Source organism: Nonomuraea sp. LPB2021202275-12-8 (genome assembly GCF_037044575.1).
Classification (GTDB): Bacteria; Actinomycetota; Actinomycetes; order Streptosporangiales; family Streptosporangiaceae; genus Nonomuraea.
Genome location: NZ_JBAHWD010000016.1, coordinates 1 through 110,872 on the forward strand (window position 1 = coordinate 1; position 110,872 = coordinate 110,872).

Here is a 110,872-nt window from a genome sequence, read left to right on the forward strand (position 1 = left end):
CTCGTCCGGCCCGGCGCTGACATGAGCTCTAGTTCTATCCGAGGGTTGCTTACATGAACTGGTCAGACCTTTGGGCCGAACAGTGCGCTGGCTGCGGTGATGACGGGTTGGACGGCGTTGAGGATAAGGGTGCGTTGGGCGGGGGTGTGCTGGTTGGAGTAGGTGGCGGTTGTCTGGTAGGAGGCGTGGCCGGCGATGAGTTGCATGATGCCGGGGGCGACGCCGCCGTCGCGGAGCATGGTGATCATGGTGTGGCGGAGGGCGTGTGGGGTGATGTGCTTGGCCAGGCCGCGTTCGCGGGCGAGGCTGAGTGCTGGTTGGAGGGTGCGGTTGCGCTGGTTGTTGTAGTTCATGTAGCTGCCGGTACGGCTCTGGAAGAGCGGCTGGTCGGTGTGGCTTCCTTCTGCGTGCCGGGTCAGCAGGGCTGCGAGGGTCGGGCTGATAGGGACGATGCGCTGTTTCTTGCCCTTGGGGTAGGGCTTGATCTGCCATCGGCGGCGGCCGGTGGTCTCATCGAGCAGGTACGCGTAGGTCTGGACGATGTGGAGCTGGCGCCCTGCGGGGTCGAGATGGGTGACGTTGAGGCCGGCCGTTTCGCCCCAGCGGAGGCCCGTGGCCATTTCGGTGATGATGAACAGGGCGGTGTCGGGGTCGATGTCGTGGACGGCTGTGAGGTAGAGGGCGACTTCGGGACCGTAGAGGACGGCTCGGGCGGTGATCGGTGTGGTCGGCAGGTGGAAGCCGGTGCAGGGGGAGGAGGTGAGGAGCGGAGGTTCGCCGTCTTCGCCTTGGTGGAGGGCTGTTTGGAAGACGGGTTTGATCGCTCCCCGGTACACCTTCGCCACTGTGGCGGCCGATAGCGTGCCCGCGTCCGGCGGTGCAGGTTGGGGTGAGTCTGCATCTCGCCACTGTCGCAGCACGTCCGGGGAGAGGCGGCCGGTCTTCTTCGCGGAGATGCTGTTGGCGTGTGCCCATCGTCGTGCGGCTTGTTCGTCGGACAGTGCGGCGCGGGGTTGGTGCTGGTTGCCGGCGGAGGGTTTGGTGAGCATCCATTCGACCCATTCGCGCAGTACGCGGCGGGTGACCTGGTCGAGTGGCAGGTGTCCGAAGCGGGGGAAGATGTGGCGTTCGGCTTCGGCGAGGTAGGTGGCGCGTTGGGTGGGGGAGGCGCCGAGGCGGGTGGCGTAGTTGTGGCGGGCGTAGTGTTCGAAGCTCGGCATCTCAGGGTCGTGCCTGGGGTCGTAGTTCGGGTCTTCGATGCCGTGGCAGCCCTTGGGGTAGCCGTGCGGCCTGTTCTCGCCGCTGAGCGTGACCAGCGCGGCGAAGTCATTGGCCATCTGGCGGTCGTAGCAGGTCTCGAAGTCTTCCTTGCTGTTCCTGCCGCCGCCGATGCGCCATTTGACCAGCCAAGACTTCGCGCCGTTCTTCGCCGTGCGTTCTATGACTCTCGCCACCTGTGCCCCCCGTTGACGTGCTGGTGGCATGGTGACGGACGCTGGGGCTGCTAGGCGGCGGGGACGCGCGAAGATGATCAAACGCCGACTGCCGCATGGCGAGATGCGGGAACATCGGGGGAACATGATCTTGAGGTGATCAGTAGCGACCCACGAGTATCGTCCGCAACAGGCCCTTGACCTGCGGTGATGTCGGTAGGGCGGGTGGGACTTGAACCCACGACCCACGGATTATGAGTCCGATGCTCTGACCGGCTGAGCTACCGCCCCTGGATTCAGTTGTACGGCGGCGTAGCGACCGATCGTGCGGTGCCCCACGCACGGACAAGGCTAGAGCATGGAGGCCGGTCGTGGTCCCGGGCTGGCGGGGTCACGACCGCTGGTTGTCGCGGCTGCCTCGGACATCATTCCATGCCCGACGCGGTTAATGGAGTCCATGACGATCACATTCGCCGAGAACGTCGCGATGGCGGGCTCTAGCCAAGGAAACGACTGGCGATCGGGGGCGAGGCTGGCCAATTCGGTCCTGGAGCAGGGCGCGGGCGCCACGGCGATGATCGGTGCGGGTGCGGGTGCGGGTGCGGGTGCGGGTGCGGGTGAAGGCGAGGGCGAGGGTGAAGGCGAGGGCGAGGGTGAAGGGAAGGGAGAAGGGAGGGCGAGGTCGACTTCACCACCCGCCATGGCGGGTGTCCGCTCGGGGCGCGCGGTACTGCTGGCCCGGACTCCTGGCCGGCGGTGAGGGGGGACGCCTCCGGCCGGAACGGCTGTGCCCGTTCGGTCCGGAAATAGTGTGATTTGAGATCGGGCGCCGCGATGGATCGGTAGCGTCGGGGCATGCCGGTGAGACTGATCTACGAGACGCACGCGACCACCGTGGACAACGAGACGGGCATCGCCACCGGCCGGTTGCCCGGCGAGCTGTCCAAGGCCGGGCGCGAGCAGGCCGCGGAGTTGGGGGAGCGGCGGCGGGGCGTGGACGTGGTCTACGCCTCCGACCTGCGGCGCGCCGTACAGACGGCGGAGATCGCGTTCGGCGGGACGCGCGAGATCCTCCTCGACGCGCGGCTGCGCGAGTGCGACTACGGGATCTACAACGGGCGGCCGGTCAGCGAGGTCGGCGCGTTGCGGAGCAGGCATGTCGACACGCCGTGGCCGGGCGGCCAGAGCTACCGGCAGGTGGTGGCGGAGACGGCGGCCTTCCTGGAGGACGTCTCCAAGCTGTGGCAGGGGCGCACGGTGCTGATCATCGCGCATCGGGCGAACCGGCTGGCGCTGCGGAACCTGTTCGACGGGGTTCCGCTGGAGGAACTGGTCGACGCCCCGTTGGACTGGCGGCCGGGCTGGGAGTACACCCTGGCGTGAGAGGGGCCGGGAGTGCCCAGGCTCTCCCGGCCCCGGTTCAGGCGGTCACGGACGGTTCAGGCCGAGGGTGTACGACCCGGAGCCGCTGTAGGCGTGCACCCGGTAGCGGTAGTAGCCCGCGGTGCCGCTGTAGCTGACGGTCTCGTCCGCGTTCGGGGTGATGCCCTGGGCCACGGTCGCCCAGGAGGAGCCGTTCCACTTCTGCAGGTAGAGGTCGAAGTCGGTGCCGTTCGGCCCGTCGAGGCAGCCGGCGTGGGTGCCGGAGGTCGTCGACTGGTAGTAGGAGCCGTTCGGCTGGTAGGCGTTCTGGCCGGAGCTGAGCGAGCCGGTGTGGGTCTCGCGGTAGCTCGCACAGCCGGTGGGCGGCTCGGGGTCGCCGCCGCCGCTGGTCACCAGCGTCAGGCCGCCGACCGAGATGATCTCCGCGAGGGGCTGGAAGTACGTGGTCCCGCCGACGCTGCAGTTGCCGTTGCCGCCGGAGGTCATGCCCTGTGCCTGGTCGCCGGAGATGAACGAGCCGCCGGAGTCGCCGCCTTCGGCGCACACGTTGGTCCGGGTGAGGCCGGAGACCGAGCCTTCGGGGTAGTTGACGGTCGTGTTGAGCGCGGACACCGTGCCGCAGTGCCACTGCGTGGTCGAGCCCGAGCGGCAGACCGAGCCGCCCGGCTGGGTTACCGTCGCGCCGCGCACCGGCAGGATCCCGGCCGAATAGCCGTTGACCACGCCGGGCGCGGTCCAGTCGGCGTTCGTGGCGACCCAGGCGTAGTCGTTGCCGGGGAACGAGGAGATCTGGAAGGTGCCCTGCGCGACGCGGTTGTAGCCCTGCGTGGCCTGGCCGTTCGTGCCGCAGTGGCCCGCCGTGGTGAAGCCGAGCTGGGTGCCGCGCCTGGCCGCGAAGCCGACCGAGCAGCGGAAGCCGGCCGAGGTGTTGTAGTAGGCGTCGCCACCGCGGATCTCGTAGAAGAGCTTCGGGCGGTCGGCGGACTGTTCGAGCGTGACCGCGCCGGCGTCCACACCTGCCTTGGCGATCCAGGCGTGGGCCGCGTCCGGGTCGGCGGTGGCCACGGTCACGGTGTTGCCGCTGACGGAGACGGACCAGCTGTGCACCGATGCGGGGGGCGCCGCGGCCTTGTCCAGGCTCTCCTTGACGGCGGTGAGCTGCGCCAGCGTCTGCTTCACGACGCGGGCCCGGGCGCCCGCGCGGGTGATGGCGGCGGTGTCGGCGGCGTCTACGGTGGCCACGACGAGTGTGCTCTCAGGACCCTCGAACCAGGTCCCGGCATGGCGGTCGCCGAGCGTCTTGCGCAGGCCGGGTGCGGCCTGGTTGCCGCGGGCCTCGTTGGCCAGGCGGTTGATCGCCTGCTCCTCGGTGATGCCGAGGTCGCGCTGGATGGCGTCGACCACGCCCGACGGGGGCTCGGCTGCGACGGATGCGACGGCCGGGGTGGCCGTCATGACTAACGCGCCGATCGCGATGGCGACCACGGCAGGGGTTCGGAGCATGGCGTCTCCTTGTGGCTGGGGGGTGCCGTCAAGGTAACGGCCCGCCCACAAGGCGAGGAGTACTACTTTGCCCCTATCACCGTGTTATGGGGTGGTGCCGAAGCCCGTGTTGCGGGCCAGCCAGTCGTGGTAGACGGGATTGCGCCGTACGGCGTCCATGTGGGTCTGCTTGGCCTGCACCAGCACCCAGGCGGAGTCGAGCGCGCCGGGATGCCGGCCGAGGAGCTGGCGCCAGCGCAGCGGCGCGTTCTTCAGCGGCACCACGACCAGGCCGGGCGCGGGCCGGTGGGTGGCCTGGCAGAGCACCACCGCCCGGCCCACCTGCGCCAGGTGGATGCAGGTCGCCACATCGGTCTCGTAGATCGTTCCCGGCGTGAACCCGGCACGCGCGCACGCCATGGCGAAGCAGTCGTTGAAGCAGCCGTCGCCCGGCGTCACCGCCCAGTGCTCGCCGGCGAGGTCGGCCAGCTCCACCTCCTTCTCCCCGGCCAGCGGATGGCTGTCGGCCAGCAGCGTGAAGACGGGATCGAGGCTGATCGTCTCCCACAGGAGCGTGCCGGTGGGGGTGCCGCTGTCGCCGCACGCGCCGGTCAGCACGTAGTCCAGGCGGCCGAGCTCCAGCATCGTGGTGAGCTCGTGCGTCGACCAGGACGTGTACGTGCTCACGCTTCGCTCGGCGGCGAGCTTGTCCACCAGCCCGCCGAGTATCGGACCGTTCGTCGCGCCGATCCGGTAGCCGGGAGAGGGGGCATGCGCGAACCGCAGCGCCTCTTCCTGGAGTTCCTTGGCGGCGGGCAGGAGCACCCGTGCCCTGGTGAGCACCAGCTCGCCGAGGCGGGTGGGCCGGGCGCCGTGGCGGTCCCGCTCGAACAGGGCGCCGCCGAGCATCCTTTCGATGCGCTTGAGCTGCGAGGTCAGAGCGGGCTGCGCCAACCCGAGCTGGGAGGCGGCCTTGCTGACGCTTCCAGCGTCCGCGACCGCGCGGACGATTCTGAGGTGCCGTAGCTCGAGGTCCATAACGGGAAGGTAAAGCGGTCTAATCTCCCCGACAATGCCTATATGTCAGGAAATGTGACAGATATTGTTGAGTGCCTTCTGGGGTAGGGGGGAGCACATGACGACGATGGGAATCGATCCGGCGGACCTCAGCGACGACGATCTGCTGCGCGAGCTGCGGCAACTCCACGTGACCCGCACCGACACCTTCTTGCACGGTTCCGACGACGCGCTGGCCACCCACACCTCCCGGACGAACGAGATGGAAACCGAATACCTGCGGCGCCATCCTGAGCGTGATGTCGACCCGAACCGGCTTCGGGAAGGGGCGAGGGCGCGCTGATGGATCCGCGACACGACGTCCAGGTTCTGTCCGACGTCGACATCCACGTGTACGAGGCGGTCGCGGGGGAGTCGGGCGAGTACGGGCAGGCCACGTTCGACCGGCTCGTCCACTCCACGGGCCTGACGGAGGACGGGGTACGGCAGAGCCTCCAGACGCTGATCGGCCAGGGGTACGTGGTGCCCAGAGGGGAGGGATACGGCCTCGGGCCCCACACGTTCGGGGTCGAGCGCTGACGCTGACGAATCCGGTCATCGGCGTACTGTCGAAGGGTGGATGTCGCAGACCTGAGCCCCGCGCAGGCGCGCGAGCGCTTCCGCGGCGGCGAGCTGGGCCCGACCGCGGGCTGGTGCAGGGGATGGACGCAGGCCAACATGGTCGCGGTGCCGAAGGGACTGGCCTACGAGCTGCTCCTGTTCGCGCACCGCAACCCGCAGGCGTGCCCGCTGCTGGACGTGGGGGAGGCGGGCGCGACCCGGACCCGGCTGTTCCCCGGCGACCTGCGTACCGACCTGCCGGGATACCGCGTCTACCGTGACGGGCATCCGGTCGCGGACCTGCGCGAGGTGGTGCGGGAGTGGCGGGCCGACCTGGTGCCGTTCCTCATCGGCTGCAGCTTCACCTTCGAACGGGCGCTGCTGGCCGAGGGCGTGCCGATCAGGCATCTGGAGCAGGGGTCGAACGTGCCGATGTACATCACCAGCGTGCCGTGCGAGCCTTCGGGATCGCTGTCGGGGCCGCTGGTGGTGTCGATGCGGCCGGTGCCTGAGCCGCTGGTGGCCACCGCGGTCGAGGTGAGCGGGCGCTATCCGATGGTGCACGGGGCGCCCGTGCACGTGGGCGACCCCGCCGCGCTCGGGATCGGCGACCTGGCGCGCCCCGACTTCGGCGATCCGGTGGAGGTGCGCGAGGGGGAGGTGCCGGTCTTCTGGGCGTGCGGGGTGACCCCGCAGGCGGCGATCATGTCCAGCGGGGTCGACTTCGCGATCGGTCACCTCCCCGGGCACATGGCGATCATCGACGCCCGCGACGATGACTATCGAGTGACCTAGCGGCCTGCCCGCGGCGGTATGCCCGCCGCGGTGAGCTGCGCGTCCGGCGACGGCGCCCCCGGCCGGTTGTCGATCTCCAGGTGGGGCACGGCGGGCGGCTCGTCCACCTTGACGGCCTTCAGGTAGTCGGCGAACGCCGCCAGCTTGCCCGCGTCCCGGTCCAGCCCCCTGGACACCAGCCGCTCCCGCAGGGTCGGGCCGTCGGAGCGGACCCACAGCAGGCGCACCGGCGGGCCGCCGAGCTCGGCCACCCAGCGCGCCCACCCGGCCGCCGAGTGGACCTGACCGGTGAAGGGGCCGTCCAGCAGCACCGGGCAGCCGTGCTCGCGGATCTGCCTGGCGGTCCTGGTCAGCCCCGCGTACTCGTGGCGCTTGGCGTGCTCGTCGTACCACGGGCCCTCGCGCTCACCGTGCGGCCTGCCGTGGGCCCTCAGGAGCTCGCCGACGAGGTCGCCGTACAGGGTGTCCTTGTCGAGCAGGGCGGGCGCCGGCGACAGGCGCGCGAGCAGTGCGGCCGCCACCGTGGACTTGCCCGCGCCCGGCGGCCCGCTGACCACCCAGACCTGCCCGCTCATGCGATCAGTGTGCCGTACGCGGATTCGCGTACGCGCACGCCGCTCTCCGGCGGACGACCGGAGCGAGGGACGCGACCAGACTCCTGCTCATGCTGACCGTGCTGATCGGGGCGTTCCGGGTGCCGGACCTCCGCAAGAAGCTGCTGTTCACCCTGGGGTTGCTCGCCCTGTTCAGGCTCGGGCAGGTGCTGCCGTCGCCGGGGGTGGACGTGGTGGCGGTGCGCGAGTGCGTCGGCTCGGCACGCGGCGGGCTGTTCGACATGGTGCAGCTGCTCAGCGGGGGCGCGATGCTGCGGCTGTCGGTGTTCGCCCTGGGCGTCATGCCGTACATCACCGCCAGCATCGTCATGCAGCTGTTCTCCGTGATGGTGCCGAAGCTGGAGGCGCTGCGGAAGGAGGGGCACCAGGCGAAGATCACGCAGTACACGCGCTATCTGACCGTGGGGCTGGCCGTGCTGAACGCCACCACGATCGTCGCGTTGGCCCGGGCCGGGCAGCTCCTGCCTGGCTGCGCGCGGCCACTGCTGCACGACCAGAGCCTGCTGGCCGTGACCGTCCTGGTGCTGACCATGGTGGCGGGCACCTGCGTCGTGATGTGGATCGGCGAGCTCATCACCGACCGCGGCGTCGGCAACGGCATGTCGCTGCTGATGTTCACCCAGGTCGTGGCCGTCTTCCCGTCGTACATGTCGACCATGCTGCTGATGAGCCCGTTCGCGTTCGTGATGATCCTGGTATCGGGGGTGTTCCTGGTCGCGGCCGTGGTGTTCGTGGAGCAGGCGCAGCGGCGGGTGCCCGTGCAGTACGCCAGGCGGCTGGTGGGGCGGCGGATGTACGGCGGCGGCAGCACCTACATCCCGCTCAAGGTCAACCAGGCGGGGATCGTGCCGGTCATCTTCACCACCTCGCTCCTCTACCTGCCGACGCTCGCCGCGCCGATGCTGGGGGAGGAGGTCGGCGGGTGGGTCTCGCGCACGCTGACGTCCGGCTCGGACCCGCTCTACATGGCGGTGTACGTCCTGCTCATCGTGGCGTTCACGTACTTCTACGTGTCCATCACCTTCAATCCCGTGGAGGTGGCCGACAACATCAGGCGTTACGGGGGATTCGTGCCGGGGGTACGGCCGGGCAGGCCGACCGCCGAGTATCTCGCCCACGTGCTGTCCCGGCTGACCGCGCCGGGAGCCCTCTATCTGGGCGCGCTCGCGCTGGTGCCGCTGGTGGCCTTCGCGATCCTCAAGGACCCCGGCACGCAGCAGAACTTCCCGTTCGGCGGCACCAGCGTGCTGATCATGGTCGGTGTCGGGCTGGACACCGTCAAGCAGATCGAGGCCCAGGTCCAGCAGCGCACCTACGAGGGCTTCCTCAGGTAGGCGCCACGAGCCCGGCCCGCATCGCGAACACGACGAGCTGTGCCCGGTCCCGGGCACGCAGCTTCACCATGGCCCGGCTGACGTGCGTGCGCACGGTGTCCGGGCTGATCACCAGCTCCTTGGCGATCTCCGCGTTGGACAGGCCGGTGGCCACCCAGCCGACCAGCTCGCGCTCGCGCGGCGTCAGCGTGTCGAGCCCCGCCACCGGCTCCGTGCCGTGGCGGCCGAACAGGCCGATGACCTTGCGGGTGATCGCCGGAGACAGCAGCGCCTCGCCCGCCGCCACCACCCGGACGGCGTTGACCAACTCGTCCGGGGCGCTGTCCTTGAGCAGGAACCCGCTGGCCCCCGCCTGGAGCGCGGCGAAGACGTACTCGTCCACCGCGAAGGTGGTCACCACCACGATCCTGGTGGCGCTGAGCCCGGCGTCGGCCGCGATCGCGCGCAGCGCGGCGAGACCGTCCATGCCGGGCATCCGGATGTCCAGCAGCAGCACGTCGGGCCGGGTGCGGCGGAGCAGCGCCAGCGCCTGCGCTCCGTCGGCCGCCTCGCCCACATGCTCCAGGTCGGGCTCGCGCTGCAACAGCGCCTTGAGCCCCATCCGCACCACGGCCTGGTCGTCGGCCACGGCGACTCGGATCATGCGGAGCACTGCGGGAAGCGCGCCACGACGTGGAAACCGCCGCCCTCGCGCGGGCCCGCCGCGAACAGGCCGCCCGCGCTCGTCACCCCGGCGCGCATCCCCGCCAGCCCGCGCCCGTCGGCCGCGCCCGTCCAGCCCACGCCCCGGTCGGCGACCTCAAGCACGAACTCGCACGGATCGTTCGCCACCCGCACCAGCGCCCTGGTCGGCCCGGCGTGGCGCAGCACGTTGGTCAGCGACTCGCGCACCACCCGGTAGACGGTGCCCCGCAGGTGAGCGGGCACGGTGGGGCCGGCCGGCTCCACGTCCACCGGCAGCCCGGCGGCCCGCACCCCCGCGATGAGGCCGGCCAGGTCCTCGGGCTCCCCGGCCGCCGCCGCGCCGTGCGGGTCCAGGCGGTCGAGTGCGGCCCGGAGCTGGGTGAGCGCGCTGAGGCTGGTCTCTCTGATCGCCAGCAGGGACTCGCGGGCCTGCTCGGGATCGTCGTCCAGGGCGACCAGGGCGAGGCCGGCCTGCATGGCGATGGCGGCCAGCCCGTGGCCCGCCGCGTCGTGCACCTCGCCCGCGAGGCGGGCCCGCACGTCCGCCTCCGGCGAGGCGGGCGCCACGGCGAGTGCCGGGCTCTGGACCTCGGGCGCCGGGATGCCCCAGGCCTTCGACGGCGCCGTCGCGGCGAGCGGCCGCCATGCGGCCTGCGAGGCGGTCGGGGAGCTCTGGGCGGGAGGCGGCACGGCCTCCGCCGCTGCGGCGGCGGCCGCGCGGGCCTGGGCGAGGCCGCCCAGCGACCACGGGACGGCGAGCCAGCCGGCCCACGCCAGCATGACCACGACCGGGACGTCACCCAGCCGCGTCAGGCGGGACAGTGCCTTCCTGCGGTCTCGCCCGTGCGTGCGCTGCGTCTCCATACCCCACCCGGCCAGGCTCGTGTCGCCCCGATCCTAGCCAGTTTCGGAGATCGCGGTTCGCGCGGAAGGGGTCAGCCGATGCCGTCGGTCAGCCAGCGCAGGGGGTTGTCGTGGGTGATGGCGCGCAGCGCGCCGTCGTCGACACCGGCCTCGCGGAGCCTGGGCAGCAGCGTCCGGAACGCGTGGGCGTATCCGGGTCCGTCGTACTTGCGCAGCTGCGACACCCGGCTCAGCCCGGTGCTGAGCAGCAGGCGGTCGGTGTGGCCCTCCTCGATCAGGCCCAGGGCGATGGCGACCGTCTGGTCCACGCCGGCGCCGAGCGCGCCGACGCTCACGTACGCGCCCGCCTCGGCGATCTTGCGTGCCACGGCCGGGTCGGCGCCCGCGCATCCCACGGCCACCCGCGAGCCGGGCAGCCCCTGCGCCAGCAGGATCTCCAGCAGGCCCAGGCCGTCCTGGCCGTAGGTGGCGACGGACAGGCGGGAAGCGAGCGAGGCGCGGGCGGCCGCGATCAGGCTGCGCTCCTCGGCGGGGGTGGCGCGAGGGCCCCAGCAGCCGACCTCGCCGATCACGCCGGGGAAGACGCCGGTGCCCTCGATGCCATCGGAGATGTCGGCCATCAACCGGCTGGTGAGTGTGTCCACGCTCTGCTCGCCCGTTTGGGTGAACGGCTCGGCGAACAGGCCCGTGGCGGCGATCACCGGCACCCGGCTGCCCGCTGCGACGCGGGCCAGGGCGGCGGCGTCACGGCCCATGCCCAAGCAGGTGAGGTCGACGATGAGGCCGAGCTCCTCGGACTGGCGCAGCTCGCGGAACTCGGCGGTGACCGCCGGCTCCTCGTCGAGCCAGCGATAGGGATCGGAGTCGATCCCGGCCGCCCAGCGCATGTCCGTGCGCAGGTGCTCATGGGGGAGTATGGGACCGTTGACGGCGGCCGCGCGGATGGGGCCGGTGACGGTGCGAAGCATGACCTCGGGCATAGCAAACCTTATCCGACGTTTGTCGGATCTTGCCTGCTCAAACAGGATATTTTACTCTTCGCGGCGTTTATTGGATGTCTGAGTCATAGTCCGCATTTGGACATCCTCGCCGGATGCCTGACCCTTATCCTGGGGAACACACCGACCGTCCGGGGGGACCGTGCCGACGCAGAAACCCGAAACCGGCGACGCCGACCTCGTCAAAGACGAGGCGGCGAGCCGTTCGAGCATGCCCGACCGCCGCACCGGCATCCACGGCTGGCTCGACGGCATCAGATCGACGCGCACCGGGGCGCTCACCTTGAAGATCGTGATCGGCGTGATCGGCACGCTCATGGTCGTGGGCGGCCTGGTCATGGTGCCGTTCCCCGGCCCGGGATGGCTGGTCGTGTTCGCCGGGCTCGCCGTGCTGGCCACCGAGTTCCACTGGGCGCACCGGGTCCTGGAGTTCGGCAAGCGGACGCTGCACGCCTGGACCGAGTGGTACAAACGGCAGGGCTGGACCGTGCGCATCATCGTGGCGATCGTGACCCTGGTCGCGGCCGCGGTGATCGTGTACTTCGGCCTGCTGACCCTCGGCGTGGACGTGATCCAGATGGCGCGGCAGTTCATCCTCACCTAGACCAGGTGGTTATCGCGGCCGAAATCTCGTGATCTGGTGTCTATTCTTCGGGCGTGATTGCCCATATCGCCATCGCGCTGTCGCTGACCCTGGCCGCTCCGACCGCCCGGGCTGAGCTGCCCTTGCCCGGCACGACGGTGAAATATGACGAAAGAGCGGGCGATCCCGTACGGCTCAGCGCCTTCGGCCTCGGCAACACCAGCGCCTACGTGCGGGCACGCGCCGGCGACGCCTTCGCCCGGCAGCAGGGCATGTCGGAGGCCGCGGTCTCACCTGGCGGTGCCACGGTGGCCGCGGTCCCCAAGTCCTACCGGTCCGGCTACGACTCCGTGCTCCTCACCGACCGCGCCGGCGGCCAGACCCGGCGCGTGCGCACCGTGCGCAAGCCGCTGACCGCCTCCTACGTCTCCTGGAGCCGCGACGGCACGCGCCTGGCGCTCACCGTCGAGCAGAAGGTGGGCGGCAGGTGGCAGGCGGTCGGCTTCACCGTGGTGGACGTCGCCGCGGCCACCGCCCGCACGGTCAGGGTCTCCGGGCTGAGCAGGGGCGCCGGCTTCTGGTGGACCCCCGACGGCAACCTCGTCGCCACGTACGGCACGGGCCTGCGCCTCTACAGGGTCGCCGACGGCATGGTGCTGCGCACCTTCGCCGGCGTCGGCCTGCCCACCGGTCCGGAGGACTCCTTCTCGCCGTCGGGCAAGCGGATGGCGATGTGGTGCCCGCCGCGCTTCACCGAGCAGCTCTGCGTGGCCGACACGGGCACCGGCAAGATCGTCCAACGGGTCGCGGTCCGGCCGGAGGCGCTCTTCGGCTGGTGGGACGACAGCCACGTCATCGCCGTCATGGCACACCAGGGCGCCTACCGCCTGGCCGTGCTCGACCTCAACGGGAAGGTGACGCGGGTCCTGGCCGCCATCCCGGCCAGGACGTGGGCGCAGGAACTGTGGCTCTCCTTCACCCGCACCTGATCGCGGGCGCCTTCGGCGGCACCCGGGAGTGGGCCTACAGGTAGAGGCCGGTGCCGTGGTCGGTCTCCTGCGTGGCCACCGCGTGCAGGTCGCGCTCGCGCATCACCAGATAGACCTGCGCGTGCAGCTCGACTTCGTACTGTTCCTCGGGGTTGAGCAGGACCTTGTCGCCGACCTTGACCGAGCGCACGTTCGAGCCGACGCCGCAGACCTCGCCCCAGGCCAGGCGGTTGGCCAGCTTGACCGTCGCGGGAATGACGATCCCGGAGCCGCTGCGCCGCTCCTCGGCCGCCTGCTCCAGCCGGATCATGACCCGGTCGTGCAGCATCTGAATCTCGAACTTGGGTGGTTGCACGCGCCCAAGTTTACGTACACCAGGGCCACCGCCACTCCCGCACGCACTTACGGCCAAAGCCCGATCATGGCAGGATAAAGGCCATGATCATGGCCTTCGGTGCTTCTGGCTGGCAGTGGATCAACCCGCCGCGCGAGTGGACCGCCGACGACGGCATCAGCCTGTTCTGCGATCCGGCCACGGACATGTGGCGCCAGACCCACTACGGCTACACCTACGACAGCGCCCACCAGTTCGGCCGCGTCGCCGAGGGGGACGCGCGGCTCACGGTGACGTTCAGCGGCGACTACGCCGCCCAGTACGACCAGGCCGGGGCCGTGCTCCGGATCGACGAGAGCAACTGGATCAAGGCCGGTGTGGAGTACGTGGACGGCGGCTTCCATCTGAGCACCGTCGTCACCCGCGGCTTCTCCGACTGGTCGGTGCTGCCGCTGGACCGGGTGGCCGAGCGCGTGACATTCGACCTCGAACGCGTGGGCGACTCCGTCACCGTCCGCTACGGCCTCGACGACGAGCAGCCGCAGACCATGCTCCGTCTGGCCTACTTCCCGCCGGACGCCCCCGCTCTCGCCGGCGCCATGGCCGCCGCCCCGGCGGGCAAGGGCTTCGCCGTGCGCTTCAGCGACATCCGCCTCACCGGCTGCTGAGCGCGTCACGGCAGGGCGAGCACCGCGAACACCGGACGGTGGTCGGTACCCCGGAGCGCGTGCACGCCGAACTCACGCACGCGCATGCGGGCGTCGGCCAGCACGTGGTCGATGGCGACGCCGGGCAGCGGCGGCCCCCAGCCCCGCTGCGGCCAGGTCGCCGTGAAGCCGTGCCCGGTCGCGTCGGCGGCGTCACGGTAGCCGCCCGCCAGCAGCTCGCGCACCAGCGCGTGGTCGAGCGTCGCGTTGAAGTCGCCCGCCAGCACCCGCAGCGGCCCGCTCGCGCGGGGCAGCGCCTTCAGTCCCGCCCTCCAGCACGGCTGCCTGCTCCGCAGCCGCAGTGCGCACGGGTGCACCGACACGACCTCCACCCGGGCTCCGGAAGGATGCGCGAGCACGGCCCTGACCTGCCGGAACCCGCCGAACTCGAGCGTCGTGCCCGCCACGAGGGCGTGGCGGGCGTACACGGCGGATCCACCAGCGCCCTGCTTGGGGCGGGTCACCGCGTGCGGCAGCGCCTTGCGCAGCCCTGCCGCCTCCAGCCGGTCCAGGCCCGCCGGCGTCAGCTCCTGTAGCGCCAGCACGTCCGGCCGGAGCCGCCCCACCAGCGCCGTCAGGTCGGCCGCGTCGGCCGCGCCCACCAGCAGGTTGACCGCCAGCACCCGGAGCGTCCTGGCGTCCCGGCCGCCGCCCGCCGTGGCCTGGCCGTCGGCGAAGCTCCTGGGCAGCACCGTGCACCCCAGCGCCACCGTGGCGGCGAGCGCGACCATGGCCGCGGCACGCCGTTTCAGCGCGGCCGCCAGGAGCAGCCCGGCTCCGGCCACGACCGCGGCGTACGGCGTGTAAGCCACCACCGGCGCCCACGGCCACGGCGGCTCGACCCCGGAGACCCGCAGCACCGCCCACGCCGCGAACGGCGTCACCACCACCCACACCAGCACGCTCACCCAAGCCCGCAATCCGCACCTCCGACCTGTATCTCCACACGCGCCGGTCCGGGTTCACGCCGACAGACCTCCGCTCTCCGCGTCGCCCCGAATGGGGTGAAGTGTGAAGGTGCTTCCCGCGTGTCCAGCCGGATTCCGGCCATGAGATGGTGTGCTCCATGCGCGACGCGGAGGCCAGGGTCCTGGACGCCATCGACGAGGCCGAGACGGTCAACCTGCTGGCCGAGGCCGTCCGGGTGCCGAGCATCACGGGCAGCGACGCCGAGTCGGAACTGCAGCACCACTTCGCCCGCCTGCTCACCGAGGCGGGCATGGAGGTGGACGTGTGGCGGCTCGACCTCGACGACCTCAGACAGCGTGAGGGCTTCCCCGGCAGCGAGGCCCCGAGGGTCGAGGGTTACGGATTGGTGGGCGTGACCGAGGGCGGGGAAGGCGTTCCGGCGCTGGCGCTGCAGGGGCACGTGGACGTCGTGCCGACGGGTGACCTGGCCAAATGGGAGGGCAGCGACCCGTTCGCCGCCCGCGTCTCCGGTGACACGCTGCACGGCAGGGGCGCCTGCGACATGAAGGCGGGGCTCGCCGCCAACCTGGCGGTGGTCCGCGCGATCAGGAGGGCCGGCGTCAAGCTGGTCAGGCCGCTGGCCGTGCACTGCGTGGTCAGCGAGGAGGACGGCGGGCTGGGCGCGTTCGGCACGCTGGCCAGGGGGCACACCGCCGAGGCGGCCGTCATCACCGAGCCGACCAGCGGCGCGGTCATCACCGCCAACGCGGGGGCCCTGACGTTCCGGCTGGAGATCGCCGGGCGGGCCGCGCACGGCGCCACGCGCCAGGAGGGCGTGAACTCGGTCGAGGTGTTCTGGCCGGTGTTCGAGGCGATCAGGCGGCTGGAGGCCGAGCGCAACCGCGACATCCCGGCCGTCTTCGGCGACAACCCGCTGCCCTACCCGATCGAGGTCGGTACCGTCCGGGCGGGCGACTGGGCGAGCACGGTGCCCGATCTGCTCGTCGCGGAGGGGCGGCTGGGCGTGCGGCTGGACGAGGACCCGGCCGAGGCGCGGGCCGCGTTCGAGGAGGCGGTGCTGTCCATCGCGCATCCGTGGCTGCGCGCGCACCCGCCCGTGGTGACCTGGCCGGGCGGGCAGTTCGCCAGCGGGCGGCTGGCCGCCGGGCATCCGCTCCTGAGCGAGGTCGGGCAGGCCGTCGCCGACGCCGGCGGGGGCACGCCGCCCGAGGCGGCCGCGCCGTACGGGAGCGACCTGCGGCTCTACACCGCGGGAGGGATCGCGACGCTGCACTACGGGCCGGGAGACGTGCGCTTCGCGCACGCCCCGAGGGAGCAGGTGGAGCTGAGCGAGCTCCGTGAGGTGACGCGCGCCCTCGCGCTGCTGGCCGTCCGCCGCTGCGGCGTGCACTGAAGCCGTACGACGCCGTCGAAACAATGGGACTATAGTCCGGTTATGGCCGACACGGGAGAGCCGCTGGAGCTGCTGCGCAGCCGCCCCGCCCAGGAGCGGGCGGACGCGGCGCGTAACCGGGAGAAGGTGCTGGCCGCGGCTGCCGCCCTGTTCGCGGAGAAGGGGATCGAGGACGTCTCCATGGACGCCGTGGCCGCCGCGGCGGGGGTGGGGAAGGGCACGCTGTTCCGCAGGTTCGGCGACAAGTCCGGGCTCGCGGTGGCGCTGCTCGACGAGCGGGAACGCGACCTGCAGGAGCGGGTCCTGTCAGGGCCCGCGCCGCTCGGGCCCGGCGCGCCCGCGCCGGAGCGGCTGACCGCCTTCGTCGAGGCCTACCTGGACTACCTGTTCGATCACCTGGGGCTGGTGCGGATGTCGGAGACGGCCAGCCCGGGGGCCCGCTACCGGATCGGCGCCTACAGGTTCTGGCACCGGCACGCCGCCATCCTGCTGGCCGCCGCCCGGCCCGGCTGCGACGCGGAGGTGCTCTCCCATGTCCTGCTCGCGGCCGTGGGCGCCGAGGTGGCGGGCGTGCTCCAGGAGGAATGCGGGCGCGAGCGGGCCAGGCGGGGCATCCTGGAGCTGGCCGGGGCGCTGGTCAGGCCGGAGAGGTGACCCGGCGGCGGCTCTCGGGGACGATGAGCGGAGTGCCCGACTGCGGGTCCGGGATGATCTCGCAGCGCAGGTCGAAGACATGCCGCACCAGATCAGCGGTGACGATCTCGGACGGATCGCCCTCGGCGACGATCTGGCCCTCGCGCATGACGACCAGGTGGGTGGCGTAGCGGCAGGCCTGGTTGAGGTCGTGCAGCACCGCGACCATGGTCCGGCCCGCCTCGTGCAGCTCGGCGCACAGGTCGAGCACCTCGATCTGGTGCGAGATGTCGAGGAAGGTCGTCGGCTCGTCCAGCAGCAGGATCGGCGTCTCCTGGGCCAGCGCCATCGCCAGCCACACCCGCTGCCGCTGCCCGCCGGACAGCTCGTCCACGATCCGGTCGGCCAGCTCGGTCACGTCCGTGGCCCGCATCGCCTCGGCCACGGCCGCCTCGTCGGCCCTGGACCACTGGCGCATGAGCCGCTGGTGCGGGTAGCGGCCCCGGGACACCAGGTCGGCCACGGTGATCCCGTCGGGCACGAGGGAGCTCTGCGGCAGCAGGCCGAGCCGCCTGGCGACCTCCTTCGACGGCAGCGAGGTGATGACGCTGCCGTCCAGGTGCACCGCGCCGGTCCTGGGCCTGAGCATCCTGGCCAGCGCCCGCAGCAGCGTGGACTTGCCGCACGCGTTCGGGCCGATGATCACGGTGAAGGAGCCGTCGGGGATGGCCACGTTCAGCTCGGTGGCGACGACCCGCTGGTCGTAGGCGAGGGTGAGGTCGCTGCCTGACAGACGCGAGGCGGTCATCAGTGGCGGTCCTTTCGCAGGAGGAGGGCGAGGTAGGTGCCGCCGATGGCGGCGGTGAGCACGCCGACGGGCAGCTGGGTCGGCGCGAGCAGGCGCTGGGCCAGGAGATCGGAGGCGGTCAGCAGCACGGCGCCCATGAGCGCCGAGGAGGCCAGCGTCACACCCGGCGAGCGGGTGAGCCGCCTGGCGAGCTGCGGCGCGGCCAGCGCGACGAACACGACGGGCCCGGCGGCCGCCGTCGCGACCCCGCACAGCAGCACGCCGGCCACGATGGCCGCGCCCCGCACGACCTCGATCCTGATGCCCATGGCCCGGGCGGAGTCGTCGCCCATCTCGATCATCCGCAGCGGCCTGGCCACGAACGCGCACACGGGCAGCAGCACCGCCAGGGCCAGCGCCACCGGGATCGCGTGGTCCCAGCCGCGCCCGCTCAGGCTGCCGGTGAGCCACGCCCCGGCGGTGGCGGCGTCGTTGATGTTGGCCCGGGTCAGCAGGTAGGAGTTGACGGAGAGCAGCAGGGCGTTGGCCCCGATGCCGACCAGCACCAGCCTGTATCCCTGCACGCCGCGCCTGAACGCCATCGCGTAGACCAGCAGCGCGGTCACCACGCATCCCGCCAGCGCGCCGCCGGCGATCGTCATGGCCGAGCCGCCCGCGACCACGGCCATGATGCCGCCGGTCGAGGCGCCGGCGGTGAAGCCGATGAAGTCGGGGCTGCCCAGGGGGTTTCTGGTGAGGCTCTGGAAGATCGCTCCGCTCACCCCGAACGCCGCCCCCACCAGCAGCCCGGTGGCCACCCGGGGAGCGCGCAGCTTGCCGACGATGAGCTCGGCGACCGGTGTGCCCTGCCCGAACAGCGCCGTCAGGATGTCCGGCACGGAGACGGTGAACTCGCCGGTGGAGATCGCCGCCACGGCCACCACGCAGGCGATGACCAGCAGCAGCGCGCTGACGGCGAGCGCGCGGGGCGCGAGCCTGAAGGACCAGGGGCCCATGCGTACGGTCATAGCGCGGCCAGCCTCCTGCGCCGGGCCATGAGGATGAAGATCGGCGCGCCGATCACCGCGCACATGATGCCCACCTGCACCTCGCCCGGCCTGGCGACGAGCCGCCCGACCACGTCGGCCCCCAGCAGCAGCACGGGCGCCACCAGCGCCGAATACGGCAGCACCCAGCGCTGGTCGTGTCCCACCAGCGCGCGCACGGCGTGCGGCACGGCCAGCCCGACGAACCAGAGCGGTCCGGCGGCGGCGGTGGCCGCGCCGCACAGCAGCGTGACGGCAACCGCTGTAAGGACCCGGGTGCGCGTGACCGCCACGCCCAGCGACTTTCCGGCGTCGTCGCCCAGCGACAGCATGTTGAGCGGCCTGCCGAGCAGCAGCCCCAGCACCAGCCCGGCGATCATGAACGGGGCCAGCCGCACCATCGTGTCGGCGGTCTGCCCGGCCAGCGAGCCCGCCAGCCAGAACCGCATCCGGTCGAACGTCTGGGGGTCCATCCGCAGGATGGCCGAGCAGGCGGCGGTGAAGACCATGCCCACCGCGATGCCCGCCAGCGCCAGCCGCACCGGGCCCGCGCCCGAGCGGCCGGCCGAGCCCAGCGAGTAGACGACGACCGAGGCAGCCGCGGCGCCCGCGAACGCGAACCACACGTAGACCGCCGGGTCGGAGAGCCCGAACACGGCGAGCGCGAGCGTGACGCCGAGCGCCGCCCCCTCGTTGATGCCGAGCAGCCCGGGGTCGGCCAGCGGGTTGCGGGTCAGGCTCTGCATGAGCGCCCCGGCCAGCCCGAGTGACGTGCCCACGCCGATGCCGAGCAGCGTGCGCGGGACGCGCAGCTCACGGATCACGGTGTGGTCGCTGGAGCCGTCCGGGGCGAGGAAGGCGTCCAGCACCGCCGACAGCGGCATCGACCGGGCGCCCAGCGCCACGCTCGCCATCGCCATCAGCACGAGCACGCCCACCCCGAGCACCAGCCCACCGGCGAGCGCCGCCCGGCGCCGGGTGAGGCCGGCCGCGGACCGGCCGGTGTCCTCGGCGGAGGAGGTGGCCTCGATCTGCTCAGCCTGGCGCACCCGCCCCCCTTTCGTCATGGTCAAGCTTAGGTGAGGCTAATCTAAAGCCTCGTTACGAAGGCAAGCCTAACCTTAGGAGTTACCCATGTCGGGACCGGTACTGGCGCGCGGAGGCTTCCTCGCGGCCACAGCTGGCCTCGCGGCCGCCCTGACCCTGTCGGCCTGCGGCGGCGGCAGCGGAACCACGGCGGCCCCCGCGGCCTCGTCGGCCCCGGCGGCGCAGGCGTGGTCGTTCACCGACGACCGCGACAAGAAGATCGAGCTGCCCAAGGCCCCCACCAAAATCGTCGCCCAGGTCGGCGCGGCGGCCGCGCTGTGGGACTTCGGCGTCCGCCCGATCGGCGTGTTCGGCCCGCACAAGCTCGAGGGCGGCGCCAAGGACCCGCAGGTCGGCAGTGTCGACATCACCAAGGTCACCGGCCTCGGCAACGTGTGGGACGAGTTCAACGTCGAGCAGTACATCGCCCTGCAGCCCGAACTGCTCGTCAGCAGCATGTACGAGAAGGGCACGCTCTGGTACGTCCCGGAGAAGTCCAAGGACACCATCGAGCAGGTCGCCCCCACCGCGGGCATCATGCTCACCGGCCGCACGGCCGGCCAGGTGATCGGCAAGTACGAGGAGCTGGCCAAGTCGCTCGGCGCCGACATGCAGGGCGTGCCCGAGGCCAAGGCGCGCATGGAGGCCGCCACCAAGGAGCTGGCGCGGTTCAAGGACCTCAAGATCCTCATGCTGTCCGGCGGCGCCGACTCGATGTGGGTGGTCAACCCGCCCGAGTACGCCGACATCATGCACCTCACCGAGAACGGCCTGGACATCGTCAAGCCGGACAAGGTCGACGAGGGCGGCTTCTTCCAGACGCTGAGCTGGGAGAACGCCGACATGTACGACGCGGACGTGATCCTCTACGACACCCGTACCCAGGCGCTCACGCCCGAGGAGATGAAGAAGAAGCCCACCTTCGCCAGGCTCCCCGCGGTCAAGGCCGGCCAGCTCTACCCGTGGCGCGCCGAGGCCCCCTTCAGCTATCAGGGCTACGCGACCTTCCTGGAAGAGCTGGTGGCCAACCTGGCCAAGGCTAATGAGCTCCCTTGACCTCGACGATCTCGGCGAGGGGGAACTCCAGGTAGTCGCCCGCCTCCTCGCACCAGGCGTCGAGCGCGCCGCCGCGCAGCTCTCCGTGGCTGATCGTGGCGGTCAGGCCGCCGGTCAGCGTGATGCCCGCCCGCACGCCCCGGTCGACGACGAAGCCGAGCAGTGACTGCTGGGCGGTGGGCAGCCGGGTCGCCATCCGGCCGATGACCGCCCACGTGCGCCCCGCCTGCTCGCCCGCCGACCGGCTGTCGGCGATCAGGCGGCGGGCGTGCTCCTGGGGGTCGGGCGTCGGCTCGGCGATGACGTGCGGCGCCTCCAGGTCGGCGGGCTCCGGGAGCTCCGCCACCTGGCCGCCTGGCAGCAGGATGAGCTTGCCGCTCGGCGGCTCCTCGGCGCGGGTGCGGCGGATGGCGATCTCCCCGGTGTCGGCGACCGGGACGGGTGAGTAGCCGTGCTCCCGCAGCGCGGCCAGCGTGCGCTCGGCGCCTGAGGAGGCCACCAGCACCGTGGGGGCGAGCAGCCGCATCCCCAGCCTGGCGAGCCTGCGGTGCCCGGCGATCTCGGCGAGCAGCGACGGGTCGGAGGCCTGCACGACGCAGCCCACCGTGGTCACCGTCACCTCGCCGTGCCGGCGGGCCACGTCACGCACCAGGTATTCGAGCGGCTGGGGGATCACGCCGACCCCGGCCAGCTCCTCAAGCAGTTCGTCGGCGTCGTAGCCGCGATCCAGCGCACGGCGCACGCTCTCGGTGGTGAACCGCCACACCGAGGCCGCTCCCCGCGACTCGCGCTCGGCCACCCGGTCGAGCAGCGCGGCCAGCTCGGCCGACGGCGGCCCGGTCACCACCGCGGTCAGGTCGGGGCCGAACAGGGCGCTCCTGCGGACGCTGGCCAGCGCCCTCGTCGACGCCTCCACCAGCACCGGGTCGTGCTCCACCAGCGGCACCGAGTCGTCGCTCTCGTCACCCGCCCTGCCCGACAGCCCCGCCAGCGCCCTGCCTAGGTCGGTGAGCGCGTCGTTGGCCAGCAACCCGAGCAGCCGCGCCTCGTCGATCACCGCGGCGGCGCACTCGGCGAGCAGGTCGTGGTCGAGCAGTGGCGCGTGCCAGTGCACGTTGGCCACCAGGCCGGCCCGGTCGGCGAAGGCGGTGCCGGATGGCAGGTGCAGCAGCACCGACAGCACGGCGCGGCGGACGCGCGCCACGGCGGAGCCGGTCTGGTCGTCGCCCAGCACGGTGCCGTACTTGCCGTCGACCCTGCGCAGCGACGAGCGCTCCATCCGCCACCAGGCCGACAGCAGCACCCGCAACCGGGCCGAGCCCTCGTCCAGCCGCCAGCGGTCGAACCGCTCGGTGGGCACCATGCCGCCGGCCGGCTCGTCCCAGGCGAGCAGCCGGGACACCGCGCAGATCTCCAGCAGCAGGCGGGTCTCGTCCTCGTCGCAGCCGGTCTCCTTGGCCACCCTGCGGACCTCGCGCACGCCCACGCCGCCGGTCTTGAGCAGCGGCAGCGGCGTCTTGGAGGTGTTGTCCAGCAGCGCCGCGCACCGCTCGACGACGTGCGGCGCGGCCAGGGTCATGAGGTGGTCGACCTCTTCGGGGTCGACCGGGATGGTGGCGATCTCGGGCGGCTGCGGCGCGAACGGCGGGTGGTAGCCGGGGCCGCGCAGGCAGAGCGCCACCTCGCGGGGCATCTCCGCCACGTTCCAGCTCGGCCGGTAGAGCAGGCCGTGGTCGGCCGACCACTGCTCCGGAGCGCCGGAGGTGACGAACCTGGTCCCCTCCACGTCGCGTGCGGGGCCGTCCCAGGCGAAGGCGCCGAGCAGCGCGCGGGTGCCGCCGGGGGCGTGCGCCAGCAGCGTCTCCAGGTGGGCCGGGTCGCCGAGCGCCTCGCTCACCCGGGTGATGGTGCGGCGCTTGTTGGCGTGCGGGGGCAGGCCGAGGTTGCGGGCCAGGGCGCGCAGCGTGTCGCCGCTGATGGTCCAGGAGTTGAGGTAGTGGTCGAGCGGCTCGCCCAGGCCGAGTGGCGCGGTCCACCACCGTGAGACGGCCTCGGCCAGGTGGATCACGCCGTCACCGCCCGGCCAGGCGAGCGCGTGGTCGTAGAGGTGGTCGAGCCAGGGGCTCAGCTCCTCGACGGAGGCGCCGAGGAAGCTCGCCAGCCGGTCGGGCGTCGCCTGGCGGGTGACCAGGCAGGTTTCGGCGAGCTGCAGGCAGGGCAGGGGGAGGCTCCGCAGAGCCTCCATCGCGGCGAAGCCGTTGCCCAGCCGCTGGGCCAGGGTGTCGAGCCGCCGTGGCCACGGTGCGGCGATGGCGTCGGGCCGGTTCGCCAGGATGCGGCAGAGCCTGTCTTCGTCGAGGGTTCGTAGCCAGCCGAGCAGGTGATCGTCCATCGGTCAGCACTCTCATGGGGTCGCGCGTGGAACTCACCGTGAGCCATGGCCATCCACGGTAATGCAGATCACTCCGACTAGCAGAGGACTGCCCAGACGATCTTCCCGTGAGGCGAGAGCGCGGACCAGCCCCAACGAAGGCTTAACGAATCGACTATGTGGAGACCGAGGCCACCGGTGTCAAGGGGGCCAGGGTATCTCAGCACGGGGACCGTGGCGCCGGGATCGGTGAACGCGCTGGTCACCAGGGGTCCGCGACGCACCAGGGACATGTGGACGGGGCGCTCGCAGCGGGGCTCCTCCAGGCGCAGGCCGTGGCGCAGGGCGTTGGTGGCCAGCTCGGAGACCACCAGCTCCATGTTGTCGGCCAGCTCGGTGAGCCCCCAGGCGTTCAGCACCCCCGAGGTGAAGCTGCGGGCCGAATGGACTGAGGACGCCGTCGAGGGGAGCACGAACGTGGCGCTGGAGGAAGGGCCGGACACCAGCAGATCGCGCGCCGCCTCCGGCCACCAGCCGACCGGGGGCCACCAGTCGAACGTGGTCCACTGGCCGGGCAGCGTGGTGGATTGCACGTTGATCATTCTGCGGCAAACTCGCGTGCAGGTGCAAGAGCGAATGCACGTGCAGAGGCCACGTGCAGCCGCTACGGTTGCCATCAAATGGTCAATCAGTGGGAAAGGGGATCTTGTCTACGGCCCATGATCTTTCGGCCGTGAAGTGACAGACTGTGTGGCAAGGAAACGACCAAGGAGCACCACGTGTCCATTGATCCGCCCGGTTCTGGTTCGACCGTAAGGCGCATCATGCTCGGTGCGAGCCTGCGGCGCCTGCGTGAGGACCGCGGACTCACCCGCGACGAGGCCGGATTCCACATCCGGGCGTCCGAGTCCAAGATCAGCCGGATGGAGCTCGGCCGCGTCGGATTCAAGACACGTGATGTCGAGGACCTGCTCACCCTGTACGGCGTCGTCGACAACGCCGAACGCCGTGCCCTGCTGGAGATGGTCCGCGAGGCCAACACCCCTGGGTGGTGGCACAAATACTCGGCAGAGTTGCCCCCCTGGTTCGCCACCTACGTGGGCCTGGAGGAGGCCGCGAGCGTGATCCGCACCTACGAGGTGCAGTTCATGCCGGGCCTGCTGCAGACGGCCGCGTACGCGCGGGCGGTGTTCCAACTGGGCAACCCCGAGCTGTCTCCCGAGAAGATCGAGCGTCGCGTGCATCTGCGCATGCAGCGTCAGGAGCGCTTCACCCAGAAGGACGGGCCGCGCCTTTGGGCCGTCATCGATGAGGCGACCCTCAAGCGGACCATCGGCGGGCGGACGGTCATGGCCGAGCAGCTCCAGCATTTGCTGGAAGTCGCCGCCCTTCCCAACATCACCGTTCAGGTGATGCCCTTCAAGTACGGCATGCACGCCGCTGAAGGTGGCGCGTTCAGCATCTTGCGGTTTCCCGAGTCCGACCTGTCGGACGTTGTCTACGTCGAACAGCTCTGGGGTGCCCTTTACCTGGACAAACGTGAGGACATCGACCCGTACCTCACGGCAATGGAGCAGCTGTGCGTGGAGAGCACCACGCCAGGGGGCACCGTCGAGCTCATCGGCGGCCTTCTCAGAAAGATGTAGATGAACCAGACCTATAACGGCATGCCCGCGGCCCACCTCACGCAGGTGGCCTGGCGCAAGAGCCGCTACAGCAACTCGCAGGGCAACTGCGTCGAGCTCGCGAAGCTTCCCGACGGTGGGGTCGCGGTGCGCAACTCCCGGTTCCCGGACGGCCCTGCTCTGATCTACACCCGCGACGAGATCCGGGCCCTGGTGCTCGGGGTGAAGGATGGAGAGTTCGACGGCCTGCTGGTGTAACGCGGTGTTAACCCCCGGCGCGCCTGCTTAACGGGGGCGCGCCGGGGGCGTAACGAGCCGGCGTATCCGCCCGGGCAGCATGGGCTCATGCTCGACCAGATGACCCTGTATCCGATCGCCGACGACGTGCTGTTCGCACCCGGCGGCAAGGTCGTGATCCGCACATACGGCGTGGCGCCCGCAGCTCCGGGCGGCCCCGCCTCCGTCTCCTACCGCACCTGGGTGACCGGCATCCGGGACCAGCCGCGTTACTGGCACTGGGGGCACTTCGAGGACGCCGCCTCCGGGCACCGCCGTGTCCTGGAGTGGCTGACCGGCCGGGGGCCGCAGCCCGTCGAAGCGATGTCCTGATCGTGTTACGCTCCTGGCCAAGCAACCGCTTGGTCGAGGAGGCGTGGTGCGGCGCGGAATCCACCTGCTGGAGGAAGTCGACTTCAGGCCGATGAACTCGCGGCGGCCACTGGAGTACCTGACCTGGCTGACCCGCTACAAACGCGAGGACGAGACCCGGACGGCGCCGACCCTAACCTCCGGCATGTCCATCAGATCCCGCGACATCGACCTCGCCGGCGCCTTCTACGCCGTCGGCATCACCGGCCACCCGCAGTTCAAGGTCGTCACGCTCTGGGAGTGCCACGGCGGCTGGGACGGCGGCTGGCGGCAGATGATGGACATCTATCGCGGCGTGGACGAACGCCTGTTCCTGTCGGACATCGACGACCTGCGCTTCTCCGCCTTCTCCCGGCCGCTCGGGGCCGTGGCCGGCAGCCCGCCGCTGTCGCGGGCGCCGCACGCCGAGTTCTACCTCTTCGAAAGCGCCCGGGTACGGCCCGGCGCCGCCCTCGACTACCTGGAGGCCGTACGCGCCGAACGCGCGCCGCTGCTGGCCGAGCACGGGCACCAGCTCGCCGGCCTGTACGAGGTGCTGTTCAGCGACACCGAGGCCGTCACCCTCTGGGGCGTCTCGCTCGACGACCACCTGGCCACCCAGCGCGCCCGCGACGCCGCGCTCGGCCTGGACGACGAGGCGACGGCCGACCCCCGCCTGCTCGCCTGGGGCAGGCGCGCCCGCGACTTCCTCGACGGCCCCTGGCGCGAGACCCTTCTGGCACCGTTCCCCGGCAGCCGTCTGGCGCCGGAGCGCGCATAGGGCTAGCGTCATGGCTGCGGAGGCAGCCATGACTGACTCGTACCTCTACAACGGGCAGAGCGCCGACGACCACGTCGGCTCCTGCCCGGACTGCAGTGCGGCCATCACGCTCCTCGACCAGCCGGACCCGGCCGCCGTGCCGCCCGCCCGGTTGCGCGAGTCGGTGCTGTCCAAGGCCAGGCGCCGCAGGGCGCCCGCCGAGGTGGGCGTGGCCGAGGTGGCGGTGCCCTACGCCGAGCAGGTCGCCCTGATGGACGAGCTCCTCGCCGAGCTGAGCGTGCGGCAGTGGAACTCGCCCACGGCCAGGCACGGCACCGTACGCGGCATGATCGAGCACCTGGCCGCCAACGACGCGCCGGTGGCCTGGTTCCTGGGCGTGCGGGCCCCGGAGCCGGATCCCGCCTACCGCCGCTGGCGCGAGCAGGCGGGATCGCTGCTGCAGCGGGTCTCGGCCAGCACCGGCGCGCTGCTCGGCGCCGAGGTGGAGCTGGCCGGAGCCACCCCGGCACGCGGCTCGCTGCGCCACGCGCTGATCCAGCGGACGTTCGAGACCTGGACGCACGCCGACGACGTCAGGCGGCAGACCGGCCGTCCGCCGGAGGCGCCGCCGGGCGACCACGTGCGGATGATCGCCGAGTTCGGGCTGGCCATGCTGCCCAGGGCGGTCAGGGGGCCGCGCCGCGACGTGTCGGTCACGTTCGTGCTGACCGGCCCGGGCGGCGGCACGTGGACGGTCCCGCTTTCATCCGCTTCGGACCGGGTGGCGGTGCTGCTGGCGGCGGACATGGTCGACTTCTGCAGGCTCCTGGCCAACCGCTGGAAGCCCGGCTGCTTCCCGTACGCGGCCGAAGGGGATCCCGCCCTCGCCCGCGAGGTGGTCCGCGCCGCCGCCACGCTGGGCTGCGACTGATGGGCGGCGACGCGGAGCTGTCCGCGCGCCTGGTCGCCGGCGACCTCGACGCCCTGGCCGCCGCCTACGACGAGCACAGCGCCTTCGTCTACGGAGTGGCGGTCCAGGTGACCCGGAACGAGGTGTTCGCCGAGGAGGTCACGCAGGACGTCTTCGTGGCCTTATGGGAGGAGCCGCTGTCCTACGATCCCCGGCTCGGCTCGCTGCGCGGCTGGCTGGTGAGCAGGGCCCTGCACGAGTCGGCGGTGCGGGTCAAAGTCGGTTGACCGGTGCGTTCCAGGTCGCGATCACCGGCTCGCCGTGCTCGAACGCCAGTCGCGAGTAGGTGCCCGTGTCGAGCTTGAAGTAGCGGCCGTCCTGCGGCGGCAGGCCGAGCCAGCGAGCGGTCAGCACCCGGAGGAAGTGGCCGTGCGCCACCAGCGCCACCCGCCCCGACGCCTGCCTGGCCCGGGCGATCACCCGGTCGGCGCGCGCTCCCACCTGCTCGGCGCTCTCGCCGGGATGATCGGCGTCGCCGGGGGGCACGCCGTCACGCCACAGATACCAGCCCGGCCGGGTCTGCCTGATCTCGGGCGTGGTGACACCCTCGTAGCCGCCGTAGTCCCACTCCCACAGATCCGGATCCACCTCGTGACCGCTCAGCCCGGCCAGCTCCGCCGTGCGGCGCGCGCGCTGGGCGGGAGAGACCAGCGCCAGGTCGAACGGACGCTCCTTGACCAGCGGCGCGAGCGCGCGCGCCTGCTCCTCGCCGTGGCCCGTCAGCGGCACGTCGGTGAGACCGGTGTGCCTGCCCGACTTGCTCCACTCGGTCTCGCCATGCCTCAGCAACACCATCTCATCCATGGCTCCATCATCCGGCACGCTTGACCTCAACTCAGCTTGAGGTAGCAGCCTGGGGTCATGCACGCCATCAGGCTTCACTCTTACGGTCCGCCCGAGAACCTCCGGTTCGAGACCCTTCCCGACCCGGTGCCGGGTCCCGGCCAGGTCCGCGTCGCCGTGCGCGCCGCTGGACTGCACTTCATCGAGACGCTCCTGCGCAGGGGCATTCCGGTGGGCCCGCACCCGGCGCCCGACCTGCCGGTGATCTTCGGCAACGAGGTGGCGGGGGTGGTCGAGTCCGCCGGCGCCGACGTCGACCCCGCCCTGCTGGGCAGGCGGGTGGTGACCTCCGGCGTGACGTCGGGCGGCTACGCGTCCCTGGCGGTGGCCTCGGCGGAGGACCTCACGCTCCTTCCCGACGATCTGGAGTACGGCGCGGCCGTCGCCATGAACACCACCGGCGCCACCACCCTGGGCCTCCTGGAGCTCGTGCCGGTGACCTCCGCCGACGTGGTGCTGGCCATGGCCGCGGCGGGCGGCATCGGCACGCTGCTCGTGCAGCACGCCCTCCGGGCCGGGGCCACCGTGGTGGGCGCCGCGGGCGGGCCCGCCAAGGTGTCGCGCGTCGCCGGGCAGGGCGCGGACTTTGCCGTCGACTACACCGAGCCAGGCTGGACCGACCGGGTCCGGGAGGCGGTCGGCGAGGTGAGCGTGGTCTTCGACGGGGTCGGCGGCCGGCTCGGGCGCGAGGCGTTCGAGCTGATCGGCAAGGGCGGCCGGCAGGTCGCGTTCGGGCAGGCGTCGGGGGAGAGCTTCCAGCCGGACGAGGAGGACGCGGCGGCTCGCGGGATCACCGCCCACAACGGCATCGGCTACCTGCTGGGCCGCCCCGGAGGCACCGCGGACCTGGGGGGCAGGGCCCTGGAGGAGGTGGCGGCCGGCCGCCTGACGCCTGCCGTGCAGTCCTTCCCGCTGCGCGAGGCGGCCGCCGCCCACGCCGCCCTGGAGAACAGGGACACGATGGGCAAGGTGGTGCTCACGCCGTAGCGAGCTCCTCGATGACGGGCACGAAGGCGTCGATGTCCTCTTCCTGATGCACCACGAAGTACGAGACATCGTGCTCGTCCCGCCAGTGGCGCACCTGGTCGACGAGGTCGCGACGCGTCCCGAGCAGCATTTGCGGTGTCCCCTCCAGCCGCGGCCTGTCGGCGGCGCTCCACGCCTGGCCGGCCTTGCGCTCACCCACCTCGATGACGCTCGTCCCCAGCTCCAGGCGGTCATACCGGGCCCCGGCGGCCTCCCGTACCGCCTGGAGCTTGGCCAGGAACGCCGCCGCGCCGCCGTCGCGCGGGTCGGGTCCCTTGCCGTCGGCCCGGACCCGCATCGCCAGGTTCACCGAATCGGCCTCCCGGGCGGCCAGCCGCACCATCCGCGGCCCGCCCGCGCCGAGCAGCAGCGGGGGATGCGGCCGCTGGACGGGTTTCGGCCGCATCTCCAGCCCTCGCACCGCGTAGTGGTCGCCCTCGAAGGTGAAATCCTCCTCGCCCCACAGGCCCTTCAGCACGGTGACGGCCTCCTCCAGGCGCGCCACCCGGACTCCCGGCGTCGCCAGCTCCAGCCCGGCCCCCGCGTAGTCGCCGGCCATCCATCCGGTGCCCAGCCCCACCTCCAGCCGCCCTTCGGAGATCACGTCCAGGGTGGCCAGCTCCTTGGCCAGGACGGCCGGGTGCCGGAAGTCGTTGGCGAGCACCATGGCCCCCACCCGTAGCCGGCTGGTCGCGCAGGCGGCCGCGGTCAGCGCCGCCACCGGCGCGAACCGGTCCCCGACGAGATGATCGGGCACCAGCAGCACGTCGAACCCGGCCCCCTCGACGCGCCTGGCCTTCTCCGCCCACGCCCTGCCCGACGTGGCCTGCCGCATCACGGCCCCGAACCTGAACCGCCGCACCCGGACCTCCTCAGCCAAGCAAGCACTTGGCAGGATCCTACGTCGTGACGGACGGCCCGCCGACGGCCCCGGCGAGGAGCCGGGCTGATCTCCGGGATCTCTTTCACGGCCGGGACTTACCAAGCGCTTGCTCCGGTGCGAGACTGGCGGCATGGACATCCCGGTGCGCCGCGTGACCGGCGACGAGGTGAGCTTCTTCGGCGAGCACGGCTGGGTGCGGCTGCCCCGGCTGGTCGATCCGGCGGCGGTGGAGAGGTTGCGCGAGCGGGCCGCCGGGCGGCTCCAGGGCCGGGACAAGGGCCGCAGGACACTCGTCGACGAGGCGTTCGGGCAGGCGCGGGACATCGCCGAGAGCGACGAGCTGTTCGGCGCGCTCGCCCTGAGCCCCACCATGGGCCGCAATGCCGTCCACATGCTGCACGGCGTCCGGGCGGTGCGCGTCCAGGTGACGAACCTGCTGGTCAAGGAGCCGGGCGAGCACGGGGCCACGGAGTTCCACCAGGACTTCCCGTGGATGCCGATGGACCGATCCGCCATGCTGACCGTCTGGCTGGCCCTGGCCGACGTGCCCGCCGACATGGGGTCGCTGCGCTTCTACGACGGCTCGCACCGCCACGGGCTGCTCGGCCGGAGCTTCACCCGGCCCGGCGACGACCAGCTCAGCCGCCATCCCTGGCTCAAGGAACTGGAGCTGTCACCGCCGCTCGACCTCCAGGCGGGCGACGCCACCGCCCACCACGCGCTCACCGTGCACGGGGCCCCCGCCAACCGCCGCGACACCACCCGGCTGTCGTTCACCGTGACCTACTTCGACGCCGACGCCCTCTACACCGGCGCCCCCTACCAGCAGACCGACGGGCTGGGCCTGGTCGTGAACGAGCCGTTCGAGCATCCGAGGTTCCCGTGCCTGAAACCGTGAAGGGGCCGGTCGGCGAGCTGGGGGCCACGCTCATGCACGAGCACGTCTTCGGCCTCAGCCCCGAGATCCTCTGGAACTGGCCGGACATCCCGGAGGGCTGGGACGTCGAGTCGCGGGCCAGGCAGGCGGCGGGCAAGCTGGAGGCGCTGCGGGCCGAGGGCGTCGACACGATCATGGACCTGACCGTGGTGGGCCTCGGCCGTTACGTCCCGGCCGTCCAGCGGGTCGCCGAGCTGACCGGGGTGAACATCGTGGCCGCCACCGGGCTCTACACCTACGACGCGCTGCCGCCGTACTTCGGCAACCGCGGCCCCGGCACGCTGTTCGGCGGGCCCGACAGGCTCGCGGAGTTCTTCGTCCGGGACATCGCCGAGGGCATCGGCGCGACCGGGGTGAAGGCGGCCATGCTCAAGTGCGCCTCCGACCACCTCGGCATGACGGCGGGCTGCGAGCGGGTGTTCCGCGCCGTCGCCGAGGCGCACCTGGAGACCGGCGCGCCCATCACCACGCACTCCCACAGCGCCTCGCGCGGCGGGCTGGAGCAGCAGCGCCTGCTCTCCTCGCTCGGCGTCGACCTCGGCAGGGTGGTGATCGGGCACGCGGGGGACTCGACGGACCTGGCCTACCTGGAGGAGCTCATCGCGAACGGCTCGTACCTGGGCATGGACCGCTTCGGCATCGAGACGATCAGTCCGTTCGAGGACCGGGTGGCCACCGTGGCCGCCCTGTGCGCGCGGGGGCACGCCGGGCGGCTGGTGCTCGGGCACGACTCCTACTGCTTCAACGACCGCTTCGACGAGGACGTGGTGCGGCGGCGGCACCCGAACTACCACCTGCTGCACATTCCGCGCGACGTGCTGCCCGAGCTTCGCAAGCGCGGCGTCACCGAGGACCAGATCCATCAGATGCTCGTCGACAACCCGCGGAGGATCTTCGGATGATCGAGGACTTCGACGTCAGCTCCGACTGGCACGTGGCCGCGCCGTACGACTTCCTCGCCAGGCTGCGCCGCGAGCGGCCGGTGTTCCGCAGCGAGCACCTCGGCGCGTACGTGCTCACCAGGTACGCCGACGTGCGGGCGGCGTACGGCGAGCCGCGGAGGTTCTCCTCCAAGGGGTCGCTGACCATCTCGCGCAGCCTCACCCAGGAGACGCGCGACCGGCTGGGGGAGCACGGGTCGTTCCTGTCGAGTTTCGTGGCGAACGTCGATCCGCCCGACCACACCCGGCTGCGGCGGTCGGTGTCGAAGGCGTTCACGCCGCGTGCGGTGGCGGCGCTGGAGCAGCGTTTCCGTCGGCTCAACGAGGACCTGCTCGACCGGGTCCAGCCGCGGGGGAGCGCCGACTTCGTGCCCGACCTCGGGCACGAGCCGTCGGTGAAGCTCACCGCCCGGTTCATCGGGGTGCCGGAGGCGGACGAGGACTTCGTGCAGGCGCACGTGAAGGACTGGTTCCAGCTCTTCCTGTCACCGCAGCCGCCCGCGCGGCAGCTCGAACTGGCCGACAGCTTCCTGACCTACCTGGACTACGTGGATCGGCTGGTCGCCTCCCGGGCCAAGGATCCCCGAGACGACTTCACCTCGCTGATGACCGCCCTGATCGGCGACGAGCTGAGCCACCGGGAGGTGGTGGAGCTGATCTCCACCATCCTGCTCGGCGGCAACGACACCGTGCCCAACCAGCTCGGCAACAGCGTCCTGCGGCTGCTGCGCGAGCGCCGCTGGCCGGTGCCGCCGCAGGCGCTGCGCAACGCCGTCGAGGAGTGCATGCGGATCGACGGCGCGTCACTCGGGTCGTTCCGCTACGCCACGACGGACATCTCGCTGCACGGGGCGACGATTCCGGCCGGGTCCCTGGTGCTGCTCTCGACCGACTCCGCCGCCCACGACGAGACCGTCTTCCCCGAGCCCGACCGCTTCCTGATCGACCGGCACAACGCCGACGCGCACCTGGTCTTCGGCTACGGCATCCACTTCTGCGTGGGCGCCGCGCTCGGCCGCCTGCAGCTGCGCACCGCCCTGGAGGTGCTCGGCCACCGCCTGCCGGGCCTGCGCCTCGTTCCCGGGCCGGTCGCCTACCGCAGGTCGATCGTGGGCCGGGGACTGGCCTCCCTGCCCGTGGAGTGGTGACGGCTCAGCGCGGCTCCGGCACGGGCTCGTCTTCCTGCGCGGCGGACGGCGGGCTCCAGCGGGCCCGTCAGGAAGCGCGCCAGCGCCTCCAGAAGCGACCCGGCCACGCTCGCCAGGCCCAGCAGGACGATCAGCGTCGCGCCGGACCGGCCCAGCAGGCGGCTCGGCGTGATCGCCTGGCGGTGGCTGAGCAGGGTCACCGCGGCCAGTGCCGCCCCGGTCCAGGGCACGAACTGGCCGAGGACGTGCCAGATCGGGCCCCAGCCGGTGCCGCCGAGCACGAGCAGCAGCGCGAACGGCTGGCTCACCAGGATGGCCACCCAGGCCAGCCGGAACGTCCCGGCCCGGCGGTGCAGCAGCATGGCGAGGAGGGCTCCGAACGGCGTCGCCAGGTAGATCATCCAGGACAGCGCGGCCCCCAGCAGCGTGCCTTCGTCGAATTCCGGGCGGTCCGGGCGGGTGGCGAAATCCTCGATGAGCTCATTCAACGCCGTCAGCCCCACCAGGTACACCACGATCGCCCGCAGCACCGGATGGGCCAGCGTGAACCGCACCCCCTCGACCGCCTCGCCCCACACTCCGGTCCTGGGCGGCGCGGGCTCCTCGGCCGCGCCGACGGCTCCGAGCAGCCAGGCGGACGCGGCGAACGCCAGCGCCGCGACGGCCAGGAAGGCCGCCACCGTGCCGGGAGAGCCGCCGAGCAGGACACCGCTGCCGAGGGAGCCGAGACTCGCCACGATCAGCAGCACCGCGTTACGGCGAACAGGAGCAGGTGCGCCTCGGCGAACATGCCGACCTGCCGGCTCGCGCCGCCGGCGAGGAACAGCACGAGGCGGCGCCGCTGCAGGCTGGGGGTGATCATCTCGGCATCCTGCACACCCCTGCCGTGCTTGGGCAAGGCATTTCAGTAGGGTCGTACAAAACGTGATTTAAGGGGATTTGCATGGAGCCGGTAGCGGTCGGGTTGATCGGAGCGGGACCGTGGGCCGAGATGGCGCACGCGCCGATGCTGGCCAAGAGCCCGCACACCCGGCTCGCCGGCGTCTGGGCCCGGCGGCCCGAGGCCGCCGCGCGGCTCGGCGCGCCCGTGTACGAGCGGGTCGAGGAGCTGTTCGACGCCTGTGAGGCCGTCGCCTTCTGCGTGCCGCCGGCCGTACAGGCCGAGCTCGGCGTGCGCGCCGCGCGGGCGGGCAAGGCGCTGCTCCTGGAGAAGCCCCTCGGTGACTCCCTGGACAGTGCGCGCCGGCTGGCCGACGCGGTGGCCGAGACGGGCGTGCCCACGCAGATGGTCCTCACCATGAGGTACGCCGCCGCCACCAAGGAGTTCCTGGCCCGCTGCGCCGAGATCGAGCCGTTCGGCGGGCACGCCGCGAACGTCTCCGGCTCCTTGATGGGCGATCACCCGTTCGCCACCCCGTGGCGGCTGGAACGGGGCGCTCTGCTCGACGTGGGCCCGCACGTGATCGACCTGCTCGACGCCGCGCTCGGTCCGGTGACCGGGGTGCGCGCGCACGGCGACCCGCTGCGCTGGGCGGGCCTGCTGCTGGAGCACGAGGGCGGCGCGGTCAGCGAGGCCTCGCTGTGCCAGGCCGGCGTCGGCGACCTGCCCCCGGCGAGCGTCGCGGTCTACGGCACGAAGGGCAGCGCCGTGCTGCGGCCGGGCGACGACGAGCCGCTGGCGACCGTCGCCGAGGAGTTCGCGCGCACCGTGCGGCAGGGCGGTGGGCACCCGCTCGACGCGGCGCACGGCCTCAGGTTGCAGCGGATCATCGCCGAGGCCGAGGAGCAAGTCCGTACCCCTTGACTCCGGCGCCATCTGGAGCATTGATAGCGTTTGTCCGACGCGCAGTGCTGCAGCGAAGTCCGGTGCGAATCCGGCGCTGTCCCGCAACTGTCATAGCCAGGTCGCCTGCCTCTGCGTGACGTCATCAACCCTCGTGGAAAAGGGTGATCCGTCGCTCTTCGCGGGTCTCTCGGTTCCGACAGTGTGAAAGGACTTCTCGTGAGGCCCGTACGTACGGCTTTCGCGGGCGCGCTGCTGGGAACGCTGGTGCTGGCCGGATGCGGCCAGACCAGCACAACAGCCACCCCCGCCCCCGCGACCCCCGCCGCCACGACCCCCGCCTTCCCCGTCACGGTCGAGGCCGGCAACGGCAAGGTCACCATCGCCAAGAAGCCGGAGCGGATCATCTCGCTCTCGGCCACCCACACCGAGACGCTGTTCGCCATCGGCGCCGGCCCGCAGGTGATCGCGGTCGACGACCGCTCCAACTTCCCGGCCGAGGCGCCCAAGACCGACCTGTCGGGCTTCAAGCCGAACATCGAGGCCATCATCGCCCACAAGCCCGACCTGGTCGTGGTCTCCGACGACATCGACAAGATCGTCGCCGAGCTGGGCAAGGTGAACGTGCCCGTCCTGTGGGAGCCCGCCGCCACCGATCTCGACGAGGCCTACGACGAGATCGCCGACCTGGGCGCCGCCACCGGCAACCAGACCAAGGCCGGCGAGGTCGTGACCGGCATGAAGACGTCCCTGGACAAGCTGGCCGCCGAGGCGCCCAAGGCCAAGAACCTCACCTACTACCACGAGCTCGACCAGACGCCCTACGCCGTCACCTCCAAGACGTTCATCGGCCAGTTGTACGGCATCTTCGGGCTCACCAACATCGCCGACAAGGCCCCCGACGCGGCGGGCGGCTACCCCAAGCTCTCGGCCGAGTTCGTCGCCCAGGCCGACCCCGACCTGATCTTCCTGGCCGACGTGAAGTGCTGCCAGCAGAACAAGGACGCGCTCGCCAAGCGGCCGGGCTGGAAGGGCCTGGCCGCGATCAAGGACGACCAGGTGGTCGAGCTGGACGACGACATCGCCTCCCGCTGGGGCCCGCGCGTCGTCGACCTGGCGCAGACCATCGGCGCGGCGGTCTCGAAGGCGGCCGCACGCTAGTGGCGCAGACCAGTGAGGCCGGGCCGTCACGCGCCCGGCCGCTCTGGCTGGCCGGCGCGCTGGTGGTCCTGGCCGGGTCCATGGTCGCCGGCCTGCTGGGCGGCGCGGCCGACATCTCCCCCTGGCAGGTGGTGCTCCAGGTGGTCGACTGGCTGCCGTTCGTGACGGCCGACTCCGGCCTGGCGCCCATCGAGCAGGGGCTGCTGTACGAGCTGCGCCTGCCCAGGGTGCTCGTCGCGGCCGTGGTCGGCGGGCTGCTGGCCATGGCCGGGGCCGGCTACCAGGGCGTGTTCAGGAACCCGCTCGCCGACCCGTACCTGCTCGGGGCAGCCGCCGGGGCCGGGCTGATGGCGACCGTGACCATCGTGCTGCTGCCGGGGCTCGCCGCCGGCCTCCCGGCGGCCGCGTTCGCCGGAGCCGTCGGCGGGGTCTTCCTCGCCTACGCCCTCGGCAACACCGCCGGCCGCTCCGGCGGCACCGCCACGCTGGTGCTCGCCGGCGTGGCCGTCACCTCGTTCCTCACCTCGATCCAGACGTTCATCCAGCAGTTCAAGGTCGAGGAGCTGCAGCGGATCTACTCCTGGATCCTCGGCGACGTCGGCGGCGGGTGGGACCAGCTGTGGCTCGTGCTGCCGTACGCCGTCGTCTCCGCCGTGGCGCTGCTACTGCACGGCCGCATGCTGGACGTGCTCTCCGTCGGCGACGAGGAGGCGACCAGCCTCGGCGTGCGGGCGGCCAGGGTGCGCTTCGCGGTGCTGCTCGCCGCCTCCCTGGCCACCGCCGCGGCCGTGGCGGTGAGCGGGCTCATCGGCTTCGTCGGGATCGTCGTCCCGCACGTCGTGCGCCGCCTGGCCGGCGGCTCCTACCGCAGCGTGCTGCCCCTGTCGCTGATCGGCGGCGCCGCCTTCCTGGTGCTCGCCGACCTCGCCGCCCGCACCGTCATCGCCCCCGCCGAGCTGCCCATCGGCGTCGTCACCATGTTCGTCGGCGCGCCGTTCTTCGTGGCCGTCCTGCGCATGACCCGGCGGGCCGCGACATGATCGCCGTCAACGGCCTGTCCGTACGGCTCGGCGAGCGCGAGGTGCTCGCCGGGGTGGACCTCCAGGTACGGCGCGGCGAATGGCTGGCGGTCATCGGCCCGAACGGCGCGGGCAAGTCGACCCTGCTCAAGGCCGTCATGGGTCTGCTCGCCCACCGCGGCGAGGTGACCATCGGCGGCCGGCCTTCCGGCGCGCTCAAACCCAGGGACCGGGCCCGGCTCGTCGCCTACGCCCCCCAGTCGCCCGCGCTGCCGCCCGACATGACCGTCTTCGACTACGCCCTGCTCGGCCGCACGCCGTACATCCCCTACCTCGGCAGGGAGAGCCGCGGGGACCGGGAGGTCACCGCGGCCGTGCTGGAGCGGCTCGACCTGACGGCCTTCGCCGGCCGCAGGGTCGGCGAGCTGTCCGGCGGCGAGCGGCAGCGCGTCGTGCTCGCCAGGGCGCTCGCCCAGCAGGCCCCCGTACTGCTGCTGGACGAGCCCACCACCGCCCTCGACCTCGGCCACCAGCAGCAGGTGCTCGAACTCGTCGACCGCCTCCGGCTCGCCGACGAGCTCACCGTGGTCACCACGCTGCACGACCTGACCGTCGCCGGCCAGTACGCCGACACGCTCCTGCTGCTGGCCCGGGGCCACGCGGTCGCCAGCGGCCGGCCGGCCGAGGTCCTCACCGAGCCGCTAGTCGGCGGGCACTTCGACGCCCGTGTCATGATCGAGCCAGGCCCGGGCGGGCGGCCCGTCGTGCACCTGGTCAGGGGGGAACCGTGAAGCTCACGTTCAGGGACGAGGGCGGCGTCCGGCTCGGCGCGCTGCTGTGGGAGTTCGGGCCCGGCTGGCGGATGATCTCCTCGGCCATGCTCGGCGGCGGCATCGGCCCCCGCGAGTGGATCCTCAACGCCCAGGTCGTCGCCGGCTACGCCCGCATGGACCCGGTCGACCACCTGGCCGAGCTGGGCCCCGGCGGCGACGGCGTCGGCATGATGACCGCCGCCTCCGTCGACCGCCGTGTCCGGGCCGAGGACGGCGGCGTCGAAGCCGTCGCCACGGTCGGCTTACGCGTCCCCACCTGGGCCGCGGCCCCCGAAGGCGCCCCCGACCCCGAGCTCGCCCCCATGCTGGGCGCCCCGCGCGTGGGCACCGTCAACATCGTGGCCGTCGTGCCGGTGGCGATGACCGACGCCGCCCTGGTCAACGCCGTGATGACGATGACCGAGGCGAAGGCGCAGGCGCTGATGGAGGCGGGCTTCCCCTGCACGGGCACCGCCTCGGACGCCCTCTGCCTGGCGGTCCCCGACGGCGGGCCGCAGGAGCTGTTCGGCGGGCCGCGCTCGGAGTGGGGCGCGCGCCTGGCCCGCGCGGTCCATGCCGCGGTGAGGCGCGGCGCCGCGGAGTGGCGTCCCTACGACGGCAGGTGAACCCCGGCGACAGGGCCGATCACGTGTCGTGGACCCCGGCCATGGTGACCCCGTAGTCGTCGGCAGCTCCGCGCCGCGTGACGCGGCCCGCTTCGAGGTCCGCCTCCACCAACGACGGGTCCCGCTCGCGGGGCGGGCCGATGCCGCCGCCGCCCGTCGTCTCCACGACGAACGCCTCTCCGGCGGCGAAACGAACATTGTTCACCTTCGACGCGAGGCGTTCGACCGTGCCGTCCAGGTGGCGCCTGAAGAAGCCGCCGAGCCTGCCGGGCAGCCCGCCGTCGCGGCCCGGCGGGGCCAGGCGGAGGCGGTCACCCCGCGTCGTCACGTGGCAGTCGGCGAGGAACCGGTAGACGGTCCGCGAGCCCAGCCCGCCGCGATGGCGGCCGGGGCCGCCCGAGTCCGGGATCGTCTCGATCGACTCGACCACCAGCGGGCAGCGGCCCTCCACCGGCTCCACCTGCGGCACCGAGTTGCGGCCGACGCCGAAGTGCACGCCGGTCGCGTCGGGACCGTCCAGCCCCTGCCGGGCGCCGACGCCGCCGAAGTCGTAGGAGAGGTGGATCCAGTACGGCGCGGCCACGGAGGCGATCGAGAACGGCTGGAGGATCCCGCTCGCCGCTATGGCCCGCTCGGGGACCGCGTCGGACAGCGCCTGGAAGACGGCCTCCATGGCGGCGTAGATGGGCACGTACCTGCCGCCGCACGGGACGGGGGAGCGGGCGTTGAGCAGCGAGCCCGGCGGCAGTCGCACGTCGATCGCGCGCAGGCAGCCGTCGTTCATCGGGATCGCCGGGTCCAGGAAGCACCGCACGGCGAACACGGCCGCGGCCAGCGACTGCGACGCCGAGGCGTTGATGGCGGCGGGCACCTGGGGGTCGGTGCCGGCGAAGTCGAGCACCACCCGCGGCCTGTCCGGGCTCGTGCCGCCGGTCCCGTCCTCCGGCTCGGCCTCGTTCCCCGGGAGGGTGACGGCGACGCGGATGTGGTGGGCTGTGCCGAGGTCGATCCCGTCGTCGTCTATGGAGTAGGACGCCTCGTAGCGGCCCGGGGGAAGCCCGGCCAGGGCGGCCCGGGTCCTCGTCTCCGTGTAGTCGAGGTAGGCGTCGATGCCCGCCCGCAGGCCTGCCTCCCCGTACTCGCGCACCAGTGCGCCGACGCGGGCGGCGGCGACGGCGGTGCCCGCGACGAGGGCGCGGACGTCGCCCATCACCTTGTCCGGGGTGCGGCTGTTGGCGCGCAGGACGGCCTCCACGGCGGGCTCCAGGCCGTCGGCGGTGGCCAGGCGTACGGGAGGGAGCTGGAGGCCCTCTCCGAAGATGTCCGTGGCCAGGGGAGCCATGCCGCCCGCCGAGAGCCCGCCGAGGTCCGAGACGTGGATCATGGTGGCGGTGAAGTAGCCGGGGACGCCTCCGATGAAGACCGGCCGGTAGACCAGCAGGTCGTTGGTGTGGACGCCGCCCCGGTAGGCGTCGTTGAGCACGTACACGTCGCCGGGGCGCATCGTGGCGAGAGGGATGTCCTTGACGAGCTCCGGGAGCGCGACCTTCAGGGCCATGCTGTTCATCAGCGTGGTGGCCATGGAGTGGGCGATCAGCCGTCCGCCGGCGTCCAGGACGGCGGCCGAGGCGTCGGAGCCCTCGACGATGAAGGTCGAGTAGGCCGACCGCACGACGACGATGCTCGCCTCCTCGGCGGCGACGACCAGGGCGTTCCTGAGCACCTCGGCGGTCAGGGCATCGTTCATGCGCCGCTCCCGCGCGTCAGGTGCACGGCGTCCGCCGCGTCGACGGAGGCGGTCCAGCGCGGCGGGACGACGATCGTGCAGCCGGGGTCCTCGATGATCGCCGGGCCGTGCGGCTCCTTCAGGTCTTTCAGTGTGTCCCTGGTGAGCACGGGGACCTCCGCGTACGCGCCGTCGAAGTACGCCGCGCGCGTGGGCGCCGTCGCGGGAGCTCCGTGCCGCGGTGCGGTGGCCTCCGCCGCGCCCCTTCCCGCCGCACCGGGGCCGGGCCGCTCGTGGGGGGAGACGGCCAGGGTGAGGCGGACGCGGTAGCCCACGACTTCGATGTCGCCTTGCTGCGCTATGCCGTACACCTGGGCGTACCGGGCGAAGAAGCGGGACGCCAGCTCCCGCCGCGCAGGGCTCCACGGGACGGTCAGGTCGTGCGACTGGCCGAGGAAGCGGACGTCGGCCGAGCGCGCGAGCTCGACGCCGGGAGCGGTCAGGGGGATGCCGAGGTCGTGCGCGGCGGTGCGGGCCAGCGAGTCGAAGACGGCCTCGGGGTCCGGCGCGTCCAGGCGGGAGATCGCGCGCTCCGTGGACAGGGCGCCGGTGAGCAGTCCGGCCGCGGAGGCGACGCCGGAGTGGGCGGGGACGAGCACCCGGGAGATGCCGAAGCGCTCGGCGACGCGGGCGGCGTGCATGGGGCCCGCGCCGCCGAACGCCACCAGGGTGAAGCCGCGCGGGTCGATGCCGCGCTGCACCGTCACCACGTGGACGGCCGAGGCCATGGCCGCGCTGACGATCTCGTGGACGGCGTGTGCCGCCTGCGCCGGGGTGACCCCGAGAGGGCCCGCCAGCCGGTCGAGGGCCTTGGCGGCGAGGGGGCGCGACAGCGCGATGGTGGCCGAGGAGAGGTAGCCGAGCACCAGGTTCGCGTCCGTCACGGTGGGGTCGCCGCCGCCGAGCGCGTAGCACGCGGGACCGGGGGAGGAGCCGGCCGATCGGGGCCCGACGCGCAGCGCGCCCCCGTCGTCGATCCAGGCGATGCTGCCGCCGCCCGCGCCGACCTCGGCCAGGTCGATGGCCGGGGTCTTGATGGGGACGCCGGTGCCGGCCCGGCGTCCGCCGAAGCTGCCCTTGCCGCCCACGTGGAACTCGCGGGTGATCTCCGGACGGCCGCCGCGGACCACGCAGACCTTGGCCGTGGTGCCGCCCATGTCGAAGGAGATGACGTCGGCGACGCCGGTGCCGGCCGCGGCCAGCACTCCGGCGGCGGGTCCGGACTCGATGGTGGACACCGCCCGCCTGGCCGCCAGCTCGGCGGAGATCACGCCGCCGCCGGACTCCATGACGTGGATCGGCGCGCCGATGCCGAGCTCGGCCAGGCGGGCGCTCAGACGGGAGAGGTAGGAGGCCATGAGCGGCCCGACGTAGGCGGACATGATGGTGGTGGTGGCGCGCTCGTACTCGCGGATCTCGGGCCAGATCTCCGACGAGGTGACCACGTTCGGGACCGACTCGCGCAGGACGGCGGCGACCTGCCGCTCGTGGGACGGGTGGGCGTAGGAGTGCAGCAGGCAGACGGCGGCCGAGGTGATGCCGCGCCCCGCGATCTCGGCGGCGACGCGCCGTACCGACTCCAGGTCGAGGGGGATGAGCACGGTGCCGCGGGCGGAGACGCGTTCGACCACCTCGAAGCAGTCGGCGGCGGCCACCGGCGGCGGGGGAGGGGTGAAGCGAAGGTCGTAGCGGTCCTCTTCGACCCGGGCGTAACGGCCGAGCGGGATGGCCGAGCGAAAGCCCCGGGTGGTCACGAAAGCCACCCGCGCCCCCCGGCGTTCGAGCACCGCGTTGGTCGCCAGAGTGGTCGCGTGGACGACCCTGCTGACCTGGGCGGGGTCGATTTCGCCGAGCACGCGCGTAACGCCGGAGGCGATCCCCGCGATGGGGTCGTCGTGGGTGCTCAAACATTTGGCGGCCGTAAGCGTGCCGGAAGGGCCGCGCAGGACCACGTCGGTGAAGGTGCCGCCGACGTCGACGCCGATCGCGTAACCCATCTGCGTACGGTAAGCGCACAAGCAAGCGCTTGTCTACGTGCCGATCTCTTGACTTACGGCAGGTGATTGGGACCCTGGTCATATCCTTTCTTTGGGGAGCGGTGGATGGCGCGTCTCACAGCTCTGGCCGGCGGTCTGGCAGCGACGACCGCCCTGCTGGCCATGCCCGCGACGGCACACGAGCACCCGAGCGGCATCACCGATCTGGTGACCCCCGCCGTGGTGCGTGTGGAGGCCGTGTCTCACGTCGAGATCACGCTGCTCGATCACCTGAGTGAGCTGAAGCACGTGGAGCGTTCCTACGACATCCCCCTCGGCCAGGGCACCGGCACGGTGGTCAACCCCGAGGGCGCGATCGTCACGCTCACCCGGGTGGTCAAGACCGACGACGACGACGTGGCCGTGCTCGCGGCCAACAGGATCTTCGCCGCGCACCACAAGGTCAAGATCCCGCAGGACTCCAAGCGGCACAAGCTGAAGGACCCGCAGCTCGACCGGCATCTCAAAGAGTGCTATCCGCCGAAGAAGTCCACCGCCACCTGCATCATCAACGTCACCACCGACATCACGATATTTCCGAACGTGTCGCCGGCCGACACCGACGGCTTCAAGGCCGATCTGGTCAGGGCCGGGTCCGGTCCGGACGCACCCGCCGTGCTGATGCCCTCGGGCCGGGCGGTCGGCAGCGTCGGCATGCCCACCGCCCCGCTCGCCGACAAGGTGCCCGACGCCGTGGGCGCGCCCACCAGCGTCGCCGGATTCCTCGGCAGGCCGGGCCCCAACGTGCGCAGCACCGTCGAGATCGCCCACCTCAGCAAGGGCGGCGGCGCGGGCGACACGGGACGGCCGTTCGCCGATCCGGAGAAGAAGACCGACGAGCCCGTCAAACTGGGCGGCCTGGCCGACCGCGGCCTGGCCGGCGCGCCGGTCATCGGCGACAAGGACGGCCACGTCATCGGCATGCTCATCGGCGGCGGCAAGAGCGCCAAGATGATCGGCGTCCGGGAGATCACCTCGACGTTGACCAAGGCCGGGATCGCGCCGCGCAGAGGGGCGATCGACTCGGCCTTCGAGGGCGCGCTGACCCGCTACCACACCAAGTACTACACCGAGGCCGCGCCGGGCTTCCAGCGCGTCCTGGAGCTCTACCCCGGCAACTCGGTGGCCGCCGAGCTGCTGAAGGTCTCCCTGGCCAAGCGGGGCGGCCCCGAGGACGAGGGCACCAAGCGGGCGGCCGCGCCGGTCGCCGGATCCACACCGCTGTGGCCGTTCATCGCGGCCGCCGCCGTGCTGTTCGTCGCCGCCGCGACCGGGGCGTTCGTGCTGTGGCGCCGCCGCGCGCCCGCCGACCGGCCCGGCCATCCCGAGCAGCCGGAGCCGCCGCCGTCGCCACCGCCGGTGGTCACGGGGCAGCCTCTCGACGAGGGCGCCAACCAGACGGTCGTGGTGCGCAGGTCGCAGCCCTTCGGCGTGGTCCCGCAGCAGAAGCAGGTGCTGACCGCGCAGGAGCCGTCCGTCAAATACTGCACGGCCTGCGGGATGAGGCTGGGGCACGGGCACCGGTTCTGCGGCTACTGCGGTCACCCCAGCGAGACGTGATGCAATTGAACGAGCGGGCACTCATCGGCCAGGAGGTGGCCGGCTACTACATCGAGGACATCGTCGGCAAGGGCGGCATGGCCGTCGTCTACCTGGCACTGGACCCCAGGCTCAGCCGCCGGGTGGCGCTGAAGATCCTCAACCCGGTGCTCAGCGTCGACGACAGGTTCAGGCAGCGGTTCATCCTGGAGTCCAGGACGGTCGCCAGCATCGAGCACCCCAACATCATCCCCATCTACGAGGCCAACGCCGACGCCGACGGCGTGCTCTACATCGCCATGCGTTACGTCGACGGGCTCGACCTGCGCCGCCTCATCTACGACCGGGGGCCGCTGCCCCTCGGCCAGGCGAACCGGATCTTCGCCCAGGTGGCGGCCGCCCTGGACGCCGCGCACGCGCACGACCTGATCCACCGCGACGTGAAGCCGGCCAACATCCTGCTCGCCGGCGACCACGTCTACCTCACCGACTTCGGCATCACCAAGCACCGGACGTCGATCTCCGGGCTGACGCAGACCGACCAGTTCATCGGCACGCCCCGCTACATGTCCCCCGAGCAGATCAACAAGGAGCACATCGACGGCGGGGCCGACCAGTACGCACTGGCCTGCGTCGTCTACGAGGCACTGTCGGGGCGGCTGCCGTTCCAGCGCGACAACGACATCGCGTTGCTCTGGGCCCACCTGGCCGAGCAGCCCACGCCGCTGTCGCAGCTCCGGGCGGAGCTGCCGCCGGAGGTCGACGTGGTGATGATGCGGGCGCTGGCCAAGTCGCCCGAGCAGCGCTACCCGTCGTGCGCCGCGTTCGTCACCGCGCTGCGCGACGCCATCAGCGGGCACGCCTCCGAGAGCCCGATGCCGCCCGGCCCGATCACCGCGCCGTCGACCGGGCCGACGACCGGGCCGTCCTCCCGGCCCGTGGGCCTCGCGCAGGTGCGGCAGCGCACGGCGACCAGACCGGGCAGGCTGCCGATCGTGGCCGCCACGCTGACCGCCGCCCTCGCCGCGCTCGCGCTCGTCATCATGATCATCGTCAACCAGCGCGGCGACGCGTGGGTCCGCTTCCAGAACACCACCGCCGCGCCCCTGACGTTCGAGCACCCGGCGTCGTGGACCGCGCGGGCGCACGGCGACCTGTTCGCGCTGGCCTCGCCGCGAGCCGCCGAGTTCGAGGCCATGTTCGTCTCCGGCGCGAACGCCAACTGGGCGCCGGTCAACTCGGTCATCACCGGCGAGCCGGAGGACGCGGTCGGCGTCTACGTCCAGGTGTCCGACACCCTCGACAGCGGCGCCACCCGCGAGGAGATGAAGGCCATGCTGGAGGGCCTGCTCCCGGGCGAGATCGAGGTGACGGCGCCCGTCCCCGACCGTGCCGGCAACAGCGAGGCCACCCGCTACGACGGCTCGCTGCGCGACCGCAACACCGGCAACGGGCTCGGCTTCGTCGGCTACGTCATCGACCACCAGCCCAAGCCGATCCTGCTGATGTACTTCTGTGCCCAGAATCGCTGCGACGACAGCACCCAGGTGCGGGTGCGGCAGAGCGTGCGGGTGTCCTGAGCCGCGAGTGGCTTGTAACTGACTTGTGTGCGGCTTGACCTGGCTGTTCAAGGCGCCGGTAGGCGTCTACCCTCCGATCTTGTGGGCATACGAATCGTCATCGTGGACGACCAGGCGATGGTGCGCGCCGGACTGCGCATGGTCGTGGAGAGCGAACCCGGCATGGAGGTCGTGGGAGAGGCCGCCGACGGGCGCGACGCCATCGCGGTCGCCAGGCGCACCAGGCCGGACATCGTGCTGATGGACATCTCCATGCCGCGGCTCGACGGCCTCAGCGCGGCCAGGGAACTGCTCGACACCCCGTCGCCGCCCAAGGTCATCACGCTGACCACGTTCGACACCGACGAGAACCTCTGGGCGGCGCTGCGCGCGGGCACCAGCGGCTTCCTGCTGAAGGTGTCGCCGCCGGAGCAGCTCATCGAGGCCATCCGCATCGTGCACGCCGGTGACGCGCTGCTCGACCCGGCCGTCACCAGCCGGGTGATCGCCTCCTTCGCGGGCCGCGCGGAGCCGGCTCCCTCGCCGAGGCTCGCCGAGCTGACACCGCGCGAGCTGGAGGTGCTGCAACTGCTCGCCCGCGGCCTCACCAACGCCGAGATCGCCCGCGAGCTGTTCGTGGGGGAGGCCACGGTCAAGACGCACGTGGCGCGGGTGCTGATGAAGCTGGGGCTGCGGGACCGGGCCCAGGCGGTCGTCTTCGCCTACGAGTCCGGGGTCGTGCGGCCCGGCGACACCGGCTGAACCGGCCGCCCCATCTCAGCATGCGGAAGGGTATTTGTGAGCCTTCGCGTACCTGTGTGTATATTTTTCGTCATAAGGCGGTAGTTACAGGAGATATTTCATGGAAGCGTTGCCCAGAGTCCTTTTCGACGAGGCCCACAGCGAGTCGTGGACCATCCGGCGCGAGGTGGCCGAGGCCATCAACCCGGCCCACCCCGACGACAACAGTTACGCGCGCGCCGCCGGGCTGCTGCGCCATCTGGGGCACACGGTGACGGCCCACACCGAGGGCTCCATCGACGCGGGAACGCTCCAGGAGCAGGACGTGCTGGTCATCGCGCACCCGTCGGGGCAGCGCTGGGAGCGCACCACCGGCCAGGGCAGCCCGGTCTTCTCCCCGGCCGAACTGGACGCCGTCGAGGCGTTCGTCTCCGGCGGCGGCGGGCTGGTCGTGCTGGCCGAGGAGGAGCAGGACAAGTACGGCAACAACCTGGCCGAGCTGCTGGCCCGCTTCGGTGTGGGCGTCGAGCACGCCACCGTGCGCGACCCCCGGCACGCCCACCGGGGCGTGGCCACCTGGGTGCTCGCCGAGCGGGCCACCTCCGACGGCCTGCTGGCGGGGGTCCGTGCCGCCTGCTTCTACCGCTCGGGGGTGCTGACCGCGGACGCCTCCGCGACCGTCCTGTTCGCCACCTCCCCGGACGCCGACCCGGCGGGCGCACCGCTGGCCGTCGCGCTCCGGTACGGCCGGGGCCGCGTCGTGGTGTTCGCCGATTCGGACCTGTTCGGGGACGACTCGATCGACGACCACGACCACCGCAGGCTGTGGGGCAACGTGATCACCTGGGCGGCCCGCGTGCCCGCCCACGACCGCGTGGCCGGGGCTCGCGAGCCGTCCGTCGCCGCCCAGCCGAAGGCCGCGCTGTTCGCCGAGCTCAAGGCCGCCGTGGAGGAGCTGCGGACGCTGCAGGTCAAGGACGGGTCGGTGCCCGAGGGCAAGGAGCGCGGCAAGGAGCTGGTCGCCGCCGTCGCCGCCAAGGTGGGCGAGCTCTCGCCCCATTTCCCGCATGACGCCGCCTACCTCCAGGCCGTACGGGACGACCTCGCCAAGTGGTCCGAGCAGGACCTCGGCGTCCCCGACTTCCTCGACTCGCTGAACCTCTTCCACCCCGACACCCAGCGCGTCGACGGCCTCGAGCACCTCGTCGTCTTCCCGATGTACACGCAGAACGGCAACCCCGGCCGCAACATCGAAGCCGTCTGGATCCGCACGATCTGGCCCGGCTGGCTGGCCGCGCTGGAGTCGGGCGGCTACGACAACCCGATGTTCGTGCCGATCGCGTTCGAGGACTTCACCTCCGGCTACGAGACCCACTCGGCCGTGCTCTTCCCCGAGACGGTCGCCGTCCGCCAGGCGCCCGAGCGCTTCACCTGGGGCGGCATCTTCGCCGACCGGGAGGCCGCCAGGTTCAGGCGGGTGTCCAAGGCCGCCACCGAGACGCTCAAGCTGGAGCTGCCGCCGGACGCCGCCAGACTGCTGGAGTCGCAGCAGCTGGCCCAGGACACGTTCGTCCTGTGGGACCTGGTCCACGACCGCACCCACAGCCACGGGGACCTGCCGTTCGACCCGTTCATGATCAAGCAGCGGATGCCGTACTGGCTCTACTCGCTGGAGGAGCTGCGCTGCGACCTGACCGCGTTCGGCGAGGCGGTGAAGCTGGAGCGGACCGGTGTGCCGCACGCCCGTTACGTGCAGCACGCGATCCTGTTCGACCGGCTGTTCAGGTTCCCGATCACCGGCGCCCGGGTGCGCAACTACGACGGGCTGGGCGGCCAGCTCCTCTTCGCCTACCTGCACCGCAACGACATCGTCCGGTGGACCGACAACCGGCTCTCGATCGACTGGGACCGGGTCGCCGACGGTGTGGCCGACCTGCGCGGCGAGGTGGAGAAGCTCTACCGCGACAGCATCGACCGGTCCAAGCTGGCGCACTGGCTGGCGGCGCACGAGCTGGTCAGCGCCTACGTCGAGCCCGACCCGGCCTCCGTCTGGGCCAGGGGCGTCCAGGCGCTGCCCCAGGAGCAGAAGGCCAAGGTGGACGCGGTGCTGCCGGACGAGTTCCCCCTGAGCATGTTCTACGAGGCGCTGCGCCGTAAGCTGACGGACGTGGTCGACTCGACGAAGGGGATCCGCGCATGATCATCGTGGTGACGGGCGGCACGGGTCCCACCGGCGCGGCCGTGTCCGAATATTTCCGTAAAAATGGACACACCGTGCTCGTCGCCGGGCGGGAGCAGGTCGACCTGCTCGACCGCGCCGCCGTGCAGGCGTTCGCCGACCGGATCGAGGCCGAGCACGGCCACGTCGACGGGGTGATCCACCTGGTCGGCGGCTGGCGCGGGTCGAGCACGTTCGCCGAGACGGACCTCGGCGACTGGGACGCCCTGCACGACCTGCTGATCCGCACCCTCCAGCACGTCTCGCTGGCCTTCGAGCCACTGCTGCGCAAGAGCGCCAACGGCCGGTTCGTGATCGTCTCCGCCAAGGCCGCGGCGCGGCCCGGCGCGGGCGGCGCCGCCTACGCCGCCGCCAAGGCCGCCGCGGAGGCCTGGACGCTCTCGCTGGCCGACGCCCTGTCGGGCACCAGCAGCGCGGCGACTATCCTGGTGGTGAAGGCCCTGGTCAACGACGCCATGCGCGCCGCCAAGCCCGACGCCCGCTTCCCCGGCTTCACCGACGTGCGCGATCTCGCCGAGGCGATCGGCGGGCTCTACGACCAGCCCGCCGCACAGGTCAACGCGACTCGATTGGATCTCACTACGTGACTCCCCGGCACGACCCCCAGCTCAAGGCTTTCGCCAGCGACAACTACGCCGGGGTGCACCCCGAGATCCTCCAGGCCATCGCCGACGCCAACGGCGGCCACCAGATCGCCTACGGCGACGACGTCTACACCGAGGCCCTGCAGGCCGTCTTCAGGCGGCACTTCGGCGACCAGGCGCGGGCCTGGCCGGTGTTCAACGGCACGGCCGCGAACGTCGTCTCCCTGCGGGCCATGACCGCCCACTGGGAGGCGGTCGTCTGCTCCGAGACCGCCCACATCAACACCGACGAGGGCGGCGCCCCGGAGGTCGCCGGAGGCATCAAGCTGCTGACCGTCCCCACACCCGACGGCAAGCTCACCCCCGAGCTCGTCGACCGCCAGGCGTGGGGCTTCGGCGACGTGCACCGCGCCCAGCCGAAGGTGGTGTCCATCTCCAACACCACCGAGCTCGGCACCGTCTACACCCCCGAGGAGATCGCCGCGCTCTGCGCGCACGCGCACGAGCGGGGCCTGCTCGTCCACCTCGACGGCTCCCGCCTCACCAACGCCGCCGCCGCGCTCGACGTGCCCCTGCGGGCGCTGACCACCGACGCGGGCGTGGACGTCCTCTCCTTCGGCGGCACGAAGATCGGGCTGCTGTACGGCGAGGCGGTCGTGGTGCTCAATCCCGAGGCGGCCACCGGCGTCGACTACATCCGCAAGACGTTCATGCAGCTGTCGTCGAAGATGCGGTTCGTGTCCGCGCAGTTCGAGGCGCTGCTCTCCGGCGACCTGTGGCTGCGCAACGCTCGGCAGGCCAACGCCATGGGCAGGCGGCTGGCCGAGGCGGTCCGCGACCTGCCCGGCGTCGAGGTGCCGCGCGCCGTCGAGGCCAACGCGGTCTTCGCCGTGCTGCCCGCCGACGTCACCCAGCGTCTGCAGAAGCGCTTCCGCTTCTACACCTGGAACGAGGCGACGGGCGAGGTGCGCTGGATGTGCGCCTGGGACACCACCGAAGCGGACGTGGACGCCTTCGCCGCCGCGGTGGCCGAGGAACTGGGCGTCTAGAATCGTCGAAGGGCGGGCGGGCCGGACGTTCAGCGCTTGAGCGCGAGGCGGGCGGCCTGCCAGCCGCCCATGCCGTGCACTCCGGGCCCCGGCGGCGTCGAGGCCGAGCAGAGGAAGACGCCGGGCAGCGGCGTGCGCCACGGCGCCGGCGACCAGACCGGCCGCTTCAGAAACTGGCCGAGGCTGGCCAGCCCGCCGCCGATGTCGCCCCCGAGCAGGTTGGCGTTCGCCGACTCCAGCGCGGCCGGCCCCATCACGTGCCTGGCCAGCACCCGCTCGCCGAACCCGGGCGCGAACCGCTCGATCTGCGCCTCGATCGCGCCCGTCATGTCCACCGCACAGCCGTTCGGCACATGGCAGTAGGCCCACAGCGTGTGCCCGCCCCGCCCCGGGTCGGCCGCGTAGGGCTGCACGAGAAGCACGTACGGGCGCGGCGAGTGGTGCCCGGCGGCCATCTCGGCCTCGCTGAGCGCGATCTCCTCCAGCGTGCCGCCCAGGTGCACGGTGCCCGCGCCCGCGACCGCCGGGTCCCGCCACGGCACCGGCCCGTCGAGCGCCCAGTCCACCTTGAACACGCCCGGCCCGCGACGGAAGCGCGCCAGCCGCCGCCGGTAGCCGGCGGGCACATCGGCCATCTCCAGGAACCGCTCCGGCGAGACGTCGAGCACCACCGTCTCCGCGTCGAGCTCCTCCAGCCGGCGCACCCGGTGCCCGCTGACGGCCTCACCCCCCAGCTCCCTCAGCCGGGCGACCAGGGCGTCGGCCAGCACCTGGGAGCCGCCCTTCACCAGCGGCCAGCCCACCAGGTGAGCGAGGGCGGCCAGCGTCAGGCCGTAGCCGCTGGTCAGCGGCGAGCGCAGGTCCAGCATCGAGTGCGCGGCCATGCCCGCCAGCAGCGCGCGCCCCTCCACGGTGCGGAACCAGCGCCGCCCCAGCGTCGTGGCCGGCAGGACCGCCGGTACCCCGAACCGCGCGGCTGCCGCCAGCGTGGCCGGCCGCGCCTGCTGCGGCTCCCACGGGCCCAGCGGCTTCAGCAGCAGGTCCACGAGCGGGAGCCCGGCCCGCGCCGCCGCCCCCGCCGTCGCCCGCCACACCGCCGCGTCCCGCCCCAGACCCTCGCAGGTGCGGCGCAGGTCGCGGTGCACGAGCACGGCGGGCCGGTCGTCGAGCGGATGCGCGGCGGCCACGGGCGCGTGGACGAACTCCACGCCCTTCAGGTCGAGCTCGCGCATCGCCGGCGAGGCCAGCGCCATCGCCATCACGGTCGCGCCCAGGTCGTGCACCCGGCCGGGCAGCGTCAGCTCCGCCGAGCCCAGCCCGCCGCCGAACCGGTCGGCCGCCTCCAGCAGCAGCACCCTGCGCCCGGCCCCGGCGAGTGTCACGGCCGCGACGAGCCCGTTGGGGCCCGATCCCACCACGACCGCGTCGGCGCTCATTTCAGAATCGTCGGCAGCGGTTGCGCGCCCCGGTGCTGGAGCAACTCCGTCATGAGCTTGATCTCGCCCTTCTGCCCATCGACGATCTTGCGGGCCATGCTGACCACCTCCGCCCGGTCCGACAGCTCGAGCAGGCCCTCGGCCATCTGCACGCCGCCCTCGTGATGGCGGATCATGAGTTGCAGGAACAGCACCTCGGCCTCGGAGCCGTCCAGCTCTCTCAGCTTGGCCAGCTCCTGGGCCGAAGCCATGCCGGGCATCGCCTGCGGCGCGGCCGTCGCGGTCGTCGCGGCGTGGCCGTGACCGCTCATCCACGCCATCGGCCGCATGTCCGTGGCCTGCGTGAGCTCCCACTGCTGCAACCAGCCCAGGAACATGCCCCGCTGGTTGGACTGCGTGTTGATGATGTCGAAGGCCAGGCTCCGGATCTCCCTGGACTGGCTCTTGTCCCTGATCGTGAAAGACATGTCGACGGCCTGCGCGTGGTGCGTGGCCATGTCGCGGGCGAATCCGGCCTCCGGGGAGGCGTCACCGGGCGTGCCCCGGCCGCCGAACACGAGGAACAGCGCCGCCGCGGCGACGACCAGGACGGCGAGGGTGACGAAGAGCGATCTGGTTGCAGGCTTTTCCATGACCGTTCCAGCGTACCCATCCCCTGGTCCAGTTGAGATCGCACGCTTATAAGCCGCTTATTCTCCGCATACGCCAGAAGGCAATAGGGTGACCGCAGTTGGTACGCCGATGGAGGAACGATGACGAAGGAGAAGGCGCAGGCGCGGCGCGAGCATCTGCAGAAGATGCGGGCCCAGCAGCAGCGCAAAGAACGCCGCACCGCCTTGCTGATGTGGGGGACGGGCGGTCTCGTCGTCGTGCTGCTCGTCGGCGTGGTCGGGTTCTACCTGATCAAGCAGTCGCGGGAGACCTCGCTCGACGCCGTGAGCAGCGTGAAGTACGAGGCCGGCCAGCACGTGTGGAACGCGGTCACCTACAAGGAGACGCCGCCGGTCGGTGGCGAGCACAACAACTACTGGCAGTTCTGCAACGTCTACGACAAGCCGATCCACAGCGAGCACGCCGTCCACTCCCTGGAGCACGGCGCCGTCTGGATCACCTACCGCCCCGACCTGGCGGCGGCCCAGGTGGCCAAGCTCAAGGAGGTGGCGGGCTCGACGGGCCAGCAGGAGTACATGCTGGTCAGCCCGTTCCCCAACCTGCCGGCCCCGATCGTGGCCTCCTCCTGGGGTCACCAGCTCAAGCTGGACAACCCCGAGGACCCGAAGCTGGCCGCGTTCATCAAGAAGTACCAGAACGGCTCTGACACGCCCGAGCCGGGCGCCACGTGCGGTGGCGAGGACGCCATCACCACCACCGCCGACCAGGCCCCGCTCCCGCCGCAGCCCCAGCAGCAGACGCAGACCCCGGCGGCCAGCCCGTCGCCGTCGGAGTCGCAGCAGTAGGACCTCCGGAGCCGGGTCCCTCCAGGTGAGGGGCCCGGCTCGGCTGCACACCGACTCCATGGCGGACTCGGCCGTCGCGGCCGTCGCGGGCGTCACCTCCGGCCGGCTAGCCGAGCACCTCCTCCAGCGGCACCCAGTCCAGCCCATGGGCCTCGGCCACCGGCCGGCTGGTGAGGCGGCCCTCGTGGGTGCTCAGACCGAGCGCCAGCGCCGTGTCCTGGCGCATCGCCTCGGCCCAGCCGTGGTCGGCGATGGCGAGCGCGTACGGGAGCGTGACGTTGGTCAGGGCGAACGTGGAGGTGTGCGGGACGGCGCCCGGCATGTTGGCCACGCAGTAGAAGATCGAGTCGTGCACCTGGTAGGTCGGCTCGGCGTGCGTGGTCGGGTGGGAGTTCTCGAAGCAGCCGCCCTGGTCGATGGAGATGTCCACCAGCACCGACCCGGGCTTCATCCGGCTGACCAGCTCTTCGGTCACCAGCTTGGGCGCCTTGGCGCCGGGGATGAGGACCGCGCCGATGACGAGGTCGGCCTCCAGGACGGCCCGCTCGATCTCCAGCATGTTGGAGGCGACCGTCTGGCAGTGGCCCTGATAGATCAGGTCCGCCTGGCGCAGCTTGTCGATGTTCCTGTCCAGCAGGATCACCTCGGCCTGCATGCCGAGCGCGATGGCCGCCGCGTTCATGCCGGACACGCCTGCGCCGATCACCACCACGTGGGCCGCGTACACGCCGGAGACGCCGCCCATCAGCACGCCCCTGCCGCCCTGGGAGCTCATCAGGTGGTAGGCGCCGACCTGGGGCGCGAGCCGGCCCGCGACCTCGGACATGGGGGCGAGCAGCGGCAGGCTGCCGTCGAGCGTCTGCACGGTCTCGTAGGCGACGCCGGTGACCCCGGAGTCGAGCATCGCCCGCGTGCATGCCTGTGAGGCGGCCAGATGCAGGTAGGTGAAGAGCACCTGGCCCTTGCGCATCCGGTGGTACTCCTCGGCGATCGGCTCCTTGACCTTGAGGATCAGGTCGCACTCCGCCCACACCGAGTCCGGGTCAGGCAGGATGACCGCGCCCGCCGAGCGGAAGTCGGCGTCGGGGATGGCGGAGCCGAGGCCGGCCTCCCGCTCGACGAAGACCTGGTGGCCGTGGCGCACCAGCTCGTGGGCGCCCGCCGGGGTGAGCGCCACTCGATGCTCGCTGTTCTTGACCTCGCGGGGAACGCCGACCTTCATGGGTTCCACCCCGTTTCTGCAGAAGTATGGAGCTGCCGGAATTCTTTCTCTATTCTCCCCTTCTTCCCATAGAAGTGAGATTTGTTCGGCTGATTACCCGGCTCCCGGCGGTCCTCGATAGGCTCACCCGCAGCCCGAACGTCAGGATGGGGTCGTCATCGATGGACAAGCCGGAAGAGCCGCCACCCGCGGATCCGGGGCATCCGCAGGCCAGCAGGCTCACCACCATCGTGCTGATCGTGTCGCTCGTCCTGGTGGTGCTGGTCGCGGGCGTGCTCGGCACCGTCGCGGTCCTGATGACCAGGAGCCCTGACGCCCCGCTGCTCGGCGGCGTCCCGCCGCAGCGGCTGTCGGTGCCGATCCACTTCGCTCCCGTGCGCGAGACGAAGGCCGCGCCGTGCCCGGGGGAGGAGGCCGCGCTCGACGAGACGCAGACCACCTGCTATCTGCTGGAGGACGGGGTCACCGTCAACGCCGTGCAGGAGATCGAGCCGGTGCGGGAGAAGGACGGCACCTACTCGGTCCGCGTCGCCGTCGCGCCCGCGTACAAGCAGAAGCTGGTGGACCTCATCGACGAGCAGGTGGCGGACCAGCGGCAGATCGCGGTCGTGCTGGTGCCGAAGACCGTCGTGGCCGCGCCCATCGTCACCCAGAGCATGGACGGCGACAGCCTGAGCATCGTCGGGTTCTCCAAGGAGGACGCCGATGCGCTGGCCGTCCGCCTGCTCGGCTCCACCGCGAGCCCCACCGGCACCCCCGCCACCGGCGCGGCGACGGGCGACCCGACGGGCGACCCGACGGGCACGGGCGCACCGACCGGCATTCCGACCGGGGACCCGGGCACGGGAAGCCCGACGGGTGCCCCGTCAGGACCCACAGCGAATCCGACCGGCGGCACCACGGGCACCGGCACCACGAGCACCGGCACCACGGGCGCGCTCAACCCCAAGTACAGCACCTGCAAGCAGGCCAGAGGCGCCGGGTACGGCCCCTACTTCAAGGGCGTCCACCCCGAGTACGCCTGGTACGTCGACGTCGACAACAACGGCGTGGCCTGCAATGCCGCGGACCTGACCTAGCTGAAGAGCTCCTCCAGCGCGGTGATCCCGAAGTAGGCGAAGAAGAGCAGCGAGACCACCCAGAGCAGCCACGGGATCTCGGAGAACTTCCCGCGCGCCGCCTTGATCAGTGTGTACGCGATCACGCCGGCGCCGACGCCGTTCGTGATCGAGTAGGTGAACGGCATCAGCGAGATCGTCAGGAACGCGGGCACGGCCAGCTCCAGGTCGTTCCAGGGGACGTTCTTGCTCTGCGTCATCATCAGCGCCCCCACCAGCACCAGCGCGGGCGCGGCCGCGGCGGCGGGGACCACCGCGGCCAGCGGCGTGAACAGCAGCGTCAGCCCGAGCAGCGCCCCGGTGAACACGCTGGCCAGCCCGGTCCTGGCGCCCTCGCCGACCCCCGCCGCCGACTCGACGAAGACCGTGTTGGCCGACGAGCTCACCGCCCCGCCGACCATGCCCGCCACGCCGTCCACGGTGAGGATCCTGCCCAGCCGGGGCACCCGCCCCCGCTCGTCCACCAGCCCGGCCTCGTCGCTGACGCCGATGATCGTGCCCATCGCGTCGAAGAACCCGGACAGCACCAGCGTGAACAGCACCACCGTCGCCGTCAGCGCCCCCGCCGTGGCGAACCCGCCGAACAGGTCGAACTGTCCCACCAGCGAGAAGTCGGGGGCCGACACGAGTGAGTCGGGCACGCGCGGCGCCACCACGCCCCAGGCGCCCGGCTCGATCGTGGCCAGCGAGTTCACCAGGATGGCCAGCGCCGCGGTCACCACGATGCTGATGAGGATGGCCGCGGGGGTCCTGCGCACGTACAGGACGATCATGAGCAGCAACCCGAAGCAGAACACCGTGACCGGCCAGCCCGCCAGGTGCCCGGTCGCGCCGAGCTGCACGGGCGTGCCGGTGCCCGGCGCCACGAAGCCGGCGTCCACCAGCCCGATGAGCGCGATGAACAGCCCGATCCCGACGCTGATGGCGTGCTTGAGCGCCAGCGGGATCGCGTTCATGATCAGGGTGCGCAGGCCGGTCACGGCGAGCACGATGATGACCAGGCCTTCGAGCACGACCAGGCCCATCGCCTGCGACCAGGTCATGAACGGCGCGGCCTGGTAGGCCACCACCGCGTTCAGCCCGAGTCCGGCGGCGAGCGCGAGCGGCGCGTTGCCGACGACCGCCATGAGCAGCGTGGAGACGGCCGCCGCCAGCGCGGTCGACGTGGTGAGCTGGGAGATCGTCAGCTTCGCGCCGGTGATGTCCTGGGCGCCCGCGAGGATGATCGGGTTGAGCAGGATGATGTACGCCATCGCCATGAAGGTGGTGATCCCGCCACGCACCTCGCGGCCGACGGTCGTCCCTCGCCCGGACAGCTCGAAGAACCTGTCGAGCACCGACATCCCCCTCCACGATCAAGGGGGAGTGCCGGTTGCCTACCCGGTGGGGGACGTGCTCATGCCTTCTCGTGCCGCCCGCCGCCCACCAGGGCGGCGAACTCCTCCAGCCCGATCCGGCCGTCGCCGTCGCGGTCCGCGGACTCGATGAACGCCTCGATCTCCGCCTCGGAGGCGCCGAGCCCGCCGAGCGCCTGGTTGGCCTGCCTGATCTCGGCGGCCGTCAGCAGACCGTCACCATCGGTGTCGAATCGCTCGAACTCCGCTTTGGCCGCTTCATGTGCGTCCGTCATGAGAACCCTCCCCGTTGTGAACCAAGGCGATATCTTCGGGTCTGATCGGAACCCGAGTCAACCGCAGCCCGGTCGCCGCCCGCACCGCGGCCGCGATGGCGGGGGTGGAGGACAGCGTCGGAGGCTCGCCCGCGCCGCGCAATCCGTACGGCGCCGCCGGGTCCGGATTCTCCAGGATCTTCATCGTCATGGGCGGCATGTCGAGGATGGTGGGGATCAAGTAGTCGGTGAAGGACGGGTTCAGCACCTTGCCGTCGCGCATCTGGATCTCCTCCATCAGCGCCAGCCCCAGGCCCTGCGCCGACCCGCCGTGGATCTGCCCCTCCAGCGCCTGCGGGTTCAGGATCCGGCCCACGTCCTGCACGGCCGCCAGCTCCACCACCTTCACCAGGCCCAGCTCCACGTCCACGTCCACCACCGCCCGGTGCACGCACAGCGCGAGCTGCGTGTGCGAGTCGCCCTGCCCGGTGGCCGGATCCATCGGGTATGTGGGCCGGTGGCGGTATTCGCGGGTCTCCTCGATCGGGCCGGACTTCTCCAGCGCCTCCCGCGCCGGCAGCCCGCCGAACCGCTCCCGGACCGCCTCGCAGGCGGCCTTCACCGCACCGCCGGTGACGTACGACTGCCGCGAGGCCGACGACGAGCCCGCCGAGCCCACCGAGGTGTCGGCGGTCGCCACGGTCACGTTCTCGACGCCCAGCTCGGTGCGCGCGATCTGGGCCTGGATCGTCACCAGCCCCTGCCCCACCTCGGCGGCCGCGGTGTGCACGGTGACGTGCGGCTCGCCGCCGACCAGCTCGGCCCGCACCCGGGCCGTGGAGTAGTCGTCGAAGCCCTCGGAGAAGCAGATGTTCTTGATGCCCACGCCGTAGCCGACGCCCCGCCGGACCGACTCGCCGTGGGTGGTCTGCGACACGCCGCCCGGCAGCGCGCGCAGGTCCCGCTCGGCGGGGGCGGGCAGCGGGAACCTCTCCAGGTCGCGGAGCATGCCGGCCAGCGGCGCCGGTGAGTCGATCACCTGGCCGGTGATGAGCGAGGAGCCCTGGGAGACCGCGTTGCGCACCCGGATCTCCACCGGCGACAGGCCGCACGCCTCGGCCAGGCGGTCCATCTGGGACTCGTAGGCGTAGCAGGCCTGCACCGCGCCGAAGCCGCGCATCGCCCCGCACGGCGGGTTGTTGGTGTAGACGCCGGTCGCGTCCACCCGCACGTTCGGCACCTCGTACGGGCCCGCGCCGAGCGAGGCCGCGTTGCCGACGACCGCGGGGGAGGAGGAGCAGTAGGCGCCGCCGTCGAGCAGGATGTCGGCCTTGACGTAGACGAGCCGGCCGTCGCGGGTCGCGCCATGCTCGTACCGCATCCGGGCCGGGTGGCGGTGCACGTGGCCGAAGAACGACTCCTCACGGCCGTAGACGATCTTCACGGGCCGGTCCAGGCGCAGCGCCAGCATGCAGGCGTGGACCTGCATCGACAGGTCCTCGCGGGCGCCGAACGCGCCGCCGACCCCCGACAGGGTCAGCCGCACCTTGCCGGGCGGCAGGCCCAGGCAGGGGGCGAGCTGGTCGCGGTCCACGTGCAGCCACTGGGTGGCGATGTAGAGGTCGACGCCCCCGTCCTCGGCGGGGACCGCCAGGCCGGACTCCGGGCCGAGGAAGGCCTGGTCCTGCATGCCGACCTCGTACTCGCCGGTGACCACGACCTCGGCCTCGAAGGTGTCACCCTTGCGCACCGGCTGGTATCTGACGAAATCTAGGGCTTCGCGGGGATCCGTCACAGCGGGGCGGAGCTCGTACTCGACCACGATCGCCGACGCGGCCCTGCGCGCCGTCTCCGGGTGGTCGGCAGCCACCAGCGCCACCGGCTCTCCCTCGTAGCGCACCTGGTCGATGGCGAGCACCGGCTGGTCCTTGACGTCCAGGCCGTAGAACTTCTCGCCCGGCACGTCCTCGTGCGTCAGCACCGCGCGCACGCCGGGGATCGCCAGCGCCGGCCCCACGTCGACGGAGCGGATCCAGGCGGAGGCGTGCGGGCTGCGCAGCGTCGCGCCCCACACCATGCCCTCCAGCCACAGATCCGAGGCATAGGCGAACTCGCCCGTGACCTTCAGCACCGCGTCCGGCCGCCGCGCGCTCTCGCCGACGCCCTGGCGCGCCTGTCTCGCCGTCTCCGTCATCCTTCGAGTAGAGCACCGCCGCCTGCCGCCCGGAATGCGCGCGAAGTGAAATCGGCGTAAGCGGTTGACCGGCTGACTTGTATATTCCTCCAAGTGCGCATAAGTGACATGCTGGACATCGAGGAGCTGCATCTCAGGCTCCTCGCCGGTGACCCCGGCCGCGAGTTCGGCACCGTGCACATCACGGACCTGCCGGACCCGGGCCGCTACCTGTCGGGCGGCGAGTTCGTGCTGACCGGGCTCATGTGGCGGCACACGCCCGCCGACTCCGCCCGCTTCGTCGCCGCGCTGGTGGCGGCCGGCGTGGCCGCGCTCGGCGCCGGCCAGGCCCGGCTCGGCCACATCCCCGCCGACCTCGTGGCGGCCTGCGAGCAGGCCGGGCTTCCCCTCCTCGAAGTGCCGACAGAGGTCTCCTTCCGCACCCTCGCCGAGCTCGCCGCCCCCCGCCTGTCCGGCGACGTGCGCGACGCGCTCGGCCGCCACCGCAGGCTCGTGGCCGCCGTCGCCGAGGGCGCCGACCTGCCCGAGCTGTTCACGCTGACCGCCGCGGAGCTCGGCGTCACGGGCGCGGTGATCTCCGCCGCCGGCGAGGTGATCGTCGGCTCGCCGGCAGATCCGGTACGGCTGGCGCGTGCCTACCTGACGGCGCCCCGGCTGCCCTGCCTGGCCGCCGGGCACACCCTGTTCGGCGTCGGCGTCGGCCGCGGCCACCGGGCGGCGGGCTGGGTGCTGGCCTGCGACGGCGACCTGCTCGACCGGCCCGATCTCGGCTACGAGCTGGCGGCCTGCGTGGCGCTCGAACGCGGCCGGATGGAGGAGGGGCGGCGGGTCGAGCGACGGCTGGCCGAGCAGCTCGTGGCGGCCGCCGTCGCGGGCTCCGGCGAGGCCGAGCTGAACGCCGGGCTGCGCACCTGCGGCATCGACGTGGCAGAGCCGTACGTGATCGTCAACGCGACCGTCGCCAGGCCGGGCGCCACCCGCGGGCCCGATCCCGCGCGCCTGGGCGGGCAGGTGGTGGAGGAGCTGCTGGGCCGCGAGGTCGTCGCGGCGGCGGGGCCGGACGCGGCGGTGGCCGTCGTGCCGCTGCGCGACCGTACCGCCGCCGACGTGGCGGTCCGGCTCCGGTCGGGCGCCGAGGTGCTCTCAGCGCTGCCGGACACCCGCGTGTGCGCCGGGCTGAGCGGCGCGCTGACCGGCGCGGCCGCGCTCAAGGGCGGCATCGAGGAGGCCGGGCACGCCAGGCGGCTCGCGCAGGCCCGCTCGGGCGGGGTGGTGACCAGCGACGAGATCTACACCCACGCGCTGCTGCTGGCCACCGTGCCCGCCGACGTGCGCGCCTCGTTCGCCGGCCGCCTGCTCGCGCCGCTGCTCGACTACGACGCCAAGCACCAGTCGGAGCTGGTGCGCACCCTCGGCACGTTCCTCGACTGCGCCGGCTCCTGGAACTCCTGCGCCGAGCTGATGCACGTGCACGTCAACACGGTCCGCTACCGGATCAGGCGGGTGGAGGAGCTCACCGGCAGGGATCTGTCCACGATGGCGGACCGGGTCGACTTCTTCCTGGCGCTCAAGGCCGTCTGATCACCTGCTGATCAGACCGAGTGCACGGCGGGGATGCCGAGCGGCCCGCGTGGGAGGCGAGGATCGCCAGAACGGCCTGCTGCCGGGGCGAGCCGAGCTCGACCCGGGCTGCGTCGCGAAGGACGGATCGCCTAGCGTGAGCCGCCTATGTGTGTGATGGGGAGGCGTCCGCGGACGCGACCCCGAGAAAAAACGAGTCCGGGAGATGCCGCCCAGTGCGGTGGGTGGCGCCTCCCGGACCGTGTACGTCGTGCCCGGCTGTGCTGTGCCCTGGGGGCTAGCAGCAGGGGGTAACCTCCAATTGCATCATCAGGGGAGACGATTCGGCCACCGCGGTCGTAGCATTGCTGCCAACGGCCACAACAGCCGTAAACAGAGCAGCAAGTACGGACAGGGCAATGCGTGTGCGCATGGGGGGTTCTCCCTCGGCCTATGTGTGTTACTTGGACGTGATTATCTCAGGGAGCAGCGGCTGTGACCACATCTGACCTGGTCGGACTGCGTATCAAAACCGTGAGGCGGCAACGGGGCCTGTCGCAGGCGCAGCTCGCGCACCCAGAGTTGTCGGACAGCTACGTTTCCTTGATCGAGAGCGGCAAGCGTACCCCCACCCCTGCGGTGCTGGAGCTTCTCGCTCAGAAGCTGGACTGCTCGCTCTCCTATCTCCTCAATGGCGTAACCGCCGAGCAGATGGAAGATATCGAACTCGCCCTCGGCTACGCGAGGCTGGCCCTCGAGAACGGTGAAGTCCTCGAGGCTCGCACTCGATTCACCGAGCTCCTGGCGGACAATAACCTGACAGGTCTGACGGTCTTGCGTCAAGACACCGAATTCGGCCTGGCCCTCGCCGTCGAGGCCTGCGGTGACCTCGGCGAGGCGATCGCCATCCTCAGGCGGCTGCAGTCCGAGGAGCTCAGCCCGGAGCGCCGCGTGGCGGTCGCCATCGCCCTGTGCCGCGTCTACCGGCTGAGCGACCAGCTGAGCGAGGCCGTCAAGGTCGGCGAGGCCATCCTCGGCGGCCCGGTCCGCCCCGCCTGGTCGGACGTGCTGGTCGAGCTAGGCGCGACCCTGCTGGCGGCCTACATGCACAGCGGCGACCTGCTGCGGGCCCGCCAGTTCGCCGCGGAGCTGCTCAACGCCGCCGACATGCTCGGCACGCCGAGAGCCGCGGTCGCGGCCTACTGGAACGCCGCCATGGTCGCGGAGAGCACCGGTCACGGCGAGGAGTCGCTGAGTTTCGCCGAGCGAGCCCTGGCGATCCAGTCCGAGACCGGCCAGCCGCGCAACATCGCCCGCATCCGCATGGCGGTCGCGGGCATGATGCTGCGGATCCGGCCGAGCGCCGTGGAGGATGCCCGCCAGATGCTGCTGCGGGCGCGGGAGGAGCTGGCCCAGACCTCTGCCAGCACGCACGACCGCGCCAACTGCGAGGTGGAGCTGGCTCGCGCGGAGATCATCGCCGGACGCCACGAGGGTGCGATCGCCCACGGGCACGCCGGACAGTCGCTGCTGACCGGCAGCGCCCGGGCCCTGGAGGCCGAGGCGCACCTGCTCCTCAGCCGCGCTCACGGCGCGCGGGGCGACCGGGCCCAGGCCGAGGGCGAGCTGCACGCTGTCAAGGAGTGGCTCGACCCGCTGCCCGACTCCCGCCACGTGGCCAGCACCTGGTACGCCGCGGCGGAGACGATGGAGTTCCTCGGTGACACCGAGGGGAGCGTCGAGGTCTACCAGCGGGCCCTGGCCTGCGCGGGGCTGTAGCGGAGTCAGGACCGGGCGATGAGGTCGGTAGCCTGGGGGATGCCATGAAGAATTCCCCGCTCGCGGCCCTCACCGCGATCATCGCCGCCCTGTTCGTGCTCGTCACCGCCGCTCCCGCCCTGGCGCACGACGCGCTCAAGAGCAGTGACCCGGCCAAGGACGCCAAGGTCGAGGTCATCGACGAGGTGACGCTCGAGTTCACCAACAAGGTGCGCATGCCGTTCGTCATCGTGCGCGGCGGCGATGACACTCAGCATCAGGCCGGCAAGCCGGAGCAGGACGGCGCGGTGGTCACGCAGAAGCTGAAGGGCGAGCTGCCCGACGGCCGCTACACGATCGCCTATCGCGTCGTCTCCTCCGACGGCCACCCGATCGAGGGCGAGATCCCGTTCACCGTCGAGGGCGCCACACCCTCCCCCACGGCGAGCCCCGAGTCGAGCGCGACGGCCGCTCCCGCGACGAGCGGGCCCGCCGCGCAGGCCTCCCCGGCACAGAGTCCCGCGCAGAGCCCCGCGCAGGAGGTGGCGGCCGAGTCGGACCAGCCTGCGACGGCGTTCCCCGTCTGGCTGCTCGTCGTCGTGGGCGCGCTCGTCGGCATCGGCATCGGATTCCTCTTCAGCGCCCGTAAGAAGAAGCCGTGAGCAGGGCCGCGCGTCTCGCGCTGGCGGCGGCAGGGGCGGCGATCGCCGGCCTGGTGATCGCCATGATCGCCGGAGGCGCGGCGTTTCCACGGATCATCCTCGGGGTGCCCTCCTCGGGCGCGGTCACCCGCTGGGGGTTGCCGCTGTCCAAGCTGTCCATGGACGTGGCCGGAGTGTGCACGGTCGGCCTGCTGCTGGCCGCCGCCACCCTGCTGCCGAACGACAAGGGCCTGCTCGGCAAGAGCGCGCTCGGCTACGTCCGGGCCGCCTCGTGGGCGGCGCTGACCTGGGCCGGGGCCGCCTTCCTGACGATGGTGTTCAGCGTCTCCGACGTGTGGGCCAGGCCGGTGCCGGAGATCCTCAACCGGGACTTCCTGGTCGGCTACGCCACCCAGGAGAGCCCCGGCATCGCGCTCACCCTGGTGCTGCTGTTCGCCCTGTCGATCGCGCTGTTCTCCCGCGGCGCCATCACCGCGGGAGCCGCGGGCGCGCTGCTGGTCTTCGCGCTCGTCACGCTGCTGCCGCCCGCGCTCACCGGGCACTCAGCCTCCTCGCCCAACCACGGGCTGGCCACCACCGGCCTCGCGCTGCACCTGCTCACGCTGGCTCTGTGGGTCGGCGGGCTGGCGGTGCTGGCGCTGCACGCCGCGCTCAAGAAGCCGCAGCTCGACCTGGCCGCCAACCGGTTCTCCAGGATGGCTCTGTGGTGCTACGCCGGGGTCGGCGTGTCGGGGCTGGCGAGCGTGGTCGCCCGGCTGACCTCCGTGTCCGACCTGTGGACGTCCAGCTACGGCGTGCTGATCGTGGCCAAGATCGTCGCCTTCGTGCTGCTCGGCTACGTGGGCTGGTGGCACCGCCAGCGCACGCTCGTCGACCTCGACGGGGGCCGGCCGCGCGCGTTCGCCCGGCTGGCCGGGGGCGAGCTGCTGCTCATGCTCGCCACCGTCGGACTGGCCGTGGCGCTGGCGCGCACGCCCCCGCCGCCGGTCAGCCTGCCGCCCGGCCGCGCCTTCGACCTGCTGGGCTATCCGGTCCCGCCGCCGATCTCGGTGGCGAACATCGCCTCGCTGTGGTGGTTCGACCTGTTCTTCGCCATCGTGGCCGCCGCGCTGGCCGGCCTGTACGGCGTCGGCGTCGCCAGGCTGTTCCGGCGCGGCGACACGTGGCCGTGGGGCCGCACCGTGTCCTGGTTCATCGGCGTGGCGATCCTGGTCATCGCCACGCAGAGCGGTCTGGCGCGTTACGCCAAGGTCATGTTCGACGTGCACATGATCGAGCACATGACGCTGGCCATGATCGTGCCGATCTTCCTGGTTCTCGGCGGGCCCGTCACGCTCGCGCTGCGCGCGCTCAAGCCGGCCGCCAAGCGCGGCGACAGAGGACCGCGCGAATGGCTGACGGCGATCCTGCACAGCAGGTTCGTACGCGTCGTCGGACATCCGGGCATCGCCACCGCGATCTTCATCGCCTCCACCTACGCCCTCTACTTCACGCCGCTGTTCGAGTCCGCCATGCAGGAGCATCTCGGGCACATCTTCATGACCCTCCACTTCCTGGTCAGCGGCAGCCTGTTCTTCTGGGTGGTCATCGGCATCGACCCCGGCCCCTACCGCCTGCCGTACGTGGGCAGGCTGCTGCTGCTCTTCGTCACCATGCCGTTCCACGCCTTCTTCGGCATCGCGCTGATGATGACGGGCACCGTCATCGCCTCCGGCTGGTACGAGCAGCTCGACCGCTCCTGGGGCGGGCCGCTGCTGCAGGAGCAGCAGAACGGCGGCGCGATCGCGTGGGGCTTCGGCGAGATCCCGACCCTGATCGTGCTGCTGGCGATCGCCGCGCAGTGGTATCAGAGCGAGGAACGGACCGCCCGGCGCACCGACCGCAACGCCGACCGCGCCCCGGGCGGAGACCCCGAGCTCAACTCCTACAACGACTACCTCGCCCGGCTCAACCGCGCCGACAACAGGGCCGGCAACAGGGCCGACAGCAAGGACTGACGCCGGCGGAGGGCTAGCGACCCGGGTCTACGCCGGGTGGCCGCGGGTCCAGCACCGGCCCGCCGGGCGCAGCCCCGCGGATCGCAGAAAGCGTCTGGCGAAGACGAAGCACGCGGCGATCAGAGCCAGGCCGATGATCGTCGGTGACAGGTTGTGCAGCGTGCCGTGCAGCGTCGGCTGCGCCGGGGTGGGCACGCCGGGCGGGAATCCGGCGGCGGGTCGGTGGCGAAGACGGCGGCCCAGATGAGGCCGATCCCGTACAGGCTGATCAGGAGCGGCCCTCACGTGCGTCCGGGGCCGTCGCGCAGCAGCCGGCGCAGTCCGAGAGCGGAGGCCAGCACCAGCAGTCCGGCCAGTGCGAAGGCGGCGGTCTGGATCCAGCCGTGTTCGCCGAGCGCGAGCTGGCTGAGGGCGTGGCGTCGCGGGTCGAACCCGTCGCGGCTCCCGAACGGGGAGCCTCCTGCATTGCAAAAGAAGGCTTGAAGATAAAAATCGCTTTTGTCAATGCGGGAGGAGGTCGAAAGCGGAGAGCCCCGCCGGTGGCGCCGGCGGGGCTCTTCGTACAGGCGGGGGCTGTCAGCACCTGCCGAAGCAGACGAGGCTTCCCCATGACCGCTGCCACCAGTCATCCACCGGTTCGGTGGCCGCGTCGGTGACGTCGGTGATCGTGCTCTCACTGAGCGCGAACAGTTCGTGGGTCTGCACCGCCGTGACGTGCACGTCGGCGCCGACGCCGACGCCGACGCTGCCGGCGAGGGTCCAGACGCCCGTGGGCCGTTCCCAGTCCGAGGTGTAGCTGAAGCAGACCTCGGCGCTGGCGCTGCCGCCGGCTCCCACGCCGCCGCCGAAGCACCAGGCGTTGCCCAGCAGTTCGTCGGAGGAGTCCGCGTTGGTGGTGATGGCGCCGGCGCCGGCTCCCGCGTACGGGGTGCCGGCCCCCACCTCCAGCATGTTGAGCACGGCGTACTTCTCGCCGTCCCACACCAGGCACATGCCGTCGCCGATGGTGACCCCCCACGACGCGTGGCCTTCGCCGCAGGCGCCGGCCACGCCGATGTTGGCGAGCTCGTCGGGGTCGCTCCTGATCGCGTCGGCCTGGGCGGTGAGATCCTCGATCTCCTCCTGCGACAGCGAAGGCCCGGAGGTGATCTCGGCCCCGCCCCCCGCGACGGCGTTCCTGCACGGCACCTGCCTGTAGTGGGATCCGCCCGGCGCGCACGGGTCCTGCGGGGCGGGCGTCGTGACCGTCCAGCCCTTGCCGTTGTGATGGCAGGCGAGCTCGCCGTTGCGGCATTCGAGCGGGATGAGCCCGCTGGGGTCGGAGAACGAGGCCGGGTTGTTGAGACCGTAGGCGTAGGGGTTGACGGTCTGCGGTCTGGCGGTGTCGAACGTGGGGTCGGGGGAGAGGAACCGGCCGATCGCGGGGTCGTAGTAGCGGGCGTTGAGGTAGTTCAGGCCCGTCTGCCGGTCCTCGATCTGGCCGATCCAGCCCCGGTCGGTGCTGGTGGTCTCGCTCGTGCGGGGTTTGCCGTACGGCTGGTAGGAGCGGGTGCGGGCGGGGACGGTGGCGCCCGTGGGGACGGTGAGCTGCACCGAGCCCTGGTTGTCGGTGGCCAGGTACTCCACCCCGGCGCTGGTGCGGACGGCGACGGGGGTGCCGTCGAAGCCGTAGGTGCGCACGGCCGTGGCCCCGGTGATCTCATGGCCGTCGATGTAGAGCGTGGTGCCGGTGGCGGTCTTGCGGATCAGGCGGTTGCCGTCGGCGTCGTAGACGAAGGTGGTGCCGCCGACGGCGGCGAGATGACGTTCGGGGCTCCAGGTGAACTTGTCGGTCCGGCCGTCCACGGTACGGCTGGCCTGGTCGCCGTTGGCGTTCCAGGCGTAGGTGGCCGCGCCGACGGCGGTGGGCGCGTGCGGCCGGGGGCTGCCGGGACTGGGATAGGTGTAGTCGACGGCGCTGCCGCTCTCGACGCGCCGGGTCAGGTTGCCGTCCACGCTGTAGCTGTAGGCGTGGTCGTAGGGCTGGGGGCCGGTGCCCGGCGTGCCGCCGGCGCAGGCTCCCGTGGTGGTGAAGGCGCGCGTCAGGCGTTGCAGGTCGTCGTGGTCGAAGCACTCGCGCCACGTCTGGCCGTTCAAGGTGGTGGCGCGGTCCTCGACGTTGCCGAACGTGACGTCGTAGCCGAACTGGAGATGCTGGAGCACGGTGGATCCGCCGCCTGCCTTGAGCGCGGAGACCCGCTGGTCGGCGTCGTACTCCAGGACCCGGCTGAAGGGCGTCCCGCGCGAGCCCGACATGCGCCACACCGGGCGGGCGCGGTCGTCGTAGAGGGCGCTCCAGACGTACTCGGCGGCGCCGGTCATCGTCGCGGGCAGACCGGCGGCGTCGTAGGCGGTGGTCACGGTCTCGGCGGGCAGGCCGCCGACGGCCGGGTAGGTGACCCGGGTCAGGTGGTCGGCCGCGTCGTAGCCGTAGCCGATGGTGTGGTCGGCGCCCGGCACGATCCACCGCTTGCCGGTGGGGCGGGCGCGGTCGTCGTAGCCGGTGACGTCCACGACGTAGGTGCCGGTGGCGTCGAAGCGGGTTGACTTGTCCAGCAGGCCCCGCTCATTCGGCGCGTCGTAGGCCCAGCTCGCCAGCAGGGTGCCCGTGGCCGAGTTCGCGCGCCGTTCGGTCCTGCGGTTGAGCGCGTCGTACAGCGTGTGGACCTGGACGCCGTCGGCGCCGGTGACCCGGGTCTGGTTGCCCGCGGCGTCGTAGGCGTACGTCCACCCGCCCAGGTCCGGGTCGGACAGCGCGACCTTCCTGCCGCCCACGTCGTAGGTGTTGGTGATGGTGTTGCCCGCGGGATCCCTGACGCTGAGGAGCCGGTCGGCCTTGTCGTAGCCGTACGCCGTGGCGGACCACGTGCTCGCCCGGAGCTCCTCCACTCTGATGGTGCGGTCGTAGGCGTCGGTGACGGTGCGGACCACGCCGCCGGGGGCGGGGTCGGGGGTCTGCGTGGTCGTGTCGTGGGTGTAGGCGGTGGCGACCGCGCGCCGGTACACGCCGCCCGACCAGGTGATCTGCCAGAAGGGCCGGCTTAGCTCGTCGTAGGCGGTGCTGGTCTCGTTCGCCCAGCCTCCGGCGGGGGTGGGCAGCAGGCCCTCGCCCGCCGCGCCGGTCAGCGCCTGCGGCAGCGTCGCGGCGGCGGTCTGGCCGCGGGCGTCGTAGCGGGTGTCGGAGACGATGACCTTGCCCGCCGCCGGCGACAGCTTGTGGGTCTGGCGGGCGCGCAGCCAGGTGTCGTGGACCACCCAGGCGTCCACGTACCGGGTGGTGTCCAGGAGCTTGCGGGTCCGGACCACGGGCGGCTCGGTCTTGTCCGGGTCGATGGCGTAGCCGAACTCGTAGGAGGCCGCCGTCGTGGCCCGGTAGACCTTCGTCGTACGGCCGAGCGCGTCGTAGACCAGCTTGGTCTGCTTGCCCCGGGCGTCGGTCTCCACGGCCGGCGACTGGCGCGGCCGGAACCAGGTGGTGGTGTTCGTGTGCCCGAGATGGTTGGTGACCTTGGTGCTGCCCGGATAGCGGACGTCGGGGGTGTGCACGGTCGTGGTGACGTGCCCGTTGGCGTCGGTCTTCTTCAGCGGACGGCCCAGCGCGTCATAGGCGGTGGTGGTCGTGGCCCAGGTGGGGGCGGCGGTGAGCTTGACCCGTGAGGTGGTGGCGTCGCCCTTGGTGGGCGCGGCGCCGACCGCGGCGCCGTCGTAGGCGTACTCCTCCCGCGTGACCTCGGGCCCGTCGCAGGCTGCCGTGCCGTAGCGGGTGATGGAGGAGGGCAGGTCGAGCAGCCATCGGTCGGTGTTGACCACGGGGGCCGTCACCGTGCACCGCTCGTCGCCCGCGACGTGGGTCCAGCCGTGCTCGATGAGCCGGTCGGGCGTGCCGAGCAGCGCGTTGTACACGGTCTGGGTACGGCGCCGCACGTAGTCGCCGCCGGCCGGGTTGCGGCGGCGTTCGACCTTGTCGTTCGGCGCGGTGAACCAGGCGTCGTCCAGCGAGTCGGGGCCGGGCGCGTCCACGGTGCGGTGCGTGTGATAGCCGTTGACCACCCCGGTCTCGACGGTTCCGTCGCCGCGCAGCGACTGCTGCTCCAGGACCATCCCGGCCAGCCGGTTCTCGTCGCCGACGTCGACCACGGTGCCGTCCAGGCTGGAGACCCTGACCACGCGCGACCCGGGGCCGGGGAACGGGTCCCCTACCAGCCGGTCGGCGTTCATGCCGCGGAACAACCGGTACCGCGTGCGGCTGGCACCCTGGGTGACCAGGGCGTCGGCATATCCGCGCCACTCCGACCAGGACTGGTTGGCGTTGTCGGCGAACTCGTCGCGGTCGTGGTGCCAGGCGCCGTTGGGCAGCCCGGCCTGAACCTGGTCGCCGTAGCGGTAGCCGGTGATCATGGGTGGGCTGCCGCCGAGCGTGTCGCGCTGCTCGACCTGGGTCACCACGTACTTGTGGAAGACGGCGAAGCCCGGTGTGCCGCCCTCGGGGGAGTGCCAGTGCGGGAAGCAGTTTCGGGTGTTGAGGTGCCAGTTGGGGGGAGCGGGCAGCGGACTCGCGCAGGGATGCGGCTGGCCGTAGGTGGCGATCACCTGGCCGCCGTACTCGTTGGTCACGACGCCCACCCGGTAGTGCGGCATCGCCGACAGGCCGCCGCCGGTGTCGATCCTGTTGTTGAGCAGCACCGGCCAGAAGGTGACGGCGGGGAGCGTGATCGGGGTGCTCGCGGTCTTGCCCGTGCGCTGGATTCCGGTCAGGTACAGCTTCTGGTCGCCGGTCCTGTTCGCGTCGGGGTCGGGGAACGCGTGCGACAGCGCGATCTTGTCGACCGCCACCAGCTCCTTGTCCTCGACGAACGTCCGCACGGCGGTGTACCGCAGCGAGGTGAAGAACGTGGGCGAGTGCTGCGAGCAGACGGCCGTGAAGCACATCAGGTCCACGGGGGTGTCGGGGAAGGAGCCGGCCGTCTCGGCGGTGGGCTCCGCGCACTCCGTCAGGCTCGCGCAGCGGTGGTCGACGTCGAACTCGACGGTCGCGGCGGGGGCGGTCTCCACGCGGCGCTTGCCGTACTTGATGACCTTGAGGACGCCGCCGCGGACGTACTCGACGTGCTCGAAGCCGGGCCAGCCGTTCAGGGACGCGTAGTGGTTGATCTCCTTGGTGTACTCGTACTGCTGGACGTTGTCGTGGGGGTCGATGACCAGGTCCAGGTTCCAGCGCCAGGCTTGCGGGCAGGCGGGCAGCGGGGTCTGGGCGGCGCAGGGCTCGCCCGGATCGTCGCCGAAGACCGGGACCGTCCAGGCCGAGTGGGTCGGGTGGTCCACGTCGGGGTTGACGCCGCGGCCGAAGAAGAACTGGGTGCCGTCGGTGGTGGTGACCTTCCAGTGCTCGCCGTCGTTGTCGCCGTTGGGCGCGCCGGTCAGCAGCTCGATCTTCCACCGGGGGTCGTCCTTGAGCCGCCACTGCTTGGGGGCGGTGCCCGGGACGGGCACGAGCTCACCGGCGCGGCCGTTCAGTGACAGGGTGGCGTTGTCGGACTTCCAGCACAGGTCGGCGTAGCTCTGCCCGTCGGAGCGGCAGGAGTTGTAGCGGCGTTCGACGAACGCGTCGGCGAAGTCGTTCCAGCCCAGGCCCACCGGCCCGCTCTGGGTGTTACGTCCCGACACCATGCCGTCCACCGAGCCGGAGGAGTAGCTCAGGCTCACCGACGGGGTGGGGCCTGCGGGCGCCTTCGCCAGCGGCACGTCGTAGCTGTAGGAGAAGTCGCCCGAGCCGGTGCTGACCTGCCAGTCGCCTGACAGCTCCAGCGGGGTGGCCTTGAACGACCCCTCCTCGCCCTCCGGGCCGGCCGTCACGGCCAGCAGCTGGTCGGCCGGCACGTCGGCCACCAGCCGGGAGGCGCCGCGCTCGTTGCGGTGCGTCACCGCGGTGCCGCCCGCCGGGCAGTCCCGCGCGGCGGCCGGCCGCGCTGCCGCTGCCGCGCAGGCGGGTAGCGCGACCAGCCGCGCCCTGTCGGCGTACCCGGCGCCGAACCGCTCGGCGAACCCCGAGTAGTCGACCGAGACCCGCACCTTGCCCTGCCCGGTCAGCTTGAAGGCGAAGCCGGACACTCCGGCGCGGGCGGCCACGTCACCGCCCAGGACCTCGACGCGCACGGTCCGCCCGGCCGCGCTCTCGTCGGCGGCGGCGAGCTGGACGGGCCCCGCCTGCCGGGCCAGGCCGCGCGCTCCCAGGGTCACCTCGGTGACCTCCGGTTCGGGCAGGCGGGTGGCGGTGGCGGCGGGGGCGGGATCGCTCCGCTTGACCGGGGCGGACCTGACCGGAGCGACCGGCGGGGACTCCGGCGGGCGCCCGCTCCTTTCCAGCGCGGTCCTCCAGTCGAGGGGATCCCCGGGCACCGCGGCGGCGGGCTGGGCGACGAGCACCGGCCCCGCCATCGCGACGACCACGGCGGCCAGCAGCCGGAGCATGAGACGTGTGCTGTCGAACGGAATCCTTCGGGGGGTGGCACGACGCATTATGCCTCGCAGACGGAGAGGGTGCGAAGGAAGCCTCAGTATCGCGACCGCCGTCATAATTCCGTCATAACTCTGTTTAGCGCCCTATTTTGATATTCGTCAGCACGTATTACTCGCCGTCAAAGTCTTACTTGCAGTTGAAGAGCCTGCTAGCGTTCACGACTTAGACGTTGATCCCAACACCGACGCCTCTTCGATCAGGCATGGGGAGCGGTCTTGGACGCGGGCGGTTGGCCGCTGAACTCCTTGGGGGCCGGGGCGGAGGCTCAGTAGTCATGCCAGAAGGACGTGTTGCAGACCTCTGAGGTTTTCCCACCGGTAAGCGTCGGGGAGCCGCTTGGTGGGACATAAGCGGTCGCCGCGGCTACCTTGCCCGTCATGGCTGCGGGCACCTGTGGAGCGCCATCGGCCGCTTCGGCGCTTTCGGCGAGACCCTGGCCGGCTGGCTCGACCTCGGCGCCACCTCGGCTGCGCTGACGACCGGCGCCCTCACCGGAGGGGAGGCCGCCCGGCTGGCCGTGTCGGCGTTCTTCTGATCGTCGCGCCGATGACGGCCGGCGTCGTGCGGGTGGTCCGCAAGGAGGTGGCCTGAGGGCGCCCCCGCCCGTAGCCGTACGGGCAGGGCATCCTGTCTTCGACCTACATGCTTCTGGAACGCCAGGTAGCCTTTCAACAGGGGGAAAGCCGGCGTGGCCTGCCGTCCATCTGGTGGGGGTATGCGCCGAATGATGCTGCCGGCCGTGGAGACCGGCGCCTGCTCGGGCCTCAGGAAGGCGGAGTTCGGTTGACGGAAGAGACGCGCATGCGCGGGGGGGAAAGCCTGGCCGAGGCGCTCGAGGCATGTCTGGCCGACTGGTCGCAGCGGACCGGGATCAACGTCGAGGTCTGGGCGCTGCCTGCCACCGATGTGCCGTCGCGCATCGCGCAGGGAGTGCTCGCCGCGATGAAGGAGGCCCTGGCCAACGTCGAGACGCACAGCGGCGCCGACACGGTGTCGATCGCCGTGACGGTCGGCAAGGGCGGCCTGCGCATGACGGTCAGTGATCACGGACAGGGGTTCGCCACCGCGAAGTCGGGCCGGGGAATGGCTCGCATGCGGGCGGCGTTCGCCGAGATCGGCGGCACCCTGTCGGTCAACAGCGTGCGAGACGAGGGCACCACCGTGACGGGTGTGGTGCCTAGGCGAGGGTGAGGATCTCGCTGCCCGACTCCGTCACCACGATCGTGTGCTCGAACTGGGCCGTGCGCTTGCGGTCCTTGGTGACGGCGGTCCACTTGTCCGGCCAGATGTCGTAGTCGATCGTGCCCAGCGTCAGCATGGGCTCGATCGTGAACGTCATGCCGGGCACCAGCTCCACCAGCAGCGTGGGGTCGTCGTAGTGCGGCACCATCAGGCCGGAGTGGAAGCTCGTGCCGATGCCGTGGCCGGTGAAGTCGCGCACCACGCCGTAGCCGAACCTCTTGGCGTACGCCTCGATGACCCGGCCCACCACGTTGAGCTGGCGGCCGGGGGCCACCGCCTTGATGGCCCGCATCATCGCCTCGCGGGTGCGCTCCACCAGCTGCCGCGACTCCTCGTCGACCTCTCCCACGAGGAAGGTGGCGTCGGTGTCGCCGTGGACGCCGCCGATGTAGGCGGTGATGTCCACGTTGACGATGTCGCCCTCGCGCAGCACGGTGTCGTCGGGGATGCCGTGGCAGATCACCTCGTTGATCGAGGTGCACAGCGATTTGGGATAGCCCTTGTAGCCCAGGGTGCTCGGGTAGGCGCCGTGGTCGATGAGGAACTCGTGGCCGATCCGGTCCAGCTCGTCGGTCGTCACGCCGGGGCGCACGTGCCGGCCGACCTCTTCGAGCGCCTGGGCGGCGATCCGGCCCGCCACCCGCATCCGCCCGATGGTCTCGGGGGTCTTGACGTCGGACTCGCCGATCTTGGGGCGCTTCTTGCCGACGTACTCCGGCCGCTCGATCTGGGCGGGAACCTTTCGCATGGGCGAAATTCGGCCGGGCTGGAGCAGTGTCGTCATGAAACACGAGTCTACGGGGCAGAATCGGTCACGTGAGCGATGGCCAGTGGTGGTTCTGCCTCAAGCACATGCGCGTCGAGCCCGACCAGGGCTGCCCCAACAAGGACCGGATGGGCCCCTATCCGAGCGAGCAGGAAGCGGCGGGCGCCTTGCAGCGCGCGGCCGACCGTAACAAGGCTTGGGACGAGGCCGACCAGGACGACGACTAGCACCTTGATGAGGTGATTTGACCACTCGTGTGGTAAACCTCCGTGACCACAATTGTCACGGAGGTTCGTATGCGTATCTTGGCCATCGCCGGTTTCACCGTCCTGGTGTTCGGGTTAGGCGCGCCTGCGGGTCTCGCGGCGGTTGAGCCCGAAGGGCCGATCTCCCATGACGCCCCGAGGACGTTCGCCGCCACCACCGGCTATTGGACCCCCGAGCGCATGCGCGCCGCCCGGCCGCTGGCCGCGTCCGGGCCGGCTGTGGTGACCTCCAAGAGCGTCGTGCCGAAGGCGGCCGCGGAGCAGGTCGACGTGCCCCCCACCGTCCGGACGCAGAACAACCGCTGGGTCGCCCCCTATCCCGCCTCGGCCGCCGAACAGCAGACGTGGAAACTCGGCGGGCTGATCGCCAAGACGGCCGGAAAGGTCTTCGGCACGGGCGGTGGCGGCACCGACTTCGTGGCCTCCGGCAACGTGGTGAACAGCGCTGACGGCGACGTGGTCGTCACGGTGGCGCACGCCTTCATGGACGAGCAGGGCCGGTGGAGCAAGAACCTGGTCTTCGTGCCGGCCTACAAGGACGGCGCCGCGCCCTACGGCAAGTTCGCGGCGCGGACCATGTTCATGTGGTCGGGCTACTACAAGGACTCGCTCCGCCACCCCCCGCTTGACTTCGGCATGCTCGTGGTCAACCCGGTGAAGGGCAAGACCATCCTGCAGACCGTGGGCGGGCAGGGGATCAGGTTCAACGCGACCGCCGGCACGTCCAACCTGCTGCTCGGCTACCCGAGCAACGGCAACGGCGGCCGGACCCTGCAGTTCTGCAGCGGCGCCTCTGTGACCCCGAAGTACGACATGAAGCACGCGATGCTCTGCGACATGGGCGGCGGCTCCAGCGGCGGGCCGTGGTTCCAGGGGTTCAACAGGTTCAACGGGACCGGCTACCAGGTCTCCGCGCACGCCCTGCGCAACACCACCACCAGCTACGGCGCATTCTTCGGCCCTGAGGCGCTGAAGACGTACCAGGCGGCCGAAGCGGCCTGATCAGGGCAGCACGGCGTAGGCCCGCACCGGGAAGGTGCCCATGCCCACGATCATCGGCGGGGCGGCGTGGAACCGGAACCCCTCGTCGGGCAGCCCGGCCAGGCCGGTCAGATGCTCCACCAGCGGGATGCCGGCCTTGAGGAGCATGGTGTGGGCGGGGCGTTCGCCGCGCGGAGGGGTGTCGTCGATGTTGAGCGAGTCGATCCCGACCAGCGCGGCGCCCTGCTCGGCCAGCCACGCCGCCGACTCCGGCGCGAGGTAGGGGTGCGGGCCGAAGTAGCGCTCGGTGCCGAAGTGACGGTCCCAGCCGGTGTGGATGAGCACGGCGCGGCCGCGTACGTCGGCGCCGGTGCCGATCCGCACCTCCCGCTCGGCCTGCCCGGCCCGCACCACCAGGCCGGGCAGGTCGGCGAGCCTGCTCACCGGCACCTGCGAGAGGTCGGGGCCGTCGGCGTAGCGGTGGTGGGGGGTGTCGAGGTAGGTGCCGGTGTTGGCGGCCAGCGTGATCATGCCGATGTGGAACTCGGTGCCGGGCGCGTACACCTCGCGCGAGGCCTCGCGGCTGAGATGCACGCCGAGCAGCGGGGCGGGGACGCCCGGATAGGTGATCATGCCCTCGACGATGGGGTGGCTGAGTTCGACGATCACTGGAGCACCTTCAATCGCAGGAGTTTGACCAGGGCCATCACGCCGATCGCGGCCCACACGAGGTTCAGGCCCGCCGACGGCCAGGCGTCGTTGTAGGCGCTGTTGACCATCAGGCTGACCGAGCCGACGAGGTTGATGAGCTGGTAGGCCAGGCCGTCACCGGACATCCGGGACGTCGAGACCATGCCGTACCCGGCCACCAAAAGGGCGGCGCCGATCCAGCCGAGAGCGGCGATGACGAGATCCATGACCGCCATTGTCCGGATGCATCGGTCTGAAGCGCAATTAAAGAGTGCTAAAGGTCGGCGTAAGCTCCACTGCATGGATATCGACCCTCGCCGGTTACGCGTCCTTCACGAGGTCTCGCGCCGTGGCGGCGTCATGCGGGCGGCCGAAGCCCTCTACCTCACCCCCTCGGCGGTCTCGCAGCAGCTCGCCCAGCTCGAACGCGAGGTCGGGCTGGCGCTCATCGACCGCTCCCAGCGCCGCGTCTCGCTCACTCCGGCGGGCCGCGTCCTGGCCGGTTACGCCGAGCGCGTCGAGGACGAGCTGGCCGAAGCCAGGCGCGAGCTCACCCGCTTCACCGAGCGGCTGGCCGGCCCGGTGCGCATCGCCGCGTTCCCGACGGTGATCCAGCACATCCTGGTCCCCGCCATCCGGGATCTCGCCGCCCGCCACCCCAAGATCGTCCCTGCCATCCACGAGGTGTACGGCCAGCCCGCCCTGCAGGAGCTCAGGCATGGCGCCGTCGACGTCCTGATCACCGAGCAGGACATGAGCCTGCCCGTGCTCGCCCAGCCCTCGCTGGCCACCCGCGCCCTCTACGTGGACGAGTACCGCATCGTGGTGCCGCCCGCCTGGCCGGAGCCGCCCAGGCGGGTCGCCGACCTGGCCGGCGTGCCGTGGGTGGCGAGCGAGCCCGACCAGGCCTGTGGCCAGGCTCTGGACCGGCTCGCCGGGCTGCACGGCTTCGAACCGCGCAAGGTCCACGTGATCACCGAGTTCGGCCCCACGCTGGCGCTGGTCGCGGCCGGGCACGGGGTGGCGATCGTGCCGACGCTGGCCCTGCTGGACGTGCCCGAGGGCGAGGTGCGGGTCAGCGACATCGGCGACGTGGGCTCGCGCCGCATCGACGCGGTCACGCGCGTGAGCCGTACGAGATCGGGGGAGCCGGACCCGGTGCAGGCGGTCGTCATCGGGGCGATCGAGGCCGTCACCGCCTCGCTGGCCGGCACCCTCAGCGGCCACCTGCGCACGGCCGAGCCGCAGGAGAGCGGGACTATTCCGGCACCCGGGGGCCACTGAGGCGGTCGAGCAGGCGGGCCAGCCGCTCGCGCAGGCCGGGGCGCTCGGGTATCTCGCCGGCGGCCGCGCTGACCAGGTGCTGGGCACCGTCGAAGTTGATCGGGCCGTGCTGCGGGATGGCGATGGCGTCGTGCGCCAGGCCCGACAGTTCGCGGTCGCCGCCCTCCAGAGCCAGGATGGTGGCGCCGGTGCGGCGGGCGTCGTCGACGCGTTCGAGGAGCGGGACCGGTGCCTGCCGCTCGGCCACCACGAACAGCGTCTCGCCCCGCGAGGCCCGCTGGATGCGGTCGAGGCCGACGGACAGGTGGGCGGGGGCGCCGGCGGGCGGAGTCCAGCGCACCAGGGTGGGCGCGAGCTGGGCCAGACCGGACAGGCGGGCCTCGTCGGCGAGGTGGGCGGTCAGGTGCCAGGGCTCGTCCTCCGGGGTGCCGACCAGCAGCAGGCCACCGGGGGAGCGGGTGGTCCGCAGGGCGTAGCCGAGCTCGCGGGTGCGTTCGACCCAGCCCGTCTCGGCCAGGATGTCACGCAGGAGGTCCACCGATCCTGAGTCCATGAAGCCATGGTGCACGACATGCGACCCACAGTGACCGATTTCTTCGTCTCCCCTGCCTGACACGCGGCATCTCGGGCCTTGACATGCGGTTACCGGCGGGTAACGATCGGTTCGCGGCGCCGCCGTCCCGTGAGCGCATCCCACTGAGAGGGGCGGCACATGAAGTTACGTGTCCGCGTCAGCGTGTCCGCGATCCTCGTCCTGATCATGTCCCTCGTCGCGGTCCCGGCCCGCGCCGCCACGGCGGGCGAGGTCGTCTCCGCCGAGCCGACCACCGTCTACCTGCTGCCCGGCAAGCTGCTGGAGGTGCCGGTCAACGCCTGGCACCTGGTCTACCGTTCCACTTCCGCGACCGGCTCGCTCAACGCCGTGTCCGGCACCCTGCTGGTGCCCAAGGCGGGCTATCCCCTGGGCAGGCGGCCCATCATCGGCTACGCCACCGGCACCCACGGCCTCGGCGACCAGTGCGCGCCCTCGGTCAGCATGAGCCAGGGCCGCGAGGCCGAGCTCGCGCTGATCAGCCTGTTCCTGCTCAAGGGCTTCGCCGTCGCCGTGACCGACTACGAGGGCCTCGGCACCCCCGGCCAGCACACCTACATGGCGGGCGTCTCCCAGGGCCACGCCATGCTGGACTCGGTCAGGGCCGCGACCCGCGTCTCCGGAGCGGGCCTGTCGATCCAAGCCCCGGTGGCGCTGATGGGCTACTCGCAAGGCGGCGCGTCGGCAGGCTGGGCCGCCCAGCTCCACCCCTCCTACGCCCCCGAACTTCGGCTCAGGGGCGTCGCCGCGGGCGGCGTCCCCGCCGACCTGCACGCGGTGGCCGACCACCTGGACGGCACCGCCGACTTCGGCCTGGCGGCCGCCGCCGGCGTCGGCCTGGACGCCGCCTACCCGGAGCTCGACCTGGAAGCCGACCTCAACGACCGGGGCCGCGCCCTGCTGGCCGACGCCGCCGACGACTGCGTGGGCGACCTCGGCAAGCTCGCCGGCCTGCGCTTCGCCGATCTCAGCCCCGTCGATCTGCTCAACCAGCCCAAGTGGCTGGCCCGCCTGGCCGAGAACCGCCTCGGCTCGACGCCGCCGCGGGTGCCGATGTTCCTCTACCACGCGCGGGGCGACGAGACGATCCCGCATGTGGTCGGCGCCACGCTGCGCGCGCAGTACTGCGCGGCCGGCGTGAACGTCAGGTGGGCGTCCCTGTCGGCGGGCAGCCACGTGCTGGGCGCCGTCCAGGGCGGGCCCCTGGCCATCGAGTGGCTGGCCCTGCGCGTGTACGGCCTGCCCGCCTTCGGCAACTGCTGACGGCGTCGCCGGGCCCGGCACGCCGGGTCCGGCGCCGGAGCGACCCTGGCGCGGGTACGGTGCCGCGGAGCTGGCATGATCTGGCTTATGACTGACGTGAGCGGGCTTTCCATCGGCATTCTCGGCGGCACCGGTGACCAGGGCAAGGGGCTGGCGCGGCGGTTCGCCCTGGCCGGACTCTCGGTGGTGATCGGGTCGCGCAACGCCGAGCGGGCCCAGGAGGTGGCCGGCTCCATCGGCGCCGGCGCGACCGGAGCGGCCAACGCCGACGTCGCCGGCGGATGCGACATCGTGATCGTGGCGGTGCCGTACGAGGGGCACAAGGCGCTGCTGGAGTCGCTCACCGCGGAGCTGTCCGGGAAGATCGTGGTGGACTGCGTGAACCCGCTCGGCTTCGACAAGCAGGGTGCCTACGCGCTGCCCGTCGAGGAGGGCAGCGCCGCCCAGCAGGCGGCGGCGGTGCTGCCGGACAGCCGGGTCGTGGCGGCCTTCCACCACGTGTCGGCCGTGGTGCTGATGGACCCGGCGGTGGAGAAGGTGGACCTGGACGTGCTCGTCCTCGGCGACGACCGCGAGGCCACCGACACGGTGCGGGCACTGGCGGACGTCATCCCCGGCGTGCGGGGGATCTACGGCGGACGGCTGCGCAACGCCCACCAGGTGGAGGCGCTGACCGCCAACATCATCTCGGTCAACCGCCGCTACAAGGCGCACGCGGGGCTGCGCGTGACCGACATCTGACGCCCCGCGGGCCCGGTCACAGCCAGCCCGCGTCCTCGGCGATGCGGATGGCGTCGATCTTGTTGCGGGCGCCCGTCTTGGCGATGGCGCCGGTCAGGTAGTTGCGGACCGTGCCGGTCGACAGGTGGAGCCGGGAGGCGATCTCCTCCGCCGAGGCGCCTCTGGCCGCCTCCTTGAGCACTCCCGACTCGCGCGGCGTGAGCGGGCTCTCGCCCCACTCCATCGCCGAGGACACCAGCTCGGCGTCCAGCACGCGCAGGCCCGCGGCCGTGCGCCTGATGGCGTCCGCCAGGCGGTCGCCGGGCGCGTCCTTGACCAGGAACGCCTCGATGCCGGCCACCAGTGCCCGCCGCACCTGGCCCGGCCGGCCCATCGCGGTCAGCACGAGGACGCGGCACGAGGGCAGCCGCTCGAGCAGCGTGGCGGCCGCGGTGATGCCGTCGACGACCGGCAGGTCGATGTCCAGGATCGCCACGTCGGGGCGGGCCGCCAGCGCGGCCGGGACGATCTCGTCGCCCCGCGTCACCTCGGCGACCACGTCGATGTCGGGTTCGAGGCTCAGCAGGGCCGTGAGGGCGGCGCGGATCATGTGCATGTCCTCCGCGAGCAGCACCCTGATCACGCGGGGACCTCCATCGCGAGCAGGAAGCCGCCCTGGCCGCTGGGCTCGGCGGTGAGGGTGCCGCCCGCGTGCGCGGCGCGCTCGGCCAGCCCGGTCAGCCCACCGCCGGCCCGGTTGGCACGCCCGGCCGGGCCGTCGCCGGCCTGGATGGCGTGCTCGGTCGTTCCGCCGTCGTTGGCGACTTCGAGACGGAGCGTGCCGGACCGCGCCGAGGTGGTGATCGTGCAGGTGGTGGCCCGGCTGTGGCGCAGGACGTTGGTGACGGCCTCGCGCACGGCCCAGGCCAGCGCCTCGTCGGAGCGCCTGGCCAGCGGGGTGTCGGTGAGGTTCGCCTGGCAGCTCACGCCGGACGACTCGAGCAGCGCCACGGCCCTGTCCACCTCGCCGGCCAGCGACAGCTCGCGGTAGCCGCGCGCCACCTGCCGCACGTCCTGGGCCGCCTCCCTGGCCACCTTGACCAGCTCGCGCACCTCGCCGCCGGCCGCGTCCGGGTCGCGGTCCATGAGGCGGGAGGCGAGGTCGCCCTTGAGCGCGATGGCCGTCAGGCTGCGGCCCAGGCCGTCGTGCAGGTCGCGGGAGATGCGCAGCCGCTCCTTGAGCACCGCCGCCTCCGCCAGCCCGGCCCTGGCCTGCTCCAGCTCGACGGTGACGCGGGCGAACCGGACCAGGGCGTAGATCATGGCGCCGGTGATGAGCACTGTGAGGGTGTAGAAGAGCGTGACCACCAGGGGCGTGACCGCCATGATGCTCACGGCCTCGTACAGGGCCATCAGCGCGACGACGGGGCCGCCCCAGCGCGGCGGCAGGAACACCAGCACGGTCCCGGCCAGCATCGGGGCCGCCACCGACGAGTAGCCGTAGGGCAGCAGGTAGTCGGGCAGGTAGGTGGCGACGGCCTGCAGCGCCAGCGTTAGCGGGAACAGCGGCGGGCGCTCGCCGCGCAGGCCGGCCCGCATGTTGACGTAGTGCAGCAGGACGACGCCGAGCGTCGCCACGCTGGCGACCAGGCCGCTCATCGGGTTGCCGGCGAAGTACGACAGGGCGGTGACCGAGTAGGCGACGGACGCGGCCGTGATCAGGCCGCCCGCCAGGCGTTGCGCGGAGGAGGAGGTCACAGCCACGATTATGACCGCCGTGGCTCCCACCGGAACCAGAGCCTCAGCGCGACCGCGCCGATGACCGCCCAGACGGCCAGGTTCACCGCGGGCAGCAGCATCTCGCCGGTCCGGACCGCGTCCACCACGGCCGTGGTCGGCAGCAGGTCCAGCGCGGACTGGACGAAGGAGGGCAGCGGGATCGGGCCCATCGCACCGGCGCCGACACCGGCCAGCAGGAAGACGGGCATGGTGAACGCGGCGGCCAGCTCGGCGCGCGGGACCGCGGCAGTGTAGGCGGCGCCGAGCAGCGCCATCACGGCCGAACCCGCGACGACTGCGGCGGCGTACAGCAGCGGGCTCGCCGGCAGTGGCACATCGGCGAGCAACCAGACCGCCAGGGTGGACGCCACGATCAGGGCCACGGTCTGCGTGACCGTGCTGGCGATCTGGCCGGCCAGGATCTGCCCGTCGGTCAGCGTGCTGGTGCGCAGCCGCTTGAGCACGAGCAGGTCGCGGCGGCTGGTCAGAGCGGCCACGATGTTCATGAACGCGGTGATCGACAGCAGGATCGCCAGCATGCCGTGGAAGATCGTGGTGGCCGCCTCCGCCCCGTCGGGGTGGACGTTGCCCATCAGCACGGGCAGCCCGACGGCCAGCCCCACGGGCGTGAGGACCGAGGCGAACAGCATGACGCGGTCCCGCCAGAACAGCCGGGTACCGAGTCTGTAGGTGGCGGTGAGGCTCATCGGACGCTCCTGGGCAGGTCGAGGAAGAGGTCTTCGAGGGTCGCGGTGCGGACCTCCAGGCCCACCAGCCGCAGGCCACGTCCGGCGGCCCAGCTCAGCAGCGTCTGCGCGGCCAGGTCGGGGTCGTCGGCACGGCAGACGGCGAGCTCGCCGTCGAGGGTGACGGGCAGCGGCAGGTCGGCCGGGTCCGTTCCGCGCGGCAGCCGGAACGCCACCCGCCCGCTGCGCGCGGCGAGCGTCTCCGCCATCCCGCCGGCCGCGACGATCTCGCCCGCGTCCATGATCGCCATGGAGCCGGCAAGCCGCTGCGCCTCGTCCAGGTAGTGGGTGGTCAGCAGGATCGTGGTGCCCAGGGCGGCCAGGTCGCGCACGACCTGCCACGTGTCGCGGCGCCCCTCCGGGTCCATGCCGGTGGTCGGCTCGTCGAGAAAGAGCACGTCCGGCCTGCCCAGCACGGCCAGCGCCAGATCGAGCCGCCGCTTCTCGCCGCCGGACAGCTGGCGCACCTTCGTGCCCGCCCTGGCCGCCAGGCCGGACAGCTCCAGCGCCTCACCGCGCGGGCGCGGCGCGGCGGTGAAGTCGCGCCACGTGTCGACGGTCTGCGCGACGGTCAGGTCGGGGAAGAACCCGGCCTCCTGCAGCATGATGCCCGTCCGCCGCCGCACGGCGGCGCGGTCGGAGACCGGGTCGAGGCCGTGCACGCGCACGGTCCCCGCGTCGGGCCGCTGGAAGCCCGCGAGCAGCTCGACGGTCGTGGTCTTGCCCGCGCCGTTGCGGCCCAGCAGCGCGAAGATCTCACCGGCGGGCACCTCGAACGAGACGCCCTTCACGGCCTCGAAGCCCCCGTGGCTCTTTCTGAGTTCGTGCACCCGAATCGCTGTCATGAATCCGACTATGTCGGGACGTGATCGGGGACGGCAGTGAAGAATTCACGACTTGCGGGAGAGCTTCAGCAGGGCGTCGGTCACCCCCTCCGGGTCGACGAGCTGGTGCAGGTGCATCCCGGGCGCGCGCAGCACCGGCCAGCCACGCCGCCTCGCCTCCTCGGCCACCGTGTCGTACGGCGGGCCGTACCACAGGCACGAGCACCTGACCGCGTCCCACCCGGCGGGCACCGGGATCGGCTCGGTGTAGAAGGCGAGGGGCAGGCGCGGCTGCTCCGCCACGACGCGCTCCCGCAGGGCCGCGTCGGCGGGGAACATGGGCGCCACGTCCTCCTCGCTCCACCAGTCTGTCCAGCGCGGCAGCACCCCGTCGTCGCCGGCCAGCTCGCGCAGGAACGGCAGGAAGTCCTCCTGCCCGGCCCGCACCAGCCCGCGCGGGGGAGGCAGGTGGGCGTCGGCGAACACGCACGCCACCACCCGCTCGCCGAGCCCTTCCTTGATCGCCGGCAGGAACAGCCCCGCGTTGCTGTGGGCGACCAGCACGACCGGTGTCTCGGGCGCCGCCGCGCGCACGGCTTCCACGATCCTCGGCCAGTGGGGAGGGCCGCCGCGGGTCACGCCTGTCAGGTCGGGCACCACGGCGGCGTGGCCTCTGCGCTCCAGCGCCGCCGCCACCGGCGCCCACGTCGAGGGGCCCACGCTGGGGCTGTGTACGAGCACGAACGTCATGCTTCACACCCTGCCGCAGGACTCCCCACCGCACCGGCGTGTCAGCTCACGGCGGAGCCCCGTCAGACGACCAGCGTGTGCCGGGAGGCGGGCCGCTCGGCGCCGTCGTAGGCGTGCCAGGCCGCAGCCAGCCCCCGCACCGCCTGGGAGAGCTCATGCCGCGGGAGCAGGTAGTGCAGCCGCAGACGGTCCCCGTGACCGCCGAGCGGGTCGAACGACCTGCCGGGCGGCACCGCGACCCCGTGCCTGAGCGCCACCTGCGCGAAGGCGCCGGCCTCGCCGCGCGGCAGCCGTACCCAGATCGTCTGACCGCCCCGGGCGGGCTCGAACGACCAGGAGGGCAGGTGGGTGCGCAGCTCGGCGCACAGGTGGTCGTGCCGGGCGCGCAGCGCGCCCACGCGCGCCCGCCGGATGTCCTCCAGCCGCCGCAGCAGCGCGGCGGCGGCGAGCTGGCCGACCACCTCACCGCCCAGGTCGTGTACGGCGCGCAGCCGGGCCAGCCGGGAGACCAGGGGAGCGGGGGCCCGGATCCAGCCGATCCGCAGCCCGCCCCACACCACCTTGCTCAGCGAGGCGATCGTGACGACCTGCTCGCCGGAGGCATAGGAGGCGACCGGCGGCGGGGTGTCACCGCTGAAGCAGAGCTCCGCGCAGACCTCGTCGTCGATGAGCGGCACGTCGTGCTCGGCGGCGAACGCGGCCAGGCGCCTGCGGGAGCCGGTGTCCATGACCGAGCCGGTGGGGTTGCTGGCGGTCGGCACCGCGTAGACCAGCGCGGGGCGGCGCTCCCGAGAGGCGGCCGCCAGGCCGGGCGGGTCGAGCGTCACGGGCCGCACGACCGCCGCGGCGTGCCTGAACACCTCCAGCGCGCCCGGATAGGTCGGCGACTCGGTCAGGACCGTGTCCCCGGGCGACACCAGCAGTCCGCTCAGCAGCGTCAGCGCCTGCTGCGCGCCGGTCGTCACGATGATCTCCTGCGCGGTCGTCGGCAGGCCGCGGCCCCGGTAGTAGGCGGCCACGGCCTCGCGCAACGCCGCGTTTCCGGCGGGCTGGTAGCCCAGGTCGCGCAGCCCGGCCAGACCTTCGATCGCGTCCGCGTACGCCTGCGCGAGCTCGGGCGGCGGGTCGTCCGGGGCGGCGCAGGTCAGCAGGGCCACTCCGTCCGGCGGGTGCAGGATGTGCAGCAGCAGCGGGTTGGCCGTCACCCCGTCGGTGGCGCGGGTGGCGGGCAGGTCGAGCGCCGCCACCCGGGTGCCGCTGCCCCGGCGGCGCACCACCCGCCCCTGCTGCTGCAGCAGGTCGTAGGCCGCCACCACGGTGCCCCTGCTGACCGCGAGCCGCCCGGCCAGCGTCCGGTCCGGGGGCAAGGGCTCATCGGGAGGCAGCACGCCGTCGTCGATGAGCGCCCGCAGGCGGGCGGCGAGCAGCAGGTAGAGCGGCCCGCGGCCGGACGCCCATCGGCCGAGCCGGTCGACGAGGTCATGGGCATTGGCCTCATTCATGAACCAATTTTGTCTGATTGGCTCTGATGTAGGGCCTTTTCAGCGGACATTCTTACTGGCATGAGCGACTACCGCCCCGAAACGAGAGCCGTCCACCTGCCCCAGCCGACCATCGAGGGCAGCCGCCCGATCTCCATGCCCATCTACCAGACCTCCGGCTTCGTCTTCGACGACCCCGAGACGATGGCCGACGGGATGAGCCGGCCGGACGGGCCGTTCGTCTACGGCAGGTACACCAACCCCACCGTCCGCTCTCTCGAACTGGCGATCTCCGGGCTGGAGGGCGGCGCGGGCGCCATCGCCACCGGGTCCGGCATGGGCGCCATCAACGCGGTGCTGCTCGGCCTGCTCAAGCCCGGCGACCACCTCATCGCTCAGGACGCCCTCTACGGCGGCACCGCCGCGATGATCAACGATCTGGCCGGCAGGTTCGGCATCACGGTCTCCTACGTGGCCGAGGACGACCCCGCCGCCCTGCGCGCGGCGGTCCGCCCCGAGACCAGGCTGGTCTATCTGGAGACGATCGCCAACCCGATGGGCCGGGTCGCCGACCTGCCGGGGATGTTCGCGGCGGCCCGCGAGCTCGGCCTCGTCTCGGTGGTGGACAACACCTTCGCCACGCCCATGCTCTGCCGCCCGATCGAGCACGGCGCCGACATCGTCATCCACTCCACCACCAAGTACCTGTCCGGGCACACCGACGTGGTCGGCGGCATCGCCGTCTTCGCCGACGACGCGCTCTACAAGAAGGTGTGGCATTTCGCCATCGAGCTCGGCGCCTCGGCCGACCCGTTCGCTGCCTGGCTCACGCTGCGCGGCCTGCAGACCCTGGCGCTGCGGATGGAACGCCACTGCGCCAACGCCCGGCTGCTCGCCACCCGGCTCGCCGAGCACCCCGCGGTGACCGCCGTGCACTGGCCCGGCCTGCCGTCGCATCCGTCGTACGAGCTCGCGGGCAAGCTGCTGCCGGACTTCGGCGGCGTGTTCGCCTTCGACCTGGCCGGAGGGCGCGCCGCGGGGGAGAGGTTCATGCGTTCGGTACGGCTGGCGCTCCTGGCTCCCTCGCTGGGCGGTGTCGAGACGCTCATCCTGCACCCGGCCACCACCTCGCACCACGCGCTCAGCGCCGCGGAGCTGGCCAGGCACGGGATCGGCGAGGGGACCGTGCGGGCCGCCGTCGGCATCGAGCACGCCGAGGACCTCTGGGCCGACTTCGCGCAGGCGCTGGCGTAGGCGCGTGTTGACACAGCACTTAGGCATTTAGGAAAATGCCTAAGTGCTGTCCGATCTCCGCGCCCTGGCGAGCGAGCCCCGCCTGCTGATTCTCGCCTGGCTCAAGGACCCGGTCGCGCACTTCCCACCCCAGGTCGACGGCGACCTGGTCAAGGACGGGGTGTGCGCGCAAGCCATCGCGCACCGGCTGAACATGACCCAGCCGAGCGCCACCGGGCACCTGAAGATCCTGGAGCGCGCCGGGCTCATCCGCGGCAGGCGCGTCAAGCAGTGGGTGTTCTACCAGCGCGACGAGGAGCGGATAGCGCGGCTCAAGCAGACGATCGAGGGGGAACTGTGATGACGGTGTCATACGAGGACGTGGTGCGCGCCGCCGGGCGCGTCGGCGGTCATGTGCTGCGCACGCCCGTGCTCGAGGTCGCGCCGGGGCGGTTCCTCAAGCTGGAGCAGCTGCAGCACTCGGGCTCGTTCAAGGTCCGCGGCGCGTTCAACCGGATCCTGTCCGCGGGCGAGCTGCCGCCGGGCGGCGTGATCGCCGCCAGCGGCGGCAACCACGGGCTGGCCGTCGCCTACGCGGCCCGCGCGCTCGGTGTCACGGCGGAGATCTTCGTGCCGGAGGTGACGAGCCCGGTGAAGGTGGCCGGGCTGCGCGCGCTCGGCGCCCGGATCACGCAGGTCGGGTCCATCTACTCCGAGGCGGCCGAGGCGGCGGCCAAGCGCGCCGCCGAGACGGGCGCGCTCCAGGTGCACGCCTACGACCAGCCCGAGGTGGTGGCCGGGCAGGGCACCACCGGGCTGGAGCTGATGGCGCAGACGGGAGGCGTGGACACCATCATGGTGGCCGTGGGCGGGGGCGGCTTCGCCGCCGGCGTGGCCGTCGGATCCGGCGCGCTCGGCGGCCCGGGTCCGGTGTCCTCCGGCGGGTCGTCGTCGGGCGGCGCCCGTTCACCGCGGGCCGAGCCGGGGTCGGGGCCGAAGATCGTGGCGGTGGAGCCGGAGCGCATCCCCACCCTGCACGAGGCGCTGAAGGCCGGTGAGCCGGTGCCCGTGCAGGTGAGCGGGATCGCGGCCGACGCGCTCGGCGCCACCCGGCTCGGCGACCTCGCCTACGACATCCTGTCCCGGGCCGGCGCCCGCAGCGTGCTCGTCACCGACGAGGCCATCGTGGCGGCGCGCCGTACCCTCTGGGCGGAGCACCGCATGGTGGCCGAGCACGCGGGCGCGACCGCGTACGCGGCGCTGCTGTCGGGCGTCTACACCCCCGCGCCCGGGGAGCGGGTCGCGATCATGGTGTGCGGCTCCAACACCGACCCGGCCACGCTGGCCCACGGCGACGGCTGATCCCCGCCCCCTCCCGGCCGCCTGCCGCGGCGGACGGGAGGGGGCGCGGGTCCTACTGGTAGGTGTGCTCCGGGGCGGGGAAGGCGCCGCTGACCACGTCGCCGGCGAAGGCGCGGGCCGCGCGGTCGAAGTCGCCGGCCAGGTCGGCGTACTGCTTGACGAACCTGGCCGGGTTCGGTGTGAGGCCCATGAGGTCCTGCCAGACGAGCACCTGGGCGTCGGTGCCGGGGCCCGCGCCGATGCCGATCGTGGGGATGGCCAGCGACGCGGTCACCCGTGCGGCCAGGTCGGCGGGGACGCATTCGAGGACCACGGAGAAGGCGCCGGCCCGCTCCAGGTCCTTGGCGTCGGACATGAGCTCCTCGCCCTCCTGTCCCCGCCCCTGGACGCGGTAGCCGCCGAGCACGTTGACCGACTGAGGCGTGAGCCCGAGGTGCGCCATGACCGGGACGCCCGCCGAGACCAGGGCTTCGACCTGGGGCAGGACGCGCCGGCCGCCCTCCAGCTTGACCGCGTGCGCGCCCGCCTCCTTCATGAAGCGGGCCGCCGACTCCAGCGCCTGTCGCGGCGAGGACTGGTAGGAGCCGAACGGCAGGTCGGCCACCACGAGGGCGCGCGAGGAGCCGCGCACCACGGCCGCGGTCAGCGGCAGCAACTCCCCGACGGTGACGGGCAGGGTGGAGTCGTAGCCGTAGACGACCATCGCGGCCGAGTCGCCCACCAGCAGGACCGGGATGCCCGCCTGGTCGAACGCGCGGGCGGTCATCGCGTCGTAGGCGGTGACCATGGGCCACCGCTCTCCGCGCTCCTTGGCCGCGGCGAGGTCGCGCACGGTGACGCGGCGTCCGGAGACGCCGCCGTACAGGGTCGATGAAGACATGAGTCAGCCTCCAGAACGTCTCGAGGCGCCCCAGCGGCGTCCCCGGACTCCTCCCGATGATGCCACGGGCGAAAACCGGTGGCGAAAGTGTCGGCCCCGCCCGCCACAATGGACCCGGAGGTAAGTAATCAAAATGGCTCTCGAACCTTACCGGCGCTTGTTCCGGATCCCCGGCGTCGGCGTGCTGCTGCTGGTGGGCCTGCTGGCCCGCATCCCCGCCACCGCGACGGGGATGGCGCTGACGCTGCACGTCGTCCAGTCCCTCGATCTGGGCTACGGCATGGCGGGTCTGGTCACCATGGCGAGCACGATCGGCATGGCCGTCGGATCTCCGCTGTCGGGAAGGTTCGTCGACCGCTACGGCCTGCGCCCCGTCCTGGCCGTCACCACGGCCGCGCAGGCGGCGTTCTGGGCCTGCGCCTGGGCGCTGCCGTTCCCCGCGCTGATCGTGGCGGCGGCGGTGGCCGGGCTGCTGGGGCTTCCGGTGTTCAGCGTGATCAGGCAGTGCATGGCCGCGATGGTGCCGCTGGAGCAGCGCCGGACGGCCTTCTCGCTCGACTCGATGTTCGTCGAGCTCTCCTACATGACCGGGCCCGCGCTGGCGGTTTTCGGGATGACCGTGTTCGGCAGCGGGCCGACGCTGGCCGTCATCGCGATCGGCCTGACCGGCTCCGGCCTGGCGCTGATCCTGCTCAACCCGCCGATCAGGTCGGCCGAGGAGCTGGAGATGCCCGCCGTCAAGGTGCCGCGGCGCCAGTGGCTCACGCCCGGGATGTTCGCGCTGCTCGGCACCGTGGCCGCCGCCACCTTCGTGCTGACCGCCACCGAGCTCGCGATGGTCGGCACCATGAACGACGCCGGGCAGACCCAGTGGATCGGGCTGGCGGTCGGCATCTGGTGCGTCTACTCGCTGATCGGCGGTTTCGTCTACGGCGGGTTGTCGCGCGGGTTCTCACCCCTGGTGCTCATCGCGGGCATGGGCCTGCTCACCGTCCCCGTGGGGCTCGTGTCGGGCGGTTGGTGGTGGCTGGTGCTGGCGCTGCTTCCGGCCGGCCTGCTCTGCGCCCCGTCGCTGTCGTCCACCGTCGAGGCCCTCAGCCGCTGGGTGCCCTCCTCGGCCAGGGGAGAGGCCATGGGCCTGCACGGCACAGCCCTGCTGATCGGCGGGGCCGCGTCCGCGCCCGTCGCCGGAGCGATCATCGACGCCCACGGCGCCAGCTGGGCGTTCGCCGTCGCGGGGCTGGCCGGTGTCGTGATCGTGCTGGTGGCGCTGCCGTTCTGGCGCAGCCGGCCGCGGCAGGCGGAGTCCGCGCCGGTGGCCGAGCAGGTTCCGGCCACGACCTGACCGGCGTCAGTTAACCCGGAATTTACGAAACGGCACCGTTGCGTATCGGAATGCCTTGCGATACGGTTGCGTTGCGAAACTGAGTCGTATCGAAATTAGGGGCTGTTTTGGACGCGAACACGGGGCATCCACGCCGATGGGCCATCCTCGGCGTGCTGGTTTTCAGCTTGCTGGCGGTCGTGCTGGACAACACGATCCTCAACGTGGCGATGAAGACCATCGCCGACCCGCAGGCCGGTCTCGGGGCGACGCAGGGCGAGCTGGAGTGGGCGATCAACTCCTACACCCTGGTCTTCGCCGGCCTGCTGTTCACCTTCGGCGTGATCGGTGACCGCACCGGCCGCAAGCGCATGCTCTTCATCGGCATGGTGCTCTTCGGCCTGGCGTCGCTGGCCAGCGCCTATTCGCAGGATCCCACCCAGCTGATCCTGGCCAGGGCGGCGATGGGCATCGGCGGCGCGGCGATCATGCCGGCGACGCTGGCCATCATCTCCAACGTCTTCCCGCCCGGCGAGCGCGGCAAGGCGATCGGCATCTGGGCGGGCGGCGTGGGCCTGGCCATCGCGATCGGCCCGATCACCGGCGGCCTGCTCATCGAGCGCTTCTGGTGGGGCTCGGTCTTCCTGATCAACGTGCCGATCGTGCTGATCAGCATGGTGCTCATCAGCACCGTCGTGCCCGAGTCGCGTGACCCCAAGCCGTCGAGGCTCGACCCCGTCGGCGTGCTGCTGTCGATCATCGGTCTGGTCGCCATCGTGTACGGCATCATCCGCGGCGGCGAGCTGGCCACCGTGGCCTCCGCCGAAGTGCTGGTGCCCGCGCTGTTCGGGCTGGCGGTGCTGGCGGTGTTCGTCTGGTGGGAGCGGCGCATCGACCACCCGGTCTTCGACGTCCGCAACTTCAGCAACGTCCGGTTCAGCTCGGCCATCGCCATGATGGGCATCGTCTTCTTCGCGATGATGGGCGGGATGTTCTTCCTGACCTTCTACCTGCAGATCGTGCTGGACTTCAGCCCGATCGAGGCGGGCGCGCTGATGATCCCGTTCGCCGCGGCGCAGCTCATCTTCGCGCCGCTCAGCCAGCGTGTTAACCAGCGGTTCGGGGCCAAGCTCTCGTCCACGGTCAGCCTGGTCGTGGTCACGCTGGTGCTGGCGAGCTACTCGCTGTTCGACCAGAACACCCCGATCCTGCTGATCGAGGTCATCTTCTTCGTGCAGGGCGCCGCGATGGCGAACATCATGCCGCCGGCCACCACCGCGATCATGGAGTCGCTGCCCAGGGAGAAGGCCGGCGTCGGCTCGGCCATGAGCAACACCGTCCGGCAGGTCGCCGGCGCGCTCGGCGTGGCGGTGCTCGGCTCGGTGCTGTCCTCCAGCTACCGGGGTGAGATCGCGCCGGTCCTGCAGGGCCTGCCCGCCGACGTCCAGCACGCGGGCGGCGAGTCCATCATGGGGACCGTCGAGGTCGCCAGAGCGCTCGGCGAGCGCGGCGCCGCCATGCTGCAGCCGGCCTACGACGCCTTCCTGCACGGCATGCACATCACCGCGCTGGTGTCGGCCGCGGTCGGCCTGATCGGCGTCGCCGTGGTGGCGAGGTGGATGCCCGGCAAGCCAACCCCGGTGGCGCAGGCGGAGCAGAAGGAACCAGCGGTAGTGTGAGGCCCCGATGACCATCCAGGAACCGGTGACGGCCCGTCCGGCAGGCCGTCCACGCAGCGAGAAGGCCGAAAAGGCGATCATCGACGCGACCCTCGACCTGATCGCCGAGGGCAGCGGGGTCTCCGAGCTGTCCATCGAGGCGATCGCGTCGAAGGCGGGCGTCGGCAAGACGACCATCTACCGGCGCTGGTCCAACAAGGAGGACCTCGTCGTCGACGCGCTCGCCACGCTCAGGGCGCCACTCCCGCCGCTGGCGGGGGAGTCGGTGCGCGACGACCTGATCGCCCTGCTCGACGTGATGCGCCAGGAGACGGGCCAGTCCCGTTCCCGATGCGTGATGAACATCGTGATGGGCGAGGCGGACCGCTATCCGCGGCTCACCGAGCGCTTCGTCAAGCGGGCGGTCGAGCCGCGGCGGACGGCCATGCGCGAGGTGATGGCGCGCGGCGTCGCCGGCGGCGAGCTCAGCCCCGACCTGGACGTGGAGCTGGGGATGGCGCTGCTGTCGGGCGCCATGCTGTGGTACACGAAGTGGGGTCCCGCCGGAGACCTGCCGGAGGACCTGGCCGAGCGCATCGTCGACCAGGTCCTGGCGGGGCTGGCCCCCGAGCCCGCCTGACCTCTCGCGCCCGATTCCGAGGTGGCCGCCCCGCGGGGCGGCCCCTCCCGCTGTGGCCGACTCGTCAGGGTCTTTCAGGCCGCCGCGCGGGTGTCACTTCAGCCGGCGCAGGTCCATCTGGAAGTTCTGCTGCCAGGTCTGCCCGCCGTCGAAGCTGATCTCGCCGATCTCGTGCCAGGTCTTCGCGGTGAACTCCAGCGTGTACCGGAGCTTCACACCCGGCACGTCCAGGGTCCACTGGAACGTGTTCGGCCCGACCACCGGCACGACCTCGGTCACGTAGCCGCGGGCGAACGACTCCCAGCGGTACTGCTGGGTGATGTCGTTGTAGTTGATCACCGCGAACGCGGTGTGGACGGTCTCGCGCGGATCCTCCTTGTCACGCGAATCGCCCTGGATGCTGATGACCAGGCCGCCGGCCTGATACTGCACCTGCTCGGTCTGGTAGAACTCCTCGCGCGCGCCCGTCTCGGTGATCGTCCAGCCCGAGCCGACCCACCGGCCGACCATGAAGTCGAGCTTCCTCATGGCCTCCAACTGCGACGGTACGTCGAGCGACGCAACGGTCGTGCGAGGCTGGGTCTGGAGCGGCGCGGTGCCGGCCAGCGCGATGCCGGCCGGCGCACCCGCGGTCAGCGCCAATACGCACAGGAATGACAGCAGCAGTCGCCCTAATCGCATCATGGCGTGATCATCGCATAGCGACTTTCCGGGCGGTGGATTGCGTATTGGCTTATCGGGCGAAATACGTATGCGTAATCCTGGAAGCCAAGCCGGTACGCACCTGGGACGCCCGGCGGGACTCTAGGCAGAACGTGAGCATTGTTCTAATCTCGCGGCCATGCCTCCCATGCGCAGGACCGTAACCCTGCTGGTGCTCACCCTCGGCCTGCTGTTACCCGCCGGTGCCGCGCTGGCGCACGAGGAACGGCCGGTGACCTTTCCCGACGGATCCGGCAGCGTCCCGGTCCTGCGTACAGGTGAGCCGGACCTGCTGGTCTGCAAGACCGACAAAGCGGAATTCGACCGCCGAATCGCACCTTTTCCGGCTGACCTTAAACAGCGCAACCTCGACCTTTTCGCGAAATGTCAACAAAAAGGGGTCAGGAACCTCCAGGAGGCCGTCGACCAGGTCACCAGGCCCGGCATGACGATCGCCATCCTGCCCGGGCTGTACCGGGAGGAGGCCGGCCACGCGCCGCCCGCAGGCGCCTGCGCGGCCCTCCCCGCCCGCTGGTCGAGCTGGGGCTATCAGATCCTCTCCTTCGAACAGCAGCAGCAGTGCCCGCACAACCAGAACCTGGTCGCCATCCTCGACAAGCAGGACCTGCAGATCGAGGGCACCGGCGCCGGCCCGCTGGACGTGGTCATCGACGCGGAGTACCGCAAGCTGAACGCCATCCGCGCAGACCGCGCCGACGGCGTCTACTTCCGCAACTTCACCGCCCAGCGCACCACGTTCAACTCGCTGTACGTACTCGAAACCGACGGGTTCGTCATCGACCGCGTGCTCACCCGCTGGAACGACGAGTACGGCTTCCTGACCTTCGCCAGCGACCACGGCCTCTACACCGACTGCGAGTCCTACGGCAACGGCGACGGCGGCCTCTACCCGGGCAGCGCGGCCAACATCAACGACGGCCGCGGCCACGACGTCCCCCGCTACGCCCTCGAGATCCGCCGATGCAAGAGCCACCACAACGCGCTCGGCTACTCGGGCACCGCCGGCGACTCCGTGTGGGCGCACGACAACGAGTTCTACGACAACTCGGTCGGCGCCACGATGGACAGCCTCTGGCCCGGCCATCCGGGCCTGCCCCAGAACCACGCCCTGTTCGAGAACAACAAGATCTACGACAACAACCGGGACTACTACCGCTTCACCCGCGACGGCACCTGCGCCAAACCGCCCGCCGAGCGCGGCTACGAGCGCGGCGTGGTGTGCCCGCAGGTGGGCGTCCCCACGGGCACCGGCATCCTGGTCGCCGGCGGCAACCACAACGTCTTCAGGAACAACCACGTCTACGACCACCGGCGGGCCGGATTCCAGCTCTTCGGCGTGCCCGCCTTCATCCGGGGCGAGGGAGAGCTGGGCAAGCAGACCGACACCTCCAACTTCAACCGCTACGAGGGCAACGTCCTCGGCGTCGCGCCCACCGGGGAGCGGCGGCCCAACGGCCTCGACGTCTGGTGGGACGGCCAGGGCAGCGGCAACTGCTGGCAGGGCGACGCGGGCGCGTCCTCACCCGCCGTCCTGCCGCTCTGCGCCGCCCGCGCGCCTGAGCTGTCGGGCGGCTCCAGCCGCTGGGTGGCCGAGCCGGTGAAGGTGGTCAAGCTGTTCCTGTGCTCGGACTTCGACGCCGCGCAGGCCCGCTTCCCCGCCGGCTGCGACTGGTTCGGCGCGTCCGGGCTCGGCAGGGTCGAGGTCCAGCTCGCGCTGGGCGGCTCGCTCGTGCTGGCGCTGCTCGCGGTCCTGTTCTGGGTGCGGACGAAGCGGATCGTAGGGCGGCGCGAGCGCTCGCCGGCCGGCGACGGCGAGACCCCGGCGGTGGCTCCCGCGACGGGGGCGGCCGGAGCGCGCAGGCTCTGGCTGGTGGCGGCGGGATCGGTGGCCGGGCTCGCGGGCCTGGCGCTGGACGTGGTCGCGACCGCCTTCGACGACCTGTCGCTGACCGCGGTGGCACTGCTGCTGATGGGCGTCTGGTGGCTCTGCCTGGGGGTGGCGCTGCGGGCGAGCAGGCGGGTGTTCGGCTGGTTCACGATCGTGCTCGGGCTGCTGGCCTGCGCCGACGCCTACGACCGGGTGGTGGGGCTGATCCCGGTGATCCCGCTCGGGCCCGGCTGGATCCGCGGGGCCCTGACCGGCGTGTGGGTGCTGTGCGCGGTGGTCGTGCTCGCGCCCAGGCGAAGCCGGACGGAAGAGCGGAGCAAGGTCGCCGCCGAGGTGCCCGCGTGAGCCGGACGGACACCGTACCGGCGCGCCGTACGAAGGAGCGGGGGGCTCGCGTGCGGCGGGCGGCCGGGGTGCTGGCGTGCGTGCTGGTGGCCGGCTGCGGGCCGCTGTCGCAGACGCACCATCGGCCCGGCAACGGCCACGAGGTGGCGACCGCCGCCCCGGCGGCGGGGGAGGCGCGCGCGGAGATCACCGTCGCGGCGGGGCGCGTGAGCCCGCCGTCCGGCTGGCTGGAGATCGATCGCGGTCAGAGCGTCAGCATCACGGTGACCAGCGACGTAGCGGACGAGCTGCACGTGCACGGTTACGACCGCAGGGCGGAGCTGCGGCCGGGCGAGCCGGTCACCGTCCGCTTCGTGGCGGATCTGAGCGGGGTGTTCGAGGTGGAGACGCACGAGAGCGGCCTGGTGCTCACCCAGCTGGCGGTGCGATGACCGGCGTGCTCGCGCATGGGATCGGCGGACGAACCGACCTGCCGATTCCGCTTTTCTACGCATATGCCGGGGCATTCGCCGCGCTCGTGGTGTCGTTCCTGGCGCTCGGGCTCCTGTGGGCGGAGTCCCGCTTCCGGGGCGACCGGGCCGGACGGGTCCTGCCGTGCCGGCTGCCCGCCCGGCTGCCCGTCCGGCTGCCCGCCCGGCTGCCCGTCCGGTTGCTTCGGGCGGCGACCCTGCTCGCCGCCGCCTACACCGTCGGCTGGCTACTGCTCGGTCCCGTCGACGGCAATGCCGGGCCGTACCTGGTGTATGTGCTCTTCTGGGTCGGCCTGGTGCCCGCCTCGCTGCTGCTTGGGCCGGTCTGGCGGCTGCTGAACCCGTTCCGGCTGCTGCCCGACCGGCCGCGGCGCGCGCTGCCGCGCCGTCTCGGCTACTGGCCCGCCGCCGCGGGCCTGCTCGCCTTCACCTGGATGGAGCTCGTCGCGCCGGAACCGGCCGCCCCGCACACACTGCTCGCCTTCTGCGCGCTGTACGGCGCGGCGCAGCTCGCCGGCACGCTCGTGTACGGCCACGCCTGGCTGGAGCGCGGCGACCCGTTCGAGGTGTATTCGACGCTCATCGGGCAGTTCGCGCCCATCGGCAGGCGTGCCGACGGCAGGCTGGTGCTGCGCAACCCGTTCGACGGCCTCGACGCCGTCCAGCCCGCGCCCGGCCTGGTGGCCACCGTCTGCGTGCTGCTCGGCAGCACCGGCTACGACGGCTTCTCCACTGCTCCCGCCTGGGTGGACGCGCTCCAGTCCGGCCTCGCCGGCCGCGTCGGCCTCGGCACGCTCGGCCTGCTGGCGGCGATCGCGGGAGTGGCGTCGCTGTACGCCGCCTGCCTGGGCCTGGCCGGGCGGATCGGGGGCGCTCGCGCCCTCGCGCCCCGCTTCGCCCACTCGCTGGTCCCGATCGCGATCGGCTATCTGGTCGCGCACTACTTCTCGCTGCTCGTCATCGAGGGCCAGCGTGCCGTGATCCTGGCGCTCGGCCTGGACGCCGAGGTCAACCAGGACGTGGTCTCGGCGGGCGCCATCGCCACGGTGCAGGTGCTGGCCATCGTGCTCGGGCACGTCGCCGGCGTGGTCTCCGCCCACGACCGCTCTGTCAGGCTGCTCCCGCCCGCCAGGGCGGTGGCGGGGCAGATCCCGCTGTTCGTGCTGATGGTCAGCTACACCCTCGGCGGCCTGACCCTGCTCTTCGCCGTCTAGCCGCGATGTTCACCCGCCCAGGATGGGCCGTCCGTGCTCGAGGTAGACCGTCTCACCGAGCTCGCGGGCGAGCGCGCCGGCCTTGACCCGGCGGGCGAGGCGCTCGGTCAGGAGGTCCTCCAGCTCGTCGACCGGATGGAACCCGTAAGCGCCGATCTCGTGGTCGGTGAACGTGATCCGCGCGAGCGTCTCCGGCCCGAGGACGTCACCGTCGAACACGAACAGGATTCTGTCCCCGCCGGCCCGATGCGGCGCCCAGTCGGCCACCAGCAGGCGCCCGATCGGCGGCTGGATGCCGAGCTCCTCCCGCACCTCGCGCACGCACGCCTGGTAAGGCGTCTCTCCCGGCTCGACGCACCCGCCGGGGATGTCCCTGGTGGGCTTGTACGTGGGCTCCACCAGCATCACGCGGTCGTCGTCGTCGAAGAACAGCGCACCGGCGGCGGCACGGGCCCGGGCCAGTGGCGCATCGTGATCGCTCACCATTCGAGATTACGTGAGCGTTGCCGGATGGCCACCGCTGGTCCCGACCACGCTCCGGGCCCGGACAGAACCTAGGCGGGCGTCTCGCGCCACCGGTTGGTGATGGGCAGGCGGCGGTCGCGGCCGAAGTTCTTGGGCGTGATCTTCGGTCCCGGCGGATACTGCCTGCGCTTGTACTCGGCCATGTCCACCAGCCGGATCACCCGCGCGACGAGCTCCGGGTCGTGCCCGGCGGCGATGAGCTCGCGCGAGCCCATGTCCTTCTCCACGTAGTCGTCGAGCAGCCGGTCCAGCACCTCGTACGGCGGCAGCGAGTCGGTGTCGCGCTGGTCGGGCCGCAGCTCGGCGCTGGGCTCCTTGGTGATCGAGTTCTCCGGGATCGGCCGCTCGGCCCGCTGCAGGAACGACGGGTCGGTGTGCGCGTTGCGCCACCTGGCCAGCTCCCACACCATGAGCTTCGGCACGTCCTTGATGGGGGCGAAGCCGCCGGCCGAGTCGCCGTAGAGGGTGGAGTAGCCGGTCGCCAGCTCGCTCTTGTTGCCGGTGGTCAGCACCAGGTGGCCGTGCTGGTTGGACAGGCCCATGAGGATCATGCCGCGGACCCTGGCCTGCAGGTTCTCCGCCGCGAGTCCCGACAGGTCGATCTCCTTCTCGAAGGCGGTGACGATCTCGGCGATCGGCACCACCTGCGAATTCAGGCCCTGCCTGCGCACCAGCTCCTCGGCGTCGGCGAGGGAGTGCTCCGAGGAGTAGCGCGACGGCATCAGCACCACGTGCACCCCGGACGGGCCGATGGCGTCGGCGGCGATGGTCGCGGTGAGCGCCGAGTCGATGCCGCCCGACAGGCCGAGGATCACCGACTCGAAGCCGTTCTTGGTGATGTAGTCGCGGACGGCGAGCACCAGCGCCGAATAGACCTCGGCCTCCGTGTCCAGCGGCTCGGCCAGGCGGGCGGGCTCGGGCTCGTACGGCTCGACGGGGGTGTGCGCCAGCACGAACCGTTCGACGGTGATGGTGGATCCGTCGCCCGCGTCGTACGGGAACTCCCCCAGCTCGGCGGAGGAGACCGGCAGGTCGAGGTCGGCGACGAGCAGTTCCTCACGGAACTGGGCGGCGCGGGTCAGCAGCCGTCCCGAATCGTCCACCACGAGGGAGTCGCCGTCGAAGACCAGCTCGTCCTGCCCGCCGACCTGGTTGACGTAGGCGAGGGCGCACCCGGCCTCGCGCGCCCTGCGCGCGCACAGGTCCAGGCGGACGTCGTCCTTCTCCTTCTCGTACGGCGAGGCGTTCGGCACCACCAGCAGCCCGGCTCCCGCCTGGCCCACCACGGAGACCGGGCCGCCCTCCTGCCAGAGGTCTTCGCAGACCGCGATCGCCACGTCCACCCCGTGCAGCCGGAAGATCGGCAGCCGGTCGCCGCGGACGAAGTAGCGGTATTCGTCGAACACCCCGTAGTTGGGCAGATGGTGCTTGGCCGTGCGGGTCACCACCCGGCCCTGGTGGAGCAGGGCGGCGGCGTCGAGCGGCGCGCCCTTGGGCTGGCCGACGCGGGGAGCCCGGTTGGCCCGGTCGACGTAGCCGACGACCACCGGCAGCTCGCCGAGTCCCTCCTGCTTGAGTCTGAGGGCCACCTCGTCGAGGGTCGCGATGCTGGCGTCCACGAAGGACGTGCGCAGCACGAGATCCTCCACGGGATAGCCGGTGAGGAACATCTCGGTGAACACGGCCAGGTGAGCGCCGCGCTTGGCGGCCTCACGGGTCCACGTGATCAGCCGATCGGCGTTGCCGGCCAGGTCGCCGACGGTCGGGTTCGTCTGTGCCAAGGCAATGCGCAGTTGTGCCACGGAAACAGCCTAGTACGATCTGATTTTTATCGTCAAAGCGACGAAAAGTGGTCTCATCTCGTGACGACGGTTCCCGGGGTCACCAGGCCGGACTCGTAGGCCGCCACGACGAGTTGCGCCCGCTCGAACAGGCCCAGGTGGTCGAGCAGGATCCGCACCGCCGTGGACACCTCGGGCTCGGTCTGGGAGAGCGTCTGCGCGATCTGCCGGTTCGTGAGCCCGCGCGCCACCAGTTTCAGCACGTCGAGCCGGGCGTCCGACAGTCCGGCCAGGGCCGGGGGAGACTCGGGGTCCGTGCGCCCGGAGAAGCCCGAGATGAGCTGGGTGGTGACGGCCGGGTCGATCAGCGCGTCCCCCGCGGCGGCGGCCCGGATCGCGGCGACGAGCTGCTCGGGGGGCGAGGTCTTGAGCACGAAACCGCTCACACCGGCACGCAGGGCCGCGTACAGGTTCTCGTCGCTGCCGAACGTGGTCATCATGATCACCTTGGGCGGGTGCTCGTCCGCGAGGATCCGGCGCGCGGCGGCCAGCCCGTCCAGCCGCGGCATCTGGATGTCCAGCAGCACCACGTCGGGCCGCGCGGCGCGGACCGCGGCGATCGCCTCCTCGCCGTTCGCCGCCTCGCCGGCCGGCTCCAGGCCGGGCTCGCCGCTCAGCACGACCCGCAGCCCGGCCCGCACCAGCGCCTGGTCGTCGGCCACCAGCACCCGCAACGGCGTCGCCGCCTCGCCGCCGCCGCTCGGCGACGCGGCGCCCGCGTCCGCCGCGGTGCCCGGCGCTGTCACGCGATCCGTCGGGTCCGGCGGCTCCGCCAGGCGCTGGGCCAGCATGTCGCTCTCCAGGCGCCGCAGCCCGTCCGTGAGGTCCAGCCCGAGTTCGTCGCGCCAGGTGGCGCGGGCCCGCCGCAGCGCGCCCAGCGCGTCGCCCTGCCGTCCCGTCCGGTAGAGCGCCAGCGCCAGCAGCCGCCACGCCTCCTCCCGCAGCGGATGGCCGGCGGCGTGCGCCTCGAGGTCCGCCACCAGCGCGGTCGCCCGGCCCGTCGACAGCCCCGCGTCGGCCCGGCGCTCCACCGCGATCAGCCGCAGCTCCTCCAGCCTGGCCGCCTCCGTCGCGGCCCAGTGCAACTCGGTGAACTCCGCCAGCGCGGGCCCCCGCCAGAGCGCCAGCGCCTCGTCCATGGCCGCCCACACGTGCGCGGCGGGCCCGTCCGCCTTGACCAGGCTCTGGAATCGCCATGAGTCCACCTGGCCGGTACGGGCCCGCAGGGCGTACCCGGGGGCCGCCGAGATCAGCACGGCGGCCTCCTCGCGCGGCGCCCGGGCGGGTTCGAGCGCGCGCCGCAGCCGGGAGACGTACCCCTGGATGGTCGACAGCGCCTGCGCCGGCGGGTTGCCGGGCCACAGCTCGTCGATGAGCGTGCTCACGGGGACGGCGTGGCCCCCGGCGACGAGCAGGCGTGCGAGCACCGCTCGCTGCCGCTGGCCGCCCAGATCGAGGGGGGTGCCGTCGGTCCAGGCCTGGAACGGTCCTAAAGCGGTGAAGGTCAACATTGTAGGCGTAAGCGTAGAGCCCATTCGATGTCCTGGTAAATGGAGACTTATTGGAGTGGCAGGTCGGCGTGGACCACGGTCCCGCCGCCCTCCGCGGCCCGTACCGTGCACGTCCCGCCCAGCTCGGCGGCGCGCTCGCGCATTGACCCCAGCCCGACTCCCGGGCGGGCGTCCGGGGCGATGCCGATCCCGTCGTCGGTGACCGTGACGCGCAGCAGGCGGCCGTCACGCTCCAGCCTGACCGCCGTCCCGGCCGCGCGGGCATGCCTGCGGATGTTCGTCAGCGCCTCCTGGACGATCCGGTAGGCCGCCACCTCCACCGCCGCGGGCAGCCCGTCCAGCTCCCCGGCCGCCTCCACCGGCGCCCCGGCCAGCTCGGCGACCGCCCCTTCCAGGCCCAGCTCGTCGAGCGCGGGCGGCCGCAGGCCGTACACGAGCTGCCTGATGTCGCCGCTGATCGCGTCCATGCCCGAGCGCAGGCCCGCGAGCAGGTGATCGGCCTGCTCGGGGGAGCGGCGCAGGGTGAGACGCGCGACGTTGATCGACATCGCCATGCCGCTCAGCGACTGCCCGAGCCCGTCGTGCAGGTCGCGGCGCAGGCGCCGCCGCTCCTCCTCGCGCGCGGTCAGGATGCGCTCCCGCGAGCGCCGCACGGCCGCGGTCAGCCGCACCGCGTGCGCGGCGTCGGCGATGTACGGCGTCAGCGTCGCGATCACGCGCTCGTCGTGCGCGGCCGGGAACCTGCGCCGGTCCACCGGGCCGACCAGCAGCACCCCGACCGGCTCGGCATGCCAGACCAGCGGGATCGTCCGGGTCGCCGGCCCCGGCGAGCCGGCCGCGACCGTCGTCCCGTCGAGCTCGACCGCCACCCCGGTCACCGACAGCCCCTCGCGCAGCACCTCCAGCGTGGCCAGCAGGCCGTGGCCGGGATCGACCTGTTGCAGCCGTCGCTTGAGCCGCTCGGCCAGCTCACCGGGCACGCCCGTGCTGCCGTAGAGCAGCCGGTCGGCGCCGCGCTGCATCGCCTGGCGCATCGGCTGGAAGAACGCCCCCGCGAACAGCGCCGCCACCAGCCCCGCGACCGGATCCACCTCCGACAGGAAGACGCTGGACGCGGCGCTCACCGCCAGATAGACGCCCGCGACCACGACCGCCAGCCCGGTGCCCACCAGCGCCCTGCTGATCAGCGTGTCGATGCCGAACAGCCGGTAGCGCAGCACCGCCACCGCGATCGCCGCCGGGATCAGCGGGATGGCGAGCGTGGCCAGCCACCAGACCGGGTCGCCGAGCATCCACGGGATCAGCAGCCCGGGCAGCGCCACGATCAGCCAGAGCAACTGCCGCCGCTCGACGGCGTCGCCGCGCCGGAACCGTACGGCGAGCGAGAGGAACGCCAGCGCCATCGCGGAGGCGACCATCGGGTGCGCGATCTCTCTGAAGGCGCCGTCGCGCGTCAGCACCGCCACCGCGTCGATCGCCTGCCCGGCGACCGCCAGCGCGATCACCCAGCGCCACCGCCGCGACGGCAGCCTGCCGGTGGGGTAGAGCAGCCTGCTGTGGACGAGGATCGCGCCGAAGACGGGGAAGGTGCTGCCCGCCACGTCCTCCGGCGCGAACGGCAGCGGCGTGTAGGACGGCTGCGGCAACTGGGCCGTCACCCAGATGTTGGAGAGTTCGAACGCGACGGCGACGGTCGCGATGCCGATCGCCCCACCGCGCGCCGCCCCAGCGTGGCGCATGAAACCGTCCTCTCCACCCCCGCTTGGGGAGGAGATTATGGGGCGGCTGCCGACAACGAATCAAAAAACGTTCAACGCCGCCTGATCGCCGGTCCCAGCGCCAGCATGCCGGCGGCCGTGACCAGCCCGATCCCGCCCGTGGTGAACCAGAGCGCCTTCTGCCCGCCCGCCTCCAGCAGGCCGCTGCCCATCAGCGGCGCCAGCACCGCCGCGGCCGACCAGGCGAAGCCGAACAGCCCCGCATACCGCCCGCGAAGGTGAGGCGGCGCCAGCGTGGCGAGGATCGTGCCCGCGATCCCGGCGATGACGATCTCGCCCGCGGTCCACACCGCGATCGTGACGGCCAGCCAGAAGGTGCTGGTGACGAAGGCCGTCAGCGCGAAGCCGACGCTCATGACGGCCACGCCCAGCGCCAGCGTCCTGGCCGGGTCCCGGCGGCCCAGCCAGCCGGACACCAGCGGCTGCACGATCACGATCAGCACCCCGTTCAGCGCCATGGCCAGGCCGAACTGCGCATACGTCAGGCCCGCCTCGCCCGTCATCGCCATCGGCAGCGTGGTGAACGTCTGCGAGTAGACCAGCGCGTCGCCCAGCATGACCAGGGTGTAGCCGACCATCAGCCGGTCGCGCAGCACCACCCCGAACCCGCCCGCCTCCGGCCTGCCCGCGGGCCTGGTCTCCGGCACCGCCCGCCAGACCAGGACGGCGAAGGCCACGCAGCTCACCGCGTCCACCCAGAACAGCCAGAGGAACCCGGCCTCCGCCAGCCAGCCGCCCGCCGTCATCCCCACCGAGTAGCCGAGGTTGATCGCCCAGAACAGCAGGCCGTACGCCCTGGGCCGCTCCACCGGCGAGACCAGGTCGGCGACCATGGCGTTGGAAGCGGGCCGGTAGGCGTCGACCACCAGGCCGAGCGCGAACATCGAGGCCAGGATCCCCGGCAGCGTGGTGCTGTAGCCCAGCGCCAGCATCATCACGGCGCTGGCGAGCATGCCGCCGGCCAGCGTCGCCCGGCGGCCGATCCGGTCCGCCAGCACCCCGGCGAGCAACTGCGACACCAGCGAACCGGCGCCGAACACCGCCATCACCAGCCCGGCCGTGGCCACCGACAGCCCGCGGGCCTGGGTCAGATAGACGCCGGTGAACGGCATGACCATGGTGCCCAGGCGGTTCACCAGCGTGCCGCCCCACAGGGCCCAGAAGGGGCGGGGCAGGCCGCCGAACGTGGAACGCAGGAACGACGGCTTCTCGACGACGGGACTTGTCACCCGCCAAGGGTGGGCCGCCCGGCTTTACCTCGCGAACGATTTAGCCCACACTAAAACCCGTGGCGGTGACCTGGGACCTGAAGCCGGAGGACGTGGCCCGGATCCGGTTCGCGTTCTCCCCGATGTGGGAGCTCGTCGCCAGCCTGCGCACCTTGCAGGACCCGGCCCGGCAGTCCGTCCACCTGCCGTGGATCAAGTGCGTGCGCCCGCGCCTCGCCGCCCTCGACCTGGCCGAGCTGTTCGCGCTCGTGCCCGCGACCGGCTACCTGGCCGACTTCCTCACTCCGCCGCCCGACACGCCGCTGCCGGACTTCGCCGCCGAGCTGGCCCGCGTACGGCGGACCCCGCCGGAGCGGGCTGCCGACGAGGCCGCGCACGTCGAAGGCGCCGACCCGGCGGTCATACAGCGGTTCAGGGCCGATCCGGCGGCAGCCGTCGCCAGGGTCGCCGACACGCTGGAGGCCTACTGGGAGGCGTGCTTCGCCGAGTTCTGGCCACGCGTCTACAGCCTGCTGGAACGCGACGTGCTGCGCAGGTCACGCCAGCTCGCCCAGGGCGGCGCCCGCGAGCTGTTCGCCGCGCTCGACCCGGCCGTGAAGTGGACCGGGGAGCGGCTGCTCGTCGACCGGCCCTGGTGCAACACGGGCAGCCTGCAGGGCGACGGGCTCGTCCTGGTGCCGACCGCCTTCTACTGGCCGTCGGTCGCGGTCATGTCCGCCCCCTACCAGGAGATGCTCGTCTATCCGGTGCTCGGCGTCGGCACCCTGTGGCGGGAGGGGCCGCCGCCCGCGCCAGGAGCGCTGTCCGCGCTCATCGGCAGGAGCAGGGCGCGGATCCTGCTCGCCCTCGCCGAGCCGAGCACCACCTCGGCGCTGGCCGGGCGGATGTCGCTCACGCCCGGCGCGGTGAGCCAGCACCTCGGCGTGCTCAGCGACAGCGGACTCACCGTGGGGATGCGTGTCGGCAAGCAGGTCGTCTACCGGCGCACCCCCACCGGCGACGTCCTCGCCGGTGGCTGACCTCAGGTGTAGCGGCTGGACTCCATCAGCCAGTCGAGGTGGGCGCGCGGCGCGGCCAGGTAGGCGCACGCCACCTTGCTGACGTCCCTGGCGGTGCGCGGCGCCAGATCGTCCAGCGGCAGCCGCCTGGCGGCCTGCTGCATGTCCCGGCAGCGCTCGGCGATCCGGTCGAGCACCCAGGAAACCGCCTCTCGCTCGCCCAGCCCGAGCTCGCGCATCGCGATCACGACGAGGTTGTGCGCGTCGCCTCGCTCCTTCGGCCGCGAGGCCACGTCGTTGCACCACGCGGTGACGTCGCTGCAGGCGTCCACCAGCTCCTGCCAGGGCTCCGAACGGTGCACCCAGGCGGGCACCTCCACCCGGAGGCACGGCTCGACCAGGTCGTAGAGGTACGGGCCGACCGTCCCCCTGCGCAGCATCGGGTATTCGGCCAGCGTCGGGACCGTGCCCGAGGCCCTGTTGGCCGCCTCGGTGCGGCAGGCGTAGTGCTGGCGCTGCAGGTTGACCGCGAACCGCCTGCGCCACTCGTCGCTCATCCGCGAGCTCGTCACCCGCCACAGGTCCGCGAACGCCGCCTCCAGCGGGTGGCCGCAGGCGCCCTCCAGCATCCCCTGGAAGACCTCCAGCGGACACGGCCCCTCGTCCAGCTCGTCGTCCAGATGGAACAGCCACGTCAGCCACTGCGCGAACAGCGCGGCCGCCGCCGCGTCGAACTCGGCGAACGCCCGCCCCGCCATCCGGTGGAACCCGACGCTCTGGTCGGCACGCAGCCCGGTCCGGCGCGCCCAGTCGATGACGGCCGCCTCGATCGCGTACACGGCCGGGTGCATGCGGCACGGCGCCGCCATCGCCGGCACCCGCTCCGTCAACGGCAGCAGGGCGAGAGCCGCCGAGCCGCCCCGGCGTGGCAGCGGCAGCAGCGGTTTCCAGTGCAGCACGGACCGCAGCGCGGACCGCACAGAAGCGATCACATTGGTGCTCCCCGCGGTATTCACAGTGGTCCGTAAAGCCAGTTGCCCGCGGCATTCGGGTCGTCGCCGACGTAGTACTCCCGGGCGGCCAGGACCAGGTCGGCCACGGTCAGCATGCCCACGCCCGACCGGTCCAGCCGGTCGAACGCCTTGTCCACGTCGTCGTAGGCGGTGCCGAACGCGGCCAGCAACGTCCGGAACTCGCCCGCGCCGATATGGCCGTCGCCGTCGCCGTCGCACAACCCCGCCACCGCCATCGTCGCGGGGCGGAAGACCGAGTCGTACTGGTCGCCCTCGACGAACGCGGCCGTCATGGCCTTGCGGTAGTCCTCGCGCGACATGCCGAAGTCCTGGTCGCGGCCGAGTGTGCTGGACAGCGTCCGCCAGATCCCGTCGAAGCTGTCGACGAGGCTGCTGCCGGTGACCGACGTGGGGGACTCCCCGAAGCCCACCAGGATGCGCGCGCCCAGCCCCAGCAGGTCCTCGCGCTCCACGACCCCCTTACCGCCTGCGTCGATGTGGTCGAAGGCCCGATCGAGCTTGTGATTGAGCAGGTCGATAGCCACCAATGCCTCCCCCGAGACTGACTGCGTGATCACATTAAGTCTGGGCGGCCCCTTTGTCAGGGAGGCTCGCACCGGCACCCCCCGTAACCTGTGTGAAACACGGACACGGCATCCTGATACGAGACCCGTACTGTCGTCACGAGGGGACGCCGTGGACCGCCAGCAGGAGTTCGTGCTCCGCACACTCGAGGAACGCGACATCCGGTTCATCCGGCTCTGGTTCACCGACGTGCTCGGCTTCCTCAAGTCCGTCGCGATCGCCCCCGCCGAGCTCGAAGGCGCCTTCGCCGAGGGCATCGGCTTCGACGGCTCGGCCATCGAGGGGTTCGCCCGCGTCTACGAGGCCGACATGCTGGCCAAGCCGGACCCGTCGACCTTCCAGATCCTTCCGTGGCGCAGCGAGACGCCCGGCGCCGGCCGCATCTTCTGCGACATCCTGATGCCCGACGGCACGCCGTCGCACGCCGACCCGCGCTGGGTGCTCAAGCGCACCCTCGCGAAGTGCGCCGACATGGGCTTCACCTTCTACACCCACCCGGAGATCGAGTTCTTCCTGCTGAAGAACCGCCCGGAGGCCGGCCAGCGCCCCGAGCCGATCGACTCGGGCGGCTACTTCGACCACACGCCGCACAGCTCCGGCCACGACTTCCGGCGCCAGGCGATCATGATGCTGGAGTCGATGGGCATCTCGGTCGAGTTCAGCCACCACGAGGGCGCCCCCGGCCAGCAGGAGATCGACCTGCGCTACGCCGACGCGCTGACCACCGCCGACAACATCATGACCTTCCGCCTGGTCATGAAGGAGGTCGCGCTGGAGCAGGGCATCTGGGCCTCCTTCATGCCCAAGCCCTTCACCGAGCACCCCGGCTCCGGCATGCACACCCACATGTCGCTGTTCGAGGGCGACCGCAACGCCTTCTACGAGGCGGGCTCCGACTACCAGCTCTCCAAGATCGGCCGATCGTTCATCGCCGGCCTGCTCAGGCACGCCGCGGAGATCACCGCGATCACCAACCAGTGGGTCAACTCCTACAAGCGCCTGTGGGGCGGGGCCGAGGCCATCGCCGGTCAGGGCGGTGAGGCCCCCTCCTACGTGTGCTGGGGCCACAACAACCGCTCGGCCCTGGTCAGGGTGCCGATGTACAAGCCGCACAAGGGCGGCTCGACCCGCATCGAGTTCCGCTCGCTCGACTCGGCCTGCAACCCCTACCTCGCCTTCGCGCTCATCCTGGCCGCCGGCCTCAAGGGCATCGAGGAGGGCTACGAGCTCCCGCCGGCCGCCGAGGACAACGTGTGGACGCTGACCAGCGCGGAGCGCCGCGCCCTCGGCATCCAGCCGCTGCCGCAGTCGCTCGACGAGGCGGTCGCGGTCATGGAGCGGAGCGAGCTGGTGGCGGAGACGCTCGGCGAGCACGTGTTCGACTTCTTCCTGCGCAACAAGCGCACCGAGTGGAGCGACTACCGCCGCCAGGTCACCGAGTTCGAGCTCGGCCGCTACCTGCCTGTTCTCTGAGCATCGCTCCCGCCCGCTCCGCCGCGCGGCAATGATGTCCGTCCCCTTTAGGGCAGTTTGTGTTTTTATGTCCGATCCTCGGGCAGGACGGCTGAGGCGGAGGGCATCGGTTGCCGTGTGCCGCCGGGATGGGGACGGTGATGATGAACAGCGGAGTGAAAGTAGCGCTGGCGGTCGCCGCAGGCTACTGCTTGGGACGGCACCACAAGCTGAAGATGGCCGCCGCGCTGGCGATGGCGGGCGTGGCGGGCAAGGTCGGAGCGGACAAGGGCGGCGGCCTGCTGGAGCAGGGCATGAAGGCCCTCGGTTCGCCGGAGCTGGAGGAGATGACCGGCCGCCTGCGGGGCGACCTGCGCGAGGCGGGCAAGGCCGCCGCCGTGGCGGCGACGAGCAAGCAGATCAACGCGCTGAGCGACGTCATCCACGCGCGTGCCGAGGCTCTGCGGCAGCCTGACACGCCAGGCGACTCGCAACAGGCCGCACCTGCCGAGGGGGCGAGGTGATGTCGATGACCGAGAAAACGAAGAACGGGGCGATCGGCGAGCTGGCCGGCGCACTGCCGCTGGACCGGCTGGGCAAGGAGTGCCGCGGTCTCGCGGGCGCCGTGGGAACGCGGATGCTGGGCTCGGTGACAGGCAAGGTGACGGGCAAGGTCACCTCCATGACCGGCAGGCTGACCGAGTACGCCGACAAGGGCGGCAAGCCCAGACAGGGGGACGGCCCGGGTGCGTCCGCGGGATCCTCCGGTCCCGGCCTCCTGAGCAAGGCCGGCCGGGCGGTCAAGGGTGCCGTCAGCCGTTCGGGCAAGGGCCGGTCCGGGGGCGACAAGACACGCGTGACGAACATGGTCGAGTCTCTGGACATCGGCGCTCCGATAAGCGTCGTCTACAACCAGTGGACCTCCTTCGAGGACTTCCCGAGCTTCATGAAGAAGGTCGAGGACGTGAAGCAGGACTCCGACGAGGAGATGACCTGGAAGGCGCAGGTCCTCTGGTCGCACCGCACGTGGAAGTCGGAGATCGTCGAGCAGGTGCCGGACGAGCGGATCATCTGGCGCTCCCAGGGTGACAAGGGGTACGTGGACGGCGCGGTGACCTTCCACGAGCTCACCCCGACCCTCACCAGGGTCATCCTGGTGCTGGAATACCACCCGAAGGGCCTGTTCGAGCACGTCGGGAACATGTGGCGCGCTCAGGGACGGCGCGCCCGCCTGGAGTTCAAGCACTTCGGGCGGCACGTGATGACGCAGTCCGCGCTGCACCCGGACGAGGTCGAGGGCTGGCGGGGCGAGATCCACGACGGCGAGGTCGTCGACGAGCAGGCTTCGACCGAAGAGACCGGCGACTCCCAGCCTGACCAGCCCGACCAGCCCGACCAGCCTGACCAGCCTGACCAGCCCGACCAGCCTGACCAGGCTGACCAGCCTGACCAGCCCGACCAGGCTGACCAGCCCGACCAGCCCGACCAGCCCGACCAGCCCGGTGAAGAGTCGGAGAGCGAGGCGAAGCGGCTGGAGCCTCAGGCGCACTAGCGCCGCCACCGGGAGAGCGCAGGTCGCTGCGCCGACCCTTCGGGGAGAGGGAGCACGACATGTCTGAAGACCCGGCCGTCGATCCGGGACTGCTGCCGAAGGACCCGGCACAGGCATCGGACGGCAACGAGCCCGTACACCGCCGTGAAGGTCCGGTCGATCCGGACGTCCTGCTCGACGTCCCCCTCATCAAGGTCGACAAGATCGACCTGAACGTGGAGGACCTGCGTGCGCGCGTCTCCCTGGAGGCCGACGTACTCGATCTCCTGAGGCTTCACGTCGGCGTGGACGTGGCCCTGGGCAGGGTGAACCTGGAGGTCGGGGGCGTGGAGGCCAAGGCCATGCTCAAGGTGCGGCTCGACAACGTCGCCCTGATCATCCGGGACGTGCTGAAGTCGATCGACAACAATCCTCAGCTCGTCGAGAACCTGAGCACGGGCGTCGCGTCGGCGGCCCGCGACCTCGGCGCAGGAGCCGGCCGAGCCGTCGGCCACCTGGGCGCGGCGACGGGCTCCGCCCTGGATCGCACGACCGAGACAGTGGGTGACACGGTCCGCGGCGTCGCCCAGGAAGTGCCCGATGTCACCCGGTCGGTCAGCCGGGACGCCGCCGCCACCGTCCAGCAAGCCGCGGCTCCCGGGGCGCCTCCTCCTCCCGCGCCCCCTGCACCTGCGGCCACTGGTCCAGCGGCACCTGCACCTGCGGCCGCCGGTCCAGCGGCCCCCGCTCCTGCGGCCGCCGGTCCGGCGGGACCTGCATCTGCGGCCGCCGACGTCGCGGGGGCGGCCACGGGAACCACGGCCGCCGGCCAGAGGGCGCCGGGGACGGTCACTCAGGGCGCCGGGCCGGCCCTCCAGAAGAACGCCGCCGACTCCGTCGCCAAGTCCATGGACAGTGAGCAGCCCAGCCCTGCTCCTCCTGCACATCGAGCGGAGGACGACGGCGCAGCCGGCGGGGGAGACGGGGAGGACGACGGCGCGGACACCGGTTCGCGACGGGACGCCCGGGACGAAGGGCCTGCCGAAACGCCTCCGGACGATCGGGAAGAGGCGGACCACCGCGACGAAACGCCCGCCGACGGCCAGGCCGGAGCCCAGGACGAGGGGGAAGCGCGGGATGACAAGCCCGCCGAAGGCGAGGGACCTGCCCAGGATGAGGGCGAAGGCGGGGGCGAGAAGCCAGGCGGGGACGAGGAGGAGCCCGAGGAGGGTGAGGGCCAGCGGCCTGCTCGAGGTCAGGAGGAGGGGCCAGTCGGGGGCGGGCAGGAGAGTCCTGCGGATGGGGAGCAGAAGCCTGTTGAGGGCGAGGAGCCTGCCGGCGAAGGTGAGGGTACGAAGCCGGGCGGGGGCGGGCAGGAGAAGCCGGCGGATGCTGGGGAGCGGAAGCCTGTCGAGGGTGAGGGCGAGGAGCCTGCCCTGGGTCGGCAGGAGAAGCCTGCTGAAGGCGAGGGGGCTGCTCAAGGTCAGGAGGAGAGGCCGGGCGGGGGCGGGCAGGAGAAGCCGGCGGATGCTCGGGAGCGGAAGCCTGTCGAGGGTGAGGGCGAAGAGCCTGCCCTGGGCGAGGGTGAGAAGCCAGGCGGGGACGAGGAGAAGGCCGTTGAGGGTGAGGGGCAGGAACCCGCGCAGGGGCGGGGAGAGGGCGGGGAGGAGCCCGCTGAGCCCGGGGACGAGGGGCCTGCCGAGGGGCAGGAGGGAAAGCCGGGCGAGGAGCAGGACGAGCGGCCTGCCGGTGCTGGAAACGGGTCGGCTGGGGAGGCGTTGGGGCCCGCACTGCGTGACCTGGGCAGGGCGGCTCGCCGGGCGGGCGTGCGGCGGCTGCGCGACATGTCGAGACTGCGTCGCCGCCGGTAGCGAGGGCCTGCAGGAGCGGCGATGACCGACAAACG

Annotated in this window: 107 protein-coding genes and 1 tRNA gene (1 of these 108 cut by a window edge); 59 read left to right on the forward strand and 49 right to left on the reverse strand. The window is 71.9% G+C overall.

Annotated elements, in window-relative coordinates; translation table 11 throughout:
* Positions 1–62 precede the first annotated feature (62 nt).
* The gene (locus V5E28_RS26655) at positions 63–1,454 is read right to left on the reverse strand and encodes a tyrosine-type recombinase/integrase (RefSeq protein ID WP_336210262.1); all 1,392 of its coding nucleotides are present in this window, start codon (positions 1,452–1,454) and stop codon (positions 63–65) included.
* A 196-nt stretch (positions 1,455–1,650) separates the two neighbouring features.
* Positions 1,651–1,724 (reverse strand) — tRNA-Ile (locus V5E28_RS26660).
* A gap of 564 nt (positions 1,725–2,288) precedes the next feature.
* On the opposite strand from V5E28_RS26660, the gene V5E28_RS26665 reads away from it, so the two are divergent.
* Entirely contained in the window at positions 2,289–2,816 is a 528-nt protein-coding gene (locus V5E28_RS26665) for a histidine phosphatase family protein (protein ID WP_336210265.1), read from the forward strand.
* 45 nt (positions 2,817–2,861) lie between these two features.
* On the opposite strand, the gene V5E28_RS26670 is transcribed toward V5E28_RS26665, so the two are convergent.
* Positions 2,862–4,319 (reverse strand): S1 family peptidase, encoded by a 1,458-nt coding sequence (locus tag V5E28_RS26670; protein WP_336210268.1) that lies wholly within the window; start codon positions 4,317–4,319, stop codon positions 2,862–2,864.
* Between the two features lie 84 nt (positions 4,320–4,403).
* Positions 4,404–5,336 carry a LysR family transcriptional regulator gene (locus V5E28_RS26675; RefSeq protein ID WP_336210271.1) on the reverse strand — a complete coding sequence of 311 codons (933 nt, stop codon included), beginning with the start codon at positions 5,334–5,336 and terminating at the stop codon, positions 4,404–4,406.
* Positions 5,337–5,433: 97 nt separating this feature from the next.
* On the opposite strand from V5E28_RS26675, the gene V5E28_RS26680 reads away from it, so the two are divergent.
* From V5E28_RS26680 to V5E28_RS26690, 3 genes are read left to right on the forward strand one after another with little or no spacing between them, the layout of a single operon-like run.
* The gene (locus tag V5E28_RS26680) at positions 5,434–5,658 is read left to right on the forward strand and encodes a DUF6158 family protein (protein WP_336210274.1); all 225 of its coding nucleotides are present in this window, start codon (positions 5,434–5,436) and stop codon (positions 5,656–5,658) included.
* On the forward strand, positions 5,658–5,894 hold the full coding sequence (locus tag V5E28_RS26685) for a hypothetical protein (RefSeq protein ID WP_336210276.1): 237 nt from the start codon (positions 5,658–5,660) through the stop codon (positions 5,892–5,894). Before V5E28_RS26680 ends, V5E28_RS26685 begins: the two co-directional genes overlap by 1 nt.
* 36 nt (positions 5,895–5,930) lie before the next feature.
* A complete protein-coding gene (locus tag V5E28_RS26690; RefSeq protein ID WP_336210279.1) occupies positions 5,931–6,710 on the forward strand; it encodes a putative hydro-lyase in 780 nt (259 codons plus the stop codon).
* Here the strand turns inward: V5E28_RS26690 and V5E28_RS26695 are convergent.
* On the reverse strand, positions 6,707–7,285 hold the full coding sequence (locus V5E28_RS26695; RefSeq protein ID WP_336210282.1) for an AAA family ATPase: 579 nt from the start codon (positions 7,283–7,285) through the stop codon (positions 6,707–6,709). The genes V5E28_RS26690 and V5E28_RS26695 overlap by 4 nt on opposite strands.
* Positions 7,286–7,374: 89 nt before the next feature.
* On the opposite strand from V5E28_RS26695, the gene secY reads away from it, so the two are divergent.
* Positions 7,375–8,658, forward strand: coding sequence for a preprotein translocase subunit SecY (gene secY, locus V5E28_RS26700; RefSeq protein WP_336210284.1), 1,284 nt, complete (start codon positions 7,375–7,377; stop codon positions 8,656–8,658).
* On the opposite strand, the gene V5E28_RS26705 is transcribed toward secY, so the two are convergent.
* The 3 genes from V5E28_RS26705 to V5E28_RS26715 all read right to left on the reverse strand — a co-directional run bounded on the left by V5E28_RS26705 (position 8,651) and on the right by V5E28_RS26715 (position 11,174).
* The gene (locus tag V5E28_RS26705) at positions 8,651–9,301 is read right to left on the reverse strand and encodes a response regulator transcription factor (protein WP_336210285.1); all 651 of its coding nucleotides are present in this window, start codon (positions 9,299–9,301) and stop codon (positions 8,651–8,653) included. The genes secY and V5E28_RS26705 overlap by 8 nt on opposite strands.
* Positions 9,298–10,206 carry a sensor histidine kinase gene (locus tag V5E28_RS26710; RefSeq protein WP_336210287.1) on the reverse strand — a complete coding sequence of 303 codons (909 nt, stop codon included), beginning with the start codon at positions 10,204–10,206 and terminating at the stop codon, positions 9,298–9,300. The genes V5E28_RS26705 and V5E28_RS26710 overlap by 4 nt, the downstream gene beginning before the upstream one ends.
* A gap of 71 nt (positions 10,207–10,277) precedes the next feature.
* Complete coding sequence (locus V5E28_RS26715) at positions 10,278–11,174, reverse strand: aryldialkylphosphatase (RefSeq protein ID WP_336210288.1); 897 nt, start codon at positions 11,172–11,174, stop codon at positions 10,278–10,280.
* A gap of 172 nt (positions 11,175–11,346) precedes the next feature.
* Here V5E28_RS26715 and V5E28_RS26720 point away from each other — a divergent pair, with 172 nt between their 5' ends.
* Entirely contained in the window at positions 11,347–11,808 is a 462-nt protein-coding gene (locus V5E28_RS26720) for a TIGR02611 family protein (protein ID WP_336210289.1), read from the forward strand.
* Between the two features lie 53 nt (positions 11,809–11,861).
* Complete coding sequence (locus tag V5E28_RS26725; protein WP_336210290.1) at positions 11,862–12,776, forward strand: TolB family protein; 915 nt, start codon at positions 11,862–11,864, stop codon at positions 12,774–12,776.
* Positions 12,777–12,810: 34 nt separating this feature from the next.
* Here the strand turns inward: V5E28_RS26725 and V5E28_RS26730 are convergent, their stop codons facing one another.
* A complete protein-coding gene (locus V5E28_RS26730; RefSeq protein ID WP_336210292.1) occupies positions 12,811–13,131 on the reverse strand; it encodes a GroES family chaperonin in 321 nt (106 codons plus the stop codon).
* A gap of 83 nt (positions 13,132–13,214) precedes the next feature.
* Here V5E28_RS26730 and V5E28_RS26735 point away from each other — a divergent pair, with 83 nt between their 5' ends.
* A complete protein-coding gene (locus V5E28_RS26735; protein WP_336210295.1) occupies positions 13,215–13,778 on the forward strand; it encodes a DUF1349 domain-containing protein in 564 nt (187 codons plus the stop codon).
* Positions 13,779–13,783: 5 nt separating this feature from the next.
* Here V5E28_RS26735 and V5E28_RS26740 read toward each other — a convergent pair whose 3' ends face one another.
* Complete coding sequence (locus V5E28_RS26740; RefSeq protein WP_336210298.1) at positions 13,784–14,725, reverse strand: endonuclease/exonuclease/phosphatase family protein; 942 nt, start codon at positions 14,723–14,725, stop codon at positions 13,784–13,786.
* A gap of 158 nt (positions 14,726–14,883) precedes the next feature.
* Here V5E28_RS26740 and V5E28_RS26745 point away from each other — a divergent pair, with 158 nt between their 5' ends.
* Both V5E28_RS26745 and V5E28_RS26750 read left to right on the forward strand, forming a co-directional pair.
* Positions 14,884–16,140 carry an ArgE/DapE family deacylase gene (locus V5E28_RS26745; RefSeq protein WP_336210300.1) on the forward strand — a complete coding sequence of 419 codons (1,257 nt, stop codon included), beginning with the start codon at positions 14,884–14,886 and terminating at the stop codon, positions 16,138–16,140.
* A 42-nt stretch (positions 16,141–16,182) separates the two neighbouring features.
* Positions 16,183–16,794, forward strand: a complete 612-nt coding sequence (locus V5E28_RS26750; RefSeq protein WP_336210302.1) for a TetR/AcrR family transcriptional regulator — start codon at positions 16,183–16,185, stop codon at positions 16,792–16,794.
* Here the strand turns inward: V5E28_RS26750 and V5E28_RS26755 are convergent.
* Genes V5E28_RS26755 through V5E28_RS26765 form a run of 3 tightly spaced genes read right to left on the reverse strand, consistent with a single transcriptional unit; the run spans position 16,778 to position 19,655 of the window.
* Positions 16,778–17,581: an ABC transporter ATP-binding protein gene (locus tag V5E28_RS26755; RefSeq protein ID WP_336210303.1), complete on the reverse strand. Its 804-nt coding sequence runs from the start codon at positions 17,579–17,581 to the stop codon at positions 16,778–16,780. The two genes, V5E28_RS26750 and V5E28_RS26755, sit on opposite strands and share 17 nt — an antisense overlap.
* Positions 17,581–18,588, reverse strand: a complete 1,008-nt coding sequence (locus V5E28_RS26760; RefSeq protein ID WP_336210304.1) for a FecCD family ABC transporter permease — start codon at positions 18,586–18,588, stop codon at positions 17,581–17,583. The genes V5E28_RS26755 and V5E28_RS26760 overlap by 1 nt, the downstream gene beginning before the upstream one ends.
* On the reverse strand, positions 18,585–19,655 hold the full coding sequence (locus V5E28_RS26765; protein WP_336210306.1) for a FecCD family ABC transporter permease: 1,071 nt from the start codon (positions 19,653–19,655) through the stop codon (positions 18,585–18,587). Before V5E28_RS26765 ends, V5E28_RS26760 begins: the two co-directional genes overlap by 4 nt.
* Positions 19,656–19,740: 85 nt before the next feature.
* Here V5E28_RS26765 and V5E28_RS26770 point away from each other — a divergent pair, with 85 nt between their 5' ends.
* Entirely contained in the window at positions 19,741–20,748 is a 1,008-nt protein-coding gene (locus V5E28_RS26770) for an ABC transporter substrate-binding protein (protein WP_336210309.1), read from the forward strand.
* On the opposite strand, the gene V5E28_RS26775 is transcribed toward V5E28_RS26770, so the two are convergent.
* Positions 20,732–23,140 carry a helicase-associated domain-containing protein gene (locus tag V5E28_RS26775; protein WP_336210312.1) on the reverse strand — a complete coding sequence of 803 codons (2,409 nt, stop codon included), beginning with the start codon at positions 23,138–23,140 and terminating at the stop codon, positions 20,732–20,734. The genes V5E28_RS26770 and V5E28_RS26775 overlap by 17 nt on opposite strands.
* A 77-nt stretch (positions 23,141–23,217) precedes the next feature.
* Positions 23,218–23,721 carry an ATP-binding protein gene (locus V5E28_RS26780; protein ID WP_336210315.1) on the reverse strand — a complete coding sequence of 168 codons (504 nt, stop codon included), beginning with the start codon at positions 23,719–23,721 and terminating at the stop codon, positions 23,218–23,220.
* 222 nt (positions 23,722–23,943) lie between these two features.
* On the opposite strand from V5E28_RS26780, the gene V5E28_RS26785 reads away from it, so the two are divergent.
* From V5E28_RS26785 to V5E28_RS26810, 6 genes are all read left to right on the forward strand, one after another.
* Positions 23,944–24,765, forward strand: coding sequence for a helix-turn-helix domain-containing protein (locus tag V5E28_RS26785; RefSeq protein WP_336210671.1), 822 nt, complete (start codon positions 23,944–23,946; stop codon positions 24,763–24,765).
* Entirely contained in the window at positions 24,766–25,002 is a 237-nt protein-coding gene (locus tag V5E28_RS26790) for a DUF397 domain-containing protein (RefSeq protein WP_336210317.1), read from the forward strand.
* Positions 25,003–25,089: 87 nt separating this feature from the next.
* Entirely contained in the window at positions 25,090–25,353 is a 264-nt protein-coding gene (locus V5E28_RS26795) for a hypothetical protein (protein WP_336210319.1), read from the forward strand.
* Between the two features lie 46 nt (positions 25,354–25,399).
* Positions 25,400–26,152: a hypothetical protein gene (locus tag V5E28_RS26800; protein WP_336210321.1), complete on the forward strand. Its 753-nt coding sequence runs from the start codon at positions 25,400–25,402 to the stop codon at positions 26,150–26,152.
* Positions 26,153–26,180: 28 nt separating this feature from the next.
* Positions 26,181–27,062, forward strand: a complete 882-nt coding sequence (locus V5E28_RS26805; RefSeq protein ID WP_336210323.1) for a maleylpyruvate isomerase family mycothiol-dependent enzyme — start codon at positions 26,181–26,183, stop codon at positions 27,060–27,062.
* Entirely contained in the window at positions 27,062–27,328 is a 267-nt protein-coding gene (locus V5E28_RS26810; RefSeq protein WP_336210326.1) for a sigma factor, read from the forward strand. The genes V5E28_RS26805 and V5E28_RS26810 overlap by 1 nt, the downstream gene beginning before the upstream one ends.
* On the opposite strand, the gene V5E28_RS26815 is transcribed toward V5E28_RS26810, so the two are convergent.
* Positions 27,315–27,905, reverse strand: coding sequence for a histidine phosphatase family protein (locus V5E28_RS26815; protein ID WP_336210328.1), 591 nt, complete (start codon positions 27,903–27,905; stop codon positions 27,315–27,317). The two genes, V5E28_RS26810 and V5E28_RS26815, sit on opposite strands and share 14 nt — an antisense overlap.
* Positions 27,906–27,962: 57 nt before the next feature.
* Between V5E28_RS26815 and V5E28_RS26820 the strand changes: the two genes are divergently transcribed.
* On the forward strand, positions 27,963–28,931 hold the full coding sequence (locus V5E28_RS26820) for a zinc-binding dehydrogenase (RefSeq protein WP_336210330.1): 969 nt from the start codon (positions 27,963–27,965) through the stop codon (positions 28,929–28,931).
* Here the strand turns inward: V5E28_RS26820 and V5E28_RS26825 are convergent.
* Positions 28,921–29,832: a TIGR03621 family F420-dependent LLM class oxidoreductase gene (locus tag V5E28_RS26825; protein ID WP_336210332.1), complete on the reverse strand. Its 912-nt coding sequence runs from the start codon at positions 29,830–29,832 to the stop codon at positions 28,921–28,923. The two genes, V5E28_RS26820 and V5E28_RS26825, sit on opposite strands and share 11 nt — an antisense overlap.
* A gap of 151 nt (positions 29,833–29,983) precedes the next feature.
* Here V5E28_RS26825 and V5E28_RS26830 point away from each other — a divergent pair, with 151 nt between their 5' ends.
* From V5E28_RS26830 to V5E28_RS26840, 3 genes are read left to right on the forward strand one after another with little or no spacing between them, the layout of a single operon-like run.
* The gene (locus V5E28_RS26830) at positions 29,984–30,751 is read left to right on the forward strand and encodes a phytanoyl-CoA dioxygenase family protein (RefSeq protein WP_336210335.1); all 768 of its coding nucleotides are present in this window, start codon (positions 29,984–29,986) and stop codon (positions 30,749–30,751) included.
* Positions 30,736–31,692 carry a phosphotriesterase family protein gene (locus tag V5E28_RS26835; RefSeq protein WP_336210338.1) on the forward strand — a complete coding sequence of 319 codons (957 nt, stop codon included), beginning with the start codon at positions 30,736–30,738 and terminating at the stop codon, positions 31,690–31,692. The genes V5E28_RS26830 and V5E28_RS26835 overlap by 16 nt, the downstream gene beginning before the upstream one ends.
* On the forward strand, positions 31,689–32,879 hold the full coding sequence (locus V5E28_RS26840) for a cytochrome P450 (protein WP_336210340.1): 1,191 nt from the start codon (positions 31,689–31,691) through the stop codon (positions 32,877–32,879). The genes V5E28_RS26835 and V5E28_RS26840 overlap by 4 nt, the downstream gene beginning before the upstream one ends.
* Here the strand turns inward: V5E28_RS26840 and V5E28_RS26845 are convergent.
* Together V5E28_RS26845 and V5E28_RS26850 are read right to left on the reverse strand one after the other, a co-directional pair.
* Positions 32,825–33,628, reverse strand: a complete 804-nt coding sequence (locus V5E28_RS26845) for a hypothetical protein (RefSeq protein WP_336210343.1) — start codon at positions 33,626–33,628, stop codon at positions 32,825–32,827. The two genes, V5E28_RS26840 and V5E28_RS26845, sit on opposite strands and share 55 nt — an antisense overlap.
* Positions 33,619–33,741 carry a hypothetical protein gene (locus V5E28_RS26850; RefSeq protein WP_336210346.1) on the reverse strand — a complete coding sequence of 41 codons (123 nt, stop codon included), beginning with the start codon at positions 33,739–33,741 and terminating at the stop codon, positions 33,619–33,621. Before V5E28_RS26850 ends, V5E28_RS26845 begins: the two co-directional genes overlap by 10 nt.
* Positions 33,742–33,822: 81 nt before the next feature.
* Between V5E28_RS26850 and V5E28_RS26855 the strand changes: the two genes are divergently transcribed.
* From V5E28_RS26855 to V5E28_RS26875, 5 genes are all read left to right on the forward strand, one after another.
* Positions 33,823–34,683, forward strand: a complete 861-nt coding sequence (locus tag V5E28_RS26855; RefSeq protein WP_336210348.1) for a Gfo/Idh/MocA family protein — start codon at positions 33,823–33,825, stop codon at positions 34,681–34,683.
* 198 nt (positions 34,684–34,881) lie between these two features.
* Positions 34,882–35,823, forward strand: coding sequence for an ABC transporter substrate-binding protein (locus V5E28_RS26860; RefSeq protein ID WP_336210349.1), 942 nt, complete (start codon positions 34,882–34,884; stop codon positions 35,821–35,823).
* On the forward strand, positions 35,823–36,863 hold the full coding sequence (locus V5E28_RS26865; protein WP_336210350.1) for a FecCD family ABC transporter permease: 1,041 nt from the start codon (positions 35,823–35,825) through the stop codon (positions 36,861–36,863). The genes V5E28_RS26860 and V5E28_RS26865 overlap by 1 nt, the downstream gene beginning before the upstream one ends.
* A complete protein-coding gene (locus V5E28_RS26870; protein ID WP_336210352.1) occupies positions 36,860–37,633 on the forward strand; it encodes an ABC transporter ATP-binding protein in 774 nt (257 codons plus the stop codon). Before V5E28_RS26865 ends, V5E28_RS26870 begins: the two co-directional genes overlap by 4 nt.
* Positions 37,630–38,280, forward strand: coding sequence for an adenosylcobinamide amidohydrolase (locus V5E28_RS26875; RefSeq protein WP_336210354.1), 651 nt, complete (start codon positions 37,630–37,632; stop codon positions 38,278–38,280). The genes V5E28_RS26870 and V5E28_RS26875 overlap by 4 nt, the downstream gene beginning before the upstream one ends.
* Positions 38,281–38,299: 19 nt before the next feature.
* Here V5E28_RS26875 and V5E28_RS26880 read toward each other — a convergent pair whose 3' ends face one another.
* Both V5E28_RS26880 and V5E28_RS26885 read right to left on the reverse strand, forming a co-directional pair.
* Positions 38,300–40,027 carry a hydantoinase B/oxoprolinase family protein gene (locus V5E28_RS26880; RefSeq protein WP_336210356.1) on the reverse strand — a complete coding sequence of 576 codons (1,728 nt, stop codon included), beginning with the start codon at positions 40,025–40,027 and terminating at the stop codon, positions 38,300–38,302.
* Complete coding sequence (locus tag V5E28_RS26885; protein WP_336210359.1) at positions 40,024–42,063, reverse strand: hydantoinase/oxoprolinase family protein; 2,040 nt, start codon at positions 42,061–42,063, stop codon at positions 40,024–40,026. The genes V5E28_RS26880 and V5E28_RS26885 overlap by 4 nt, the downstream gene beginning before the upstream one ends.
* A gap of 105 nt (positions 42,064–42,168) precedes the next feature.
* On the opposite strand from V5E28_RS26885, the gene V5E28_RS26890 reads away from it, so the two are divergent.
* From V5E28_RS26890 to V5E28_RS26915, 6 genes are all read left to right on the forward strand, one after another.
* Positions 42,169–43,662: a zinc ribbon domain-containing protein gene (locus tag V5E28_RS26890; RefSeq protein WP_336210361.1), complete on the forward strand. Its 1,494-nt coding sequence runs from the start codon at positions 42,169–42,171 to the stop codon at positions 43,660–43,662.
* Positions 43,662–45,221: a serine/threonine protein kinase gene (locus tag V5E28_RS26895; RefSeq protein WP_336210363.1), complete on the forward strand. Its 1,560-nt coding sequence runs from the start codon at positions 43,662–43,664 to the stop codon at positions 45,219–45,221. The genes V5E28_RS26890 and V5E28_RS26895 overlap by 1 nt, the downstream gene beginning before the upstream one ends.
* A gap of 81 nt (positions 45,222–45,302) precedes the next feature.
* Positions 45,303–45,962 (forward strand): response regulator transcription factor, encoded by a 660-nt coding sequence (locus tag V5E28_RS26900; RefSeq protein ID WP_336210365.1) that lies wholly within the window; start codon positions 45,303–45,305, stop codon positions 45,960–45,962.
* Positions 45,963–46,062: 100 nt separating this feature from the next.
* On the forward strand, positions 46,063–48,141 hold the full coding sequence (locus V5E28_RS26905; RefSeq protein WP_336210367.1) for a DUF6421 family protein: 2,079 nt from the start codon (positions 46,063–46,065) through the stop codon (positions 48,139–48,141).
* Complete coding sequence (locus V5E28_RS26910; protein WP_336210370.1) at positions 48,138–48,767, forward strand: SDR family NAD(P)-dependent oxidoreductase; 630 nt, start codon at positions 48,138–48,140, stop codon at positions 48,765–48,767. The genes V5E28_RS26905 and V5E28_RS26910 overlap by 4 nt, the downstream gene beginning before the upstream one ends.
* Positions 48,764–49,813, forward strand: a complete 1,050-nt coding sequence (locus V5E28_RS26915) for a threonine aldolase family protein (RefSeq protein ID WP_336210372.1) — start codon at positions 48,764–48,766, stop codon at positions 49,811–49,813. Before V5E28_RS26910 ends, V5E28_RS26915 begins: the two co-directional genes overlap by 4 nt.
* A gap of 29 nt (positions 49,814–49,842) precedes the next feature.
* On the opposite strand, the gene V5E28_RS26920 is transcribed toward V5E28_RS26915, so the two are convergent.
* Both V5E28_RS26920 and V5E28_RS26925 read right to left on the reverse strand, forming a co-directional pair.
* Entirely contained in the window at positions 49,843–51,249 is a 1,407-nt protein-coding gene (locus tag V5E28_RS26920) for a phytoene desaturase family protein (RefSeq protein WP_336210375.1), read from the reverse strand.
* Positions 51,246–51,881: a DUF305 domain-containing protein gene (locus V5E28_RS26925; protein WP_336210376.1), complete on the reverse strand. Its 636-nt coding sequence runs from the start codon at positions 51,879–51,881 to the stop codon at positions 51,246–51,248. The genes V5E28_RS26920 and V5E28_RS26925 overlap by 4 nt, the downstream gene beginning before the upstream one ends.
* Positions 51,882–52,001: 120 nt before the next feature.
* Between V5E28_RS26925 and V5E28_RS26930 the strand changes: the two genes are divergently transcribed.
* Entirely contained in the window at positions 52,002–52,706 is a 705-nt protein-coding gene (locus V5E28_RS26930) for a DUF3105 domain-containing protein (protein WP_336210378.1), read from the forward strand.
* A 106-nt stretch (positions 52,707–52,812) separates the two neighbouring features.
* Here V5E28_RS26930 and ald read toward each other — a convergent pair whose 3' ends face one another.
* The gene (gene ald, locus V5E28_RS26935; RefSeq protein WP_336210380.1) at positions 52,813–53,928 is read right to left on the reverse strand and encodes an alanine dehydrogenase; all 1,116 of its coding nucleotides are present in this window, start codon (positions 53,926–53,928) and stop codon (positions 52,813–52,815) included.
* 161 nt (positions 53,929–54,089) lie between these two features.
* Between ald and V5E28_RS26940 the strand changes: the two genes are divergently transcribed.
* Positions 54,090–55,007, forward strand: coding sequence for an excalibur calcium-binding domain-containing protein (locus V5E28_RS26940; protein WP_336210383.1), 918 nt, complete (start codon positions 54,090–54,092; stop codon positions 55,005–55,007).
* Here the strand turns inward: V5E28_RS26940 and V5E28_RS26945 are convergent.
* From V5E28_RS26945 to V5E28_RS26955, 3 genes are read right to left on the reverse strand one after another with little or no spacing between them, the layout of a single operon-like run.
* Positions 55,004–56,389 carry an NCS2 family permease gene (locus V5E28_RS26945; protein ID WP_336210384.1) on the reverse strand — a complete coding sequence of 462 codons (1,386 nt, stop codon included), beginning with the start codon at positions 56,387–56,389 and terminating at the stop codon, positions 55,004–55,006. The two genes, V5E28_RS26940 and V5E28_RS26945, sit on opposite strands and share 4 nt — an antisense overlap.
* A 53-nt stretch (positions 56,390–56,442) precedes the next feature.
* On the reverse strand, positions 56,443–56,676 hold the full coding sequence (locus tag V5E28_RS26950) for an EF-hand domain-containing protein (RefSeq protein ID WP_336210386.1): 234 nt from the start codon (positions 56,674–56,676) through the stop codon (positions 56,443–56,445).
* Entirely contained in the window at positions 56,660–58,849 is a 2,190-nt protein-coding gene (locus V5E28_RS26955; protein ID WP_336210387.1) for a xanthine dehydrogenase family protein molybdopterin-binding subunit, read from the reverse strand. The genes V5E28_RS26950 and V5E28_RS26955 overlap by 17 nt, the downstream gene beginning before the upstream one ends.
* Before the next feature lie 93 nt (positions 58,850–58,942).
* On the opposite strand from V5E28_RS26955, the gene V5E28_RS26960 reads away from it, so the two are divergent.
* From V5E28_RS26960 to V5E28_RS26975, 4 genes are all read left to right on the forward strand, one after another.
* On the forward strand, positions 58,943–60,430 hold the full coding sequence (locus V5E28_RS26960; protein ID WP_336210389.1) for a PucR family transcriptional regulator: 1,488 nt from the start codon (positions 58,943–58,945) through the stop codon (positions 60,428–60,430).
* A gap of 474 nt (positions 60,431–60,904) precedes the next feature.
* Positions 60,905–62,188: a helix-turn-helix transcriptional regulator gene (locus V5E28_RS26965; protein WP_336210391.1), complete on the forward strand. Its 1,284-nt coding sequence runs from the start codon at positions 60,905–60,907 to the stop codon at positions 62,186–62,188.
* Positions 62,189–62,232: 44 nt separating this feature from the next.
* On the forward strand, positions 62,233–62,829 hold the full coding sequence (locus V5E28_RS26970) for a copper resistance CopC family protein (protein WP_336210393.1): 597 nt from the start codon (positions 62,233–62,235) through the stop codon (positions 62,827–62,829).
* Positions 62,826–64,826 (forward strand): cytochrome c oxidase assembly protein, encoded by a 2,001-nt coding sequence (locus tag V5E28_RS26975; RefSeq protein WP_336210395.1) that lies wholly within the window; start codon positions 62,826–62,828, stop codon positions 64,824–64,826. Before V5E28_RS26970 ends, V5E28_RS26975 begins: the two co-directional genes overlap by 4 nt.
* Positions 64,827–64,853: 27 nt before the next feature.
* Here the strand turns inward: V5E28_RS26975 and V5E28_RS26980 are convergent, their stop codons facing one another.
* The 3 genes from V5E28_RS26980 to V5E28_RS26985 form a co-directional block, all read right to left on the reverse strand.
* Positions 64,854–65,021, reverse strand: coding sequence for a hypothetical protein (locus V5E28_RS26980; protein WP_336210397.1), 168 nt, complete (start codon positions 65,019–65,021; stop codon positions 64,854–64,856).
* An 86-nt stretch (positions 65,022–65,107) separates the two neighbouring features.
* Entirely contained in the window at positions 65,108–65,455 is a 348-nt protein-coding gene (locus tag V5E28_RS49635) for a DUF998 domain-containing protein (RefSeq protein WP_442945873.1), read from the reverse strand.
* The gene (locus V5E28_RS26985) at positions 65,403–71,333 is read right to left on the reverse strand and encodes an RHS repeat domain-containing protein (protein WP_336210399.1); all 5,931 of its coding nucleotides are present in this window, start codon (positions 71,331–71,333) and stop codon (positions 65,403–65,405) included. Before V5E28_RS26985 ends, V5E28_RS49635 begins: the two co-directional genes overlap by 53 nt.
* Before the next feature lie 850 nt (positions 71,334–72,183).
* Here V5E28_RS26985 and V5E28_RS26990 point away from each other — a divergent pair.
* Positions 72,184–72,573 carry a sensor histidine kinase gene (locus V5E28_RS26990; protein WP_336210402.1) on the forward strand — a complete coding sequence of 130 codons (390 nt, stop codon included), beginning with the start codon at positions 72,184–72,186 and terminating at the stop codon, positions 72,571–72,573.
* On the opposite strand, the gene map is transcribed toward V5E28_RS26990, so the two are convergent.
* Positions 72,560–73,408: a type I methionyl aminopeptidase gene (gene map, locus V5E28_RS26995; protein ID WP_336210404.1), complete on the reverse strand. Its 849-nt coding sequence runs from the start codon at positions 73,406–73,408 to the stop codon at positions 72,560–72,562. The two genes, V5E28_RS26990 and map, sit on opposite strands and share 14 nt — an antisense overlap.
* A gap of 32 nt (positions 73,409–73,440) precedes the next feature.
* Between map and V5E28_RS27000 the strand changes: the two genes are divergently transcribed.
* Positions 73,441–73,617, forward strand: coding sequence for a hypothetical protein (locus V5E28_RS27000; protein ID WP_336210406.1), 177 nt, complete (start codon positions 73,441–73,443; stop codon positions 73,615–73,617).
* A gap of 69 nt (positions 73,618–73,686) precedes the next feature.
* Complete coding sequence (locus V5E28_RS27005; RefSeq protein WP_336210408.1) at positions 73,687–74,658, forward strand: trypsin-like serine peptidase; 972 nt, start codon at positions 73,687–73,689, stop codon at positions 74,656–74,658.
* Here V5E28_RS27005 and V5E28_RS27010 read toward each other — a convergent pair whose 3' ends face one another.
* Positions 74,659–75,306 carry a cyclase family protein gene (locus V5E28_RS27010; protein WP_336210410.1) on the reverse strand — a complete coding sequence of 216 codons (648 nt, stop codon included), beginning with the start codon at positions 75,304–75,306 and terminating at the stop codon, positions 74,659–74,661.
* Entirely contained in the window at positions 75,303–75,554 is a 252-nt protein-coding gene (locus V5E28_RS27015) for a CBU_0592 family membrane protein (RefSeq protein ID WP_336210411.1), read from the reverse strand. Before V5E28_RS27015 ends, V5E28_RS27010 begins: the two co-directional genes overlap by 4 nt.
* 73 nt (positions 75,555–75,627) lie before the next feature.
* On the opposite strand from V5E28_RS27015, the gene V5E28_RS27020 reads away from it, so the two are divergent.
* A complete protein-coding gene (locus V5E28_RS27020; protein ID WP_336210413.1) occupies positions 75,628–76,611 on the forward strand; it encodes a LysR family transcriptional regulator in 984 nt (327 codons plus the stop codon).
* On the opposite strand, the gene V5E28_RS27025 is transcribed toward V5E28_RS27020, so the two are convergent.
* Positions 76,586–77,164 (reverse strand): hypothetical protein, encoded by a 579-nt coding sequence (locus tag V5E28_RS27025; RefSeq protein WP_336210415.1) that lies wholly within the window; start codon positions 77,162–77,164, stop codon positions 76,586–76,588. The two genes, V5E28_RS27020 and V5E28_RS27025, sit on opposite strands and share 26 nt — an antisense overlap.
* A 159-nt stretch (positions 77,165–77,323) precedes the next feature.
* On the opposite strand from V5E28_RS27025, the gene V5E28_RS27030 reads away from it, so the two are divergent.
* Positions 77,324–78,466 carry a lipase family protein gene (locus V5E28_RS27030; protein ID WP_336210418.1) on the forward strand — a complete coding sequence of 381 codons (1,143 nt, stop codon included), beginning with the start codon at positions 77,324–77,326 and terminating at the stop codon, positions 78,464–78,466.
* Positions 78,467–78,553: 87 nt separating this feature from the next.
* A complete protein-coding gene (gene npdG, locus V5E28_RS27035) occupies positions 78,554–79,207 on the forward strand; it encodes an NADPH-dependent F420 reductase (protein ID WP_336210420.1) in 654 nt (217 codons plus the stop codon).
* Between the two features lie 16 nt (positions 79,208–79,223).
* Here the strand turns inward: npdG and V5E28_RS27040 are convergent, their stop codons facing one another.
* The 6 genes from V5E28_RS27040 to yczR form a co-directional block, all read right to left on the reverse strand.
* Complete coding sequence (locus V5E28_RS27040; RefSeq protein WP_336210423.1) at positions 79,224–79,829, reverse strand: response regulator transcription factor; 606 nt, start codon at positions 79,827–79,829, stop codon at positions 79,224–79,226.
* A complete protein-coding gene (locus V5E28_RS27045) occupies positions 79,826–80,944 on the reverse strand; it encodes a sensor histidine kinase (RefSeq protein ID WP_336210425.1) in 1,119 nt (372 codons plus the stop codon). Before V5E28_RS27045 ends, V5E28_RS27040 begins: the two co-directional genes overlap by 4 nt.
* A gap of 8 nt (positions 80,945–80,952) precedes the next feature.
* On the reverse strand, positions 80,953–81,672 hold the full coding sequence (locus tag V5E28_RS27050) for an ABC transporter permease (protein ID WP_336210428.1): 720 nt from the start codon (positions 81,670–81,672) through the stop codon (positions 80,953–80,955).
* Positions 81,669–82,556, reverse strand: coding sequence for an ABC transporter ATP-binding protein (locus V5E28_RS27055; protein WP_336210431.1), 888 nt, complete (start codon positions 82,554–82,556; stop codon positions 81,669–81,671). Before V5E28_RS27055 ends, V5E28_RS27050 begins: the two co-directional genes overlap by 4 nt.
* A 45-nt stretch (positions 82,557–82,601) precedes the next feature.
* Positions 82,602–83,285 (reverse strand): alpha/beta hydrolase, encoded by a 684-nt coding sequence (locus V5E28_RS27060; RefSeq protein ID WP_336210433.1) that lies wholly within the window; start codon positions 83,283–83,285, stop codon positions 82,602–82,604.
* Positions 83,286–83,347: 62 nt separating this feature from the next.
* Entirely contained in the window at positions 83,348–84,787 is a 1,440-nt protein-coding gene (gene yczR, locus V5E28_RS27065; RefSeq protein WP_336210435.1) for an aminotransferase-like domain-containing protein, read from the reverse strand.
* A gap of 60 nt (positions 84,788–84,847) precedes the next feature.
* On the opposite strand from yczR, the gene V5E28_RS27070 reads away from it, so the two are divergent.
* The 3 genes from V5E28_RS27070 to V5E28_RS27080 are packed head-to-tail and all read left to right on the forward strand — an operon-like array spanning position 84,848 to position 87,361.
* On the forward strand, positions 84,848–86,020 hold the full coding sequence (locus V5E28_RS27070) for a trans-sulfuration enzyme family protein (RefSeq protein WP_336210437.1): 1,173 nt from the start codon (positions 84,848–84,850) through the stop codon (positions 86,018–86,020).
* A 43-nt stretch (positions 86,021–86,063) separates the two neighbouring features.
* On the forward strand, positions 86,064–86,360 hold the full coding sequence (locus V5E28_RS27075; RefSeq protein WP_336210438.1) for an ArsR/SmtB family transcription factor: 297 nt from the start codon (positions 86,064–86,066) through the stop codon (positions 86,358–86,360).
* The gene (locus tag V5E28_RS27080) at positions 86,360–87,361 is read left to right on the forward strand and encodes a threonine/serine dehydratase (protein ID WP_336210440.1); all 1,002 of its coding nucleotides are present in this window, start codon (positions 86,360–86,362) and stop codon (positions 87,359–87,361) included. The genes V5E28_RS27075 and V5E28_RS27080 overlap by 1 nt, the downstream gene beginning before the upstream one ends.
* Positions 87,362–87,413: 52 nt before the next feature.
* Here V5E28_RS27080 and panB read toward each other — a convergent pair whose 3' ends face one another.
* On the reverse strand, positions 87,414–88,241 hold the full coding sequence (panB, locus tag V5E28_RS27085) for a 3-methyl-2-oxobutanoate hydroxymethyltransferase (RefSeq protein WP_336210442.1): 828 nt from the start codon (positions 88,239–88,241) through the stop codon (positions 87,414–87,416).
* A 133-nt stretch (positions 88,242–88,374) separates the two neighbouring features.
* On the opposite strand from panB, the gene V5E28_RS27090 reads away from it, so the two are divergent.
* The 3 genes from V5E28_RS27090 to V5E28_RS27100 all read left to right on the forward strand — a co-directional run bounded on the left by V5E28_RS27090 (position 88,375) and on the right by V5E28_RS27100 (position 91,863).
* On the forward strand, positions 88,375–89,586 hold the full coding sequence (locus V5E28_RS27090; protein WP_336210444.1) for an MFS transporter: 1,212 nt from the start codon (positions 88,375–88,377) through the stop codon (positions 89,584–89,586).
* Between the two features lie 107 nt (positions 89,587–89,693).
* Positions 89,694–91,244: an MFS transporter gene (locus tag V5E28_RS27095; RefSeq protein WP_336210447.1), complete on the forward strand. Its 1,551-nt coding sequence runs from the start codon at positions 89,694–89,696 to the stop codon at positions 91,242–91,244.
* A 7-nt stretch (positions 91,245–91,251) separates the two neighbouring features.
* On the forward strand, positions 91,252–91,863 hold the full coding sequence (locus V5E28_RS27100) for a TetR/AcrR family transcriptional regulator (RefSeq protein WP_336210450.1): 612 nt from the start codon (positions 91,252–91,254) through the stop codon (positions 91,861–91,863).
* Between the two features lie 93 nt (positions 91,864–91,956).
* Here the strand turns inward: V5E28_RS27100 and V5E28_RS27105 are convergent, their stop codons facing one another.
* Positions 91,957–92,547 (reverse strand): hypothetical protein, encoded by a 591-nt coding sequence (locus V5E28_RS27105; RefSeq protein ID WP_336210454.1) that lies wholly within the window; start codon positions 92,545–92,547, stop codon positions 91,957–91,959.
* Between the two features lie 166 nt (positions 92,548–92,713).
* On the opposite strand from V5E28_RS27105, the gene V5E28_RS27110 reads away from it, so the two are divergent.
* The 3 genes from V5E28_RS27110 to V5E28_RS27120 are packed head-to-tail and all read left to right on the forward strand — an operon-like array spanning position 92,714 to position 96,503.
* The gene (locus V5E28_RS27110) at positions 92,714–94,819 is read left to right on the forward strand and encodes a hypothetical protein (protein ID WP_336210456.1); all 2,106 of its coding nucleotides are present in this window, start codon (positions 92,714–92,716) and stop codon (positions 94,817–94,819) included.
* Positions 94,816–95,250 (forward strand): hypothetical protein, encoded by a 435-nt coding sequence (locus V5E28_RS27115; RefSeq protein ID WP_336210458.1) that lies wholly within the window; start codon positions 94,816–94,818, stop codon positions 95,248–95,250. The genes V5E28_RS27110 and V5E28_RS27115 overlap by 4 nt, the downstream gene beginning before the upstream one ends.
* Positions 95,247–96,503, forward strand: coding sequence for a hypothetical protein (locus V5E28_RS27120; protein ID WP_336210460.1), 1,257 nt, complete (start codon positions 95,247–95,249; stop codon positions 96,501–96,503). The genes V5E28_RS27115 and V5E28_RS27120 overlap by 4 nt, the downstream gene beginning before the upstream one ends.
* Before the next feature lie 9 nt (positions 96,504–96,512).
* On the opposite strand, the gene V5E28_RS27125 is transcribed toward V5E28_RS27120, so the two are convergent.
* From V5E28_RS27125 to V5E28_RS27145, 5 genes are all read right to left on the reverse strand, one after another.
* On the reverse strand, positions 96,513–96,989 hold the full coding sequence (locus V5E28_RS27125; RefSeq protein WP_442945874.1) for an NUDIX domain-containing protein: 477 nt from the start codon (positions 96,987–96,989) through the stop codon (positions 96,513–96,515).
* 68 nt (positions 96,990–97,057) lie between these two features.
* Positions 97,058–98,830 (reverse strand): NAD+ synthase, encoded by a 1,773-nt coding sequence (locus V5E28_RS27130; RefSeq protein WP_336210465.1) that lies wholly within the window; start codon positions 98,828–98,830, stop codon positions 97,058–97,060.
* 53 nt (positions 98,831–98,883) lie between these two features.
* Positions 98,884–100,380 carry a BTAD domain-containing putative transcriptional regulator gene (locus V5E28_RS27135; protein WP_336210468.1) on the reverse strand — a complete coding sequence of 499 codons (1,497 nt, stop codon included), beginning with the start codon at positions 100,378–100,380 and terminating at the stop codon, positions 98,884–98,886.
* A gap of 47 nt (positions 100,381–100,427) precedes the next feature.
* A complete protein-coding gene (locus V5E28_RS27140; protein WP_336210472.1) occupies positions 100,428–102,119 on the reverse strand; it encodes a sensor histidine kinase in 1,692 nt (563 codons plus the stop codon).
* A 71-nt stretch (positions 102,120–102,190) separates the two neighbouring features.
* Entirely contained in the window at positions 102,191–103,387 is a 1,197-nt protein-coding gene (locus V5E28_RS27145; RefSeq protein WP_336210474.1) for an MDR family MFS transporter, read from the reverse strand.
* Positions 103,388–103,446: 59 nt separating this feature from the next.
* On the opposite strand from V5E28_RS27145, the gene V5E28_RS27150 reads away from it, so the two are divergent.
* Positions 103,447–104,406, forward strand: a complete 960-nt coding sequence (locus tag V5E28_RS27150; protein ID WP_336210477.1) for a DUF5937 family protein — start codon at positions 103,447–103,449, stop codon at positions 104,404–104,406.
* 2 nt (positions 104,407–104,408) lie between these two features.
* On the opposite strand, the gene V5E28_RS27155 is transcribed toward V5E28_RS27150, so the two are convergent.
* Both V5E28_RS27155 and V5E28_RS27160 read right to left on the reverse strand, forming a co-directional pair.
* A complete protein-coding gene (locus V5E28_RS27155) occupies positions 104,409–105,377 on the reverse strand; it encodes a terpene synthase family protein (protein ID WP_336210478.1) in 969 nt (322 codons plus the stop codon).
* Positions 105,378–105,397: 20 nt separating this feature from the next.
* Positions 105,398–105,943, reverse strand: coding sequence for an EF-hand domain-containing protein (locus V5E28_RS27160; RefSeq protein WP_336210480.1), 546 nt, complete (start codon positions 105,941–105,943; stop codon positions 105,398–105,400).
* Between the two features lie 151 nt (positions 105,944–106,094).
* Between V5E28_RS27160 and glnA the strand changes: the two genes are divergently transcribed.
* From glnA to V5E28_RS27185, 5 genes are all read left to right on the forward strand, one after another.
* A complete protein-coding gene (gene glnA, locus V5E28_RS27165; protein WP_336210483.1) occupies positions 106,095–107,456 on the forward strand; it encodes a type I glutamate--ammonia ligase in 1,362 nt (453 codons plus the stop codon).
* A gap of 140 nt (positions 107,457–107,596) precedes the next feature.
* On the forward strand, positions 107,597–107,959 hold the full coding sequence (locus tag V5E28_RS27170; protein ID WP_336210485.1) for a hypothetical protein: 363 nt from the start codon (positions 107,597–107,599) through the stop codon (positions 107,957–107,959).
* 5 nt (positions 107,960–107,964) lie between these two features.
* Positions 107,965–108,987, forward strand: a complete 1,023-nt coding sequence (locus V5E28_RS27175) for an SRPBCC family protein (protein ID WP_336210488.1) — start codon at positions 107,965–107,967, stop codon at positions 108,985–108,987.
* A 59-nt stretch (positions 108,988–109,046) separates the two neighbouring features.
* Positions 109,047–110,837: a hypothetical protein gene (locus V5E28_RS27180; RefSeq protein ID WP_336210491.1), complete on the forward strand. Its 1,791-nt coding sequence runs from the start codon at positions 109,047–109,049 to the stop codon at positions 110,835–110,837.
* A 21-nt stretch (positions 110,838–110,858) separates the two neighbouring features.
* Positions 110,859–110,872, forward strand: the beginning of a protein-coding gene (locus V5E28_RS27185; protein WP_336210493.1) for a hypothetical protein. Its footprint extends 244 nt past the window's final position; only the first 14 of its 258 coding nucleotides appear in the window; it begins with the start codon at positions 110,859–110,861; the stop codon falls past the right edge of the window.

Bases quoted from the DNA above. Each gene is read 5' to 3' on its own strand.
- yczR (WP_336210435.1), bottom strand. From the start codon at position 84,787: ATGAATGAGGCCAATGCCCATGACCTCGTCGACCGGCTCGGCCGATGG.
- V5E28_RS26880 (WP_336210356.1), bottom strand. From the start codon at position 40,027: ATGAACGATGCCCTGACCGCCGAGGTGCTCAGGAACGCCCTGGTCGTC.
- V5E28_RS27175 (WP_336210488.1), top strand. From the start codon at position 107,965: ATGACCGAGAAAACGAAGAACGGGGCGATCGGCGAGCTGGCCGGCGCA.
- V5E28_RS26940 (WP_336210383.1), top strand. From the start codon at position 54,090: ATGGACAAGCCGGAAGAGCCGCCACCCGCGGATCCGGGGCATCCGCAG.
- V5E28_RS26870 (WP_336210352.1), top strand. From the start codon at position 36,860: ATGATCGCCGTCAACGGCCTGTCCGTACGGCTCGGCGAGCGCGAGGTG.
- V5E28_RS26745 (WP_336210300.1), top strand. From the start codon at position 14,884: ATGCGCGACGCGGAGGCCAGGGTCCTGGACGCCATCGACGAGGCCGAG.
- V5E28_RS26955 (WP_336210387.1), bottom strand. From the start codon at position 58,849: ATGACGGAGACGGCGAGACAGGCGCGCCAGGGCGTCGGCGAGAGCGCG.
- V5E28_RS26840 (WP_336210340.1), top strand. From the start codon at position 31,689: ATGATCGAGGACTTCGACGTCAGCTCCGACTGGCACGTGGCCGCGCCG.
- V5E28_RS27020 (WP_336210413.1), top strand. From the start codon at position 75,628: ATGGATATCGACCCTCGCCGGTTACGCGTCCTTCACGAGGTCTCGCGC.
- V5E28_RS26750 (WP_336210302.1), top strand. From the start codon at position 16,183: ATGGCCGACACGGGAGAGCCGCTGGAGCTGCTGCGCAGCCGCCCCGCC.
- V5E28_RS26790 (WP_336210317.1), top strand. From the start codon at position 24,766: ATGAACCAGACCTATAACGGCATGCCCGCGGCCCACCTCACGCAGGTG.
- V5E28_RS27135 (WP_336210468.1), bottom strand. From the start codon at position 100,380: ATGTTGACCTTCACCGCTTTAGGACCGTTCCAGGCCTGGACCGACGGC.
- V5E28_RS26775 (WP_336210312.1), bottom strand. From the start codon at position 23,140: ATGGACGATCACCTGCTCGGCTGGCTACGAACCCTCGACGAAGACAGG.
- panB (WP_336210442.1), bottom strand. From the start codon at position 88,241: ATGTCTTCATCGACCCTGTACGGCGGCGTCTCCGGACGCCGCGTCACC.
- secY (WP_336210284.1), top strand. From the start codon at position 7,375: ATGCTGACCGTGCTGATCGGGGCGTTCCGGGTGCCGGACCTCCGCAAG.
- V5E28_RS27025 (WP_336210415.1), bottom strand. From the start codon at position 77,164: ATGGACTCAGGATCGGTGGACCTCCTGCGTGACATCCTGGCCGAGACG.
- V5E28_RS26920 (WP_336210375.1), bottom strand. From the start codon at position 51,249: ATGAGCGCCGACGCGGTCGTGGTGGGATCGGGCCCCAACGGGCTCGTC.
- V5E28_RS26850 (WP_336210346.1), bottom strand. From the start codon at position 33,741: ATGATCACCCCCAGCCTGCAGCGGCGCCGCCTCGTGCTGTTCCTCGCC.
- V5E28_RS27105 (WP_336210454.1), bottom strand. From the start codon at position 92,547: ATGATGCGATTAGGGCGACTGCTGCTGTCATTCCTGTGCGTATTGGCG.
- V5E28_RS26990 (WP_336210402.1), top strand. From the start codon at position 72,184: ATGCGCGGGGGGGAAAGCCTGGCCGAGGCGCTCGAGGCATGTCTGGCC.
- V5E28_RS26785 (WP_336210671.1), top strand. From the start codon at position 23,944: ATGCTCGGTGCGAGCCTGCGGCGCCTGCGTGAGGACCGCGGACTCACC.
- V5E28_RS27070 (WP_336210437.1), top strand. From the start codon at position 84,848: ATGAGCGACTACCGCCCCGAAACGAGAGCCGTCCACCTGCCCCAGCCG.
- V5E28_RS26885 (WP_336210359.1), bottom strand. From the start codon at position 42,063: ATGGGTTACGCGATCGGCGTCGACGTCGGCGGCACCTTCACCGACGTG.
- V5E28_RS26670 (WP_336210268.1), bottom strand. From the start codon at position 4,319: ATGCTCCGAACCCCTGCCGTGGTCGCCATCGCGATCGGCGCGTTAGTC.
- V5E28_RS26945 (WP_336210384.1), bottom strand. From the start codon at position 56,389: ATGTCGGTGCTCGACAGGTTCTTCGAGCTGTCCGGGCGAGGGACGACC.
- V5E28_RS26780 (WP_336210315.1), bottom strand. From the start codon at position 23,721: ATGATCAACGTGCAATCCACCACGCTGCCCGGCCAGTGGACCACGTTC.
- V5E28_RS26735 (WP_336210295.1), top strand. From the start codon at position 13,215: ATGATCATGGCCTTCGGTGCTTCTGGCTGGCAGTGGATCAACCCGCCG.
- V5E28_RS26770 (WP_336210309.1), top strand. From the start codon at position 19,741: ATGTCGGGACCGGTACTGGCGCGCGGAGGCTTCCTCGCGGCCACAGCT.
- V5E28_RS27080 (WP_336210440.1), top strand. From the start codon at position 86,360: ATGACGGTGTCATACGAGGACGTGGTGCGCGCCGCCGGGCGCGTCGGC.
- V5E28_RS26970 (WP_336210393.1), top strand. From the start codon at position 62,233: ATGAAGAATTCCCCGCTCGCGGCCCTCACCGCGATCATCGCCGCCCTG.
- V5E28_RS26685 (WP_336210276.1), top strand. From the start codon at position 5,658: ATGGATCCGCGACACGACGTCCAGGTTCTGTCCGACGTCGACATCCAC.
- V5E28_RS26675 (WP_336210271.1), bottom strand. From the start codon at position 5,336: ATGGACCTCGAGCTACGGCACCTCAGAATCGTCCGCGCGGTCGCGGAC.
- V5E28_RS27055 (WP_336210431.1), bottom strand. From the start codon at position 82,556: ATGACAGCGATTCGGGTGCACGAACTCAGAAAGAGCCACGGGGGCTTC.
- V5E28_RS26895 (WP_336210363.1), top strand. From the start codon at position 43,662: ATGCAATTGAACGAGCGGGCACTCATCGGCCAGGAGGTGGCCGGCTAC.
- V5E28_RS26930 (WP_336210378.1), top strand. From the start codon at position 52,002: ATGACGAAGGAGAAGGCGCAGGCGCGGCGCGAGCATCTGCAGAAGATG.
- V5E28_RS26820 (WP_336210330.1), top strand. From the start codon at position 27,963: ATGCACGCCATCAGGCTTCACTCTTACGGTCCGCCCGAGAACCTCCGG.
- V5E28_RS27125 (WP_442945874.1), bottom strand. From the start codon at position 96,989: ATGGTGAGCGATCACGATGCGCCACTGGCCCGGGCCCGTGCCGCCGCC.
- V5E28_RS27050 (WP_336210428.1), bottom strand. From the start codon at position 81,672: ATGAGCCTCACCGCCACCTACAGACTCGGTACCCGGCTGTTCTGGCGG.
- V5E28_RS27005 (WP_336210408.1), top strand. From the start codon at position 73,687: ATGCGTATCTTGGCCATCGCCGGTTTCACCGTCCTGGTGTTCGGGTTA.
- V5E28_RS27170 (WP_336210485.1), top strand. From the start codon at position 107,597: ATGATGAACAGCGGAGTGAAAGTAGCGCTGGCGGTCGCCGCAGGCTAC.
- V5E28_RS27110 (WP_336210456.1), top strand. From the start codon at position 92,714: ATGCGCAGGACCGTAACCCTGCTGGTGCTCACCCTCGGCCTGCTGTTA.
- V5E28_RS27015 (WP_336210411.1), bottom strand. From the start codon at position 75,554: ATGGATCTCGTCATCGCCGCTCTCGGCTGGATCGGCGCCGCCCTTTTG.
- V5E28_RS26715 (WP_336210288.1), bottom strand. From the start codon at position 11,174: ATGCTTCGCACCGTCACCGGCCCCATCCGCGCGGCCGCCGTCAACGGT.
- V5E28_RS49635 (WP_442945873.1), bottom strand. From the start codon at position 65,455: ATGACTGGTGGCAGCGGTCATGGGGAAGCCTCGTCTGCTTCGGCAGGT.
- V5E28_RS26695 (WP_336210282.1), bottom strand. From the start codon at position 7,285: ATGAGCGGGCAGGTCTGGGTGGTCAGCGGGCCGCCGGGCGCGGGCAAG.
- npdG (WP_336210420.1), top strand. From the start codon at position 78,554: ATGACTGACGTGAGCGGGCTTTCCATCGGCATTCTCGGCGGCACCGGT.
- map (WP_336210404.1), bottom strand. From the start codon at position 73,408: ATGACGACACTGCTCCAGCCCGGCCGAATTTCGCCCATGCGAAAGGTT.
- V5E28_RS27030 (WP_336210418.1), top strand. From the start codon at position 77,324: ATGAAGTTACGTGTCCGCGTCAGCGTGTCCGCGATCCTCGTCCTGATC.
- ald (WP_336210380.1), bottom strand. From the start codon at position 53,928: ATGAAGGTCGGCGTTCCCCGCGAGGTCAAGAACAGCGAGCATCGAGTG.
- V5E28_RS26855 (WP_336210348.1), top strand. From the start codon at position 33,823: ATGGAGCCGGTAGCGGTCGGGTTGATCGGAGCGGGACCGTGGGCCGAG.
- V5E28_RS26665 (WP_336210265.1), top strand. From the start codon at position 2,289: ATGCCGGTGAGACTGATCTACGAGACGCACGCGACCACCGTGGACAAC.
- V5E28_RS27120 (WP_336210460.1), top strand. From the start codon at position 95,247: ATGACCGGCGTGCTCGCGCATGGGATCGGCGGACGAACCGACCTGCCG.
- V5E28_RS26830 (WP_336210335.1), top strand. From the start codon at position 29,984: ATGGACATCCCGGTGCGCCGCGTGACCGGCGACGAGGTGAGCTTCTTC.
- V5E28_RS27180 (WP_336210491.1), top strand. From the start codon at position 109,047: ATGTCTGAAGACCCGGCCGTCGATCCGGGACTGCTGCCGAAGGACCCG.
- V5E28_RS26680 (WP_336210274.1), top strand. From the start codon at position 5,434: ATGACGACGATGGGAATCGATCCGGCGGACCTCAGCGACGACGATCTG.
- V5E28_RS26710 (WP_336210287.1), bottom strand. From the start codon at position 10,206: ATGGAGACGCAGCGCACGCACGGGCGAGACCGCAGGAAGGCACTGTCC.
- V5E28_RS26925 (WP_336210376.1), bottom strand. From the start codon at position 51,881: ATGGAAAAGCCTGCAACCAGATCGCTCTTCGTCACCCTCGCCGTCCTG.
- V5E28_RS26795 (WP_336210319.1), top strand. From the start codon at position 25,090: ATGCTCGACCAGATGACCCTGTATCCGATCGCCGACGACGTGCTGTTC.
- V5E28_RS26985 (WP_336210399.1), bottom strand. From the start codon at position 71,333: ATGCTCCGGCTGCTGGCCGCCGTGGTCGTCGCGATGGCGGGGCCGGTG.
- V5E28_RS26755 (WP_336210303.1), bottom strand. From the start codon at position 17,581: ATGACCGCCTCGCGTCTGTCAGGCAGCGACCTCACCCTCGCCTACGAC.
- V5E28_RS26815 (WP_336210328.1), bottom strand. From the start codon at position 27,905: ATGGATGAGATGGTGTTGCTGAGGCATGGCGAGACCGAGTGGAGCAAG.
- V5E28_RS26950 (WP_336210386.1), bottom strand. From the start codon at position 56,676: ATGACGGACGCACATGAAGCGGCCAAAGCGGAGTTCGAGCGATTCGAC.
- V5E28_RS26890 (WP_336210361.1), top strand. From the start codon at position 42,169: ATGGCGCGTCTCACAGCTCTGGCCGGCGGTCTGGCAGCGACGACCGCC.
- V5E28_RS27100 (WP_336210450.1), top strand. From the start codon at position 91,252: ATGACCATCCAGGAACCGGTGACGGCCCGTCCGGCAGGCCGTCCACGC.
- V5E28_RS27140 (WP_336210472.1), bottom strand. From the start codon at position 102,119: ATGCGCCACGCTGGGGCGGCGCGCGGTGGGGCGATCGGCATCGCGACC.
- V5E28_RS27060 (WP_336210433.1), bottom strand. From the start codon at position 83,285: ATGACGTTCGTGCTCGTACACAGCCCCAGCGTGGGCCCCTCGACGTGG.
- V5E28_RS26910 (WP_336210370.1), top strand. From the start codon at position 48,138: ATGATCATCGTGGTGACGGGCGGCACGGGTCCCACCGGCGCGGCCGTG.
- V5E28_RS26705 (WP_336210285.1), bottom strand. From the start codon at position 9,301: ATGATCCGAGTCGCCGTGGCCGACGACCAGGCCGTGGTGCGGATGGGG.
- V5E28_RS27090 (WP_336210444.1), top strand. From the start codon at position 88,375: ATGGCTCTCGAACCTTACCGGCGCTTGTTCCGGATCCCCGGCGTCGGC.
- V5E28_RS26810 (WP_336210326.1), top strand. From the start codon at position 27,062: ATGGGCGGCGACGCGGAGCTGTCCGCGCGCCTGGTCGCCGGCGACCTC.
- V5E28_RS26760 (WP_336210304.1), bottom strand. From the start codon at position 18,588: ATGACCGTACGCATGGGCCCCTGGTCCTTCAGGCTCGCGCCCCGCGCG.
- V5E28_RS26905 (WP_336210367.1), top strand. From the start codon at position 46,063: ATGGAAGCGTTGCCCAGAGTCCTTTTCGACGAGGCCCACAGCGAGTCG.
- V5E28_RS26805 (WP_336210323.1), top strand. From the start codon at position 26,181: ATGACTGACTCGTACCTCTACAACGGGCAGAGCGCCGACGACCACGTC.